Genomic DNA, 115,343 nt, shown 5'->3' with positions numbered 1-115,343 from the left:
AATCCAAGAATGTAAAAAAAGCACCTTTGGCATGTTGAATCCCTCTGTTTTTAGAAGCCGCAGCACCTTTATTTTGTTGCTTTACATATTTAATGTTCCGATGTTCCTGCAACAATTTGTGAATTTCAAAATAGGTATTATCCGTACTCCCATCATCCACAATAATTGCCTCCCAATCAGTTTCGGTTTGTGCAATCAATGAGTGGATGGCTCTGATAATTGTTGCCTTTCTATTGAAAGTGGCAATAATAACGGAAAAAAAAGGTTGTTGTAAGGGAGATGCTTTTTCTTTCATAAAGACGAACAAAGTTGCACATTTTAATTCGTATCAAAATCAACAACTTAAATCGGTTTTTGTTCTGGAATAAAGAATTACGGAACAGAAAATTGTCAATTAACAACTCAATGTTTATAACATATCGCCCTAAAGTGGTAACCAAAACGGATAATTGACGTAATTTTGTAAACAGATAAACACTATGGAAAATCGCGCTAAGTTATTAAACAAGTATTTTGCTAAAGAGGACATCGGTGGTGTTCCGAGCATCAACGATTTACGTGAAAGAGAATTTAACGGAGAGCCCTTAACGCTTGATGAAAAAAAAGCATTGGTGAACTTCGATAAATTTCGTTTGGATGTATTAAACGCCCAAACCGATGACATGGCTTTTCACAAACGTTACCAAGAACTACAGGTAATGGCTAATCTTGGTGATTATACTGAGTTTTTAAAAGAGAAGTATTTTTTATAAATTAAGATTCTGAAATTTCATTAAACCGTTCCGAAAAACTCAGAACGGTTTTTTTTATTGCTATTTTTACCCAAGATGACCAACAACGATTTCCCGATTAACGAAATTATCCCCGACTTAAAAGTCAAGCTCCATAACGAGCCGGTGATTATTTTACAAGCGCCACCCGGTGCCGGAAAATCAACCATTCTTCCCTTAGAATTACTCAATGAAAAATGGTTAGAAGGAAAAAAAATAATTATGTTGGAGCCTCGAAGGTTGGCAACCCGCTCCGTAGCAACCCGAATGGCATCCTTATTAAACGAGTCCGTTGGAGAAACAATTGGTTACCGCATCCGCTTCGAAAATAAAATTTCGAAGAACACAAAAATTGAAGTGGTTACCGAAGGAATTTTAACGCGTATGTTGCAAAACGACAATGCACTGGACGATGTTGGATTAGTCATATTTGATGAATTTCATGAGCGGAGTTTGAATGCGGATTTGGCCTTGGCATTGTGTTATCAAGTACAACAGGTGTTGCGAAATGATTTGCGTATTTTAATTATGTCGGCAACATTGGATGGAGCAAAATTATCATCACTCTTAAACAACGCTCCAATACTCACTTCTGAAGGTCGTCAATATCCTGTGAGTGTTCAATATCTGAATACGGACGAGAAAGTGTATCTGCATTTACGAATGGCAAACGCCATCAAAAAAGCATTGCGCGAAAACAAAGGCGATATCCTTGCTTTTCTTCCCGGAGCGGGAGAAATCATCCGAACGCAACAACTTTTAGAAGAAGAAAATTCTGAACTATCGATACAACCTTTGTACGGAGATCTATCCCAACAAAAACAACAAGAAGCGATTTTGCCAAATGTAAATGGAAAACGAAAAGTCGTTTTAGCCACTTCCATTGCAGAAACATCATTAACCATAGAAGGCATTACAGTGGTGATTGACTGCGGTTATGCGCGCTCCCCACGCTTTGATATTCAAACAGGATTAACACGTTTGGAAACCATTAAAGTGACCAAGGATGCTGCCGACCAACGCGCGGGAAGAGCTGGACGATTGGGGCCGGGAACCTGCTACAGGCTGTGGAGCGAAGGGTCACACATTCATTTGATCCCGAATCGTAAACCGGAAATTTTAGAAGCCGATTTGGCTCCACTAATGTTAGAGCTTGGTCAATGGGGAATTCAAAACATCAACGAGTTACTTTGGTTGACGCCACCTCCGCAAGCAGCTGTATCGCAAGCAAAAGAATTGTTGAATCAACTAGGGGCACTACAAAACAATAAAATAACCGCTCGTGGAAAAGAGATGTTGCAAATGCCAACTCATCCGCGCTTGGCACACATGCTCATTGAAGCAACACATTTCCAAAAAAACAAACCAAACGAAAATTATATCTCGTTAGCAACCGATATTGCAGCAATTCTCGAAGAACGTGATCCACTAAATAAAGAAAGTGGTGCAGATTTATCTTTACGGATTGAATTGCTTAGAAAATACCGAGCAGGTGAACGCGTAAATGCCGATAGAAAAGTGTTGGATCGCATGGAACGACTGGCTCAATCGTGGAGAAAATTAGTACGAATAGACATTGACAATGTAGCTCCCAACATTTTCAACATCGGGAAACTACTTGCTACCGCCTACCCGGAACGCATCGCCAAACGAATTGATAAATCGTTGCGGTATCGGTTGGCAAACGGACGAATTGTAAAATTAAATGAAACCGATGCTTTAGCACAAGAAGAGTGGTTAGCAGTTGCACATCTGGATGCCGGAACCAACGAAGGAAAAATATTTTTAGCTGCCGCATTTGATTCAAACGATTTGTATGAGTTGGCAGAAGAACGACAAACCATCAGCTGGGACAAAGAAAGAGGAATGGTGGTTGGGGCAATTGAAAAGCGCGTTGGGAATTTGATTCTGGAAACAAAAGCGATTACCAAAATAGATGATGCGCAGCGCATTCAAGTTCTTTGTGATGTGATTCGTGAAAACGGATTAAAAATATTAAACTGGAACGAATCGCAAGAAGAGTTGCAAGCACGTGTTTTGAGTTTACGCGCATGGCGGCCCAACGACAACTGGCCAGACATTTCCAACGAACATTTACTAGATACGCTAGAAGATTGGCTTTCACCTTATCTCATCAAAATCAATAAATTAAGTGAATTACAAAAGCTCGATTTCACCCAAATTTTACATTCCATTTTGCCTTGGGAGCTATCACAAAAACTGGACAGACTCGCACCGGCAAAAATGGAAGTGCCAACAGGCTCTATGATAAAACTTTCTTACTTTAACGATGGCAGCAAAATAGAAATGGCCGTTCGACTCCAGGAAGTGTTTGGATTATTCGAAACACCAACAGTGAATGAAGGCAAAAATAAAATCCTATTACACTTACTATCACCTGGTTACAAGCCTGTTCAAATCACACAGGATTTAAAAAGCTTCTGGGAAAAAACTTATTTTGAAGTCCGCAAAGAACTCCTCTCCCGCTACCCGAAACACCATTGGCCGGAAGACCCGTTGACGGCTGAAGCCATGCGTGGACCCAAAAGAAGGAAATAGGTTGTAGGGAAATGTAAATGCGTGTCTGTTTTAGCGGACTCTCCGTAAATACCTTATAAGTTAACTTTCAAAACTCTCTCCATCTGACTACCATTCATCAATCAGTATCATTTTTTACAAAAAATAGTTTTACATTTAGGAAAATTTTAAAATCCATTTATCTAATGAAATTGAATTCCATTTTATTGTCGTGTTTGCTTTTGGGAAGCAGTGTTTTAACTGCTCAAACCGTAAAACCAGGCACTGTAAAGTTTATGCAATATGATTTGCCGAACGGATTGCATGTTATCTTACATGAAGATCATTCTACACCGATTGTTGCCGTTACCGTTTTATACCACGTTGGTTCAAAAAACGAAGACCCTACACGTACAGGATTTGCTCACTTCTTTGAGCATTTGATGTTTGAAGGTTCGGATAACATCAAACGCGGTGAATACATGAAACTGATTCAAAACTCTGGTGGGGTGATGAATGCGAACACTTCTTTCGATCGTACATTCTATTACGAAATATTGCCTAGTAACCAATTGGAACTTGGCTTGTGGATGGAAGCAGAACGGATGTTACAATTAAAAGTGGATTCGGTGGGCGTTGAAACACAACGAAAAGTAGTGAAGGAAGAATTAAAACAACGCAACGAAAATACACCGTATGGTTCTATTTTAAATGAAGCATTCGGGCATGCATATACCGTTCATCCTTACCGTTGGACTCCAGGAGGTTCTCCGGAATACATCAATAAAGCGGCCTTGTCAGAGTTCATCGATTTTTATAAAACATTTTATGTTCCCAACAATGCAACACTTTCCATTGCAGGGGACATCAACATTGCCCAAACAAAAGCGATGATTGAAAAATATTACGGAAGTATTCCAAAAGGAACAAAACCAATTCCTCGTCCAACTGCCGTAGAACCAGTTAAAACAGCTGAAGTACGCGATACGGTTTTTGACAACATTCAATTGCCGGCCGTTGTAATGGGCTACCATACACCCGCACAGGGTACTCCGGATTATTATGCAATGAATATGTTGGCAACCATCTTATCGCAAGGAAAAAGTTCTCGCATGCAAAAAGCAATTGTAGACAAACAACAAAAAGCTGTTTTTGCAGGCGCATTCCCATTGCCATCCGAAGACCCGGGACTTACCTTGGTGTTTGGTGTTGCAAACATGGGCGTATCTCCAACCGATTTAGAGGCATCTATGAATGCTGAATTTGAAAAGGTAAAAACGGAATTGATTTCCGAAGAAGAATACCAAAAATTACGCAATCAAACAGAAAATGATTTTGTAAGCGGCAACTTAAAAATGGCCGGTATTGCTGAGAATTTAGCAAACTACTATGTGTATTACAAAGATGCGAACTTGATTAACACAGAAATCAATCGCTACATGAAAGTAACACGTGAAGACATTCAAAAGGCTGCACAGAAATACCTGACAAAAGAAAATCGTGTGGTATTGTATTATTTACCGAAGCAGTAAGAATTGCTCTGAAATAGTTCGCTAAAGAAAAAGATTAAAAAAATTTAGAAAAATAGACATCATGAACAAAAAAATAATATTCTCCATAACAGCTTTGTTACTAATCGTTTCTGCTTTTGCGCAAAAAGGAGATAAGAAATTAGACCGAACAGTTCGCCCAACGGCTGCTCCCGCTCCGGGAATTAAACTGGGCGATATTCAATCGTTTGAATTACCAAATGGATTGAAAGTATTTGTGGTTGAAAACCATAAACAAGCAACCGTTGCCTACTCCATCGCATTGGATATTAAACCGGCTTTGGAAAACGATGCTGTTGGAACTGCAAACATGACCAGTGAGCTGATGACCAGCGGAACAAAAAACAGAACAAAAGATCAGTTGGATAGCGATATCGATTTTATTGGTGCGACTCTTTCCGCTAACCCAAAAGGATTGTACGCTGCTTCATTAAAAAAGCAACAATCAAAACTATTGGATCTAATGTCGGATGTTTTATTAAACACCAACTTCAAACAAGAAGAATTGGATAAAATAAAAACACAAACGCTTTCGGGATTAGCACAAGGGAAAGATGATCCAGATGCAATTTCCAACAATGTGAAAGCGGTTTTGAATTATGGAGTAAAACATCCTTACGGTGAATTAACTACGGAAGAGAGTGTTTCAAAAATCACATTAGAAAAATGCAATGCCTATTATCAAACCTATTTCCGTCCGAATGTTGCTTATATGGCCATTGTTGGAGATGTAACGATGGCAGAAATAAAGCCATTGATTGAAAAATATTTTGGAGCATGGCAAAGAGCGGACGTTCCAACCATCAGTTACGATATGCCCAAAGCACCTGAAAAAACACGTGTAGCGGTTGTAAATAAAGCTGGTGCGGTTCAATCCGTAATCAATGTAACTTATCCTGTTGATTTAAAATTAAACAGCGAAGATGCGATCAAAGCAAAAGTGATGAATACCATCCTTGGTGCAGGCTTCTCTTCTCGTTTATTCATCAACCTTCGCGAAAAACATGGATATACTTATGGTTCGTATTCTTCCTTAGACAACGATGAATTGGTAAGCGAATTCAGCGCCTATGCAAAAGTAAGAAACGCAGTAACGGATAGTTCCATCATAGAAATTATGTCGGAGTTAAATCGCCTGCGCACCGAAAAAGTACCGCAAGATGAATTGGAAGGCATCAAGAATTTTTTAACCGGAACTTTTGCTATTTCATTGGAAGACCCTGCAACCATTGCTCGCTTTGCGATTAATACGGAATTGTACAAACTTCCGAAAGATTATTATGCCAACTATCTTAAAAATTTAGCGGCAGTTACTGCTGATGATGTATATGCGATGGCACAAAAATACATTCGTCCGGATAATGCAACCATCCTAGTTGTTGGTGACAAAGAAGAGCTTTCTAAAAAATTGGCGCCTTTCAGCGCAACGAAAAACATTGAATTTTACGACATCTATGGAAATACGGTTGCAGCGGTTGCAAAACCAATTCCGGCTGGTGTTACTCCAAAAACAGTAATTGCAGATTATGTAAAAACAATCGGAGGAGCAAAAGCATTGATGAAAGTAAAAGATGTTTCTACAAAAATGAATACGAAGTTTCAAGGAATGGACATCAGCATTACCACTAGCCAAAAAGCACCGAACAAATATGCAATGGCTGTAAAAATGGGTGAAATGGTGATTCAAAAAGAAGTGTACGATGGTAAAGTAGGAAAGCAACAAAGCATGCAAGGGAAAAAAGATTTAGAAGGCGAAAGCTTGGAGGACATCAAAGCGCAAGCTATCTTAAACCTGGAAATGAATTACGAAAAACTAGGTTATAAATTGAGCTTGAAAGGCATTGAAGCAATTAACGGAAAAGATGCTTACATCATGGAAGTGATTAGTCCAAAAGGAAAAAAATCCATGGAATGGTACGATGTGGAAAGCAAATTAAAAGTAAGAACCACCCAAACTACAACAACTGAAATGGGACCTGTTACCAATACCACTGATATCTTAGAATACAAAGATGTGGATGGGGTAAAATTTCCGAGTGTCATTTCAATTACTGGAGCTATGTCGATGAAACTAACTGCTGAAACCATAAAAGTAAATAAAGGTGTTGCGGATAGTGAATTTACAATTCAGTAACAATTTCATGCCTTGGTCCTAAAATCCCTTCGATTGGATTTGGCTAGGTTTGAATAACTAAGGGAACCATTCCCTAAAAAAATAGTTTATGTTCAGAGGCAACCCTCTAAAACCTTTTACGTCATACTTCGTAGAAGAGAGGTGTCTTTAGCTTTAGAAAGCGCTCTATATATGAATGAAACCGACATCATCAAAGGTTGTTTAAAGAATGATCGTGCCAGCCAAAAGGCTTTGTACGAACAGTTTTATAGTAAGATGTTAGGGGTTTGTTTGCGCTACTCCAAAAGTAGCGATGAAGCGAAAGACATTCTCCATGAAGGATTTATGAAAGTGTTTGACAGCCTAAAAAATTTTAAGGCAAACGGCTCTTTCGAAGGTTGGATCAGAAGAATTATGGTAAATACCGCCATTGACCATCTGAGAAAAAACAAACAGAACTACTTGATTGTAAGCACTGTTTATGCAAATGACAAAGCCAGCAATGTGGCAGAGGAAGTAAGTGATGATGAATTGGCCTTACACATTGATAAAGAAGAAATATTAAGAGCTGTTCAAGAATTAACACCCGCATACCGAACTGTTTTTAACTTGTATGTTGTTGAAGAATATACACACAAAGAAATTGCCGAATTGCTTGATATTAGTGAAGGAACTTCTAAATCAAACCTTTCGAAAGCAAAGTTTAACTTGAGAAAAAACTTGATGCATCATATAAAACCAATTGTAAATGGAAAATAATACTCCTCCAAGCAAACTTGATGAAACTCTTAAGGAGCACTTGAGCAACTATGATGCGAAGTACGACTCAGGAGATTGGGCGCGTATGGAACGCATGCTGGATGCGACTCCTAAAACCATTGCACCAAAAGGTTCTTATAATATGGCATTGATTATTGGTGGAATTGTGCTCGTTGGCGGTTTTGCTATTTATAAAGCCATCAGTTCTTCCAAAAACACACCGGAACCAACCACAGAAACAGTTGCTCCACCAATTGAAAAGAAAACAGAAGCAACACCTCAACCGGCTCCTGTTCAACCTACGGTTGTTAAAACAGAAACACCGGTAGTAACAGAAACACCTGCAATTATCCCGGAAGTGAAAACAACCGCTCCTGAAATAAAAACTACCGTTGCTACAACCGATACAAAAGCTAAAGTGGTGGCGGAAAAAGTAAAAAAAGACAAAAAGACGACTGCCGCATCGAACGAAGATGAATACTCTAAAAATCAAAAGGTAACCGTAATGGGGAATGAACCTATTTTCGGGGATATGATTGATTCTTCGAAGGGAATTGTGAGAGAAACCAAAGAAAAAGAAAGCACCAAAAAAGCTGCAGTAACCAAAGGAACCAACAGCGGCATTGGGTTAAGCGGATTGTTGAACTTAAATGCTGATAGCATCCGAAAGCAAAAAGAACAAATGAAAAAAGACACCCTACAGAAATAAAATACAACAACATCTCCAAAAAAAACCGCCATAACTACCCATGGCGGTTTTTTTATTCCCCACCCCTAAAAAAAAGAATAAATTTTCAGGCAACCCTTCCCAACCCCCTCCGTCTAATTATCAGAAACGACAAAATCGTGCCCCATGAAAAAATTATACTTTCTTATAGCGTTAGCACTAAGTATGGTTACTTATAAAGCAGCCAAGGCACAAGATCCTGAGTTTACTCAATTTTATGCCAACCCTCTTTACCTCAACCCTGCTCTTGCCGGTTCGAATATTTGTCCGCGTGTAGCCATTAACTACCGTAATCAATGGCCGGGCATTTCAGGAACATACGTGACCACCAGTGCCTCCATCGATCGATACATGTTCGGTATTAAAAGTGGGATTGGTTTACTGGTTACTAGCGATAATGCTGGCCAAGGAACATTAAAAACAACCAATATCAGCGCCATTTACTCGAAACAAATTCAAATCAACCGAAATTTTTCAGTAAATGCGGGGTTACAAGCTACATACGGACAAAAATCCATTGATTGGAATAAACTAACCTTTGGAGATATGATTCACGATAGACGTGGTTTTATCTACAACACAGAAGAAGTACACGAAAGAAACCAACGTTCCTATGTCGATTTTTCTGCCGGTGCCGTTATGTTCAGTAAATATGTTTTTTTAGGATTTGCAGCTCATCACTTAACCCAACCGAATGAAGGACTAATTGGAGAAAGTAAACTCCCGATAAAATTTACCGGCCATGCCGGAGCAACCATCCCGGTTGGCTCAAAAAGCAATGAAACCAGCATTTCTCCGAATATTTTATACCAACAACAACAAGATTTTCGTCAAATGAACTTAGGCGTATATGTAACAAAAGGTTCGTTGGTAGGTGGATTGTGGTATCGTAACCAAGATGCATTTATCTTATTAGTAGGCTTTACCCATGGTTTATTTAAAGCGGGTTATAGCTATGATGTTACCGTTTCAAAATTAACTAACGCCTCAGCAGGATCACATGAAATCACTGTAGGTATGAATTTTAATTGCAAAAAACCAAGACCGAAATACCGTCCAAGTACTTGTCCATCATTCTAAAAAATTGTAAATGAATAAGTATATAAAAAGTCCAATCATTTTGATATTATTCCTGCTTCTTTCAGGGGTAATGACTCAATGCACAAAAGAAAAAGACAGAACACCTTGTAATTGCAGCCAAAATTATGATTCCACTATTACCTATGTTACAAACGATATGGTAAGTTATAATGGGACGTGTTGGCATGCCGTTGCTCAAGGCAGAGGAATAACACCTGGTCCTTGGATGATGAATGGGAATGATATTTGGAAAGAGTGTAGTGGTTTTATCCCTGCAAATTAAAATTTTTAAATCCTGAAGTAAGAGAGCAGGATTTGTTTCAGACTTGATGATGAAGCCCAGGGAAAGAGAGCCCGAAGCTTCATCTGAGAGTCAACCCGCCATAATCGGGTTTGTTTGTGATTGATTGGTTAATCAATTCATTTTTAGTTTAGAGGGCAGAAAACCCCAAGAAGAAATTCTTGGGGTTCTGTTTTTTATTGAAAGGGGTAATTAGAGTTGACTACAAGTTCAATCCTTGTAGCGCTTTCTTAAAGCTCACTTTATCATCTACAATTTTTGCAAGTGCTTCAATGCTTACTCGGTCTTGTGTCATGGTATCACGGTGACGAATAGTAACCGTATTGTCTTCTAAGGTTTGGTGATCAACAGTGATACAGAATGGAGTTCCAATCGCATCTTGTCTGCGGTAACGTTTACCGATAGTATCTTTTTCATCATACGTGGTAGCATGATCAAACTTTAATAAATCTAAAATCTCACGCGCTTTTTCAGGTAAGCCATCTTTCTTTAATAGAGGAAGAACCGCTACTTTTATTGGCGCTAAAAATGCAGGAAGATTTAAAGCAGTACGAATGGTTCCGTCTTCTAATTTCTCTTCCACAAATGCTTTACTCATTACGGCAAGGAACAAACGATCCAATCCTACGGATGTTTCCACTACATAAGGAACATAGTTCTGATTTAATTCCGGATCAAAGTATTGTAATTTTTTTCCGGAATGTTGTTCGTGTGCTTTTAAATCGAAATCGGTGCGAGAATGAATTCCTTCTAGTTCTTTAAATCCGAATGGGAAATTGAATTCGATATCACAAGCAGCATTAGCATAATGCGCTAACTTAATATGATCGTGGAAGCGGTAATTTGCTTCTCCAAAGCCCAATGAATTATGCCATTTCATGCGGGTTTCTTTCCAGTAGTTATACCATTCCATTTCGGAACCCGGGCGCACAAAAAACTGCATTTCCATTTGTTCGAATTCACGCATACGGAAGATGAACTGACGCGCAACAATTTCGTTACGGAAGGCTTTTCCGGTTTGAGCAATCCCAAAAGGAATTTTCATTCTTCCTGATTTTTGTACATTCAAAAAGTTCACAAAAATACCTTGAGCCGTTTCCGGACGTAAATAAATAGTATTAGAATCTTCACTCACAGCACCCATAGACGTGCTGAACATCAAGTTAAACTGGCGTACTTCTGTCCAGTTTTTAGAACCTGAGATCGGACAAACGATTTCACAATCGATGATGATTTGTCGAACCGCTTCTAAATCATTTTTCTCCAAGGCATCTTTAAACTTACCAAGAATTGCATCTGCCTTTCCTTGATTTTCCAATACACGGGCATTGGTAGCTCTAAATTGTGCTTCATCAAACGCATCACCGAAGCGTTCCTTTGCTTTATCAACCTCCTTTTGGATTTTGCCTTCTATTTTCGCTACGTGCTCCTCAATCAAAACATCGGCACGGTAACGTTTTTTACTGTCTTTGTTATCAATCAATGGATCGTTAAAGGCATCCACGTGTCCGGATGCTTTCCAGGTGGTTGGATGCATAAAAATAGCAGCATCAATCCCTACAATGTTTTCGTGCATTTGCACCATTGCTTTCCACCAATAGTCGCGTAAGTTCTTTTTTAACTCCGCACCCATTTGTCCGTAATCATAAACAGCGCTAAGTCCGTCATAAATTTCGGAGCTTTGAAAAATAAACCCATACTCTTTAGAGTGGGAAATAATGTTTTTAAAAATATCTTCTTGGTTTGCCATAACGGGTGTAAAAATAGGAAATAAATCGGTACGTTAATTTGGCTACATTTGTCCGATAATCAAAAAACATCCCTATGAGATTATCCCTATTAGTATTCCTTTTGTTTTCAACGTTTGCTTTTTCACAAACAACACCCATAGCCGAAAGGAAATATAGTGATACCCTTCCAAAACGGTTTATTATAGATAAGGAAAAGTTAAGAACACATATTTTCAGCGGAATTCCTTCCAATGTTAAAAACGGAGAATATCCTAGAAGAGCCTTGAATTTTGCTCATTCGCAAGCTTGCTATATTTCTGATTTTATTTCTGATGGAACCATTTATAGCGATTGGGATGAACTGGAAAATTATGTGAATGAGGTTTTACAAAAAGTGCTACCCGAAGAATTAAAAAAAGATTCTGTAATCCATCTCTACATTGTGAAAGATGGGTATTTTAATGCATTTATGACGGCCTCAGGACATGCATTTATGAATATCGGTTTATTAGCTGATCTACCAGATGAGGCAGCTCTTGCATCGGTATTGTGCCACGAACTGGCACATTATTATTTGAAACATTCTTTGTATCGATTCATGGAAGCAGAAGCCGGAAATTTTGACAATGGAGTATTTTTTGTTGACAAGTCCAGAAGCAAATTTTCTATAAAAAACGAATTACAAGCCGATTCCCTTTCTGCGGTTTGGCTCCAAAAATCAGGGTACACACTAGATGGTTCCATTTCTTCTTTTAAAGTAATGCAACGTTTAGAGTTGAACCAACTGCGATCATATTCGGAAATGACACTAAAAGAAAGCACACATCCTTTGTCTCAAAAAAGATTAGACCGATTAACTGATTTTTACAACCAGAGCAAAACCAGTCCTGGAAAGAATTTTTTAATTGACGAGAATAAATTCAACCGACTGAAAGAAGAAGTAAAACCCGAAATATTAAAAAATTTCCTTGCCGACTTTCATTATACTGAGTGTATTGAAACCGCATTCAGATATCATTTGTTCGACCCCGACAATACGACTTACATCTACTATATCCTGGAAGCAATACGAAGGAAGTCGTATCTGGATATCGACACTTGGAAAAAAATGTTCATTACAGACGGTTATTATGACCTCATTGATGTAAATGGAGAGAAACATAAAGAGCCGATGACTGACCACTTGTTTAAAAAATTTGATTTGGAAATTATTCCTATTGACCCAAAAGATGGAGTAAAACTAAAAGCACGCTTTTATTGGCGCGAAACAAAGTTCACAACTTATGAAGAAGCATTTAATTTCTTCTATAACTTAAGTCAGGCGCTGAACTGCCATGAATGTGTTTTATCGAACGGCCTTAGTTATACAGCAAAAGCTGATAGTGCATTAAGAAATAAAATGCTGCTTAAATATCTAAGTTATGATGATGTCAAACACAAAGAATATGCTCAAAATGTTTTGAAAGGAACGATTGCAAAAAATTTGAAAAAAAATAAACTTACCGCTTTCGTTGAACTCAACTCCTATGTAGAAGAAGGATACGAGCGTATTCCGATTCCTGACAAAAATAATTTGTTTAAAATAGTAGTGGATAGCGCAATGAAAAATAAAACTGGACGGACATATGTCTATTTACCGGAATTTAAAACAGAACACCTAAACGACTTTTCTAGCCTAGTTGCACTTAAACATTTTTCACTTGCAAGAACCGTTGCCAAAGGAGACAGAACCGAACTGCACATTCTTGACCCAAAATATTGGGAGATGTTCCACAAGTACAATGTAAATGAAATAGAATTTATTCTCACACAATATTCCGAAGTGAGGTCAAAGCAAACCAGTGTAGAAGCTTATCAGAAAATTATTAATACTGATTTTAAAACAACCTTGGGAAAAACTTTTCACACGAAATATTTCGATGTTATGGTAACCAGTATCCGAGAAATAGAGAACGCATTTATGAAAGTGCGTTATTATGATGATACCATTACTTTAACATCCAAAGATGACACATCGGATCAAATGGCCAAAAACATTCGTTACGAACTAAGCATTATGGAGAAAAAGGCCTTAGAGCGTGATTCAAAATATGGAAATTCAGGAAAATAGTACCTTTACACCATGATAGCAATAGACAACACCATCGTTTCAGAACATTTATTAGAGAAAAAATTTGTATGTGATTTAAATGCCTGCAAGGGTGAATGCTGTGTACAAGGCGAATCGGGAGCCCCGTTGGATGAAGAAGAAATTGCGATTTTAGAAGATATTTGGGATGAGGTGAAACCCTATTTACCCAAAGATGGCGTGAAAGCCATTGAGAAACAAGGTGTTTTTGTGATTGACAGTGATGGCGATTACACCACACCCTTAGTAAAAGGAAAACACTGTGCATTTACCATTTTTGATGATGGCATTGCCAAATGCGGCATTGAGCAAGCCTATTACGATAAAAAGATCGATTGGAAAAAACCCATCTCTTGTCACCTCTACCCTGTTCGTATTACTAAATACAAAGATTACGAAGCTGTAAACTACCACAAATGGGACATTTGCAAACCAGCATGTGAATGCGGTGCAAAGCTGGATGTACCCGTATATAAGTTCTTAAAAGAGCCATTAATCCGTAAATACGGTAAGGATTGGTATAAACAATTGGAGCTGGCTGATAAAATGAGAAAGTAGTCCTCCAAATTCGAATTCGGAATTTCAAATCTAAAATCCAAAAATAAACCAGAAGTAGTTCAGGCGTATCGCTAAACCTATTTATTTAAAGGCATTTCAAAGCCAATGCCTCCAAACACCCGTATTTCTAATTGTGATTTTTTTTCGGATACTGCAAATTTTTTTTGCTTTAATTTTCAGTTTTTTTCACATCAAACTTAAAGAGCTGTTTTTTAATCGATTGGTCAATTCTTAACATTCGTCTGTTAATTTGCCGTGTTTATAACTTCAGTCAAATGTTAATTCAATGCACTTGACACATCCCTTTTTTTTACCAAAATTTGTACACCTTTAATTCAATAAGCAATACTTTACTAATTAGCTCAAAAAGAAAGAACTAGCCTTTCAGGGAAATTTTTCCCTCTAATTTTAAAGCACTGAAGAATACAAGGAGTTGAAAATCAAATTTTTAGGCATTTTTTTAAAGAATTATACATGATGAATGAAGAACCAATATTAAAAGAGAATAAAGATCGATTCGTTCTGTTCCCGATTAAGCACAACAATATCTGGGAAATGTATAAAAAAGCAGAAGCTAGCTTTTGGACTGCCGAAGAAATTGACTTAAATCCGGATCTTCAAGACTGGGATAATAAATTAAATGCTGATGAAAAACATTTCATCAAACATGTACTTGCTTTTTTTGCTGCCAGTGATGGTATTGTAAACGAAAATTTAGCCGTGAACTTTATGAATGAAGTTCAGTATCCGGAAGCACGTTGCTTCTATGGCTTTCAAATTATGATGGAGAACATTCACTCCGAAACGTATTCTTTATTAATCGACTCCTACATTAAAGATCCGCAAGAAAAGGATCGCTTATTTCATTCTATCGATACATTGCCATGTGTTGGAAAAAAAGCTGAATGGGCTTTAAAGTGGATCGGTAACGGAACTTTCGCAGAACGACTTATTGCTTTTGCTGCTGTTGAAGGTATTTTCTTCAGCGGAAGTTTCTGCTCCATTTTTTGGTTAAAAAAACGCGGATTAATGCCCGGACTTACGTTCTCAAACGAACTCATCTCGCGTGACGAAGGATTGCACTGCGATTTCGCTTGCCTCTTGTATTCCGAATTAACGAATCAATTGTCAAAAGAAAGAGTCACTGCTATCATTACCAATGCCGTTGAGATTGAAAAAGAATTTGTTTCCGATGCGTTGCCGGTACGTTTGATTGGTATGAATGCAGACATGATGTGCCAATACATCGAGTTTGTTGCCGACCGATTACTAGTTGCCCTTGGATGTGAAAAAGCATACAATGCAACAAACCCATTCGACTTTATGGAATTAATTTCCCTACAAGGAAAAACAAACTTCTTCGAAAAACGTGTTGCCGAATACCAAAAAGCCGGAGTAATGGGCAAAAAGGAAGACAATGTGTTTAAACTAGATGAAGATTTTTAAACAAATTAAAAACAACAACTTAAATTATCTGCCACGTGCGTAAACAAAGCAGGTAATCTTTAGAAACAAAAACAGTACACTAAGCTATTAACTAACTACTCAAACAAACTCTCATTTATGTACGTAATCAAAAGAGATGGCAACCGCGAATCAGTAAAATTTGACAAAGTAACAGCGCGCATCCAAAAGCTTTGCTACGGTTTGGACCCTATCCACGTTACTCCTATCAATGTTGCCATGAAGGTAATTGAAGGAATTTACGAAGGTGTTACAACCAGCGAATTGGATAACCTTGCTGCTGAAACTGCTGCTTCGCTTACCACAAAACACCCCGACTATGCACTATTGGCGTCACGCATAGCTGTGTCTAACTTGCACAAAAACACCAACAAGTCGTTTTCCAAAACCATGGAAGCGCTCTACAACTATATCGATCCGAAAACCGGCAAAAAAGCTCCTTTAATTGCGGATGATGTTCACGAAATCATTCAAAAGAACGCTCAAGAATTGGATTCTACCATCATCTACGACCGCGATTTCGGTTACGATTACTTTGGTTTCAAAACATTGGAACGCTCTTATTTATTGAAAATAAACGGACAAGTGGCAGAACGCCCTCAACACATGATTATGCGTGTGGCTGTTGGTATTCACAAAGATGATATCGCTTCTGCCATCGAAACCTATAACTTAATGTCGGAGCGCTGGTTCACACACGCTACACCTACTTTATTCAACGCTGGAACACCTAAGCCTCAAATGTCGTCTTGCTTCTTATTAACCGTAAAAGAAGACAGCATCGATGGTATTTACGATACGTTGAAATCATGCGCTAAAATTTCACAAAGCGCTGGTGGAATCGGATTGAGCATTCACAACATCCGTGCTACTGGTTCTTACATCCGTGGAACAAATGGAACTTCAAACGGTATCATCCCAATGTTGCGCGTATTCAACGATACTGCTCGTTATGTGGATCAAGGTGGTGGAAAACGTAAAGGTTCTTTCGCGATTTACTTGGAGCCTTGGCATGCAGACATTTATGAATTCCTTGACTTGCGTAAAAACACAGGGAAAGAAGAAGCACGTGCACGTGACTTGTTCACCGCAATGTGGACACCGGATTTATTCATGAAACGTGTTGAAGAAAACAGCACATGGAGTTTGTTCTGCCCGAACGAAGCACCAGGGTTAGCTGATTGTTGGGGAGCTGAATTCGAAGCATTGTACACGCGCTACGAACAAGAAGGAAAAGCACGTAAAACAATTCAAGCACGTGACCTTTGGACTGCCATCATCGAATCACAAATTGAAACAGGTAATCCATACATGTTGTACAAAGATGCTTGTAACTCAAAAAGCAACCAACAAAATTTGGGTACCATCAAGTCGTCCAACTTGTGTACCGAAATTATGGAATACACTTCTCCTGACGAGATTGCCGTTTGTAACTTGGCTTCAATCGCATTGCCTCGCTTTGTGGAAGATGGAAAATTTGATCACCAAAAATTATTCGACATCACGTATGTGATTACGAAAAACTTAAATAAAATCATCGACCGCAATTATTACCCGGTTGCTGAAGCTCGCAACTCCAACATGCGCCACCGCCCTATCGGTATTGGTGTACAAGGATTAGCAGATGCATTCATCTTAATGCGTTTCCCTTTCGATTCTCCTGAAGCAGTTCAGTTGAACAAAGAAATTCATGAGACCATTTATTATGCATCCATGACCGCTTCTAAAGACCTTGCGAAAAAAGATGGTCCTTACGAATCTTACCCTGGATCTCCTGTATCAAAAGGAATTTTCCAATACGATATGTGGAATGTAACACCATCTCCACGTTGGGAATGGGATGTATTAAAAGAAGAAGTAAAACAATACGGTGTACGCAACTCTTTATTATTAGCGCCAATGCCAACCGCTTCTACTTCTCAAATCTTAGGAAACAACGAGTGTTTTGAACCATACACTTCTAACATTTACTCACGCAGAGTATTGTCTGGAGAGTTTGTAATCGTGAACAAACACTTATTGAAAGACTTAGTGAAATTAGGTATCTGGAACGACTCATTGAAAAACAAAATCATTATTGCAAATGGTTCTGTACAAAACATTGCTGAAATTCCTGAAAACGTAAAAGCATTGTACAAAACCGTTTGGGAAATTTCTCAAAAAGTAATCATCAACATGGCGGCTGACCGTGGAGCATACATCTGTCAGTCACAATCGTTGAACTTATTTGTACAAGATGCAAACTTCGCGAAACTTTCTTCAATGCATTTCTACGGCTGGAAAGCGGGATTAAAAACCGGAATGTATTACTTACGTACAAAAGCTGCTGCAGACGCAATTAAATTTACTGCAGATGCTGCTGCTGCCAAAGAAACCACTCCGGAAGTATTAGGCAACGAAGATGTTTTGATCTTAGAACGTCAACAACAAATTTCTGCTGACCGCCAAGCATTATTAGAAGCAGAAGCGAAAAAAGCTGCTGAAGTTGCTGCACAAATAACTTGTTCAATTGATAACAAGGATGATTGTGAAGCTTGTGGAAGTTAGATAAAAACACAACTATAAAAAGTATGAAACCCTCGCAATTTGCGAGGGTTTTATTTTTGGTGCAGTTAATACTCCGCTTAAAATGTTAATAAATTGGCCACCACAAGCTCTCTCAGGCCGCCCCACTGGGGCTTGTTTTTTTATTCGTTTCGGGTTATTGATCGGTCGCTCCTACAAACTTGTTCCTCCTGTATTTTTAACTTAAATTAGTAGAGCAAAATGAAAAGAATCCTTCTTCTCCTTATTCTACTTTTCAACAGTTGGTGTGCTCTTTCACAAAACATCAAAGGCGTTGTGCTGAACAATAAAACTAAAAAACCTGTCCAAGAATGTTTGGTGATTATCAAAGGAACAACACAGACATCTATAACAAACGAAAAAGGAGTATTTGAGTTCGTTAACATCGCTAACCCAAAACAAGAGACAATCGTACTGACTATGTTGGGTTATACAACCATAGAATACAAATTAAATTCTTATAAAAAAGATACATTTTACATTACTCAGAAGGACGTTTTACTTAAAGAGGTGGTAATTTCTGCAAATAAAAAAAATATTCTCAACCCAAAAAATGATGAATCCATTTTAGACTTTGAATTACTGAATGACGGTTTTGTGATTTTAACAGCTGGCACTCCTAAAAACAATTTGCGGCTAATGGATGAAGAGGGAAAGGTAATTACAAGCTTGAAAGTGAATGGAAAAGCAGAAACATTAAAACTGGATTGTATCGGGAACCTCCAATTATTGAGTAATGATAGCGCTTGGCAAGTTTTTTATGATTATAAAAATCTAAATACCCTTAATCCTCATACCAGAAAACACTTCGAGGAAGTATTAGGGAATTGTGTCTGCATGAATAACAACTGTTATTATTTTCAAACCAAAGCTTATCGAAACTTAAGAACAAATTATTTTTATTATACAGAAAATGAGAAAGGTATAAGGCATGAACTTGCTGTTTTAGAAGACACTGATAAAATAAAAAGCTTTGAACTGGATTATAATTTACAGTACTTTTTAGATGCCAGACGCAAATCAAATTACACAATGTACAATGAACCCGTAGATACCATTTTACGAAAGATGGAACAATACAGAACGGAACTTCCATTGGATTGGTCATATAATAATTGGCTTGGAGAAGTAAAAACACAAATGATGAAAATTGATACCAATACATTCATCTTTCATTTTACTGATACTGCTATTTATGATGTTACCAAAAACAATGAACTAAAATTCAAAAGCCAGCTATCTGCTTTTAAACAAAAAAACGTATTGCCCAAAACCTATATTGATAGTGATTACAAAGAAATCTACTTAACGAAATTTGAAGAAAGTACTTTAACTATTATTAAATTTAACATAAATACGGGCATGGAAATATCAAGAACTACCATTTCAAATACTCCATTTTTGCCTAAAAAAATTATTATTAAAAATGGGAATGCATACTTTATTCAAAAAAATCTGGCAGATGAACAATCGTATAAGATTATTAAATATTATTTGAACGAATAGTTTGCGACCTCCATTTTTTATTTACAAGCCCTCATTTTGGCAGTGAGAAGATTTACTTTTGCAAAAAACAATGTAATTAGAGGTGGTCGCAATTTGCGATCCCCTCTAAAACTCAATAATAGTATGGCAAAAAGTAAAGCAGTAGTAAAAGTTCCAGATGAAATAATAATGAATCAAATTTATTATATCAGAGGACAGAAAGTAATGTTGGATAAAGATTTGGCAGATTTGTATGACGTAGACACAAGAAACTTAAATAAAGCTGTTAAGAGAAATATCAAACGTTTTCCAGATGATTTTATGTTTCAATTGACAACCGAAGAGTTTAAAAACTTGATGTTCCAATTTGGAACATCAAGTTGGGGTGGGACAAGAAAAATGCCATTTGCTTATACAGAGCAAGGCGTAGCAATGCTTTCAGGAATTTTGTCTAGCGACAGAGCAATTGCTGTAAACATCCAAATTATGCGAATTTTTACACGCATTCGCCAAATGTTATCTGATAATACTGATTTACGATTGGAAATCGAAAAGATTAAAAAGAAGATGGATAATCATGATAAAAACATTGAACAAGTGTTTCAATACTTGGATGAATTATTAGACAAGAAAGAAAATCCCAAGGATAGAAAACAAATTGGGTATAAGATAAAAGGGAAATAAAAAAGTCCAGACAATAATTGTCTGGACTTTTTTTTAAAATATAATTTCTTCTTATTTAATCACATTAAACTTACTTGCAACAACTGTGTTTCCAACAGTTAATTTTACAAAATAAGCCCCATTTGCTAAATTAGAATTATCAATTTTGATTGAATGTGTTCCTGCTGTTTTGTTTCCTGCATCAACTGTAGAAACCAAGCTTCCAACAATGTTGTAAACTTCAACAGTAACCATCTCTTCAGCATTTAATTTGAAAGATACAGTAGCTGCATCCACAGAAGGATTAGGGAATACAGATAATTCAAATTCATTTTTATCAATTGAATTAACGCCTACTGGATCAGACAATTCATATGCAAACAAAGAAAGACCTTGATTAATACCACCAATTGTTTTTTGACCAGAAACAAATGAATTTGTTATAAATAAACCACCTGCTAAACCTGTTCCAACTCCAGCACCACTCATTAAATCAAGGTTTGTATCGTGGCTTAGTCCGGTTAATGAACCTGTAGCAATTGAAATTTGTTGCAAGGTTGCTCCGGTAGCATCTTGATCATATGCCCATAAATATGGACCACCTGCAGAATATGGATCGTAAGCCAAGCCATAAATTCCTGTCAAACCGTGAGAGGTAGACAAAATAGAAGTTAAAGTTGTACCAGTCATACTCACTGCAGTAATATCAGAACCATAAGAGCCAGTCCAAAATCCACCTGCACCTGCATTTAATGTTGGATCATAGGAAACATATCTGCAATTCGCAACCGAAGTTACAATGGTACTTGTAATTGTTTTTGTTGCAGGATCTACTTGATAAATACTAGATGTATTTGCTCCAATGTAAATGGAGGTACCATTTGTTGTCAAACTTCTCGTTCCAGTAATTCCTGGGATAGTAAAGCTACTAGTCATAACACCTGAAGCATTTAATGTAAACACGGAATCATTTCCCCATTTAGAAACCCAGAATTCAGTTCCCGTCCACAAAGCACCAGCTAATCCTAATGCAGTAGGTTTTGGATCCACATCCAATTGAATTGTCCACAAAGCTCTTTCCGGTGTAGATGGAAGGTTAGAAGGCGTGGGAGCTACTTCACTTTGTTGTGCAATTGCGCTTGCAGAAACAACAAGTAAAGACATAATAAATTGTAATTTTCTTATCATTTTTTTTATTTTTAGTTAGACAAGTCAAATATAGAATAATAATAAAAGCCATTTACTTTCATTAAAAATAGTTTGCGCAAAATTTGAAAAGATCTAGATTTTAAATCATCGTTTAATAATATACGTCAACGAATAAAACTTCCTTTATAAAAGTAAAAACAACACATCGCAGAGGTTCTATCGTAATTTTATTGATTGGTGTAATGCCAAGTTTGCATCAGGATCCGCTCAGGTACGCTCGGATTTGGGGGTCACAAAAAAAGGTGGTCGTAAATTGCGACCACCCTTCATAAATGCTAAAATCTAACGCTATTTTTTCTTCGGCACTTGTTTGTCCATAAAACGCGCAACTGCATCGTTCCATTTGTTTAACAAATTACTTCTGGTTGTATTTAGTTCGTTATTAACCGTATTGTATTCAGCAGACGCTTTATTAAATTCATTCACTGCTGCATTAAATCCATCCACATCTTCTTTTGTTCTTGATTTTGGTGCTTTTGCATCAAAAGCTGTTTTAATTTTTTCAAAATTTTCTTTCTTCACCGCAAAATTGATGATTACAGGCATTTTCGCAGTTGCTTCTTTCTTATAGAATGTAAGCAAATCTTTACAGGTAGTTTTTAATGTCGCATCTCCTTTAAAGGCTTTCAAGGTATCCAGCTTTTTTAAATCTTCTTCCGATACTTTTGCCAATGCATCTGCATTTTGTTTCAATGCATTTACATCGTTTTTGTTTAATGCATCAATCATATAGGCTTCTTGTTTATAGGATTTGAAGAAAATCAAATACGCTATATTGTAATATTTAAAAGCTTCTCCGGCAACTTTCAGATTTTTTTCAATTTTTGATTCATTGTCAATTAAGGTGATGTTGTGTTTTGCAGCAAATGCATCGTATTGTCTATCCACCATGTCACCTGAAGCATTTAACTTCTCGTTTGCTTTTTCTTGTGCCAACATATAAGCTTCCATTGCATCATACGATTGCTCTGAAATTTCTTCCATGTCAACAATTTTAGCGTAATCGTAATTGATGACATTGTAGCTCAACTTCAAATATGCTAATACCGAATCTTTTAAAGTTTTATCTCCTTCAAAAGCACCCATGCTTCTGATTTTATTTTGAGCATCCATGTTGGTTTTCAACACGTCTTTTCTTCTATTTTCAACCTTTTTAGCACTTTTACCATGTGCTACTGCACTTGTATAATCCCACATATCAGCGGTAATAGCTCTAAATTCTTTTGACATTTTTCCGAGATAATCAGCCGCAGTTTGTGCCTGACTTGACATCGAAAAACATACAACTACTGCGAACGTAAATAAAATTGATTTTCTCATGAGGTGTGTTTGTTTAGTTTTTGATAAAAGTAATTAAATCTTTAAGAACGTAATACGTTTCTTCAATATATATGTCCGTTTGAATCGTTTCCAACGAGCGTGTATTGATTTCCTTAGTGAACTCATCAAAATCAATTACTTTCTTGTCGTAAAGATGATTGGCTACCACATAGGTTTTGGAAGAATCGTATAAATGTTGCTCCATTTCCTCTTGCAGCAACTGGATAATTTTTTCATTTTTCTTAAAAAACTGAGGACTCAAAATAATAGCAGTTTCCAAATTGGACATGCTTTTCAAAGAATCGTTAATGGTGTTTAAACGTTTAAAGTTGGTATTTTGCGAAACACGTTCACGGCTTTTAGTATTTAAATCCAATAGTGGCAATGGAGACAAAGGCACGTAGATGACTTTTTTTACAATGCTATCGTTCGAAAGTGCATACGGTGAAGCAGACTCCTTGTAATCTGTGTAAAAATAGGGCTCCAATAAAGGCACATCCGGCATCACGCCTTTTTTCTGATGCGTGGCATTGGTGACTCTATAAAATCCATCCGTAGTAATTTTAATGTATCCTAAACTGCTTTGTGTGTTGGTCAACGCTCCGGAAATCACTTCCGGCAGGCTGTACGTGGTATCAAGGGGAATAATAATCTGACCGGTGGATTTGCCATAGGTTGAACTACCAACAAGTACAGCACGATTATAATCTTGCAGTGTAGCCGAAAATATTTCGGAGGCAGAAGCGCTCATCCCGTTTACCATAATCGCCATTGGGCCATTATACGCTGTTCCACGATTCATGTCTTTTAACAAAACCGGTTTTTCGTTACGTATTTTAAAAATACAGAGAGGACCTTCATTAATAAACAATCCGATTAGTCCCATTGCTTCATGCACCGACCCACCGCCATTGTATCTCAAATCAATAATCAATGCTTCGATATTTTCTTCTTGCAGCTTCACAATTTCCTTTGCTACATCGTTGGCGCAACCTAATGGATTGTTGTTCTCCCATTCCGTATAAAAGCTGGGAAGGGAAATATAACCCACTTTCTTTTCACCGTTTAAGATGTAGCTCTTCACAACATTTTCATCTGAGCGCACTTTTGATTTGATCAATGAAACGTCTTTTATTTGTCCGTTTGTTTTCCGTATGGTAAATTCTGCTTCGTTATCATTAAAGGAATACATCAACTCAGTCGCTTCTTCCGAGCTAACGGCAGTTAAATCGAGTTGTTTCCCATCCTTGGGTTTTACTTTTAAAATGATGTCGCCTTTGTGAAGTTGATTCGATTTCCAAGCAGAACCACCGGGAGTTAAGTATACAATTTCAATTTCACCGGTTTCGTTTTCGTTAAAATAAAAACCGAAAGAAAGTTCACTGGTAGAAATAGAGGATTCAAAATCTTGTTTCTCGGAAGCGGAGAAAAAAGAAGTATGGGGATCAAATATCGAAACAAACTTATTGATGAATTGTGACGACATATAATTTTCATATCCATCTGAATTTTCAAGAATGCGCTTAATTGTACGTTTATTGCGGGTGACAATCTTCGCTCTAACTTCAGCCTCTTTTTTCAACACATCTTTCGGATCCATGGTAAAAGGATCTTCATCCTTATCTTTAGGTGTGTACAACATCTCCAATGTTTGATATTTCATCCATTTGGTCCAACGTTTCACCAGTGCTTTATCATCAACAGAATAATTGATGTCTGCCTTTTTATTTAGAAAGTGAATCGTATCTTTTTCATTAAAATTAAATGGCTTTTCGCCAATAGCAGTAATAATGCTATCAGCATGCAATAAACGCTTTTTATATAAATCGGTAATGGCAGCAAGGTAGTTGGTCGACCGATTTCTTATTTCATCATCCAGTAGATCATCCCATTTTTTCAATTGTTGGATGTCGCTTTTGGTGAAGTAGATTCCGGATGGATCCAGCGACTGAATAAATTCCGAATGAAGCTTCGCAGATAAATCGTTGTTTAAGACCTGTGGTTTATAGTGATATTTTTCCAATACTTTCGCAACCATAAATGCTTGTTCAGCATATCTTTTTTGCGATTCAGTTTGTGAAAAAGTAAAAAGAGGGACAATTGTCAAACAGAAGAATAGCAGAACAGGTTTCTTCCATTCAAACAATAATTTATGGAGCATCGATGAGTAATTTGCACAAATTTAGGAATAACTTGCAAATGAGGCATAAATTAATCGAACAGAAACACTCAACAGTTGATATACCTGCTCACAATCATGTATATTTTCTCAGTTTAAAACTAAGAATGAACTACCTTTGCATATATAAACTAACTTAAATCATCCCTATGAAAAAAATCTACACATTCTTAACAGTATCAACTTTGCTTTTCTCGGCTGCTGCGTTCGGGCAATCAGACAGAGCAAAATCAACAACAAGATTTACTGAAGCACAAAAACAAGAAATTTTAGCTCAAGTTAAATCCGCTCCAACTTCAAATACCATAAAAGTAGGTGGTGGCTTAGGCTCTTGCGATTCACTTAAAGTGGATTCGGTTGCCGGAAACGGATTTCATGGAAACATGTTCGACATCATTGTTGCAACGAACTTTACATTGGAAACATTCAGTGTAAGTGTGGATGCAGGTACATGGAATTTTGCTATTTTTTATAAACTTGGCACTTTTCTAGGCAGTGAAACATCTTCAGCAGGTTGGATCTTTTTAGATTCTGCAAACGTAGTTTCTACGTCAACTACAGCTGGTGTATTTACTAAAGTACCGGTAAACTTAAACATGTCGATGCTTGCTGGAACTACTTACGCATTTTATGTAACTGGAACCAACTCAGGAACACCATTGAACTACACGAACGGAACTACTGTTGGAACTGTTGCTGCTTCCAATTCTTATTTTTCTGTAACAGAAGGTAATGGTGGTGAATACCCATTCAACGTAATCAACAGCCCGCGTATTTTTAACGGAGAAGTATTCTTTTGTGGTGGAATTTCAGGAATTGAAGACAACAATTTGTCAACATTTGAAGTATATCCAAACCCTGCTTCACAATCTGTTTCAGTTGATTTAACTGCATTCAATGGAGAAAAAGTGGTTGTAAGTGTAATGAACACATTGGGTCAACGTTTACAATCAACTGCTGTTGTTGCAAACGGAATTCAAACGTTAAACATTGAAGGATATGCATCCGGAATGTATTTTATTCAAGTAGAAATGAATGGTAAAACATCTACTTCTAAATTGAGCATTAAATAAGCATTGACTTATCCAACTAAAAAGGCGCTGTAATGGCGCCTTTTTAGTTTCAATACTTTATTTTACATTTGAGAGCATCCTTTTTTACATTCTACGTCTATTCAACAAAACAATCTATCTATGAAATCCCCAACTACACATCGCAGAGGCTTTTTAACAACACTTCTTGGTGGCGCAGCCGCATTCGGATTGTCTGCCGCAATTGCACCATTAAAAGCAACAGCTGAAAACGCTCCAACAAAAAGCGATGAAGATGCAGAAAAATGGTTTGCTCAAATGGAAGGCAAAAAGCATAAGATGGTGTTTGACATGACCAAACACAATCATGGTGCTTCCGTCAAATGGGCCCTTACACTAATGGACACATACAATGAGATGGGAATAACCGACAACGAAATTTCTGTAGTACTGGTATTACGATATGCCGGTTTCGGCTTCGCATTTGGTGATCCGTTGTGGAAAAAATATGAATTTGGTAAGCGTATTGATCTAAAAGATGATGAAACAGGAAAGATGGCTTTGAGAAATGTATTTGCAACATGCAAAACAGAAGATGACGAATGCATTGAACTTTTTCAAAAGCGTGGAGGAATGATTTGCGTTTGTGGTAAATCCATTGAAGGAGGGGTAGAAGGACTAGCAGAACTTCTAAAACTAAAAAAAGAAGACGTTCAAAAAGACTTTACAGATAATCTGATACCGGGTGTAAAAATAGTACCGAGTGGGATTTGGGCGCTCAACCGGGTTCAGGAATTGGGTTGCACATTCTGTTTTGGCGGATAAAAAGTATCTTTGTGAATACGGATTAACGGACGTGCAATTGAAAGAAAAAAAGAACATAACAGAAAAAGAAACGTTGCATCCACGCAACAGGCATCGTTCACGTTACGATTTTAAAATGCTGATAAGCGAATATTCTGGACTTTCAGAATTTGTTTATACAAACGAGTATCAAAACGAAACCATCGACTTTTCAAATCCCGATGCAGTAAAAGCGTTGAACAAAGCATTGCTAAAAGCATTCTATCACATTTCATTCTGGGACATTCCTGCAAACTTTCTTTGCCCACCTGTTCCTGGCAGAGCCGATTACATTCATTACATTGCAGATTTACTGAGCACAAGCAACAATGGAACTATTCCGACCGGAAAATCAATCCGGATGCTGGACATTGGTTGTGGCGCAAATTGTATCTATCCAATTATTGCTAACGATGAATATGGATGGAGTGTTGTTGGCTCGGAAATCGAATCGTTGGCGATAGAATCTGCAAAAAAAATTATTCTATCCAATCCCTCATTAATTGGAATAGAGGTCCGCAAACAACCAACTACTTCTGCCACTTTCAAGGGAATCATAAAACCGGAGGAATTTTTTGACGTCACAATCTGTAATCCGCCATTTCATTCTTCGTTAGCAGAAGCAATGGAAGGAGCAACCCGTAAAGTAAAAAATTTGAGTGGTGGGAAAGTAAAAAAAACAATTCTGAATTTTGGAGGTCAGCAGCGCGAACTTTGGTGCAAAGGTGGAGAAAAACAATTTCTATCTACCATGATAAAAGAAAGTGCATTGTTCTCCAGAAATTGTTTGTGGTTCACTTCGCTTGTCTCCAAAAGCAGTAATTTATCAGACATTTATGCCGAATTGGAACATGAAAATGCACATACCGTAAAGACAATCGAAATGAAACAAGGAAATAAAATTAGTCGATTGGTTGCATGGACATTCCTAAACAGTGCACAGCAAGCAGAATGGAGAACAAAACGATTCAACAAGAATTAAATTCGAATACCCAATACTAATACATCATCTACTTGCTCCAGACTTCCTTTCCAGCTCACAAATGTTTGATGTAAAATCTGCTCTTGCTCCTTCATGTTTTTATCTTGTATCGACAGAAACAGATGTTGCATTTGTTTTTTCAAAAACTTTCGTCCATTCGGTCCACCAAACTGATCATAGTACCCATCACTAAATATATAGAGTGAATCACCTTTATGCAGTTGGAGTTTATGATTTGTAAAAGGAGGTTTGCTGTTTGCAAAATTTATCCCTACAGGAAACAAATCTGCTTTCATTTCTTTCAACTCTCCGTTACGAATAATATATAAAGGATTAAATGCTCCCGCATATTGTACTGTTGATTGCTCATGATCGAAATACAACATCGCGACATCCATTCCATCTTTGCTTTCCACATCCATCTTTTGATGAAGTGAATTAATAATATGCTCGCGCAATTGATCTAAAATTTTAGCGGGAGAAATGGAACTGTGTTCATTTATAATTTCATTGAGGAATGCGTTCCCGAGCATGCTCATAAATCCTGCAGGAACACCATGCCCGGTGCAATCTGCAACCGCAACATACAATCCTTTATCCGTTTCTTTATAAAAATAAAAATCCCCACTCACAATTTCTTTCGGTTTGTATAAGATAAAAAAGTCGCGTAACTTTTTCATCATCTCTTCCTTGGGCACAAGTATAGCATCTTGAATGGCCTTTGCATACAAAAGACTATCCGTAATGTCCTTATTCTTTTTGCGAATCTTTTCTTCGTTTGATTTTTTTCTGGTGATGTCTCTGCAAATTCCCGAATTTTTAACCAACTTCCCATTTTCATCATAGATCGGTGAAGATTTTTCAGCAATCCATTTGATTTGCCCGTCAATAAGTATTCGATATTCAATATCATAGGCAACACCGGAATCAATTTTAACATTTGCGTCAACCACAAGTGCCAAATCGTCCTTATGAACAACAATTTTAGAGCTTCGTCCTTCATAAAAAAACTGTTGTGACAAACCAAGAATAGAGAGGCAATTCGGACTGATGTATTCGTATTTTTTTTCTACAATATTGTATAAATAGAACACATCCGTGATGGTCTCTGTAATGAGTTTAAATTTACGCTCACTCACAGCGAGTGTTTCAAAGGCTGTTTCTATTTTCCTATTTTTTTCATCCAGCTCCAAATTCGATTTTTGTTTTTGTTTATATCCCCTAAAAAGAATAATCAAAAGAATTAAAACCAGTCCGGAGCCAATCAAAGATGCATTTCGAATGGTTGTTTGTTCTTCCGCTTTTGCCTTCTCCTTAAGAATTTCGGAATCTTTTAACAATTGTTTTTGGCGGTCCAGCTGTTGCTCTAAATCGTGCTTTACACCGGAAAGATTATAATCGTTTTTTTGCTCTTTCGCACGAATCGAGTCATTCAACAAAATTGCTGCTTTATAAAACTCATTTGATTTCGCCATTTCACCCAAAGAAGAATAGGAAAAAGCTAATCCTCTGTTAACCTCAAACATCACATCAAAATTGTTTTTTTGTTTTACACCAATTGCATATGCTTTCAATAGATAATCCAACCCTTTTTTATGGTCATGAAAACGAGTGCTGTAATCATTCCCTAAGCGAGCAGATAAATAAACAATATTATCGATACTGCCGGATTGCTCTGCGATTTTTAATCCATCTAATCTCAACTCCAAACCTTTGTTATATTCCCCGAGAAGATCGTATACACGTGAAGTTTCATTTAAGGAAGATGCAATTTCAGAGGGAGAACCAAGTCGTTTACGAATCTCTAAACTTTGCAAATAATATTTTAAAGCGATTTGATTATTCCCTGTAGAGCCTTTGTATGAACCTTCATAAATATTGCCAAGAGCGCTCAATGCATAAGAAGCAGAGAGTTCGTCTTGGGTTTCAATAGCCATTGTATAGCTTTTTTTATAGAAGCTTTCAGCCATAAACGAATCGTGAGGCCGGTAGACAAAACCGATATAGCGATAAGCGCTGATTAATATTTTTTTATCCTTTATTTCCTCCGCACTTACAATTGCTTTCATCAAATAAGAAAGAGAAACATCTTCTTTGCCATCAAAATAATAATAACGACCAATATCTAACAATGACAATGCAACACCTCGTTTATTGCCATTACGCTGCGCAATGTCTAATGCCTTTAATGAATAATTAAGTGAGTCTGTCGTTTGTGATAACTGGTGGAGCACTTCCACTTTGATACTATCATTTTTGATAGTAGTTAAAATTGTGCGAAGAGAGTCTGCTGGATTTTGTTTGGAAAAAACTTCCAAACCAAAAAACATAAAAAGAAAAATGTTAAAAATTAAAAATTGCTTTTTCAAAAATATCGTTTTAGTAAACTCTAATTGCAATAACTATTCGTCCAATTCGACTATTTCAATAGGAAAACTAATGATTTTAGAAATGCGTAGTGCATCTTCAATGCTCTCCTCATCATCTTTTTGATGAAACCATTTAATAACTAATTTTTTATTACTCTGAAGAACATCCTTCGATCGCTCGAAAAAATAGAATAATAACTTAATGAATACCGAGTTGTAATAATCCAACTGAAGCTCAATGACTGTCGTCTGTTGAGGTTCTTTTAGATACTCTTCCAGCCAAGCACTCATCTGTTTATAATACTGTGTAATGTCACCTGAATAAGCGCGACCGGCAACTTTAAGAACTCCCGTTTGGGAGTTAAAGTTTATCTCAGGTGTTTCAACCGACCGCTCTATTAGTAAATTATTCATATAAAGTCGGGGTTAAATGTCGGTAAAGTAAATAGAGTAGTTTTAAATATCATCAATTGCATCCGTAATTTATATCAAAATGTACATGGCGTTTACCAAACGCATCACTAAAGATAATACATTTTATGATACAATATATACTCTTCATTTTTTTGCCACAGTTGATTCGATATCGGGTAGGGTTCGATAGTATTCGTAACGTTTTAAAATCTCCTTAATATATAAATAGGTTTCCTGCCCGCGACAATAGCCACACTTTACAATCGGATCGTTATAAATGAGTGGATTGGATTTCTGCAAAATCATGTTTTCCACATTTCCCGTCCATACGTTTTGCTTTTTTCCATATTTACGAGCTAGGTTACGGGCATCAATAATATGACCCAATCCGGCATTGTAAGAGGCCAACACAAACTTGATTCGTTCCGGCTTATCAGGAACTTGTCGCTTCCAATAGTTGTCCAGGTCCAAAATAAAACTTGTACCAGCCTTTAAACTCTGCTCTGCCGTTGCATCTGTGGTGTCTAAGCCATAATGTTTGGCTGTAGACGGGATGAGTTGCATAAACCCATTGGCTCCAGCCCAGGAACGTGCGGTTGGAGAAAAATGTGATTCCTGATAAACCAGAGAGGCTAAAAGTTGCCAGTCCCAATCAATCTTTTTACTATAAACCTTTATTAGTTCATCATACTCAGAAATAATACCTCCCGAATGTGCGCGAGTTTTCTCAATTCCATTTCCATACGCCTTTTTCTTTTTAAAATATTTTGCATACAATTTAATATTGTCATCTGTCATTTTTCGTTTTTCAATCCATGCATTTAATGCAGCAAGTAATTCTGGCGATTGCTTTCGAATTGCCCAAGCTATTTTCTGAGGAAAGCTGATGGGGGTTTCTACATCCAGATTTGAAAAATACGTTTGATTATTCAATGCAATATTTTCATCAGCGATCGTATAATCAATTTGCCCGTTTGCAACCATGCTTATCAACTGTTCTGTATTTATTTCTCCCGGTGCTTCCACAATGTTTATTTTTTCACCGATTTCCTCAGACAAACTTTTTAATCGCGAATAAAAAGAAGAACCTTTTCTTACAAACACATTTTTACCACTTAAATCAACCGTACTGCGAATCACTTTTGCGGTCAATTCTTTGGATGACATATTCTCCCACCCTTCAGGCTTACGCTGCACAAGTACTTGTTGTGTAAATAATAACGGCATCGAAAAATCTACAACAGCTGAACGCTCTTTGGTAACAGTTAAGTTAGCAGCAATGATATCTACTTCACACGTGTTCAATTGATTAAAAATTGTATCCATATTTTTTGCAACAACAATTTTTAATTGAACGCCAATTTCTTTCGCAAATAAACGCAACTGCTCATATTCATATCCCAAGGAATCACCTTTATAAATATAAAAACTGGTAGAAGAGTTATCAGTAAGGGCAACGATCGCTCCGCGTTTCTTAATTTGAGTTAAATCGTAGGTATTGGAGGGCACAAGACAGCTTTGTGTATTTTGATTATTGCTAAAACGCGACAAACAAATACAAACAATTCCTATGAGAACAAACAAGGAAAAAATTATTTTATTTCGGGCATATGCAAAAGTCATACTACCTCCTTTTAATAAAGAACGATACCACCTCTACGTTAATAAAACGACTTTGTTTCTTAAAAAGATGACTTTTATTGAATCTTTTTCTTATTTTTACTACACATCCCCAGGAGATAAACCACATCCTTATGAAAAAGAACCTGGCCCTTTTCGTTTTACTTTTTGTTTCCGCAATTTCAACTGCACAAAAAGATAAAGTCTACCGGTCGTTTGAAGAAGCATTCAAAAATCCGGCACAAGTTTATCAGCTAAAAGTTACATTCAAAAAGTTGGATTCTGTTCCGCAGAACATTTACAAATTGGTGAATTTGCAAAAACTTGATTTGAGTAACAACGATTTTAAAACACTGCCTACAGAACTTTTTATGCTGTCCAATTTGAAAGAGCTTATTCTTTTTAGAAATAAGCTAACGGAAGTTCCGGCAGCAATTGGAAACTTAAAAAAACTGGAAAAGTTAATTTTGAGTAGCAATAAACTCAAGGCAATACCTGCAAGCATTGGTGAATTAACCAATTTAATTGAGCTTTCTGTAAAAGACAATTTATTAAAATCCGTGCCCAGCGAAATTTGCAACTTAAAAAATCTACAACAACTTTTTTTATCCTACAATGATATCAAAGCATTGCCGGACAGTCTTGGAAATCTTGTCAACTTAGAACATCTATACATCGGAAATAATGATTTGCTTACATTGCCCTTTTCTCTTTCAAAACTAATTAACTTAAAATATTTTTACCTCGGCAGAAATGAATTAATGGAAGTTCCTTCGGCAATTTGTAATATGACCCGCTTAAAAGAATTAGACCTCTCCTATTGCGGGGCATTAGGCTTTTTGCCTAGTTGTTTAAAAAACATTGCACTTTTGGATGTATTGATAATGGATGCAAGTCAAACATTGCCGTTTTCAGAGTCCCGATTTCATAACCCTTCTCTCAAAGTAATTATTCAATAACATGGACATTATTAAAACAAACCGACTTGAAATTGTAGAGATTACAATTGAAGATACACCTTTCATTTTTGAATTGCTTAACACTCCTTCATGGATAAAATTTATTGGCGATAGAGGAATAAAAACAGAGAATGATGCAAAAAATTATATCTTAAATAAATTTCTTCCCGCCTATTCAACATCCTGGTTTGGCTTTCGATTGGTAAGAATGAATGATAGCAAAACACCCATTGGAATTGCCGGACTTGTGAAACGCGATGCCTTGGAACACATTGACATTGGATTTGCATTTTTACCTCAATACGAAGGGAAAGGATACGGCTTCGAATCGGCTGCTGCTATCATGGAATATGCCGAAACCACCTTAGGAATAAAAACAATCGCAGGTATCACCAATGCCGACAATACACGCTCTATTGCGCTCTTAGAAAAACTAGGATTGCGTTACCAAAAAATGATTCTGCTTCCCAATGAAACCGAAGAAATTATGTTGTTTTTAAAACAATAATCTGTAATTTTAATTTTGGCAAACAAATTGTTATTGGAACACAAACAAAAACAAACATGAAAAAAATTACACTCGCTCTCTTTTTATCCTTTGGTATTTCTTCCCTTGCACAAAACATTGATTATTCAAATGTTAAAGTTGACTATATCCGACTTCCTTTAAAACCGGTGAGCAAAGACATAAAAATTATCAATCGTTAATTATTGCAGATTATTTAGGTAAATTAGAACAACAAAAAGCAGAGTACCAAAATGCTACAGCGAAAGCAGAAACCGATTATCAACAAGCATTAAAACAATATTGGGTAAAAAGAAATCAAGATTCTCTTTTATATGAGAATAGCTTAAATGTTTGGTTTCGACTTACACCTCAGCAGCAAGCCGTAACACCTCGCCCTCTAATGCCTTCTTCTAATGTTCCGGTAAAAGCTACTCCTAGCCCACTCGTATTAGAAAAAACGTTTGACACCGAATTACTTGCCTCTACAAATATTAAATTGGAAGGGTTTAACAAGCTTCCCGAAAAAGCACTCATCATTCAATTAAACCTTTCAGGATTTGAAAAAGATGAAGCAAAAAGTACCACTCAAAAAAAACAAATCAAAAGAGCAGACGGAAAAACTGTTGACTCTACTGTTTTTGTTTATCAATTCAATTATCGACACATCATCAAAGCCAAAATCATTCAACCGGATGGGAAATTTATAATGGACGAAGCTTACGGTCCTTCGCTTGGTTTTAGTACTTACACTTCTAAGTTTTTCGCGAATCAGTTGGATTTGGATAATTATTGGAAAACAGCTCAAGCCAATGAGATTAGCAGTATTCAAGAAAAAATTGTGCTGGATCATTTAAAATCGTTCAACGAAATGATTAACAGTGATTATGGATACGTTCCACAAACACGAATGGTTGTTGTTGGCTATGTGAACGAAAAAAAATTGTACGATGATTTTAAAGATGCATTAAACAATGCTAAAAACGGATACGCCATTATCGGTAAAAAAGAAACTGCTGCACAAGGTGAAGAGTATTTGAAAAAAGCTGTTGCAACCTGGGAGGCAGCCATGAAAGAAAGCAATCCAACCAACAAAAAAGCACGCGTTGATGAAGATGTTACAGAATGTTTATTGATGGATTTATCTGAAGCGTATGTATGGCTAAATGATTTTACGAAAGCGCAAGAATGTTTAACAAAATTGGATGCCTTTAAGTTATCCATGAAAGAAAAAAATATCAAAGCAGGAACAAGAGCTTTTTTGTTGGATCAAACCAATCGAGTAACAGCAGCAAACAAGAATTAAAAATAAGCTCTTACTTGTGCTCCACCGGTATGAATCACTTTGGTACCTTCTGATTTGCGCCCGTCATACGTTAAACTTAACTGTAAATTATTTGACAAGGTGCGCTGATACGCAACGCCCCAAGTGATGTTCTGTCCGGTTTTTAAAGCATCTAACATTTCAAATGCAAGCGAGGTGTTTTGAGTCCCATCAAATTTGATGCGAATAAAATTTGCTTTCACATTTAAACTTCCTTTTTGCAAAACGTTGTATTTGATTTCTGCGCCATAATCTTGCAACGCTGCTTTTTGCCCTCCCAACTCTTGTCTGTTCTTTTTCTCTGTATATCGGAACGAAACGCTTGCTCTAAATGCCGTATTGGGCTGATAGTTTAATTTCGGTTCCGCTTCGTAATAGGTAATTGAATAATCGCGCGTTGAAAAATATTGTGAACTGCTTTTCTTAATCCCATCCTTATACGCCAGATTCCAACTAAACTCTTTGCTCATGTTCCAACGCAAACGTGCTTCTTTAAAAATATTCGTTCGAGCATCAAATCCGTTTACCAGCAAAGCTTTGTTTCGTGCATCCTGATAGGTTAGATCTAATCCAAAAACCGGACTCAATTGATTTATAAACAATGTATTTCTAAAAGAAGAATTCAAGGTCACGAGTGTGCTATCATCGGTTTCCGCTAAAAATGGATTATAGGCTTTCGCTAAATCACTTTCAATGGATTTGCGATCAATGCGATAAGAAGCCTGATTAGAAAAGCGAGCAACAAATTTTTTAAATCCTTTTTTATTTGCCCACAAAGCTGCCGGTTTGATTGTAAGCGTTTGGCTGAATTGATTGCTATATACTTTTATATAATCGTTGGTGGGAGTATACACTTTAATATAGTCCGCAGTATTAGGAAACGTTGCTATTTCAAATTCATCCAATTCTTTTATTCCGTTTTCGTTGTAATCGTTCCAAACATAAACTCCTTGCCCGACTGCCACCAAAATATACGAGAACTCTTTCTTGATTTCTAAACCTGAACCAATTTCATAAAATGTACTTGAATAAATCAATCCTTTCCACAATCGAAAATTATATTCAGCACGTGCAACTAATGAATTGTCGGGCTTTTGAATCGTTAGTAGCGGATCTTTTATTCGCAATGCTCTGTATGCAGCATTTAATTTCAATTGATTATTACTATTCTTTATCAAATCTAAAAAGCCTCCATAACTCTCTGCAAAGGCCGTTGTCACCAAATTGGTTGCTCCGGAAATATTTCTAACGGCATAATCTGTTCGCTGTTTATAGTTGACACCATATCTATTTTTAGTGGTATCCGCATTTTGTATGTAGGCTTGCCATTCCCAGAATTTATAGCTATTTGATAACAATGAATCTTTATTACTTAATGCAAATTTATTTTGCTCAAACTCATCTTTTAAACCTACAGTCAACCATTTTATTTTTTGCGAGATTCCACTTTTATGACGATAAAAATTGGTGTTAGTTGTGCTAGCTGAGTTTAATAAACTTCCATCGTACTGAACAGCAAACCCTTTTTTATTTGCAGCAAGATTCGCAACATGTTTGTTGGCATTGTATTTATTCCCTTCCAAAAATGCATTAAAACGATAACCAATCATTCCGGTTCCTTTTTCTCCAATCCAACAGCCGCTCCCACGATATGCTGGTCGGCCGATTGCAACACGGTGCCTCTATTCCAGTCGCGTTCAAACTCCACACTTCGATAGCGTTCAATCGGAGAAAAATTCAACTGAACAAACTCATAATTCACATTCGTCAATAATACAAATGGTGTTAAGGTATCGTTTTTCGAAAGTGGTTTCGCATTATCAAAATTTAGTTTCATCCCATAACCCACATCATCTTTACTATCCACCGATGAAAACGTATTGATGTCATTTTTCGTGAGCACACCTTCCACCGAAAGTCGCGTATTCTTATTAAATGCATAATCAAACCCTGCGGTCACCATTTGCTTTTGTTTCGGAGTTACCAATTGAACAATTGGTTCATAATTTCCATTTGGGATATTGGTTATCGTATCGGGCATCACCCATTGAAACACTTTTCCATTTGCACTGGAAGTAATCTGAATGTAATTTCCTCTGTTCGCTCCAACATTACTATACGTTACACGATAATGTGCACTATCACTGTTGGTGCTATATTCAAATATATTAGGAAATAGTTGCGTGCCAATAAGTGTATCTTTTTTATGATACAGCACTTCATTGTTATTGAATGCAACACTGTCGAAGCTCGGGCTCACGGCCAGTGAAAGGGTGTCTCCAATTTCAGACAATAAGATTCTTTGTTCGGGCGATAAATCCTGCTGCAACGGTTGATTTTTACTGTCTTGTTCCGAATAAACATGCAAGTGTAATTTTAACTTGTTTTGTTCGTATTCATTTGCAAAATGCAAAAGGGAACGTGCGTAGTTTTTATCCGAATATTGAAACTCCACAACAATTCGTTTGTCTTTGGTGATGAGTTGTTTTGCCGTAAATGTAATTTCGGAAGTATTGTAATTAATAACATAATCATTCTCTTGCCCTCTATCCAATAGCCTTCCGTCAATGTACACTTTTTCTGTCCCGGATAAAATAATAATGAAAGGTTCGTTTTCAGCACCACGCAAACGATAAGGACCTTGATTGTTTTCTATCCCAATGATTTGATTTCTTGCAAACTTTCCGCGTGAAACAGCAGCACTCAAGCCCGTTTTAAAGAGACCCTGTTTTTTTAAATCTTTCTGCTCTACATTTGTTTTTTGAATGGTAGAGAAACTAACGCCTTGTGCTTTTTTATTAAAATTCATAAAATATCCATACGGACGAGCCATCTGAAAATCTCCGGCAATGAGTTTTGTTTTTTGATTCGAAAGTTGAATAAATACTTTATCGAATTCTTGCAACTGTTGTGTATTCCCATCCGGTTGAATCGGAATATTGTTATCTGTAGCCGCTAACAGAATATCTACATTGTTATTCAAATGTCCCGACAACTGCAAGTTTAAGCTGGAGTTCACCACCACATCCTGATTGTTACCAAAAGAGATTCCGCGTGAAATACTTCCACTTTTATTCAAGCCATCCATCTTAAAAATATCATCGTTTTTTGATTCGATGGTATAACTAAACGGATTTCGGTTACCACTTAAATCAGGTTTAATGCGATTCGCATCTTTGTGTTTTGTTTCAGAGGAAAATAAATAGGGAAATGTTTTATAGGAAGTAAGGAGATTATCTTTAGAAATGCCTTGCTCCTTCATTTTTTTGGTGTTCAAAATTACAATCCCTTCAGCATGATTCAACTGATAAAAAGAAGTATCCAACTGCATTCCCGAAGTGGTGGCAAGTTTGAAAGAGCCGGGAATCAAACTCAAAGAATCAAGCTGAATGGTATCCGAAACGACCATTAATTTCTTAATGCGGCTGCTCCCTGCATATTGCGAATAACCGCTTACACAGAGAAAAACAAACACGAACATCACTATAATTTTACGCACGAACACAGAATTAAAAGTACAAATTATGTACGAACAATGAATGATTAATTACCGATCGCACCCACTCCGTCATCCTAAGCGGAGTCGAAGGAAAGAAGAACCGAAATTTTAAAAGTATTTTTTATACTTTCGTAATCTATCCAACATATTAATACGTTTAAAAATGACAAAAATTATAACCTATAACCTCAATGGCATTCGTTCGGCAATGGGAAAAGGCTTACTGGATTGGTTAAAAGCTGCAAATCCTGATATATTATGCGTTCAGGAATTGAAAGCAGAACCAGGACAATTGGATTTAAAAGTGTTTGAAGATGCAGGCTATCACCACTATTGGTATCCCGCACAAAAAAAGGGATATAGTGGGGTCGCTATCTTTACAAAACAAAAACCGGATCATGTGGAATACGGCTGTGGTATTGCTGAGTATGATTTCGAAGGCCGTGTTATTCGTGCCGACTATGGGGATGTATCCGTGATGAGTGTTTATCATCCGAGCGGAAGTAGTGGGGAAGACAGGCAAGCCTTTAAAATGAAATGGCTGGCCGATTTTCAAAAATACATCGACAAATTGAAAGAAGAACGTCCGAAACTCATCATTTGTGGTGATTACAACATCTGTCACCAAGCAATTGACATTCACAATCCAAAGAGTAACGCCAAAAGCAGTGGTTTTCTTCCAGAAGAAAGAGAATGGATTGATGGATTTATGAAAAAAGGATTTATTGACAGCTTCCGTCATTTTAACAAAGAGCCCCACAATTACAGTTGGTGGAGTTTTCGTTTCAACTCCAGAGCCAAAAACTTAGGCTGGCGAATCGATTACAACCTGGTAAGCAACAACTTAGAGTCAAAAATGAAAAGAGCAGCAATACTGGCGGAAGCAAAGCATTCGGACCACTGTCCGGTTGTTTTAGAGATTGACTTATGAAAAACGCCATTCATCATCCATAAATTGATTTTTGGGCTAAAACTTTATGAAATCGCTATGAAATTTGCATAATATCTATATATTTGTACCTTAGAAAATTAAATACAACTTATTGTCTGATATGAAAAAAGTTATTTACTCGTTATTAATTGCAGGATTATTTGCTTCTTGCGGTGGCGGAACTACTACTACCGGTGAATCACGCGAAGCCAAAGGTGGCGTTTTTTACGGAGGAGTATTCAAGATGAATGAAGTGGAAGATTTCCGTAATCTTTATCCATTAAACATTACAGAGGTTACCTCTCACCGTATTGCAAATCAGGTATACGAAGGATTGGTGAAACTTTCACAAAACGACTTAACCGTGCTTCCTTGTTTAGCTGAAAAGTGGGAGAAAAATGCAGATGCAAGTCAATGGACATTCCATTTAAGAAAAGGTGTAAAATTTCATGATGACCCATCTTTTGCTGATGGAAAAGGACGTGAAGTAACTGCAAAAGACTTTATTTTCTGTTTCGAAAAGCTTTGTTCTTCCAGCCCGGAAAACCAACAATTCGGAAACACATTCAAAGACCGTGTTGCTGGAGCAAACGAATACTTCCAATCGACAATCGACAAAAAACCATTAGCTGGTGGTGTTTCAGGAATCAAAGCACTGGATGATTATACCATCCAAATCAACCTTGTTCACCCATTTGCAGGTTTCTTGAATATTTTGAGTACGCCAGGATGTTGGGTTTATCCAAATGAAGCTTTTGAAAAATACGGTGTAGACATGCGCGTGAAATGTGTTGGTACCGGTGCATTTCAAGTGAAAAGTATTAAAGAAGGTGAAGCTGTTATCTTAGAACGCAATCCAAACTACTGGAATGTGGATGAGCACGGAAACCAATTGCCTTATTTGGATGCTGTTAAATACACATTTATTAAAGAGAAAAAATCTGAATTATTGGAATTTAAAAGAGGTAACTTGGATATGATTTTCCGTTTACCAATCGAAATGATTCCGGACATCTTAGGAGAACTAAGCAGTGCAAAAGAAGGAAATGCTCCTTTCGAAATGCAAGTTGTTCCTGCGATGAGCACCTTCTATTACGGTTTCCAACACCAAAGCAATATCTTTGATAAGAAAGAAGTGCGTTTGGCATTCAACTATGCTATTGACCGCGAAAAAATTGTAAACTATACATTACAAGGCGAAGGTGTACCGGGAAATTATGGTATCGTTCCTCCAAGCTTTAAAGATTACAATTCAAAAGGATTAGTAGGTTATACATTTGATGTGGATAAAGCACGCAAATACATGGCAACTGCAGGTTACCCTGACGGAAAAGGATTCCCGAAATTAACATTGCAAATCAATAGCGGTGGTGGAGACAGAAATATCCAAACTGCTGAAGTAATCCAAAAAATGTTGAAGGAAAACCTTAACATTGATGTTGAAATCAATGTAATGCCTTTTGCTGAGCACTTAGAAAGCTTAGAAACAGGTAAAGCACAATTCTGGAGAGCAGGTTGGACAGCTGATTATCCAGATCCGGAAACATTCTTAACATTGTTATATAGCAAACACATACCTAAAAACTTAACCGACAAATCATTCTTGAACTCGGTACGTTACAGAAGTGAAAAATTCGATTCATTGTTCGCTGCTGCGATGCAAGAAGTAGATGACAAAAAACGTTTTGACCTATATTTACAAGCAGATCAACAAGCAATTGATGATGGTGCGATTATGCCTATCTTCTACGATGAGAATTACCGTTTGGTACAAATGAATATCCGCAACTTCCCTGCAAATGCAATGGAATACCGTGATATGTCTCGCGTTTATATTGAGCCGAAAGTTGAAAAAACAGAAGCGAAAAAATAATTAGAACATCGTTCAAAAAAAAGCCCCGAGGTTTAACACTCGGGGCTTTTTTATTGCTTCATCTATTATAATTATTAACAAATCCTTTGCGATTTTATGTGAATAAACATTCTGTTCTCAAGTATTATCTCTTCCCTTTATCAATAATTTTGTATATAATTTAAATAACCCGAAAATGAAATACGAAGTATCCACAAATCCTTTAAAAAATAAAAGTGATATGCGTAAAAACACTGTTAAGTATTCTCTGATTATTGCACTCACTTGCGGAATGTTTGCATGTGTCCCACAGCGAAAATTAGAAGAGGAACAAGCAAAAAGAGAAAGTTCTGAAAAAGAACTTGCGGCCTTGAAAGCGTCCTCGATGGAATGTGACACCAAACTTACCGAAGCGAACAAGCTAATTACTGATAACAACAAAGTAATTACCGGCCTTCAAAAAGACACCTCTATTGTTGGAACAAGCTACAGAAGCCTTACCGCAAAGTACGATAAGCTCAATCAAATTAATGAGCAGTTGTTGGATAAATACAACCGTTTGTTAGAAGGAAACTTAGCAGATACGAAAAAGCTTTCAGGAGAATTGCAAATGACGCAAGAACAACTACTGAAAAAACAAGATGAACTTAAACTTCTAGAAGCACAATTAAATGCACAAAAGAAAAGTTTGGATGAATTGACTGCAGAATTAAAAAAACGTGAAGCTCGTGTTGCAGAATTGGAAGATATCTTAAAAAAGAAAGACGAAGCAGCAAATGAACTCCGCAAAAAATTATCTGATGCATTGTTGGGCTTTGAAGGGAAAGGCCTTACCATCACTCAAAAAAACGGAAAAGTTTACGTTTCGATGGATGAAAGCTTATTGTTCGCATCCGGAAGTACAACCGTTGAATCTAAAGGTGTAGATGCTCTGAAAAAAGTAGCAAAAGTATTGGAACAAAACACAGACATCAATGTGATGATTGAAGGACATACCGATGATGTTCCAATGGCTGGAAAAGGAGAAATCAAAGATAATTGGGATTTGAGCGTAATGCGCGCAACTTCCATTGTTAAAATCATTACAAAAAACAGTTCCGTAGATCCAAAAAGATTAACCGCATCCGGAAGAGGTGAATACTTCCCTATTGATCCGGCTAAAACAAGCGATGCACGCAAAAAAAATCGCAGAACTGAAATTATTTTAACCCCGAAATTAGACGAATTGTTAAAAGTTTTAGAATCAAACTAAACCCTATCCTTTGCAGAAAGAAAAAAAGAAAATTGATCTCCTCGATTTTCTTTTTTTCTTTTATCAAGTATGTAACATTTTATCCTTTTTACGTTATACCTATTCATTCCACCAACACATGAACCACAAAGTAATCGCGAATTCCTTGTACGGAAAAATCAAAATGAGTAAACGATTTTCTTTTATTCTCATTTTACTTTTATTCTCGTCCACCTCATTTGCCCAATTGGTAACCGAATACTGGGACATCGCTCAAACAAAGAAAAAGAGTGAACAACAAATGAAAGATGGAATGCAAGATGGAAAATACATTGCATGGTATGAAAATGGTGACATTGCCAAAGAAGGAACTTTTTTAAAAGGAAAGGAAAATGGAAAATTTTTAATTTATTATGCCGGCAAAAAAACGAAAGCAGAAGAAAATTATGTTCTTGGTAAAAAACACGGTGCCTGGAAATACTGGTATATCAATGGAAATAAAGCGCAAGAAACATTTTTTAAAGACGACAAGCCCGATAGCACCTGGACCGGCTGGTACGAAACAGGAAAAATAAAAAGTACTGAACCTTATATCGCAGGAAAAAAAGAAGGTATTTGGTTGTACTATTATGAAAACGGACAAAAAGAAAGTGAAGGACATTTTAAAAATAACCTCGCTGAAGGAAGCTATACCGGCTGGTATTCCAATGGGAACAAACAAAAAGACGGACAATATAAAAATGGGAAAGAAGCCGGCTTATGGAAAGAGTATTATAGAAATGGGAAACCGAAACAAGAATTACAATACGAAAACGATGAAGTTTTATTAATGAATTTATGGTTCGAAAATGGCGAACAACCTATTAAAAATGGGAATGGCAGGTTTACATTGGCCTATGATAACGGAAAAAAGAAAGGAGAAGGAAGTTATAAAGATGGAAGAATGGACGGAGAGTGGGTGTTCTACTTGCCAACTGGAGAAAAAGATTTTAAAGTTAATTATGTAAAAGGTAAAAAGAACGGAGCCTGCACCAACTGGTTTATCAATGGTACCATTAAAAGTGAAGGACCGTTTGTAAATGATAAGAAAAATGGATATTGGAAATTCTATAACGTGAACGGGAAAATGCAAATTGAAGGAACACTGACGGACAACCTCAGAACCGGAAAATGGATGTACTGGTATACAAATGGAACCAAAGAAACTGAAGGATATTATAAAAATGACTTGATGGATAGCCTTTGGACCTATTATTACAATGATGGCTCCAAATGGAAGCAAGGGAATTATAAGGAAAATTTAAAAACCGATTTATGGACAACCTGGTATGAATCCGGACAAAAATTAGAATAAGGAAAATTTGTAAATGGAAAAGAGGAAGGAACCTGGTATTCATGGTTTGAAAATGGGGTGATGAAGAATGAAGGGAATTTTAAACAAGGAAAAATGGATGGTAGCTGGAAAGCCTGGTTCCCAAATAAAAATCCAAATTATGAAGGGTTTTACGCTACCGAAGAGCGACAAATCACTTTGAAATATACTTACAAGGACAAATCAAAAAAAGATTCCGCAACCTGCAAAACCGGAAATTGGAAATATTACTTTGACAATGGTAAAGTAAAGGAAGAAGGAGCCTATAAATCAGGACAAAAGGAAGGTCATTGGATTTTTTGGACGCCCTATGGATTTAAAGAAATGGAAGGCGACTACATTGATGAAAAACAAAATGGTTTGTGGACGTATTACTATGAAACCGGAGTAAAATCCATGGAGCAGACATTTAAAGACGGGAAATTGAGTGGCGATTGCAGTGCATGGTACGAAGATGCCAAATTAAAAAGCACAACTTCCTATACGTTAGTGAAAGACAAAAAAGGATTGCGCATAGAAAGCAAACCGCATGGAAAATGGACCTATTATGATAAAAACGGGAACATTATGATGGAAACCACTTATAAAAAAGGTGAAAAAGTGAACTAATTATCGCTTTGGGTGATGCGGGTGGTGAGGTTTGTGATGCTTCATGTTTTGAGCACGAATCGCCCTTATTTCATCCTCTTTTCGCTTCCGCTTTCTTGCCAAAATAGTTGTAAACCAGGCAATTGCAATTACAATAGAAAAGCCGAGCCCCATATAAATGTAACTCATAATCTCTTCTTTTCGAATTTTTTCTAATTCCTTTGCACTGGATGCCAAATTCTTAGTGATATTTTCGATGGAAGGTCCATCTCCGGTAGATCCGGCAACTGCCTCAGTAGTGGCAGAATCCGTTAAAGCAGAATCCGTTTCCTGTGCAAAAAGCTGAATAGATGAGCCAGTGAAAAAGAATACAACGGCAAGCGCCTTGAAAATGGCTACCCTACTAATATTTCCGAAATTTGCTTTTGTAACTTTCATAACATTGTTTTTAAGATATGCAGATTCAATCTATCGGAGTAGGTATAAAACAAAAATAGCTAAAAAACAATCCGTTTTACACCTGTTAGACGTAATTTTATCACGATAGGTTGCTGTAAAACTTGAATTAGACGAAAATTTGTCAACATAGACTTGCTCAAAAAATTTGGAATTTCAAAAGAATGATGTATATTTGCATCGTAAAAATAGAAGAATACTAAAAAGAGGGGACAGAAGTCCCCTCTTTTTATTCTAATAATTGATATGATTTCAGCAGATAAAATTTATAAAATTGCGGAAGAGAAGTTGGCGGAAGGCACTAATTTCATTGTTGAAATCACAGTAAAGTCAGGAAATAAAATTACCGTTCTTTTGGACAACGACAATGGAGTATCCATTAACGATTGTGTTGCAATGAGCAGACATATCGAATCTAACTTGGACAGAGAAGTAGAGGATTTTGAATTAAACGTCATGTCACCCGGATTATCCGAACCGTTTAAAATCCTGCGCCAATATCAAAAAAACATTGGAAAACAGGTGGATATTGTAACCAAAGAAGGTAAAAAAATAAGCGGCAAATTATTAAAAGCCAGCGATTTAGGAATAGAACTGGAAAGTAAGTCGAAAGAACGTATTGAAGGAAAAAAAGGAAAACAATTAATTATCAATAATATCAATTTAACATTTAATCAAATCAAAGAAACTAAAATTGTAATATCATTTTAATCATTAAACACAATGGAAAGTATTAATCTAATTGAATCGTTCTCGGAATTCAAAGAAGTAAAAAACATCGACAGAGCAACACTAATGAGCATCATTGAAGATGTATTTCGTAGTATGCTTTTAAAAAAATACGGATCTGATGATAATTTCGACATTATCGTTAACCCTGATCGTGGTGATATTGAAATTTGGCACAATCGCGAAGTAGTTGATGATGAATTTGCTGAGGATAGTTTTGATTACGATGAAGCAAAACACATCAGTTTGGCTGAAGCAAAAAAGATTGATACTGATTTGGAATTAGGAGAAGAAGTAGTGACTCCAGTTAAATTAGAACACTTTGGAAGACGTGCCGTATTAGCGGTTCGCCAAAACTTGGTTTCTAAAATTTTAGAATTAGAAAAAGATAGTTTATACAAAAAATACAAAGAAAAAGTAGGCGAAATCATGACCGGAGAGGTTTATCAAATCTGGAAAAAAGAATTGCTTATTTTGGATGAAGACGGAAACGAGTTGTTATTGCCTAAAACAGAACAAATTCCTTCTGATTTCTTTAAAAAAGGAGATACATTAAAAGCCGTTGTTGCGCGCGTAGATATGAAAAACAACTCCCCGGTAATTGTGCTTTCACGTACGTCACCGGCTTTCCTTGAGCGTTTGTTCGAATTGGAAGTTCCGGAAGTATTTGACGGATTAATTACCATCAAAAAGATTGTTCGTGAACCGGGCGAAAGAGCCAAAGTTGCGGTTGAGTCATACGATGACCGTATTGACCCTGTTGGTGCTTGTGTAGGTATGAAAGGTTCTCGTATCCATGGTATCGTGCGCGAATTACGTAACGAAAACATTGACGTAATCAACTACACCAGCAACCCATCTCTGTTCATTACACGTGCATTAAGCCCGGCAAAAATCACCTCTGTAAAAATTGATGAGGAAACAAAACGTGCAGAAGTATTCTTAAAACCGGATCAAGTATCATTAGCAATCGGAAAAGGCGGACACAATATCAAATTAGCGGGCAAATTAACCGGCTACGAAATTGATGTATACCGTGATACCGATATCGATTTAGAAGATGTAGATTTAGAAGAGTTTTCAGATGAAATTGAAAGCTGGATTTTAGATGAGTTAAAAAACATTGGATGCGATACCGCTAAGAGTGTATTAGAATTATCTACAGAAGAATTGGTGAAACGCACCGATTTAGAAGAAGAAACAGTAACAGAAGTAAAAGCAATTTTACAATCTGAATTTGAGTAAAAGTTGATTGGGTTAAATAAGTAAATAAGTTAATGAAGGAAAAAATTGAGTTGATTAGATTGGCCCAATTGTCCTACTTAACCCGCTTAACCAATTAACCCATTTAACTAATAAACGATTTTAAAAAAGTATATGTCAGAAAACAAAGGACAACGATTAAGTAAGGTTGCAAAAGAGCTCAATGTTAGCATTGGGACCATCACCGAATTTCTTAAAGGTAAGGGCCACACAGTGGAGAATAACCCTATGGCCAAAATTACCGATGAGCATTATGCGTTACTGGCAAAAGAATATCAATCGGAAAAGGCTGCTAAAGAAGAAGCTAAGCAGGTTACCACTAGCTCACGTGCTAAAAAAGAAAGCATTTCGTTGGAGGATGCAAAAAAACCTGAATTAAAAAAGAAGGAAGAAGAAGAAGACATCATCATTAAAAACATTCCGAACACTCCTGTAGCAAAAGAAAAACCAGTTGAAAAACCGGTAGAAAAAGTTGAGGAAGAAAAAGAAGTAATTAAATCGGATGTAAAATTAAAAGTTGTTTCCAAAATTGATTTGGATTCCATCAACAGCAAAACCAAGCCTACTAAAAAGACAAAAGCAGCAAAAGAAGAGGAAGAACAAAAAGAAGAAGAAGCGAAAACTGCAGCAAAAGGAAAAGCGAAGACAACAAAATCTAAAAAGCAAACAGAAGAAGAAGTTGTTGAAGAAGTAAAACCTGTAGTAGAAGAAAAAGTAACACCTCCTGAAACAGAAGAACCTGCAAAAGTAGATTTTTATGAGACAAAAGTAGAAAAGCTGGAAGGCCCGAAAATCATGGGTAAAATTGAGCTTCCGGTGAAAGAAGAACGCAAAAAAAATCCGGTTGCCTCCTCTTCTGCTTCAAATGCTGACAACAAGAAAAAGCGTAAACGCATCAAGAAAAGCTTTGGTGGCGCGACACTGGGCGATACATGGGATCCTAACAAAAAACCGGGAACAGAAGGTGCTGCAAAAACAAATGACACACCGCGTAAACAATATCCTATTACTGCTCAAAATTCGGGCGGACCAAGAGGGAAATTTAATCCGCGTGCTCCAAAAGTTGAGTTAACTCCTGATCAAGTTGCCGCACAAGTAAAAGAAACACTTGCACGCTTAAGTGGTGCAGGAAAATCTAAAGCTTCGAAACACCGTAAATCAAAGCGTGATATCGCTAGTGAACGTATTCAGGAAGCGGCAGATCAACAAGAATTAGAAAAGAAAATCATTAAAGTAACCGAGTTCGTTTCTGCCAACCAATTGGCGCAAATGATGGATATCTCGGTAAATGAAATTATTTCTACCTGTATGAGCCTTGGTATGTTCGTCTCCATCAATCAACGATTGGATGCCGAAACCATTGCCATTGTTGCCGAAGAATTCGGATACCAACTTGAATTCGTTTCTGTAGAAGTACAAGAAGCGATTAAAGAAGAAGAAGACAGAGAAGATCAACTATTGGATCGCTCACCTATTGTAACGGTGATGGGTCACGTAGATCATGGTAAAACATCCTTATTGGATTATATACGTAAAGCCAATGTAATTGCAGGTGAAGCCGGTGGTATCACGCAGCATATTGGTGCATACAATGTAAAATTAGAAAATGGTAAAACAATCACATTCCTTGATACTCCCGGTCACGAAGCCTTTACAGCGATGCGTGCACGTGGTGCTCAAGTAACCGATGTTGCCATTATTGTGATTGCTGCGGATGACAGCGTAATGCCTCAAACAACGGAAGCAATTAACCATGCGCAAGCTGCGGGCGTTCCAATCATTATTGCCATCAATAAAATTGATAAACCGGGAGCAAATCCCGATAACATCCGCCAAGCATTATCACAAATGAATATCCTTGTGGAAGAATGGGGCGGAAAAGTACAATGTCAGGAAATCTCTGCTAAAAAGGGATTACACATTGATGAACTGTTGGAAAAAGTACTCTTGGAAGCAGAAATGCTGAACCTAAAAGCCAATCCAAATAAAAATGCAAGCGGAACAGTAATTGAATCCGAATTGGATAAAGGAAGAGGATATGTGAGCACCATTCTGGTAGAAGCAGGAACCTTACGTGTTGGGGATATTGTATTAGCAGGCTGTTTCAGCGGAAAAGTAAAAGCATTGCACAATGAACGTGGACAAGTTGTAAAAGAAGCTGGGCCAGCGATGCCGGTTTCCTTGCTTGGTTTAAGCGGTGCCCCACAAGCAGGTGATAAGTTTCACATCATGAATGATGAACGCGAAGCACGTGAAATCGCTGCGAAACGTTTACAATTGCAACGTGAACAAGGTATTCGTACCAACAAACACATTACATTGGATGAGATTGGAAGACGTTTAGCGATAGGCGATTTCAAAGAATTAAATGTAATTGTGAAAGGTGACGTGGATGGTTCGGTTGAAGCTCTTGCTGATTCATTGCAAAAATTATCGACTGAAAAAGTTCAAGTAAAAATCATTCATAAATCTGTTGGTGCAATTTCTGAATCTGATGTATTGTTGGCTTCTGCATCCAATGCGATTATCATCGGATTCCAAGTGCGACCATCAGCTGGTGCACGTAAGATTGCCGATGTTGAACAAATTGATATCCGTTTATATTCAATTATCTACAAAGCCATTGAAGAAATTCAAGCAGCTATGGAAGGTATGTTGGCTCCTGAATTCCAAGAGAAAGTGGTTTGCAACATTGAAATTCGTGAAGTATTTAACATCACCAAAGTGGGAACGATCGCAGGATGTTTTGTATTAGACGGAAAAGTAAATCGTAACACAAAGGTGCGTATCATCCGCGATGGCATTGTAATTCACGATGGTGAATTGGGTTCATTAAAACGATTCAAAGACGATGTGAAAGAAGTAAACAAAGGATTTGAGTGTGGATTGAACATCAAAAATTTCAACGACATTAAACCAGGCGATATTATTGAAGGATATGAATTGGTGGAAGTAAAAGCGAAACTATAAAATTGAATCAAGATATACGACTTAAGAATCAAGATAATAAAAAAGCCCCGATGAAAATTTTCATCGGGGCTTTTTTACTGAATCATTGTATTAAACTAATCTAATTGTTCTTGCTTTTTCGCATTCTTATTGGTCCGTACCATAACCAAAAACCCGTTATAGTAAATGTCAATAATGCCAATCCCATTATTGATGTATAAACCAACTTTATTTGTTCCTTACTAGTTTTAAAATAATAATCGAGTATCGATCCATCGTGGATGTTCTCTATAAAATCGGAACGTCTTTTTTCTATATGTAAAAGCTTTCCGTTCGCACCATCCAATTGAATTCCCATAAAATGATCAACAAAAACAAATTTTACCATTCCTTTATCTTTTCTGATATCTATCCGCTCTAATTCTAACGATAGATCAGGAGAAACAGAATCATTCAAAATTCTGCATGCATTTTTATGCAAACTATCAATGGGCAACCAATCCTTAAGATCGGTAGAAGTTCCTTGATACGATTTTGGTAAGATCATACCCCCCGAATTCTTCTTCCATCCTAACAATAGTCCGGTTACCGAAACAAAAAAGAAGAACACAAATAAAAGGGCTCCTGTTGTCCGGTGAATTTTTCTAAAAATGCGTAATACTTTTGCTTGATTTTTTCTGCCATTGCTTTCATTCATTTTATGGGGGGATTCTTTTTTATTATTTTACCACATTTATTTTTGTAACCAATTTTTCTGTTGGTGATGACACCTCCACAAAATAAACACCTGCAGCTTCACCTTTCAGATCAATATTATATATTCCACTTGAAATATTAGAAAGCTCTTTTGAAGAAACCACTTTTCCTAAAACATTCATTACTTTAATGCTTACATCTTGTGATGAAATTAATTTCAATTCAACATTGAAATTCCCATTGCTAGGATTCGGATAAACCGTTGCTATTTCCTTTGTTGCCTCAACAGAAACAAGTGCAGTTGAAAGAGAAGGATCTAATCCATCTAACACAGTTGCTCCAGTATTTGCTGGATCCAACCACGCTTTTAACTGTGTTCCAGCTGTTCCTCCACCTAACCATGAGGTAGAAAACTTACCATAAATATCATTCATGCTTCCGGTTGGAACTCCGCAAGCCGAAGCACCTCCGTGTAATTGTCCTATGATTCTATGGTTCTGATCAAACAAAGGTGAACCAGATGATCCTGGTTCAGTACAAGCTGTTGTCCATTGAATGAACCAATGACTGTTTGCCGGTGTTCCACTCCATGCGGTACTTGTACAAGGAGTAGATGATCCAGAGATTGTTTTAATATCACCGCTTGGATGGTGAATACAAACCGCTGAATCGCAAGCAGCATTAACATTGTTCCATCCTGCAAAATAAGGATTGTAAGCCGTAGGAACTGTTCCTCCAATTAAACCTCCTGTAATTTCTACCAAACAAAAATCTGACGCAGCACTAAAAGATCTTCTTATACTTCCTGTTAAAGATTGCGCAGTTGAAGGGGATGTTCCAGGATCAGAACAACCTGGCGCTTCCCAATTAAAACGAAATACCCATGAACCAAATCCAGATGAACCGCAATGATTTGCTGTTAACACGTATGGTTTTTTATCCAATGGTACATCGTTCACTAACGCACCTGTACAAAATTCACTTCCACCCGACACTAAACAAACTACCGAACGTTTTTGGTTTGACCAACCTGTTCCAAACGGACAGTTCACATTCACCTGACAAGAACCTGAAGCACCAAATGTTTTTTCATATTCTTCGCCTGTAAAATTTCTTACATAATCATCCACTCCTCTATAACCATGAGTTACACGGAAGATGTTTATTTTTCCCTGACCAATAACATTAGCCGGTTCGTAATATTCAAGAACAATTGCTTCACCGGGAATTAAGTCGGTAGCAAATTGTTTATCTTCCTGATTGTTGTGATTGGTGATTGCACCAATTACAAATGTTTTAGCAGCATTGTAAACAAACAACTTCCCGCCTTCTGGCATAAAAAAATCATCGAAAGCAAGATTGATTGTTTTTGCACCAACAGATGTTACACCCATTTGCCACAACCTATCGCCATTTGCAAGTGTTGTCCAAGAACCCGAATTGTTTAAATTCAAATTCACCATGTGATTATATCCAAATCGAAAGGGGCCTTTACTTTGATCGTTGATTGCATCTTCTGCCTGTAGAGCAGAAAGATCAAACGCGGGCATGTTCACATAATTAACCGCTTGTTTGGTAATGTTTGAATTAAAGCTGTAAGGTGTTCCACCTTGACTGTATTGAGCACTTGCCGTGTTAAAGAACAAAGCTGTAGATAACATTAGTGCTGATAGTAAACATTTTTTCATTTTAATTGAATTAGTAATAATTTATACTGAGAGATTTTAAGAGATAATGACAAGCGCTCAAAGAGTTGAACACTTGTCATTATAAAAAAATTATTTTATCACATTTATTTTTTCACAACCCGTGAATCATTTGTTTTTATTTCAACAAAATAAATTCCACTTTCTTCATTTGTAATATCAATTGCAAATGTTCCACTCATTGTATTACTGATTTTTTTAGAAGACAATGTTTGTCCAATCACATTCAAGACACTGATTGTAACATCTGTTGATTTGGGAAAATCAAGAATTACATTAAAGCTTCCATCATTAGGATTTGGATAAACAGACACATCTGTATTTTCACCATAATCAACAATTCCTGTAGCTGTACAAGGAGAATATCCTCCTGCTAAAGTTGTAACTCCTGTGCTTGAAGGATCCAACCAAGGCAATAATCTTCTGTTAGCAGCTGTTCCGTTTGATAACCAGTGGTAAGACATTTTACCATAAGCATCTGGGTCGTCCAAAGCAGAAGCTGGGCTACAGTATGAGCTACCACCTGTTAGTGTCCCAACAATTAATCCTACGCTATTAAACAAAGGAGATCCAGATGAACCGCCTTCAGTAACTCCGTGTCCGTTTGTTGTAGCAACCCATGACATTTGCCAATGTGTATTAGCAACAGATCCTCCCCAACTCGTTGATGTTGGAGTAGCTGTATATGCTGATATTTTTTTATTTGAGCCAGCAGGATGATGGATTCCAACGCCCCCACCTGTAGGAGCTGCAGTAGATCTTGTCCAGCCATTCCAATACACTCCACTCCACCAAGTGGGACTTGATGTTGAAGTCATTTCAACCAATAAAAAATCGGATCCTGTACTTCCTCCTCCGTCACCAGAATCAGAAATTTTTGTACAACCAGTGAACTGGTTTGTAGTAGTTCCATAGGTGTCTGGTTGTCCTGTACACAATGTTGCTTCGAAATTGAAGCGGAACACCCAGCTGTTAAAGTGTGTTGCTGTTGAACTAACTCCGCAATGCAAAGCGGTTAAAATATATCTTTTGCAATCAAGAGCAGTATTGTTGATTAAACTTCCTGAACAATATCCAGCTCCACTCGGTCCTACAACATAAATTCTTACAACTCCTTTTTTCTCATCCACCCAATTGGTACCTTCAGGTGTGCAAACAACATTCACTTCACATGGATCTGCCATAATACTTCTGTATTGATGTGACATTTCGGTGATGTGTATTTTCCCTTGTCCCTTTACATTTAAAGGTTCAAAGTATTCTATGATCTGTTCTTCGCCTTGAATGAACTCCGTTGACATCAACATATTTCCTTGATTGTTCTCGTATGTGTAGTTGAACACGTGAGCGTGATCCGGTGAATAAACCGACATAGTTGCTCCTTCTGGAATAAATGTATTATCGAAGAACAATGCACTTGAAAGTGCTCCTGCAGATTTTAATTTCAAACGCCAAACACGATCACCGTTTCCTAATTCTGTCCACACACCCGAATTATAACATGTTGTGTTTACTTCAAAGTGTTTTGCAAAGAGAGGATAATTTCCCTCCTTTTCAAAAGTTTCTGCATAAGCTATATCTGCTGAAAAATCATGAGCAGGCATTACAATTTCCGGAACAGTTGCATTTATCGAATGTTCAAAACTGTATGGAATTATACTAGAATTATCTTGCGCAAACGCGAACGTTGCCGACAAGAGAATGGTATAACATAGAGTAATTATTTTTTTCATTTTGATTGGGGTTTAGATTAGTAATAAGTATTTTTTAGTTTAGAGATTGCTTTAATATTCGTAATTCACGCTTTTGTCACCAAGCTTTACAAGCAGCGATTTGCTTCCTTGGTATTTTATTTTACTGATGTTAAATTTTAATTCTTTTAGAATTAATTTTTTGCACATGTCTTCATTATTAGTATGCTTCAGACACAACGACAACTGAGGAGGCATTGATTTTGCATACATCCCATTTGAGATAAGTTCAAATGTATGGTCCTTGCATCCGCCCGAATGACTGATAAAAACAGAAAGCACATCGCCTTTTATTAGGATGTTCTCAACACTATATGCGGCACCCGTAGCAGACATATCAGCACTTGCATCCACAGTTACTTCCATAGCTTTTTCTCCCAGATTAGCAGATGGAGGAGCCGATTTTTTATGGCATGCGATTGTCAATAGTGAAAAAAGCAGAAACGAAACAATGATTTTTGTTTTCATAGTTGATTTTTGAAAAAAGTATATTTAGAAATTTTAATTGGATGAATTTTTAAAAAGACCCTTACTGCGCTCAGCCCCCCGACTAAACGCAGCAGGTGCCTTGTGCCAAATAATTATAGCAAAGGATAATATACAAGAATCCCGCTAACCTTATTTGGGTTATCGGGGAGTCTTATTATTAATAACAAGAGTCCAATTCAAATAATGTTAACAGAATTCAGGCGGGGGTGAATGTCTTTTTTCTTTTTTGAAGACAAGCAAAATGTTTCAACAGGAAAGAAATTCACTGTTGTTTCATTTTGCATAAAATAGAAATTATTTTCAGTAGAAAAATAAACCTTAATAACATTATCCTTCATGCTATTAGATTTGCCATCTTTGACCGGCTTGCCACCACCAACGTGAGATTTAACGTGGTTATCTAAGTATGATAAAATCGAGTTTTCTTTCGAGTCGTCAATACAATAGTAACTGATTGTTGTTTCTGTTTCTGTGTATTTTACAATATCATACATTTTTCCGTTGTGGCGAATCTCTTTCCCTTCATCCATAAACTCCACTTTATTCAATTCCAATTTGCTGAAAGTTAGAATGGCCGTTAAGGATTCATTCAAATAACCAGAATTTATTTGAGCACGGATTTCTTTTTTGATTTGTTTTTTTTGAGCAACAAAAACCAAGAAATACCCAACGGTGTTGAATAAAAAAATTGACAACAAAAATATGATCCCGATTTTTTTCAATTACTGAAAATGAATTATTGTAAAAAAATATTGTCCTAATGATTAAATAGGGGGGAATTAATAATCATTAATATTTTACCAAATATCATTTTTTGTTTTCAGAAAAACAAGAAAAATACAGTAAAAAAAATAGTCCCATTCACGGGGACTATTTTTTTGATTATTTGTTATCTATTTCAACTTAGTAATATTTGAAATCTCAGCTGGAATACCAACAGTACAACCTGCTGGTTGTGGCATTTTCAAAGGTTGGTAATCAAACGTGATTGTTTGACCATCCACATCAATGTCTTTATTCAATTTATCTTTAGGAATAAGTGTTATTTCAGCTACATCATCATGCGCCATAATCACAATAACTGTTTCGCAACCGGTTGCACGGTACTTGTGTGATACTTTTCCTGCATGCGCCCCTTGATTGGTTCCTGATGCTGTAGTATTTGTTGTTTCCATTGTTGTAGTAGCCGTTGAACCATTAGAGCCGGTTGATGATGCTGATGAACCAGAAGTTGTTGCTGTAGCAGCTTTTTTAGATTTACAACTTGTTACTGTAGCTGAAGAAATAACTACTGCTAAAATTAATAAAATCGATTTCATAATAATTAGTATTGGTTTTAAGCAAAACACTCGTGCAAATCCCATTCCAAAAGAGGAATGGCTCTGCACGAGTGCTTTATAGGATAATTAAACTCTTATTTTACAAATACTTTAACTACTCTTTGGAAGTTTGGATTACCAACTCTCACTAAGTAGGTTCCAGTAGCTAAACCGGAAACATTGATTGTTGTTTCAAACGAATTTCCATTCGGAGTAACTTTTTTACCATTGATTTGTTTACCATTGATATCGAACAAGTCAACTACCATTTCATCGTTCGATGGCAATTTAGAAGCAGACAAGTTAATCATGCTTTCCATTTGGAAAGTAGTAAACGTAGGATCATTTGACGCATCAGCAACGCCTGTTGGTGTCATTGGTAATTGGAATGAGTAGATACGAGTTCTAGTGCTTGTTACAGCATATGTTCCTGTGTACCAGAAAGTAAGTCCGTCTGGATCCAACGCTAATTGTGCGTAATCACCCCAACGGTTAGAACCACCGCAAATACCTGTTCCTGAACCTGCAATAGCAGTTGTTTCAGCAAAAGACATTGTTCCCAATGGATCAGAAGCTAAACGACCGGTATAACGTAAACTAGGAGAAATATTCGCTAATGCACCTTGCGTAGGTGAAGCAGTAGTAGAAGCAGAAATACAATACGCTAAACCAATACTTCCGTTATCATCCATTGCAATACTTTGTAACCAACGGTTTGAACCATCAGCAGGAGCATATGTTCCTTCTTGATACAATGACCAAACACCGGTAGTTTGATTTTGACGCAATTCAACCCATTTGATACTGCGCAACTTACTTGTTGCATTCATTTTAACACCCCAAGTTAATACAGCAGTGTTGTATCCTGTCCATTTTCTCCATTGAACACGGTATTGAAGAATCCCGCCAATACCATCTAATTTGGAAGTTGTTCCAGGAGTCCAGATATCATTCCAGCTTGGATCGTAAGATGCATCAAATGCTGCAGTTGGAATTGTTACAGTTGTTCCTACTGTTGCAGTTGGAGTTGCAGGCACCCAGTTTACAGTGAATGGGAAAATTTTAACCGCATCTGTTGCTCCACCACCCCAAGCGTTATCAGTATATTGCATTACTGGCAATGGTGTACCATTTGGAGGTAATCCACCGTCAGCATCAGCTGGCATTGGGCAGAAGAAACCAGAAGGAAGTGTTGGAGAAAAAGTTTTCTCAAAACCTCTTGCTGTTAAACCCAATAACATTTTATCTCTTTCAAATACCATGATTTTTCCACCATAGTTTGCTGTCATATAATAACCATCCCACCAGATAGAAAATTTCAAGTAATCAGGGAAACTTCCAGCAGTGTAAGTATAAGTATACCATGTTCCTAATGGATCCGGAGAAGTAGAAATTGCGATATACACTTTGTTACCTGAACCAAATTGGCTTAAGAACCAACGATCCGCGTAACGATCGTACATAACAATTGGATCTCCCATATTTGGAACTGTAGGGCTCCAAAGGTTACCCATGTTAGAAATGGTCAACAATGTAGTACCTGTTTTGTTGTAAACTTTAACAGGTGTTGCATTTACTGCTTGAATATAGTGATTTGGACCAGCTGCTCCAGATGGATCTGGAGGACATCCACCACCTGTTTGTCCTTGCCAGTTAGCAATAGGAGGCATTGGAGTTCTTGTTCCGGCTGTTTTTTGTGTTGTTGAAGGGTCAGTTCCATAAGCTGCTCCGTCTTTCTCTTCAGAATAAACAAAGGTTTGTACTCTTCTTTTTTCACGGTCTTTCGACTCTGTTTTTTCTTCTATATTGTCATCTACTTCAGATGCCATATTAGCAATTTCACTCAGTGGTTTTGAAATACCAAAACTTTCCAGTTTCATCATTTCCACTTTGTCGTCACCTGCTACATTTTGAGCACATACTGCACTCACAACAAACAAGCTAGACACTAATAATGTAGCTTTTTTCATGGGGGAATTAATTAAGTTAATAAATGTAATTTAAAAGTTTAGAGATAATTTATTCTGCTAATATAGGAATGGGAAATTAAAATTCCAAAAAAAAGTATAAGAAAAATTAGGAATCGATAGGAATTTGAATTGAAACAATAAAAAGCCAAACACTACTTTTTTTCAAGCAGCTTTGGCATTTCAATTTCATCCTGCACCAAAAAAGAAGATGGGAATTCAACTTGAATTTCTTTCAGCGCCTTATACGCTTCTAGTTTTGTTCTAAAATCGCCTACCCGAATATTGAAATTCGGTTGATCATATTTTTCATAAGCAGCAATTTCAGGAAATTTAGAAATAAATTTTGCTTTTATTTCTTTCGCTTTATTTTTATCCGAACCGAAATGTATCTTAATTCGATAGCCTTTTATCGGTGCTTTTGTATTCACTTCGATGTGTTTGCTCACCAGCTCCTTCACCTTGTATTCCTGCACCAATTCTATCTTTCCGGTATCCGCACTACTTTTCTGTGCAAGCAAAAAAGAACTTGTAAAACACATCAATAAAACACAAAAAACATACTTTAATATCATTCATGTTGACAAAGATAAATTTTTAATTTGTGTTTATCTAAAATCACACCAAAAATTGAAAAAAATCAGTCGACAAGCAACTTTAAAATATTGACGAATTATCCTTTTTCAAGGACTAATTTTTTCAAAAAAAACAAAAACGCGAGCTGCCTTATTTAGAATGAATATAAATTATGTGTTTTTTATAAAATTTTAACGTTTTTTGAATCGCCAATTAATGTTTCTTATAAATTTGTCGCTCAAGTAATAGTACGCTCTCTAATAGTAGAGGTTTTCAACGGAGTTAAATAGTTAAAAATCAATATGGATACAATTTGTAAGCAGTCAAAAAAACACTTTTTGGCAATTTTTTCCCTCCTATTTTTATCATTCTTTCTAAGTATTAACCCCGTTTCCGCCCAAGATGGCGAAAAAATATTCAAGCAAAACTGTGCGGTTTGTCACAGTATGGGTACGAATAAAGTTACCGGTCCGGGGTTAAAAGGCGTGTTTACACGTGTTCCGGCTCCTGCTGAAGAATGGTTATTGAAGTGGATCAAAAACAACGATGCATTAATCAAAAGTGGTGATGCCTATGCCGTTAAAATCAGTGCATTTGATGCATCTGCGATGACGACCTTCACCAACTTAAGTGATGACGAAATTAAATCGGTAATCACTTATATTAAAGATTATAAAGAGCCTGTAGCAGCTGCACCAACAGCGGCTGAAGGTCCTTCCGGAGAACCTACTGACGATGGCGAAAATCCATTAGCATTGTTGTTAGGAATCATTGCTTTCTTAATCATCATCGTTGCTGTTTTACGTGGTGTTCGTTACTCGTTGAAAAACTTACAAAACGAAAAACTTGGTCTTCCTGAAGAAGAAAAAGTGGGTGCTTGGACAGAGTTTAAAAACTGGACACGCGCGAATAAAACAACTACTGGTGTTGTTATTTTACTTATCGTTGGTGGATTACTTTCTGCAGGATGGTATGCGTTAAAAGAAATCGGAGTTTACGCAGACCCTGAAGCAAAAACTGTTTACAACCCTGAACAACCAATTGCTTTCTCTCATAAAATTCACGCTGGTGACAATGCAATCAATTGCCAATACTGTCACTCTGGAGTGGAAAGAAGTAAAACAGCTGGTATCCCAACTGTGAATGTTTGTATGAACTGTCACAAAGGAATTTCAAAAGGAAAATTACCTGGCGGAACAGAAGAAATTGCAAAAATCTATGATGCAGCCGGATGGGATCCAGAAGCTGGTGCTTATAACAAACCACAAAAACCGGTACAATGGGTGAAAGTTCACAATCTCCAAGATTTCGTATTCTTCAGCCATCAACAACACGTTAAAGTTGGTAAACAAGATTGTGCAACGTGCCATGGTGATTTAACAACAATGACCACTGCAAAACAAGTACAACCGTTAACAATGGCTTGGTGTATTGATTGCCACAGAAAGACTGAAGTACCGGGAATGAAAGACAATCCTTACTACGAAAGTTTACACAAAAAATTAGCTGAAAAATTCAAAAACCTTCCTTTGGATCAACGTAAATTCACAGTTGATAAAATGGGTGGAATTGAGTGCGGTAAATGTCACTACTAATCATCGCAGCTTGAGCAATCAGGTGGATGACAAACAAATTAGAATTTAGTTTTTAAGATTTTAGAATTTATATAAGATATGGCAACAAAAAAATACTGGAAAGGACTGGAAGAGTTAAATAACAGTCCTGAGTTTGTTCAAAGTGCTAATAATGAATTTGCAGAACAAATTCCTGTAGAAAAGTTCTTAGGTGATGATAATCTAACTGAAAACAACGGAACAAATCGTAGAGATTTCTTGAAGTTTTTAGGGTTCAGCGTTACCGCAGCATCTTTAGCAGCTTGTGAAGCGCCTGTAAACAAAGCAATTCCTTACGTTGTAAAGCCGGAAGAAATCACTCCGGGTGTTGCAAACTGGTATGCAACAACATTTTATGATGGTTACGATTATGCTTCTATCATTGTAAAAACACGTGAAGGTCGTCCTATTAAAGTTGAAGGAAATTCGTTATCAAAAGTAACCAACGGTGGAACAAGTGCACGTGTGCAAGCTTCTATCCTTTCCTTATATGATTCATCTCGATTAACAGGCCCTGTTGCCAAATCCGGTGATACCTGGAACCCGACAACTTGGTCAAATGTTGATAAAGAGATCGGTGGAAAATTAGCTAAAGTAACCGGAGGTGTACGTATCCTTACTTCTACTATTATCAGTCCTTCTACAAAAGCAGTTATTGCTGATTTCGCAGCAAAATATCCAAATACAAAACATGTAACCTACGATGCCATCTCTTATTCAGGTATGGCAAAAGCGAATGCTCAAACATTCGGACAAGAGGTTATTCCTTCTTACCACTTTAACCATGCTGAAGTAATTGTTGGCATTGGTGCTGATTTCCTTGCAAACTGGTTATCTCCTATTGAATATGCAAATCAATATTCAAAAACACGTAAAGTGGGTAAGGATAAAAATAAAATGTCGAAACACATTCAATTTGAATCAAACTTGTCGTTGACAGGTGCGAATGCAGATGAGCGTGTTCCGGTTAAAGTCTCTGAACAAGGAAAAGTTGCTGTTAACTTATACAATGCTGTTGCAAAAATCGTTGGTGGTTCTTCACTACCATCTTCTGCATTGGCGTGTGATGCTCAAATTGCTAAAGTGGCAAAAGAGTTAGCAGAGAATAAAGGAAAATCATTGGTTGTTTCCGGTTCAAACGACATCAATGTTCAAATGGTTGTAAACGGCATTAACCAAATGCTTGACAACTACGGAAAAACAATTGACATCGAAAATCCATCTTATACCAACCAAGGTGACGATGCAGCATTTGCTGATTTAGTTGCTGAAATGGCAAGCGGAAAAGTGGGTGCAATCATTACTTACAATACAAACCCTGTTTACACTGCTCCTGCAGCATTAAAATTTGCAGAGGCTTACAATAAAGTTGGATTGAGAATTTCATTTGCTGATAGAGCTGATGAAACAGCTTCTTTAGCACAATACATCTGTCCTGATCACCATTACTTAGAATCATGGAACGATTTCAATCCAAAGAAAGCACACTATAGTTTATCACAACCAACCATCACTCCTTTATTTGCAGCTCAGAATTCAGGAACTCGCCAAGCTCAGGAAACATTAATGGTTTGGGCAGGAAATACCTCTGATTATCATTCATACATTCAAAAAGTATGGGCAGAGCGCGTGTATCCAATGCAAGGAAAATACATGAACTTCACAGAGTTCTGGAACAATTCCTTACATGATGGAGCAATTGAAGTAGGTAAAGGCGGAGATATTGCTGTTGCAGCGGTTTCAGATAGTACAAAAGTAGCAGCTCCGGTAGTTGTGAAGGTGGAAGAAAAAACAGAAGCAGCACCTGCTGTAGCAAAAATCGATTTATCATCTGCGGCAAGCACAATCAATGCAGTGAAAGGTGGAACAATCGAATTAGCATTATATGAAAAAGTAGCCATCGGAAATGGTAACCAAGGAAACAACCCATGGTTGCAAGAATTACCGGATCCTATTTCTAAAATCACTTGGGACAATTACATTACCATGTCTCCTGAGGATATGAAAGAAGCTGGTTATAAATTGATGGAGCGTCAAGACAGAGAATCATCTGTATTAACCGTTACAGCAAATGGTACAACCATTAAATTGCCGGTAGTTCCTCAACCGGGACAAGCACGCGGGACAATTGGAATTGCAGTTGGATATGGTCGTGAGAAAGCTGGTAAATTAGCTGAACGCACAGGAACAGTAGTTGGACAAAATGCATATCCGTTTGTTCAATTGATGAACGGAACAATGGCGTATGGTGCATTGAATGTAACTGTAGCGAACACAAATGAAATTACAGAATTGGCTGGAACACAAATTCACCACACGATGATGGGCCGTGAAATTGTGAAAGAAACAATTCTATCTGAATATCAAAAAAATCCAAAAGCAGGTAACCACGATGAAATGTTGGTAACACATGCCGGAGTAGTAAAAGCAGCAGACATCGATTTATGGAATGAACACGAACGTTTAGGACATAAATGGGGAATGACCATCGACTTAAACTCATGTATCGGTTGTGGTGCTTGTGTTGTAAGTTGTACTGCAGAAAACAACGTTGCTGTTGTTGGAAAAGAACAAGTAATGAAAACACGCGAAATGCACTGGTTGCGTATCGATCGTTACTACAGCAGCGAAATGAACAAAGAAGTTGCAAAAGCAGAAGGTGTTGGAGCAATTGATATGTACTTGGATATGGAAAATCCAACAACTGTAAATCCGAAAGTTGTTTTCCAACCAATCATGTGTCAACACTGTAACCACGCACCATGCGAAACCGTTTGTCCGGTATTAGCAACCAACCATAGCTCTGACGGATTAAATGCAATGGCTTATAACCGTTGTGTAGGAACCCGCTACTGCGCAAACAACTGTCCTTTTAAAGTTAGACGTTTCAACTGGTTTAACTACAACGAAAATTCCGATTTCACATTCAACCCAACACAAGATGATTTAGGCCGTATGGTATTAAATCCGGATGTGGTTGTTCGTTCACGTGGGGTTATGGAAAAATGCTCAATGTGTATCCAACGTATTCAAGGAGGAAAATTAGAAGCGAAAAAAGCAGAACGCAAATTGGATGACAGCGATATCAAAACAGCTTGTCAACAATCTTGTCCTACAAACGCAATCTGGTTTGGTGATTTAAATGACGAAGGAAGTGCAATCAGCAAATTGAGAGCAGAAGAAAAAGACGGACGTAACTATTTCATCCTAGAAGAAATCGGTATCAAACCAACTGTATCTTATTTAACAAAAGTAAGAAATGCAGATGAGTCGATTGAAGAAGGAAGACATACAGAAGGTCATGAGACAAAATCTGAAGAAGTAAAATCAGAAAAAGCACACGCTTAAAAAATACGAAACGTAAGAATTTATAATTTATAATTTTTTTAGATAATATGCAGCACGAATCAGAAATTAGAGAGCCCTTAATTCTCGGGAATAAATCGTATCATCAGATTACCGAAGATATCGTTAAACCAATCGAAGGCAAGGCTAACAAGTATTGGTACATCCTACTTACGGTATCTGTTATTTGCTTTATGTGGGGTATCGGATGTTTGGCATACACAATTGGAACCGGAATTGGTGTTTGGGGTTCAAACAATGGTGTTGACTGGGCTTGGGATATCACCAACTTCGTATGGTGGATTGGTATTGGTCACGCTGGTACATTAATTTCTGCTGTATTGTTATTGTTCCGTCAAAAATGGCGTATGGCTATCAACCGTTCTGCGGAAGCGATGACCATCTTTGCCGTAATGTGTGCAGCGATTTTCGTATTGTTACATACTGGTCGTCCATGGTTAGATTATTGGTTGTTCCCATTGCCAAATCAATTTGGTTCTCTTTGGGTAAACTTTAACTCTCCTTTATTATGGGACGTATTTGCGGTTTCTACTTACTTCTCTATTTCATTAGTATTCTGGTATACAGGTTTAGTACCTGACTTTGCAATGGTTCGCGATAGAGCAATCAAGCCTTGGGCGAAAAAGTTTTATGGTTTATTAAGTTTTGGTTGGGGCGGAAGCGCTCGTCACTGGAGCCGTTTCGAAGAAGTTTCCTTAGTACTTGCAGGTTTATCTACACCACTTGTATTCTCGGTTCACTCGATTGTATCCATGGACTTTGCTACATCGGTTGTACCGGGTTGGCATACCACCATCTTCCCTCCTTATTTCGTTGCTGGAGCGGTATTCTCAGGATTTGCGATGGTATTGACCTTGTTGTTGATTGTACGTAAAGTATATCATTTGGAAAATTACATTACCATTAAGCACGTTGAATACATGAACATTGTAATCATTGTTACAGGTTCAATTGTAGGGGTTGCTTATTTAACAGAGTTATTTATTTCTTGGTATTCAGGAGTTGAATACGAACAATACGCATTCTTGAATCGTGCAACTGGTCCATACTGGTGGGCATATGCAGCCATGATGACTTGTAACGTAATTTCACCTCAACTTTTCTGGTTCAAAAAGTTGCGTACGAATTTGATGTTCACATTTGTAATGTCCATCATTGTAAACATTGGTATGTGGTTCGAGCGTTTTGTAATTATCGTTCCTACATTGTGTCGTACATTCATTCCATCTACTTGGAACATGTATCACCCAACATTTATTGACATCGGAATTTTCACAGGAACAATAGGAATGTTCTTTACATTCTTCTTGTTGTTCTCTAGATACTTCCCGGTTATTGCACAAGCGGAGTTAAAATCAATTTTGAAATCATCCGGACAAGAGCACAAAGAAAAAGCGGCTGCAGCACATGCACACCACTAATTATTTAGAATTTAGAAATTATACTATTTAGGATTTTAAAAAATAAGATATGAGTACAGTAGCAATACACGCAATTTATGACGATGAAGTTCCTTTATTGGAAACAGCTTACACGCTTAAATCGCAAGGAATAAAAGTGAAAGATGTGTTTTCACCTTTCCCGATTCACGGATTAGATGCAGCTATTGATGTTCCAAGAACTTGGATTGCAATCTGCGCATTTATTTACGGATTAACAGGTGCATCGTTGGCAACCTTAATGATGTGGTACATGATGATTAGCGATTGGCCTACGGATATCGGTGGAAAGCCAAGTATGGCGTATTTCATGAACGTACCAGCGTTTATTCCAATCACATTTGAATCAACAGTATTGTGTGCTGGTCACGGAATGGTGATTACGTATTACCTACGTTGCTGGATGCTTCCTGGTGTAAAAGCTAAAAACCCAGATCCGAGAACAACAGATGATAAATTTTTGATGATTGTTGAAACGAAAGAAGAAAACAAATCAAAAATTGAATCATTACTAAGAAATGGTGGTGCATCAGAGATTTCATTTAAATAATCCCGCACGTGCGGGACATAACAATAGAATACTATAGAACTATGAACAAAAAGGTAAAACAAATTATTTCTTTAATGGCGGTGTTTGGCTGTATTGCAATAGCTTCTACATCTTGCGGAAAAAAGATCCAAATAGTCCGGGTACTGAATTTATGCCCGACATGTACCGCTCACCATCATTGGAAACAAACATGGCGTATGTAACCATTGAGAATGGAAAAGAAACAGGAGATACATTGCAAGCAAACAGAATGCCGGTAGCAGGAACCATTCCAAGAGGATTTATGCCTTACCAATATGGTAACGATACGGCAGGATATGCAAATGCAGGAAGATATTTACACAACCCAGTTGCGAAGAATGATAAAAACCTTGCAGAAGGAGAAGCATTATACGGTAAGTTTTGTGTTCACTGCCATGGTGCAGGTGGAGAAGCTGACGGATTAGTTGCAGCAAAATTATCAGGACCTCCTCCATCTTACAAAGGACCAGCTTTGATGGCTTTACCGGAAGGGAAAATGTTTCACTCCATTTATTATGGAAAAGGAATTATGGGTGCGCATGCTCCATTGGTAAGCAAAGAAGAAATTTGGAAAATCATTTTACACATCCAAAAATTACAATACCCGAATGGTCCGGTTACTCCTACTCCAGTTGCTGATTCAACAGCTGCAGTTGCAAAAGTAGAACCAACAAAATAATTTTAAAACGATTTTTGAGAACAAAAAGATAAATGCAAACAGATATGAATAATAACTATACGTTTACTAATAAAACCAGAAACATCACTTTTGGTTTAATGGCTATAGGCTTAGTTACCATCATTGCCGGTTTTTTAACCGATCATGGTCCAGAAGGTGCTACACACGAAGATTATCATGCAGGGACACGTATGTGGGCTAACTTGCTAGTAAATGGATGGTTTTTTATGGGAATTGGATTGCTTGCCACGTTCTTTATGGCATTGCAATATGCTGCCGAAGTTGCTTGGTCTGTTGCAGTAAAAAGAGTGTATGAAGCAGTATCTTCTTATTTACCAATTGGCGGTTTAATTATGGTGTTGATTTTAGTTGCTGGTCAATTGCACCTACACCACTTATATCACTGGATGGATCCGGAAACAATCAATCCTGATTCACCACACTATGATGAAGTAATTGCAGGTAAATCAGGTTATTTTGCACCCTGGTTCTTCTGGTTAAGAACACTTCTTTACGTTGGTGTTTGGTGCTGGTTCCAAAATGGTTTCTTAAAAAGATCTGTTGAACAAGATTTACAAGGCGGAACTGCAATTCACTACAAAACAATGGGTAAAGCGGCTACCTTCTTGGTATTCTTCGCGGTTACTTCTTCTACTGCTGCTTGGGATTGGATGATGTCGTTAGATGTTCACTGGTTCAGCACCATGTACGGATGGTATGCATTTGCCGGAATGTGGATTTCTGCAATGACCACCATTATTCTTTTTGTAATTTATTTGAAACGCAAAGGATACTTACCACAAGTAAACGAAAGCCATATTCACGATTTAGGAAAATGGGTGTTTGCAGTTAGTTTCTTATGGAGCTACCTTTGGTTCTGCCAATTCATGTTGATCTGGTATACCGATATCCCTGAAGAAATTGTTTATTTCCACGATCGTTTACACAGCTTTGGTTACATGGGCTTAATGTGGACCGTGTTTGTTATGAACTTTGCTTTCCCGATGATTTTATTAATGAGTCGTGATGCAAAACGTAACTATTATTTCTTAATGATTGTTGGTTTCATTATTTTCATCGGTCACTGGCTGGATGTTTACATGATGGTAATGCCGGCAACTGTAAAAGGATACCACAGCTTAGGATGGATGGAAATCGGAACAGCATTGGGCTTCTTAGGATTAATGTTATTTGTAGTTCACAGAGCATTAACGAAGAGACCATTGATGGTTGCGAAACACCCATACTTGGACGAAAGTTTACACCACCATTATTAAGATTAATTTTTTAAGATACGATACACAATAACGAATTAACAATTCAAATACTATGATACAGTTTTTAGTTTACGTTGCCATCATTTTAGGAGCTCTTGCAATAGGCTATTTGGTTAGGGTTTTTGAACTTGCATCAAGTTTAAAAGGAGCAAAGCCAGAGGTTATCACTGAGAAAGATAATAAATTACAAGCACGCTTGATGTTGCTATGTATGTTTGTTTTGACAGCTTATACCATTTGGAACTTAGTAGAGTTTGCACCAAGAATGCTTCCGAAGTCTGCTTCTGAGCATGGTGTTGAAATTGATTGGTTGTTTAACTTCAACATGATTATCATTTTTATTGTGTTCTTCCTTACACAAATTGTATTGTTCTATTTCGCTTATAAATACTATGGCAAAAAAGACAGAAAAGTAGTTTACTTAGCACATGATAATAAATTGGAGATGTTGTGGACAATTGTTCCTGCTGTTGTATTAGCAGTTATCATCATTTTCGGATTAAGATCTTGGAATAAAATTACTTCTGATGCAAATCCAAATTCAATGATTGTGGAGATCTATGCAAAACAATACGATTGGACTGCTCGCTATGCTGGTGCTGATAACAAATTGGGTGATGCGAACTACAAATTAATTACCGCTACAAACGATTTAGGGATGGATGCTGCTAGTCCGGCTGGTGCAGATGATATCGTTATCAAAAATGAAATTCACATTCCAGTAGGAAAAGAAATTGAATTTAAATTCCGTTCCCGTGATGTTATTCACAGTGCTTATTTTCCTCACTTCAGAGCGCAAATGAACTGTGTACCGGGTATGACCACCATGTTCCACTTTACACCAACAGTAACAACAGCGGACATGCGTAAAGATCCGTATGTTATTAAACAAGTTAATGATATTAACGCTATTCGTACTGCTGCTGCTAAAAAAGCAGGTAAAACAGAAGCTCCATACGAATTTAACTACATCTTATTGTGTAATAAAATTTGCGGAAACAGTCACTACAACATGCAAATGACAATTGTAGTTGATACAGAAGAAGATTACAAAAAATGGATTGCAACAAAACCTGCATTTTTTGCAGCATCTGCTGCTGAAACAGCAAAAAAATAATAATAGAATTTTAAACAGTATTCAATAACAAAATAATTTAGCATATGTCAGATAATCACGGTCATCACGAAAGTCACCACGGTCACGATAGTCACGATCACCACGATGAACACCATCATCAAGAATCGTTTGTGTCAAAATACATTTTTAGTATGGACCACAAAACCATTTCTCGTCAGTTCTTGATAACTGCCGTGATTATGGCTTTTCTAGCAATGATGATGTCATTTGTTTTCCGTCTACAATTAGCTTGGCCGGGAGAAAAATTTGCAATCATTAACTTCTTATTAGGAGATAAATGGGGTAAAGATGGTATGATCGAGCCAGGTGTTTACATGGCACTTGTTACGATCCACGGAACAGTAATGGTATTTATGGTATTAACCGGTGGATTGAGCGGTACGTTCAGTAACTTGTTGATTCCTTACCAAATCGGAGCACGAGATATGGCTTCCGGATTCTTAAACATGCTTTCCTACTGGTTCTTCTTCTTATCAAGTGTATTCATGATGTGGGGATTCTTTGTGGAAACAGGACCAGCTTCCGGTGGTTGGACAGTTTACCCTCCTTTAAGTGCATTGCCACAAGCAATGGAAGGTTCTAAATTGGGTATGACATTGTGGTTGGTATCCATGAGTTTATTCATCGTATCTTCATTACTTGGTGGTTTGAACTACATCGTTACTGTTCTTCAGTTGCGTACAAAAGGGATGAGCATGACACGTTTGCCACTTACAATCTGGGCATTCTTTGTTACCGCTATCTTAGGGGTTCTTTCTTTCCCAGTATTATTATCTGCAGCATTGCTTTTGATTTTCGATCGTAGCTTTGGTACTTCGTTTTACTTATCCGACATCTATATTGGCGGACAAGCGCTAGAACAAACAGGTGGATCACCAATTTTATACGAACATTTATTCTGGTTCTTAGGTCACCCGGAGGTATACATCATCATCTTACCTGCTTTGGGTTTAACTTCTGAAATCATTTCCGTAAACTCACGTAAACCAATCTTTGGTTACCGTGCGATGATTGGTTCCATCATGGCCATCGGATTCCTTTCGTTCATCGTTTGGGGTCACCACATGTTCATGACTGGTATGAATCCATTCTTAGGGTCGGTATTCGTTTTCACAACCTTATTGATTGCGATTCCTTCTGCGGTAAAAGCATTTAACTACATCACCACTTTATGGAAAGGAAATATCCGTTACACGCCTGCAATGTTATTTGCAATTGGTTTGGTTTCTACGTTTATCTCCGGTGGTTTAACTGGTATCATCCTTGCCGATTCAGCATTGGATATCAACGTTCACGATACGTATTTCGTGGTTGCCCACTTCCACATTGTAATGGGTGTATCTGCCATTTTAGGTATGTGTGCCGGTGTGTATCACTGGTATCCGAAAATGTTCTTACGTCATATGAACAAAAACTTAGGATATATCCACTTCTGGGGAACATTCATTTCCGCGTATGGTGTATTCTTCCCAATGCACTTTTTAGGATTAGCAGGTGTGCCACGTAGATATTATTCTAACAGTGCATTCCCGATGTTCGACAACTTAATTGACATCAACGTATTCATTACAGCATTTGCTGCATTGGCTGCTGCGGTTCAATTGGTATTCTTGTTCAACTTCTTCTACTCCATGTTCCGCGGACCAAAATCAGAACAAAATCCTTGGAATGCAAACACATTGGAGTGGACAACACCAATGGCACATACACACGGAAACTGGCCTGGCGCATTGCCTGTCGTTCACCGTTGGCCATACGATTACAGTAAACCTGGTAAAGATCAAGATTTCGTTCCACAAACTGTTCCTTTAGCTGAAGGCGAAGTTGATGGTGGTGGACACTAAATAGATTTGAGATATTAGATTTGTGATATTAGAAACCCTGAACGAAAATGTTCAGGGTTTTTTTATTCCCATTACATCCGTCTTCGGACCTTATCCCCAGCCCTTCTCCTTCTTTAAGGAGAAGGGAGTGTCTCCGCGATAGGGCTTTTCTTTGACTACTAACAAATCAAATTGCCGAAGGCAATCCATCCGTTATAAAATCCATTTAAATCCGCTAAATCTGCGTCATCTGCGTTCCATTTTTTCTTTGTGAGTAAGTATTACCCTATCTTTGCCCTGTGCGAAAACTCCTTTACATATTTTTCTTTTTATGGGCGATAAGCACAACCGCACAACCCACGCTCGACACCATAAAACTCAGCTTAAAACAAAAACCACATCTCTTCGGGAAATTTGATACCCGCAATTCGTTTATAGATAATAGCCGAGCAAAAATCTTCGGATTAAAAACCGGATTGAATTTTGGCAACCGGTTGTACTTTGGGATTGGTTACAATCAGCTCAATCCGCCTTCACAGGATTTTGATAAAATTATTTATACTGTAAATGCAAACAATGAATTAGAAAAAAACAACAGCCATGTTACGCTTGGTATATTTTTCTATTCATGCTGAATATGTTTTTTATCAAACCAAACATTGGGAATTGAGTATGCCTTTGCAATTTGGTGTGGGACAAACCTACTATAAATACAATCAATTTGGGAAACGAAAAGTAATTGATAAAGACTACAATTTTATTTATGAGCCTGCTGTTTCGATAGAATACAAATTTGTGAAATGGGTTGGAATTGGTGCTGACATCGGATATCGATTTATGCTTACCAGCTATAAAAGCTTAAATCAAAAATTCACCTCACCAACCTATGCCTTTAAACTTTTAATCTATTACAATGAAATTGTAAAATCAGTTTTTCCGAAAAGTAAATTAGCGAAGATGTTGTAGCTAAACCTTCACCCCAATCACCAATACATCATCAATTTGTTCAAATGTTCCTTTCCATTCATCAAAGGCTTTTCCAATGGTTTCTTTCTGAACGAGCATGGGTTCTTTTGAAACAGAGAGCAACAATTGTTTGAAATTTTTTGTCATCAGTTTCTTTCCGGTAGCACCGCCAAATTGGTCCGCATATCCATCGGTAAACAAATAAAAAATATCTCCGGAAGCATATTCCACCTCATTGTTTTTATAGTCAAAATCCTCCGGAGTAAAACCGCCAATGGCTGATTTCGTTGGTGCATACCCAAAAAGCTGTCCGTTCGAAATTTTATACAAGACCCGATTTGCTCCCGCATAATAGAGTTTCTTCTTTACAAAATCAACTGCACACAAAGCGATGTCCATTCCGTCACGCGATTTTGAATCGCTATCATTTTGTTTTAATGCTTCTTTTACACCTTTGTTTAATTCGGATAAAATTTCAGAAGGCATCAAACATTTCTTTTCCTGAACTGCGAAATTTAATTTATCGTTTCCGATCATACTCATGAATGCCCCCGGCACCCCATGTCCAGTGCAATCAACAGCTGCGGCATAATGCAGTCCGTTTATTCGTTTAAACCAATAAAAATCTCCACTCACAATGTCTTTGGGTTTAAACAAAACAAACGATTGTGGAAACACTTCATGTACCTCCGAATCAGAAGGAAGCATCGCATTTTGTATCGTTTTTGCATATTCAATGCTATCCGTTATTTCTTTTTTCTGATGTTCAATCAAATTGTTTTTCGACTGTAAATCCTTGTTTTTATTGAGTATTTCAACCTTTTGATTCGCCAATAAAACATTTGCTTTCTTCTTGTTACGAAAAGCGAATAGTAAAACCAAGAATAAAATAAAACCCAACACACTTATCCCGATGATTGAATTGCGAATGTTGGCTTCAATCGTTTTTTCCTTTTCTAAGAGTGCAATGGTTTGTTCCTTTTTATCGGTATCGTATTTGGTTTGCAGTTCTTGTAATTGTTTGTTCCCTTCCTCATTAAACAACGTGTCTTTAATATTATCGTACATCAACTCGTATTCATAGGCTTTTTCAAAATCCTTTTTAAGTGCATGCACAATTGCTAAATGCGAATACGAATCTTTTAAAGAACCTTTCAAGCCGGCTGTCGCTGCACAGCGCAATCCTTTTTCATAAAACACCACTGCCGAATCGTACCGCTTTTGTTCCTTGTATAAATAGCCCATGTTGATGAGCGGACTCACCATTTTCACCGTATCATTTTCTTCTTCATTCAGTTTTAAGGACAATCGCAACACATTCCCGGCTTTTACATATTCCTTTTGTGTAATGTATAATTGCCCGATGTTATTTAAACATGTAATCTGATCTCCAATGTTGTTCGTCTTTTCTGCAAGTGTTAACGCTTTGGTATAATATTCGAGTGCTTTTTTCAGTTCTTTTTTTTCATCATACATAATCGCAATGTTATTGTAGGCATGAATAATCCCTAAGGTATTATTCAGTTTCAATTGATTCTCTAACGACTTTTGATAATAGTATAAACTTAAGTCAATCTTTTTTTGGGTATAGTAAAGATTGCCCAAGCTGTTGTATACAATGCCAATTCCGTTTTTAAAATCAATTTCTTCAAAGTAATTCAACGCTTTTAAATAATAGTTTAAGGCAAGTGCCGATTTTCCCTGGTCATCATAAATGTTTCCGAGGTTGTTATACGATGCACCAAGTCCTTTTTTATCATCAATGGTTAAACGAATGTCGAGTGCTTGCTTGTGATATGCGTATGCGCTATCGTTCATTCCATTATAGTAATACGTGCTTCCCAAATAGTTCAGCACCCATGCTTTATTCTTTTTATCGTTTAATTTATCTGCCAATAGCAAACCTTTAAATCCCAATTGAATGGCTTTGTTCTTATTGTCGTAGCTATAATATTTTTGAAGTTGGATAATCGACTGAAGTTTTGTGCTGTCGGGAATCGCAGTTTGAAGCGTGTTTTCCAGACTATCCATGTTTTGAGAAAAGGAAAAGGAGATGTTCGTGAAAACAAAAACAATGAAAAAGTATAGTTGTTTTTTATTCAATTTTGTTTTTCTACTTGGTACGTATCAAATATAAAAAGAAATCTCCATGTAATAAAAGACATGGAGATTTCTCATTTAGTTCTAATTTATCTATTCGTTACTAGCAAGCAAGGTGACGTGACCGGTATAATCGTGATATTTTTGAGAGAAATCGCGCACTGCAATTTTGTAAACGTATACTCCTTGCTGTGCAACTTTATCCCCGTTATTGGCTTTACCATCCCAACCTTTATCAAGGTCATCGGTTTGGAAAATCAATTCACCCCATCTATCAAAAATCATCATGGTGAATTCACTGATCTCAACACCTTTCGGCATAAAGAAATCGTTGGTTCCGTTTCCATCCGGAGTAAATGCATTTGGAATGTATAATGTAAAGATGGGAAGAACTTCCACTTGCATGGATACCGAATCGGTACAACCGGCTGTAGTGGTGGTTACCAAAGAAACAGTATACAGTCCTTTGCCTGGATAAAGGTGTTGTGGATTCAAGGCTGTAGAAGTGGTTCCGTCACCAAAATTCCAAACACGAGTAGCCGCATTGCTGGATTGATCAAAAAAATGGTACAACGGATTGATTGCTGTTCCATCCATTCCTTCGAATGTAAATTGAGCAATCGTTCCGGGATTTACAATCACCGTACTGGTTGTTGAAGCCGTATTCACACATCCGAAAGGAGAAGTAACCGTAACGTTAATGGTATACGTTCCGCTATTGGTATACGTATTCATAGGACTCACCTGATTGGATGTATTTCCATCACCAAACGACCAACTATAACTAGCACCTGCATTCGTTGTAGAGTTGTCTACAAATGTTAGAGTTGCTTGCTCACAACTTTCGATGGATTGTGGTGACAATGCAATCACAGGTAACGGATGAACAGTCACCGGTACGCTGGATGTAACGGTGTTTCCACATGCATCAGTAACAGTAACAACATAGGTGGTTGTGGTGGTTGGAGCAACAGTAAACGGCCCGTTTCCGGCACCCAATCCACCGCTCCAGTTAATGGTAACCGGACCGGTACTTCCAAAAACGCTGGAAGAAATGGTGGCTGTATTTCCTGTACAAATTGCTGCTGCTGGCGAAACTGTTAAGTTCGCTAAAGTTAATGAAGTAACATTAACGGTAACGTTTGCCAACGTTCCGGCACAACCGTTTGCATCGGTAGCAATAACGCTGTACACAGTGTTCATTGTCGGACTGACCGTTTGTGTTGCACCAGTACCCACTCCTGTCCAATTGAATGTATATGCTCCGGTTCCACCGGTTGCACTTCCTAAAATGGTTGTGGATTGTCCGGAACAAATGGTGGTACTGCCCGTTGCAGAAGTAACTACCGGAGATGGTTCCACAATGGTAACCGTTGCTGTAATGGTACAACCGTTTGCATCGGTTGCTGTTGCAGTGTATGTTCCAGGGCCTAAGGCGATGGTACTTGCTGCTGTTCCACCAATAGGTAACCATTGATAGGTATACGTTGGAGTACCACCGGCAGGAATAACAATACCTTGTCCGTTTGCCAACCCATTACAAGTAACAGGCAATCCTGCTGCTGAAATGGTTAACGCAGGAGGTTCAGTAATCGTGATGGAAGAAGTTGCAGTACAATTGTTCGCATCGGAAACGGTTGCTGTATAATTTCCTGGCGTCAAACCGGAAATGGTTTGTAATAAACTGGAAGGAGTTGTGTTCCACATGTAGTTGTACATTCCTGTACCACCGGATGCGCCAACTGTTGCAAATCCATCTGCCATTCCGTTACAAGTAACATGGTTGATGATCATTGCGTTTGCTGTTAATGCATTCGGTTCGGTGATGTTAACAGTGGAAGAACTTGTACAACCATTATCATCGGTTACCACAATGGAATAAATGCCAGGATTTAAATTTACGGCAGTCGCTGTTGTTTGAATGGGTGTTGTATTCCACATAAATGTGTATGGACCTGTACCACCTGATGTCACAGCATTTGCCGTTCCATTGTTTAATCCGAAACAAGAAATATTTGTTTGTGAGGTTGTGAACGTAAGTGGTGTTGCAGGTTGTGTAATGGTAATTGTATCATTCTTCACACATCCGCTGGCTGTAGTTACTGTTACAAAATAGACACCGGCAGTTAAACCGGATGCAGTAACAGCCGTTGAACCATTGCTCCATAAATAAGTATAGGGAGGAGTTCCACCACTCGCATTGGCTGTAGCAGAACCATTGTTGCCACCAAAACAAGAAACATTGGTTCCATTCATGGTAATGTTTCCGGGAGCAGAACCAACGGCAACAGTAGAAGTAGCTGTGCTCACACAGCCATCAGCACCTGAAACACTCACCGTATAAGTTCCTGCAGCAAGCCCGTTTTCACTTGGTGTAGTTCCACCACTCGACCATAAATAGGTATAAGGACCGGTTCCTGAAATGACTGATACATCGGCTGTACCGTTGGACGCATTGCAATTGGCCGGACTACTGGTTGTTGTTAATTCAATTCCGGTAACAGTAATACAAAAAGAAAATGTTTGACTTCCATTGTAAGGGCAATTGTCATCTTGTACAGTGATTGTAAAACAATGACTCGCAGTACTAATATCAGCAGTTGTTGGAGTCCATGTAAAAGTAGCTGTAGGACGCGCTCCACCTGTTGTTGTAAATGATGCACCGGCAATACCACTGTTCCAAACAATGGAAACATTTTGAGTAGCATCCGGATCATACGTATCGATTGTAAAATTAATTGGTGCACCGGCACATGCATTCAATGTATAAATACCGGTGTTATTAATTCCTGCAACATATGGATTGTTGTTTGTACATGTAATGGTTCTAAGTTGAATGTCACGCATTACACTTCCAACGAGTATTTCATTTCGATACTCTTGAACTAATACAGCAAAAACAGTTACCTGAAGCATGGTAGGAGTCATGCACATATCACCTGTTAAATTATTAAATGTAACTGCAGGAGATGACGCTAAAGGTTGCGCTGCAGAATAAGGTGTTAGATAGGTAATGGTTGTTGTTGCACTTGTTTGAGGTGTAATTAAAGTAAAGTATAACGAATCGCCATCAATATCTGATGAGCCATTGTTAAAACAATACGGTTGATTTGAACAAACAAAAGGAATTGGGGCATTCGAAAAATTAGGAGAACTATTGCAAGGGAAATTTAAATTATCCAATGTTGCTTCCACATAAATGTTTTCAGCAGATGGATTGAGGATGGTGCCTATTGTGGCATTACGACAACAAAGCGAAAAGCTGAATACCCAGTCGGTACAACTGGCAGGAAGCGTAGTGATTCCGCGATAGATGTATTCTTGCACACCGGGGTAAGTCCCTCCGGAGCATTCGGTATTAAAGGCTGAGCAAATTGGTGATACATCTATTCCTGTTCCTGGTATTTGGTTAAGTGTTAAATTATAGTTTTGACCACAAGAGGCAGACGCTAAGTTAAGAGTTACAGTTCCCGGTGCTGCCACACCGGCACAATCGCGATAGAAAGAGAGCGATATCTCGTATTGATTTCCGCCCAAGCAGCGATACGTGATATCAGCGCTTTGGGCATGCGAGGCAAAAGCTTCGTTCGATGTTTGGATAAACATTAAAATAAAGCTAAGCCAAGTAAGGAGTCTGGTAAGTAGTTTAGATTCCATGGGGACCTCCGTTTTTAAATTAGAACAATAAATTAAGAACTACCTGCTTTAACGCCACGATTATGAAAGGGTTTCAGAAAAAGTAATAATTATGTCGGAGGGAAGGAAACGGTGTACTAATAATAATGTAGTGTCGATGAATGTGGATTTTTTGTTTACTACTCAAAACGAAAATTTCAACCCCCTCACCTTCATCAAGGAGAGAGGCTGGGGGTAAGATTAAACGCGGACACCAATAATCACAACATCATCAACCTGTTCCAAATCTCCTTTCCATGCATCAAATGCACGAGAAAGTTGTTGGTGTTGTTCATCAATTGGAAGTAAATAAATTTTATGTAGCAACTCCTTTAATTGATTGTATTTATATTTTTTTCCTTTGGGTCCACCAAATTGATCAGCATACCCATCACTGAAAAGGTAGATACAGTCGCCCTTTTGAAGCGATATGGAATGATTCGTGTACTCATCTACTTTGCCGTCCAAATTAACACCTATGGGAAATTTATCCGCTTTAATTTCATGAAATTTTCCACCGCTGATATAATACAATGAATTGAATGCACCTGCATATTGCAAAACATTTGTTTTTAAATTTAAAGAACACAAGGATAAATCCATTCCATCTTTTACGCCTTTGCCATCACTCGACTGACGCAATGTTTTTGTAACACCATAATCAAGATGTTTTAAAATCTCCGAAGGAATTGTCAAATTCATTTCGTTCACAGCTTGCGTCAACAAGTTAAATCCAACAACACTCATCAATGCCCCCGGAACGCCATGGCCTGTGCAATCAACAGCTGCAAAACAAACAGAATCATTTTTTTGTTCAATCCAATAAAAGTCTCCACTCACAATGTCTTTCGGGCGATAAAAAATAAAACTATCCGGCAACATATTTTTCCAATAAGCATCTGGAGGAAGAATCGATTCCTGAATTCGTTTTGCATAGTTGATACTATCGGTGATTTCTTTTTTATGATTTTCTAATTCTTCTTTTTGTAAACGGATTGCATTGTTAGAAATGGTTAATTGTTCATTTGCTTTTTTCCGTTGACGATTTGCTCTCACAACTAAAAACACAATGATTAACAACACTAATCCGCAAGCAATAGCGGCATAAATAGTTCTGCTGAAACGTTCATTTGCGAGTTGCTGCATCAATGCCGCTTCTTTTTGTTTGCTCTCGAATTGATAGTTCAATTCTAATTCGGTCAGTTTTTGAGAATTACTGCTGTTATAAACGGAGTCGCTGTATTGTTTATATAATTTATAGTTGAGGTATGCTTTTTCAAAATCTTTTGTTTCTTCAAACAAGCGAGAAAGATTCAAATGTATTTCTATCAAATCTTCCAGCGATTGCATTTCTTGGGCCATCGGTAGCGACTTATTAAAATACTCCAAGGCCTTTTCATACTCCTTCATGTTGAGATAATCAATGCCAATAGCGCTGTAACAAATTGTGAGCCCTTGTTTATCTCCAATCTCATCAAATATTCTTACTGCCTCCAACTGCAACTCCATTGCTTTCTCTGTATTGCCCATGTCGGCATATACGTTGCCCATATTTCCAAGTGTACCTGCATAGGTATTCCGACTACCGTATTTCGTGCAAATCGTTTTCACTTTCTCATACATCTTGAGTGCAGATGTATATTCTTTGTTATAGTAATAACTGTTCGCAAGGTAGATGTAAGTGCTAATCAACAGAGAGGTGTCTTGTAGCTTCTCTGCTTCTTCTGCGGCTTTCGAGAGATATTCTGTTCCTAATTTTTGATTGATGCCATCAGAGTATAGCGCTCCGATACACAATTTGGCTTCCGCCAACAAACGGTCCTTTTTTAAATTTTCTGCAATACTCAATGCATTCTGATAACATTTTAATGCTTTGGTATTGTTACCCATGCTTTCATAGTTACGTCCCAAATACAAATTGTTTTCACAAATTTGAATTTGTTCGTTTAACTCCACACATAAGGTATTTGATTTCTCAAAACTTTCGATTGAACGAATGTATTCACTGAGTGCAATACAATTTAATCCTTGCAAACTATAAGCATCCGCCAACTCCTCTTTTAAATTATTTTCAATCAACAACGGAATGGAAATTTTTAAGGCATCACTAGTTTTTGCATTTTCGTTGTCGTTAAAATAGCTCAGCGCTTTCATAAACTCCAGTTTTGCTGCTAAAGCTGGAGTATTCAACTGTGAATTGATTTCGCTACATTTTTGATAATATTCGTTTATCCCGCCTCCTCTTTTCAACGCCAAGGCACGAACAATCCGATAGCCCGTATTGAATTTGTCCAACGGATCGGTTGTTTGATCATAAACAGCTTTTAAGCTATCTATCTTTTCATAATCTCCTGCTTTACAAATTAAAGTAAAGAGAAAAAAGAAAATAAATACGATTTTAAATTTCTGTTTCACTAACTTAAATTAAATGGTCCATAACTAAAACTAACTCACTGCGGATTCTAAAAGTTTTAAGTTACAACTTGTCGCATCCATTTCTGCTTTAACTCCAATTGGAAGGGTATACTTATTGACGATATGCCCTATCATTGCTCCATAAAAAGCAGGAATTCCTAAAGGTTGTATATGTTGTTCCAATACTTGTTTTAAGGTAAATGCTTTTTCCGGTTCTTCGGCATCACACTTTACACATTTGCCAAAAACAAATCCGCTGATGTTGTCAAGCACTCCGGCTAATTTCAGTTGCGTCAGCATTCGATCAACACGATAGGGCTCTTCTCCGGTTTCTTCCAAAAAAAGAATTTTATTTTTCCAATCGGGCAAATAAATTGAACCCATCATTCCTGCTAATACTGTTAAGTTTCCGCCAACCAATACACCTTGTGTTTTTCCATTTGTAAGGGTATACGGTTTATCTGCATCCTCAGTCGGATAGCCATACACCATTTGTTCTTTATCCACCAAAACCCCTTTTACGTATTTTACGGTAAAGTCATTCCATCCACTATTTCCTACGGGTCCATGATAGGTAACTAATCCTGTTTTTGCGTGGATCGCAATCAACAACGAAGTAATATCACTAAATCCCATGATTACTTTCGGGTTATTCTTAATCACATCGTAATTCAGCTTGTCCAATATTCTTGCACAACCCCAACCACCTTTCATGCAGAAAATGGCATTCACATATTTATCTGCAAAAAAATTATTTATTTCATTGGCACGCAAGTCATCCGATCCGGCAAAATAGCCTGACTTTTCTTTAAGTGTTTGACCTCTTTTTACTTGAAAGCCAGAATTTTCCAGGATGGAAACAAACTTGTCTACTTGTGTTTCATCCCATACAGCGCCTGCCGGTGAGCTAATCGCAATGGTGTCTCCGGTTTTTAAAGCAGCAGGTTTTAGTTGCAACAGACTTAATGGATCATTTTGCAATGTGGATTCCTTCATCCCAAGAAATGGAATGGAAAGGGAAGCCAAAGCAGCAGTGGTGATAAATTGTCGTCTGTTTTTTTTCATTCAAATAAAGTAAAACGATTCGGCAGTGAATGTGCTAAAACGTGTGCGGTAATTCTGATAAATTATCCGCGACAGACCAAATAAAAGTCCTATCAAATCCTTATTCCAATTACCAATATATCATCTATCTGCTCTAAATTTCCTATCCAATCATTTATTGTTTTAGACAAAATGATTCGTTGTCGTTGCATCGGCTGTTTGTGATTTTCCAACAAGAGTGCTTCAAATTGTTTGTACTTAAATTTTTTACCTTTCGGTCCGCCAAATTGGTCTGCAAATCCGTCTGTAAAAATGTAGATGCAATCCCCTTTTTGCAAATCGTATTCATGATTCGTAAATTTCTGAAGTTCTTCTCCAACAAAAGCACCTATCGGAAATTTATCTCCATTGATTTGAATGAGTTGATTATTCCTAATGATCCAAAGCGGATTGTTGGCACCAGCAAATTCAATTTTTAATTTCTGATAATTAATTGCAATCAGCGATACATCCATTCCATCGCGAACGGTCGCTTCATCCGGATCTTGATTTAATTTTTTAGAAAGCTGTGAGTTGGTTTCATTTAAAATCAATGCAGGTTTTGAAAGTCCGAGTACATTCACCGCTTGCGTTAAAATATTATGACAAACAATACTCATAAATGCACCAGGTACACCGTGGCCGGTGCAATCCACTGCAGCAAACAATATTTCATTGCCCCAACGTTCCAACCAGTAAAAATCACCACTTACAATTGCTTTGGGTTGGTAAAACACAAAGGATTCATTTAACGATTGTTTGATAAGGGCATCAGCAGGAAGGATTGCTTTTTGTATTCTTTTCGCATAATGAATACTATCAGTAATGTCTTTATTCTTTCCATCAATTTCAGAATAGGCAACTTGAAGTTTTTCTTTTTCCTGTAACAATTCGTTTGTTCTGATGGCCACTTGTTCTTCCAAGAGTTTACGTGAATGAATTAAACTTCTGGTACGAATTTTAATCGTTATAAAAATACTTCCAACCCCAATCACAATTGCAAATACAAAAAACCAAGGACGCTTCCAGAAGGGTGGAATAATTTCAAAAGTGAAAGCAATCGGATTTGAATTCCACAATCTATCATTGTTTGAAGCTTTAATCAAAAATGTGTATTTACCGGATGGAAGATTCGAATAGGTCGTACTCGTTTCTTTTCCTTTCGGAAGCCAGCTTTCATCAAATCCTTCCAACATATATTGATAGCGAACCTTTGATGGAATGGTGTGAGAAATTCCAATAAAATCAAATGTCAAGTGGTTTTTATCATACGGTAGTTTTAAATTTTTGGGCAATCCATTTTCCAAACTATCTGCATACATTTTATAATCAAAATCTTCCAAAAACAAACGAATACCGCTGATATGTGTTTGCGGCTCAACACTGTTTTTCTTTTCTTGTTTTGGATCATAAATCGTCACACCACCAATTGTTCCAATCCAGAGGCGGCCATCGATGTCCTTGTAAAAAGCGTTCTGATTGCATTCCAATCCGATAAAACCTTCCTCTTTACCATAATGTTTCAATACAATTTCTTTTTGATTTACAAATTGATTGAGATCCAGTTTATCAATTCCATTGTTTGTGCCCAGCCACAAGTTTCCATCCGCATCCGGTTTTACATAATAAACCGTATTCGAACTCAATCCATCATTTTCGGTGATGGTTCGAAAGGTCTTTCCATTGTAAACACAAACACCGGCATCCGTGCTAAACCAGGTATAGCCGTAAATATCACGTGTAATGTTTCGAATTTTAGGAAATCCTTCCGGACGAACAATTGTGGTAAATTTCTTTCCATCGTACTTGATAATTTTATCAATAGAACCAAACCACAATGTCCCGAGGTTATCTTCAAAAATTGCGTTTACACCTTGCGATGAAAACCCTTGATTGCTGCTATAATGAAGAAATGTTTTTCCATCAAATTTATCCAATCCGTTTTCGTGCGCAATCCATACATTTCCCTTTTTATCACATACCATCGATAAAATACGAATGCCATGCAATCCTTCTTTTAAATGATACAACTTAAAAGATTTTCCATCGAACACGGTAATGCCAGAACCGGATGTACCAAACCATACATTTCCTTTTTTATCTTCGCACATGCTCCAGGTATTGTTCACCCCGGATTCTTCTTTTTTGGAACCGTAATTTTGTATGCTTATTTCTCCTGTGGTTCGAAAAGCATTAAAATCGATTTTTGAAACACCACCGCCCCAAGTGCCAACCCACATATTATCTTTAGAATCTTTTAGAAAAGACATAACCGTATTGTTTGACAAGCCATGTTTTTCGTTGATGTTTATAAAAAGATCGTTCCCATATTTGCTTACACCACCGGTAAAAGAACCAAACCACATATTCCCTTCTTTATCCTGAAGGATACTGTAAATTCGATTATTACAAAGGCCGTTTGCCGGAGTAATTCTTCTGATTTTATTATTGCTGATTTTGTCAACACCAACATTATTCCCCATCCAAATGGCATCATGCGTATCCTTATAAAGGCGAAACACCCCTTCCAAATAGGGTTTCTCGTCTACCTTCAATGTATCCAGCTTTAATCCACCTGCATATGCTTTGGATGGATCGTATACATTCACTCCGTGAAATGTTGCAATCCAGACTTTACCACCATTTATTAGAATGTCTCTGGTTCTGGGGTCAATCAAGCCATTCGACTTATCAAAATGAATTATCTTTGTCCCATCATACTTGTAAACACCATTAAATACAGTACCAATCCAAACATTCCCAATTCTGTCCTGTTTAATTGCTGCGATTTGATTGTTACCTATTTCTGCGTTTTTTGCAAAAGGAACAAATTTCTTTCCATCATAAATAACAATCCCTGAAGAGGTTCCCAACCAGATGTTTCCATTGGTTTGCTCGTGGATGCTCATAATGCTTTTATTATTGAGCAAGGTATCATCAACAATGAATAATTTTTTATCCTTAAACTGTGAAAGTCCTTTTACTGAGCCAATCCAAATCACCTGGTTTTTATCCTCCAGCGCAACATTTACTTTATTACTCCTTAAACCGTCTTTTGTACTGAAGTTTTTAAAATGCAAACCATCATAACAACTAATACCGCCACCGTTGGTGGAAAACCAAATTGCCCCTGTATGATCCTGAAATGCATTTAGAATTTGTGATTGAGGAAGACCATCCTCAATTGAGAAGTTCTTCATATTCAATTGCTGTCCGCTGATTGAAAAAGAAAGACTAAGCAAAAGAAAAATTGGAAACGTTATTTTTATCAATCTCCGGTTCACAAAAAAAGTCTTAAAACAGCACTAAATAAAAGAAATTTCAGCAAATAACCAATAAAAATCACCGATATTTCACTACTTTTGTACCCCTAAATTAAAAATGAAATGATTTCAGTATCCAATCTATCCTTGCGTTATGGCAAACGTGTCTTGTTTGATGAGGCAAGCATTAAATTTACACCCGGCAATTGTTATGGTGTTATTGGCGCAAATGGTGCCGGAAAATCAACATTCATGAAGATTCTTTCAGGTGAAATTGAACCAACAACCGGACAAGTTTCCATCACCCCCGGAGAGCGCCTAAGCGTGCTTAGCCAGAACCACTTTGCATTTGACGCATTTCCTGTTTTACAAACTGTAATGATGGGCAATAAAAAGCTTTGGGATGTCATGCAAGAGAAGGATGCGATTTATGCAAAAGCCGATTTTTCTGATGCTGATGGAATCAAAGCGGCAGAGTTAGAAAACGTATTTGCTGAAATGAATGGCTGGAATTATGAAAGTGATGCCGGAAATTTATTGAGTGAATTGGGCGTAAAAGAAGAGCATCACCACAAACTAATGAGCGAGCTGAATGGGAAGGAGAAAGTACGTGTTTTGCTTGCACAAGCAATTTTGGGAAACCCCGACATCCTTTTATTGGATGAGCCTACCAACGATTTGGATGTGGAAACCATTGCTTGGTTAGAAAACTTTTTAGCTGATTTTCAAAACACAGTGATTGTGGTTTCCCATGATCGACATTTTTTAGATGCGGTATGTACACACATTGCCGATATTGATTTTAACAAAATTTCATTATACACCGGAAACTATACATTTTGGTACGAATCCAGCCAATTGGCTTTGCGTCAGCGCTCCGATCAGAACAAAAAGATGGAAGACAAACGCAAAGAGCTACAAGATTTCGTGGAACGATTCAGTGCTAATGCTTCAAAATCTAAACAAGCCACCAGCCGTAAAAAACTTTTAGAAAAATTGGTGATTGAGGATATTAAACCTTCTACACGAAAATACCCTGGAATTATTTTTAAAGCAGAACGTGATTGCGGAGATCAAATTTTAAACGTTGAAAACCTTTCTAAAATTTCTGCTGAAGGAACAACTTACTTTAAAGACATCACCTTCACCGTTACCAAAGGTGATAAAATTGCGATTCTTTCCAAAGAACACATTGCAATCACTTCCTTCTTTGAAATACTTGCTGATGAAGATCAAGCGACTACCGGAAATTGTGTTTGGGGAAGCACCATCACCAAATCCTATTTACCGAATGAAAACGCAAAATATTTTACGGAAGATCACAACTTGGTAGATTGGTTACGTCAATTTTCAAAAGATAAAGACGAAACCTATGTCCGCGGATTTTTAGGTAAAATGCTATTTACAGGAGAAGAATCCTTAAAGAAATCGAATGTGCTTTCCGGTGGAGAAAAAGTGCGTTGTATGGTTTCCCGAATGATGTTAACCAATGCAAACTGTTTGATTCTAGATGAACCAACCAATCACTTGGATTTGGAATCAATTACTGCATTTAACAACGCATTAAAAGACTGGAAACATGTTGCGCTATTCACCTCTCATGATCATGAGTTTATGCAAACAGTTGCAAATCGTATCATTGAAATTACCCCTAACGGAATTATTGATAAACGAATGACATATGATGAATACATTACCGATGAAGGCGTAAAAGCTCTCAAAGAAAAAATGTATCCCAAATTAGCAAAAGTGAAATAATAAAAAATCCGCTTCATAAATGAAGCGGATTTTTTTATGATCCTTTATCCCAACAAGGTGATAAAATCTTGGTTTATGCTTTATTAAATTTCTTAACCGCAACACCATTCGCAGTTGTAATTTCCATATAGTACATTCCTTTTTCTAATTCAGAAATGTTTAACTCCATACGTTCAACACCATCCACAACTTGATTCATTAGTTGTTTTCCTAACACGTCAAATACTTTTACAACATTCACCTTTTCACTGTTCGATGTTTCAATCACAATGTTACTTACTGCAGGGTTAGGAAAAACAGAAATATTGTTTGCCAAAGCTGATTCAGAAATTCCGGATAAACATGCTTTCGGTGTTAATGAGTTTGAAGCAAAATAAGAATCGAAATTAGCTGCACTGCTTATTGGCCACATATCTTGTTCAACAATCGTTTTGCTTGGTGCAATTAAAATATACGTTGGGAAAGCTGAAATTCCATAAGTAGCAACCACAGCATTTCCACCGCCATCATTTCCACTGATAGTTGGGTAACCCGGACTTCCGCCTAAGTATGTGGTTTCATAAGCTTGGCATTCAGCAACGGTATTTCCTTGATCTACAGAAATAAAAATTACATCCTGTGTATTGCAACCATAGTTTGTAAAGGTTTCTTTAAAATAAGGACAAGTCGCTTGACAAGGACCGCAGGTTGTAAAGAAGAAATCAATACAAACATATTTTCCTGAGTTTAATACATTAAACAAATTGAATGTGTTTCCATCAAGATCTGTTACTGTAAAATCAACAGCTGTAGTAAGCGTTGTTTGTGCTTTACTAACGGAAAAACTCATTAGAAAAGCAATCATTAAAATGTAAATTTTTTTCATGGGCTTTGGGTTTTAGGGGTTAATATGAATCTAATTACGTTCAAAAATCGATGTTTGTCAATTTTAAACATTCCGATTCTTAGCAATTGATAGAACCAAAAAAAGCGATTCCCTTATTTACGGATTGGTTTACGCTGGTTACTAAACGGTTTCTTCTTTCCGCTGAAAGGCTTTTTAATTTTTACTTCAGGAGCATATACCGGTCCTGGAGCAAAGCCTTCCGGTAATGGAAGTTTATTTACCTCAGCAGCAATCAATGTTTCTATCTGCGCGAATTTTTGCTGATCGTATTCATTAATAAATGTGAGTGCCACTCCTGTAGATGCTGCACGAGCAGTTCTTCCAATTCGATGGATATAATCCGCAGGTTCTCCGGGAACATCATAATTGATGACCAAACCAATGTCTTCGATATCAATTCCACGAGAGAGGATATCTGTTGCAACTAAGATTTGTAATTGTTTGCTTCTGAAATTTCTGAGTACTTCTTCTCGTTCCAGCTGCTCCAAATCAGAATGTATTGCTTTTGCCTTTAACCCGGCCTTTATTAAGTCGCGCTCCAGCTCTTTTACTTTTATTTTTGTAGAAACGAAAATAATAACACTACTCAAATCTTTTCCTTCCAATAAGGATTTAATCAAATTGTTTTTTTGAGTATCGTACACCAAATAAGCACCCTGAACAACGCCTTCTGCAGGTTTTGCCAATGATATGCTGATTTGTTCAGGTTCTTTCAACAATTTCGTTGCCAGTGTCCTTATTTTAGGCGCCATGGTAGCTGAAAACATAAGTGTTTGTCTATCCTTTGGCAGGTAGGTCGTAATTTTTAAAATATCATCCACAAATCCCATGTCCAACATGCGATCGGCCTCATCCAAAATCAAATGTTTTAAGCTTTCTAATTTCACATAGCCCATATTCAAATGAGCCATCAACCTTCCGGGAGTTGCAATAATAATATTAGCACCTTCCGTCAATGCACGTCTCTCTTTTTCAAAAACACTTCCATCGCTTCCACCGTAAATAGCAAGGGAGCTAACGGAGGTGAAATAAGAAAATCCTTGTATGGCTTGGTCAATTTGCAACGCTAATTCTCTTGTCGGTACAATGATCAATGTATCCGTTTTTTCTGTTGGATTTTTGGAAATTTTATCTAAAATAGGCAATACAAAAGCAGCGGTTTTACCGGTTCCTGTTTGTGCGCATCCAATCAAATCTTTTCCTTTTAATATAATAGGAATCGCTTGTTCCTGAATTGGTGTAGGAGTCTCAAACCCCATTGAATCTAACCCCTCTTGTAAGTTGGTATGAAAATTTAAATCGCTGAACTTCAAAATTATTTCGTTTATGTTTATACGAAGATACGTTTAAATTTTGGGATATGAAAGTCTGTTTTCCTCCTGCATGTAGGTTTTAATAAGTATTTCTTTTATATTCGTCTCGATAAAAAAAAGGAATGTTCAAATTCATCTTCACACTTTTTGGTTGGAAAGTTAGCCACTACCTATCTGATGATATAAAAAAGTGCGTTATTATAGTCGCTCCCCATACCAGTAATTGGGATTTTATTTTTGGAATGGGTGCAGTTAAGGTGATGAAATTAAACCAGCGGTTCATTATCAAAAAAGAATGGGTGCGATTTCCATTTAAAAAATTAATGTTGTCGTTAGGGGCATTGCCTATCGACAGGAACAAAAAAAACACCGATGGTGAGAAAAAGAGTTCTGTTGATTCCATTGCCGAATTATTTGAAACGCATGCTGAATTAAGAATGGTTATCACGCCCGAAGGAACACGGTCAAGAGTTGACAAGTGGAGAACCGGATTTTACTATGTTGCTCTTAAAGCCAATGTTCCTATTGCTTTGGCTTTTATAAATTATGAAACCAAAACTTGCGGTGTCGACAAAATTATTTATCCGAGTGGCGATTTCCAAAAAGACATGAAACAAATAATGGATTTTTATAAACATATAAAAGGTAAAAATCCGGAGAATTTTTCTTTAGACGTAGAATTGAGCAAATAGTTCATCAACGAAAATCACAAACATGAAAAAAATCACCTTTCTTTTCGCAGCATTCTTTATTGTAAGCATTTCAATTGCACAAAACCGAACAATTGAATTTGAACACGGCACATTTGATGAAGTATTAGCAAAAGCGAAGAAAGAAAACAAAATGGTTTTTGTGGATTGCTATACCACTTGGTGTGGTCCATGCAAATGGATGGCAAAAAATGTGTTTACAAATGATACTGCCGCTGATTTTTACAACAAAAACTTTGTCAACGCAAAAATTGACATGGAAAAAGGAGAAGGTATTGAAATCGCAAAAAAATATGGCATCAGAGCTTATCCAACATTGATCTATTTAAACAGCGATGGAACACAATTACATCGCATCTGCGGATCGGGTAGTGTTGCATCCTTTGTTGCAGATGGCCAAGATGCACTATCGCCTGAAAAACGATTTGCTACTGCAAAAACGAATTTCAATAAAGGAGCAATTTCTTCTTCGGTTGCTTTTGCCTTCTTTTCGTTGTCGGAAAAAGCATGTCAAAAATACGATACAGAAATCAACAACTATTTCGCATCATTGAAAGAGACGGAATTGACAAGTCGCGGCAACTGGGACATTATTTATCAATTTGTAACAGATTACCACTCACCTGTTTTCAAAACATTTGAATCAACCATGGAAAAGTATAAACACTTATATGGCGCGGATTTTGTTGAAAGTAAAGCCAACCAAGTATACGGAAGTGGGCTTTGGACAGCAGCAAAAACAAAGAACACGGATGACTATGCAATTATTAAAGCGAAACTTCAAAAATCCAAAACCACCGAAGCTCAGACCATCCTCTTTCAATCTGAAATTGCTTTGTATCAACAATCCCAAGATTGGAAACAATATGCTTCAACCGTTTCCGACTATATTCTAAAATGCAAAGTTGAAAATCCAGGGGAATTAAACTCATATGCATGGGCCTTCTATGAAAACATTGATGACAAAAAAATGCTAGAAAATGCTGAAGCATGGGCAAAAAAAGCAACTGAATTACAGCAAGACTGGGCATTCTTCGACACCTACGCAGCAGTTCAATTCAAATTAGGGAAAAAAGCAGACGCAGAAAAAAACGCAAAAAAAGCAATTGAACTTGCCAAAATAAGTGGTGCTGACTATAAAGATACAGAACTGCTTCTAGAAAAAATTAACGCATTGAAGTAAAAGGGAATGATTCTTGGCAATAGCTTATACCTGCCGAAACAAACTTAGTCGGGCGATTTTTGCCCCTTGTCCAATTTTCGGAGTAGTATGTAACAAACTTGAATACATTTACCTTGTATGAAAAACCTATTGCCACTCACATTCGGGTTTCTGCTCATCCTAAATTTTTCATTTGCTCAGCAAGTTCCTGCGGTAGAAGAAAACATTCCATTTTTAGTTACATTCGGAAAAGACGGAGATAAATCATGGGGCGATGATGATTTTTCACAAACCTACTTTTTTGTTATTCCTAAATTCCAAGTGACCCCAATCTATATTCGTGTATTTGATGCAGAAACCAGCGCTGAATTTGATGAGAAAAAAGGGGAATACAATACCTCCACAAAATTTTCGGTGTATGGCGGGAAAGAATCTTTTACCAATAAAGATGTTCGTTTAAAAGATCCAGGTGGCAAATACAAAAGTGGCAATTTACTTGCTTCAAAAACATTTGTTAGTAGTGATGTTTATGATGGAGAGTGGTATACCTTCGGTCCTTTTAACCCCTCAGAAGGCGAACTAGTTCCCGAATATGGCGGTTATATTTTTAAGATTATCGCGGAAGGAATTAGTGGTGATGATGGCAACCTTTACAAATACTTTTTAAGTTCCTCTCTAACCGAGAATAAACCTATTGAAGGTGGCAATGCATTTACTTTTGAATATACATTCCGCTTGTCAGATAATCAAAAAGACATTGCCCATCTTTATCCCTATGTGGAACAAAATGTATATTCCGTAAGATTATCTAACTTTGATTTTGACAACGATGGGAATGTAAATATTGTTTCCATGGCAAAAAAAGGCGAACTTAGCAAAGCATCAGGAGATAATGTTTGGGAAAACACGACTCACATTATTGTTGAAAAAGAAAAGAAAACAACACTGGATGTCCAATTTATAAAAAATAAAAATATTTTAATAAAGAACAACAATGTTACACTCTATGTAACCAATCAAGACGGAAATTTATTACCAATATATACCGTCCCAATCGGAGGAGTTCCATTAAAAAACAGTAAAATTCAATTCAAACAAAAGAAAAAAACAACACCCTATTAAGTTCAAGATTTTACGCTTTTGAAAAAATTATTTATTACATATTTAGGTTTTTTAGGAGCAATTTTTTTCTCTTCGTTTGCATATTCTCAGTCGTATCAAATCAAAACGTTTGGCATCGACAATGGAATTACACAACCGTATGTATACACAATCAATCAAGATAAAAAGGGTTATCTCTGGGCTGGAACGGGTGATGGGGCATGTAAATTTGACGGTATCAGTTTTAAATCATTTTATTCCACTGACGGGTTTGCCGACAATTTTGTAACCAGTAGCTACAAAGACATTAATCGTAATTTATGGTTTGGGCATAACCAAGGAGGGATTACTTTCTTTGATGGGAAAACATTCAAAACAATCAACACAAGTGGCTTTTCAAAAAGCCCGGTTACAACCATCATTTCAGACGAAAAAGGCGGTGTTTGGTGTGCTACACAGAACGATGGAATTTTCAGAATAAGTAAAGCATTTGAAGTGGATGTTTTTAAAATGGAATTTAATCAGTTAACCATTTTTTCACTCGCACTCACCAAAAACAATCAACTTCTTGTTGGAACAGGCGAAGGATTGATGCTTTACGACTTATCCGGAGACAAAAGAAAACCTCTCTTTTCAAAAACAATCGAAACTATTCCAAAAACAAAAATTCAATGCCTTGTTAAAAAAAACAATTCAGGTAGCATCTGGGTAGGAACCGAAGATGAAGGTTTGTTCTTGTTAACCCCATCTGTCTCAAATATAAATAGCTTCAATGCAAGTCGTACAGGAGATAAACTATCTCTAAAATTTAAAAACGTACAGGATGTTTATGAAGACAAGCTTTCCAACCTTTGGATTGCAACATTTGGCGAAGGAGTAATAAAACTGCTGCTATCGCCAAGCACATTAAACTACGAAGAATTTTTGCAATTTTCTGAAGAAAATGGACTGGAAAACAAATACACAAAAAGTATTTATGCTGATCACGAAGGCAATATTTGGGTTGGAACTTATGGTTCCGGATTAGTTCAACTTCAAGATAATTGTTTTTCGTTTTATTCACACACTCAAAAACAATACAGCAATAGTGTGAATGCGCTTTATATTACCGAAAAAGAAAAATGGTTTGGTGTAGAAAACGGACTCATCAAAATTGATTTACGATCAAAAGAAAAATGGGAATTCTTCAATCACAAAAATGGTTTTGTCGATGATAAAGTTACTGCGATTTGTCAAATCGATTCAAACACGATTGCTATTGGAACGAATGCAAACGGTTTGTTTAATTTAAACATTGCAAAAAACACATTCACAAAAATTGAATTGAGTGATGACCAACTTTGTAAATCAATCAATTCAATCGCGGTAAGTGATGATGTGATTTGGGTTGCAACCAAAGGGGGGATTTTTAAGCTAGAGCCCAAAGCTAAAATCAAAACTCATTTCACAACAGAAAGTGGATTAACGCACAACAACATCAACCAAATTGTAATATCAAAAGATAAAAAATTATGGATTGTCACTCACAGCAATTATATCTCTCATATTGATGAAAAAGATGAAGTAAAAAACATTTTAATCTTTAATGGAGTTGATTTAATAAATGTATCTGGAATTTTAGAAGATGACAGTAAAAATATTTGGGTTACAACTTTTGGACATGGGGTGTTTAAAATAAAAGATACCGTTATAGCAAAATATGGCATTGAAAAAGGACTAAAATCAAATTACTGTTATAGCATTGTAGAAGATGGCTCGAACAACATCTGGATTGGTCATCGCTTAGGATTAAGTAGAATCAAAACCAAAACAAACGAAATCGATGTTTTTGATAAGAATGAAGGTGTTCTGGGTGATTGTAATCCAATAGCCTCTTTTACAGATACAGAAGGATATACCTGGTTCGGCACAACGATGGGTAGCGCAAAATTTGACCCACACAAAGATGTAAAAAACCTTATTCCTCCAATCGTGAATGTTACCTCGTTTAAAATAAATGATAAGGAAATTGATTTTACACGCGATACTGTTTTACCCTATGACGACTATCGCATACGAATTGATTTTGTTGGTATCACATTCAAATCAAGCACGCATGTATTGTTTCAATATAAATTAGAGGGATACGATCTTGATTGGTCAGACAAAACCAACAATGCTTTTGCACGTTACGGAAAATTAAGTGATGGGGAATACACCTTCCTGCTTCGAGCATACAATAACGATGGTGTTTGCAATCAATCCCCCTTCAGTATCAAAATAAAAATTGCTTCTCCCATTTGGAAAAAAGCTTGGTTTATCATTTTATGCATTGCAATTGTTATTTATGGCTTTTATCTGGTACTTAAAATCAGAGAACGGAATCATCGAAAATTTGAGTTAGAATTGCAAAAAGCATTGAACGAAAAAACAAGAGAAGTTATCTTTCAAAAAGAAGAAATTGAAAAAAAGAATAAAGATATTACAGATAGTATTCGATATGCTAAACGAATACAGGACGCCATTCTTCCAGAATTAGAGTCATTACAAAAATATCTCCCCGATTCCTTTATCTTTTTTCAACCTCGCGATATTGTGAGTGGCGATTTTTATTGGTTCAAAAGTTATGGAGATAAACTTATTGTAGTTTGTGCTGATGCCACAGGACATGGAGTACCAGGCGCATTTATGAGCATGATTGGAAGCACATTGTTGAAAGAAATTATTTCTAGAAAGGGCATCAATTCACCTGCCTTTGCACTTGCTTCACTAGATGAAGAAATCAAAATTCTGCTAAAACAATCTGACGGAGAACACCATCAAACTCAAGACGGAGTTGATGTTGTGATTTGTGAAATTGATTTGAAAACACATTTTGTTAGAATTGCATCTACAAAACGACCGATAATTATTTCAAAAAACAAAGAACTAATTCTTCTGAAAAAAGAAAGTACTGATACACAACAATACGAAACAAAGGATATTCAGCTCGCGAAAGGAGACATCTTGTATTTATTCACAGATGGATACCCCGACCAATTTGGTGGGGATGAAGGGAAAAAAATTAAGATTGCAAGCGTAAAAAATATTCTTCAAGAAATTCAAACACTCCCTATTGCGAAACAAGAAATGATTATTGAAAACTATTTCAATAATTGGAAAGGTGGTTACGAACAAATTGATGATGTTCTGTTTATGGGGCTGAAATTATAGAAATGGAACGCAGCTTCAACGCGAAGCCTCCAGCGCCTGCTCAATATCAGAAACAATATCAATAATGTTTTCTAACCCAACAGAAATCCTCACCATTCCGGGTGTGATGCCAACTTCGATTCTTTCTGATTCCGATAATTTAGCATGTGTTGTGGATGCCGGATGCGTAGCAATGGTTCTCGTATCACCTAAATTTGCTGTTAACGAACACATTTGTAATGCATCCAAAAATCGTCTTCCTCTTTCTATTCCTCCTTTAATTTCAAACGTAACAATTCCACCGCCCATACTCATTTGTTTTTTTGCAATTTCAAACTGAGGATGGGATAATAAAAATGGATAACGCACTTGCTCTACCTCCGGATGATTTTCTAATAACCCCGCCAATTTATGGGCATTCTGACAATGGCGTTCCATGCGAATAGCCAGTGTTTCCAAACTTTTTGAAAGTGTCCAAGCATTAAAAGGGGATAATGCCGGACCTGTGCTTCTGCAAAATGTATGAATCTCTTTAATCAATTCTTTTTTCCCGACAACAATTCCTCCCAACACTCTACCTTGTCCATCAATATATTTTGTAGCTGAATGTGTTACCAAATGTGCTCCATATTTTATCGGCTGTTGCAAAAAAGGAGTAGCAAAACAATTGTCTACATTTAAAATAATGTTGTGCTTGTTTGCCAATATTCCTAACCATTCCAAATCAACAATATCTAACCCCGGATTAGAAGGCGTTTCCACAAAAATCATTTTTGTGTTTTTTTGAATCAATTTTTCCCAAGTCTCCGGTTTATTGATATCCGCATATGTATGCTCAATGCCCCATTTCGGTAGAAATTTTGTAATCACCGTATGGGTAGAACCAAAAATAGAACTGGCAGACAAAATATGATCGCCACTCTTTAACAATGCCATGAAACTTGCAAAAATAGCAGACATCCCTGAAGCGGTTGCATAACCAGCCTCTGCGCCTTCCATCAAACACATTTTTTCTACAAATTCTGTTGAGTTTGGATTGGAAAACCGACTGTAAATATTTCCTTCCAATTCATCTGCAAACATAGCACGCATCTGTTCCGCATCCTCAAATGTAAAACTCGATGTTAAATACAACGGCACAGAATGTTCTCTGTTTTCAGTTCTTTCCGACTGTGTACGAATGGCGTTTGTTTCAAATTTTTTCATGGGCATTGATATGGGAACGCAGATTTATTATGGTTATGATTTGTTAAGATTTTTAAAACATAAAATTTTTACTCATATTATGTTTTTGTTTTAAATAACACCGGAACCCAAACCTATTAATCATTTTTTATCATAAAAATCATAATAAATCTGCGTTCCTATTCTTATTCATTCACGGAGACCTTGTATGTTATCTTGGCTCCCGCAAGTTCCAACGTTTTTGAAACCGAACAATATTTCTCCATCGACAATTGAACCGCTCGCTCTGCTTTCTCTTTATCAATTTGTCCCTTAAATTTAAAATGAAGTCCTATTGTTTCCCACAACGAAGGCTCTTTCCCGTGCTCACGCTCGCCATCAATACTAATTGTAAAATCTTCAATCACCTGTCGCTGCTTTTTTAATATCAAAACAATATCAATTGCACTACAACCACCCAAGCCCATCAATAACATCTGCATCGGACGAACACCTTTATTATGTCCTCCAATATTCTCCCCCGCATCCATTTGCGCAACATTTCCTGTTTCACTAATTGCTTCAAAGTGAAAGGCATCATCCAATCGTTTTAGTTCTATTCTCATTCTAATTAATTTTGAATTTCAAAGGTAAGTAATTGATGTATATTTTGATTAGTTTTGCTTTGGTTAATATGAATAAACACTTTTTTACATATCGCCAACCGTTAAAACTGGAAAACGGGCAAACCTTACAAACGTTGGATGTTGTTTACCATACGTATGGAGCAATCAATGCCGATAAAAGTAATGTGGTTTGGTTCTGTCATGCACTTACTGCAAACAGTGATGTTGCAGATTGGTGGGACACACTCGTGGGGGCAGGAAAAAAATACGATCCTGCACACCACTTTATCATTTGTGCAAATATTATTGGTTCCTGTTATGGTTCATCCGGACCATTAAGCATTAATCCTGAAACACAAAAACCGTTTTATAGTTCCTTCCCACAAGTAACGATTCGTGATATGGTACAGGCGCATATCATTTTGCGTAAACATTTAGGAATAGAAAAAATAAACACCATTATTGGTGGCTCGATGGGTGGCTATCAAACAATTGAATGGGCTTTAACAGAACCAACTGTTTTTGAAAACATGGTGCTGGTGGCTACTGGTGCGCAAGAATCAGCTTGGGGTATTGCCATCCATACAGCGCAACGCTTGGCAATTGAAACGGATTTAACATGGAAAGAACATCACCAGACAGCAGGAGCAGCCGGACTAAAAACTGCGCGAGCAATCGGCATGCTCACGTATAGAAATTACGATGCCTTTGTGAAAACACAAACGGACAGTGAACATAAATTAGACAATTTCAAAGCAAGCTCTTATATCAATTATCAAGGTGAAAAATTGGTAAAACGGTTCAATGCTTATAGTTATTGGATTTTAACAAAGGCGATGGATTCGCATAACATCGCTCGCAACAGAGGGACACTCGAAGATGTATTAAAAAGTATTTCCTTAAAAACAACCATCATCGGCATCTCCAGCGATTTCCTTTGTCCGATTGCCGAACAAAAAACAATGGCGCAGCACATTCCAAATTCAAAATTTGTGGAAATTGATTCTCCTTATGGGCACGATGGATTTTTGATTGAAGGCAAGTTGATTGGGGAGGCAATAGAGATGAATTAAAAAAAGCCTCGTTTGTCATTTCGAGCGAAGTCGACAAACGAGGCTTTTTTATTTTATGCGTTTCCTTTATCTGCGCCAGTATCCGCAACAGAAATACTACCCAAATCTCTATCGAAGAAATATAAACCACTCTTATCTCCACCAATAAATTTTAATTTATCTAGGATTTTGCGAGCCAATGCTTCTTCTTCAATTTGCTCAGAAACATACCATTGCAAGAAGTTGTGTGTTGTATAATCCTTTTCTTTCAAACACACTTCAACACAATTATTAATTTCATTTGAAACCAATACTTCGTGCTTCAATACTTCCTCAAATACAAATTGTACTGATTTAAATTTTTGCGGTTGTGCCTTTAATGCCGGAATCAACGCTTGTCCACCACGCTCGTTTACATACTTTATCAATTTAAGCATGTGCATGCGCTCCTCATCTGCATGTGTGTATAAAAAGGCTGCAACACCTTCTAAACCTTGTGTTTCAGCCCAAGAAGCCATTGCTAAATAATATTGTGAAGATGCTGCTTCCAGCTCGATTTGCTGATTTAAAGCTGATTCTACTTTTTTTGCGATCATAGTTTTTTGTTTTTTATAATTATGGATTATTCATTCAAATTGCATCCACTAACTAAAACAAAGTTAAAGCATTTTTTGTTTATTCTAACCACATAGAAACATAGAAAAAAAGAAAAGAAAAAGAAAACCATGAGAGACAATGAGCCAAAAATCGTTAAAACGATTTTTTTCATGGTTTTATGTCCTTCTTTAACCAGCAAAATCATATGTTTCTTTGTTGTTAAATTTTTTTTATTAGATACCACATTCATTATGAAACAGCCTAATTATTCACTACCTTTGGATATGTAACAAAGTCCTGAAAACAACGTTATAGAATCGCATGTCAAGCAACTATCAAAATTTAATTGAAAAGCTGGATGAATTCATCCGTAAGTATTATAAAAATCTGCTCTTACGCGGAGTAATTTATAGTACGGCTTTGGTTTTATTATTTTTTGTGTCTGCCACTACGCTTGAATACTTTGCTCATTTTAACTCTGCTGTCAGAACCGTTCTCTTTTATTCCTTTGTTTTGGCTTCTCTCTTCATTTTAGTGAAGTACATCGCTATTCCCGTTTCCAAACTTTATAAAATCGGGAAAATTATTTCGCACGAAGAAGCATCTGCAATCATTGGAAAACACTTTTCGAATGTGCAAGATAAACTGTTGAATGTATTGCAACTACAATCGCTTCAAGACACCAACCAACCACCGACAACGAATAACTATCAACTAATTGAAGCTAGCATCAATCAAAAAACGCTGGAATTAAAACCTATTCCATTTACTTCTGCAGTTGATTTTTCAGAAAATAAAAAATATCTAAAATATGCGCTGATTCCGATTTTGCTGATTACTGTCATTCTCTTTGCCGCACCCAGCATCATCACTGATGGAACAAAGCGCTTGGTGAAACATACCGAATATTTTGAAAAACAAGCTCCGTTTCAATTTGTGATTACGAATTCTGATTTAAAAACGGTAACGCAACAAGATTATGAGTTGAAAGTAAAACTCACCGGTGATGAAGTTCCTGAAAATGTATTTGTTGAAATTGACGGCAATGAGTTTAAGTTGGACAAAGAAAACATTGTCAATTTTACATACCTCTTTAAGAATGTTCAAAAAAGCATCCCCTTTCAACTCGTTGCTGATGGCTTCAAATCAAAGGAATACGAGTTGGTTGCACTGCCCAACCCAATCTTATTAAGTTTTGATATTGCATTGTCGTATCCGAAATATTTAAATAAAAAAGATGAAGTAATTAAAAATACAGGCGACTTGGTAATCCCTGCAGGAACCAAACTCAGCTGGAATTTCAACACTCAAAATACCGAACAAATTCGGTTAAATTTTAACGACACCTCTTTTTCAGTTGCTCCTGCACGTGAAAATAATTTTAGTTATTCCACCCGCTTGTTCCGCGACAAAAATTATTCTGTTACCACAGCAAATCAATATTTGAAAAGCAAAGATTCTGTTACCTATTCTATTAATGTTATTCCGGACGCTTACCCCCAAATTACCGTAGCAGAAAAGAAGGATTCTACCTCTAATAAACGCATCTATTTCCGTGGCGAAGTGAAAGACGACTATGGATTTAACAAACTTTCGTTTAACTATCGTTTTATCACAAACAACGATTCTGCTGCAACCGACAACTACAAGAAGATGACAGCCAACGGTGTTCCCATTGCACTTAGCAAAGGGGTTACCCAAGACCAGTTTTTTCACTACTGGGATATGACCGAATTGGGAGTTGCTCCGGGAGACCAGGTTGAATATTATTTTGAAGTTTGGGATAACGATGGTGTAACAGGCAGTAAGTCAGCGCGCAGCCATAAAATGATTTTTAAAGCTCCTACATTAAAAGAGCTGGAAGAAAATACCGACAAAAACAATAATAAGATTAAGGAAGATTTGGAAGAAAGCATCCGTGAAGCAAAAGAGGTGCAAAAAGAGCTTGCTGACTTACAACGCAAGGTTGCAGAGAAAAAAGATTTATCCTGGGAAGAAAAAAAGAAATTGAAAGAATTACTCGACAAACAAAAAAATCTTCAAAAGAAAATCGAATCGGTTAAAAATGAAAACCAACAGAATAATGAGCAAAAGAATGAATACAAACAACAAAACGAGGAGGTTTTAGAAAAACAAAAACAACTCGAAGAGTTGTTTGATAAGGTAATGACTCCTGAGCTGAAAGAAAAATACGATGAGTTGCAAAAACTCTTAGAAAAAATGGATAAGGATAAAGTGCAGGAAGCTTTGGATAAAATGAAGTTGGAAAACAAAGATTTATTAAAAGAATTAGATCGCAACCTCGAAATTTTCAAACAATTAGAAGTAGAACAAAAACTTCAAGAAAGCATTGATAAACTAAATGATTTGGCAAAAAAGCAAGAAGAACTTGCCAAACAATCAGAAGAGAAAAAGACGGATGCTAAAGACCAAAAAGCAAAACAAGACGATTTAAATAAAAAGTTTGAGGATTTGAAAAAGGATTTGAAAGAGCTTGAAAAAAAGAACAACGAATTGGAAGAACCTAAAAAGCTTGAAAACACAGATCAAAAGCAGGAGGAAATAAAAAGTGACATGCAAAAAAGCAGCGAAAATCTGAATGAAAACAAAAAGAAAGATGCTGCCAAATCTCAAAAAGATGCTTCTCAAAAAATGGAAGAAATGAGCCAGCAGATGGAGAAAGCACAGCAACAAGAAGAACAACAACAAGCTGAGGAAGACATTGATAAAATGAGAGGCTTATTGGAAAATCTTATTCAGCTGTCATTCGGACAAGAAGCATTGATGGGACAATTGACAAAAACAAAACCCAACGATCCTCAATATGTGAAAATCAATCAGAAGCAGAAGAAATTGAAAGATGATTCGAAGATGATTGAAGATACATTGTTGGCGCTTAGCAAACGGGTACCGCAAATTGCTGCTGCTGTGAACAAAGAAATTAGTGCAATCAATATGAACATGGACAAAGCTTCGGAAGAAATTACCGAATCTCAAACCCCTGCATATGATGGAAAAAACCACAAACAAGAAGCATTAAGTCGTCAACAATTCGCCATGACCTCTATCAATAATCTGGCATTGATGCTCAATGAAGCACTCAAACAAATGCAGATGAATGCTAAAAACAGCAAACCGGGAAGTGGTAGCTGTAAAAAACCGGGTGGAAAAGGAGAAAAACCATCCATGGCCAGTATGCGCAAAATGCAGGAACAACTCAATCAGCAAATTAAAAAGCTGAAAGATGGGATGGAAAAAGGTGGCAATAAACCAGGAAACAAACCTGGAATGGGCATGGGAGGAATGAGTAAAGAATTGGCTCAACTTGCTGCACAACAGGCTGCTTTGCGCCAAGAATTGCAAAAAATGTCGGATCAAATCAATAAAGATGGAAAAGGAGCCGGAGGAATGAGCAAAATTATTGAGAAAATGGAAGAAACGGAGACGGATTTGGTCAATAAACTCATCAGTCCGGAAACTTTAAAGCGCCAAGAAGAAATCCTGACTCGCTTGCTAGAAAGCGAAAAGGCGGAGAAAGAACGAGAAATGGATGAAAAAAGACAATCAAATGAATCAAAAAATGCAAATTTTAGTAACCCTAATGAATTTTTGGAGTATAATATGCTGAAACAAAAAGAAACGGAATTACTCAAAACGGTTCCACCGTCCTTAACTCCTTTCTTTAAGTCAAAAGTAAACCAATACTTCAACAACTTTGGAAACTAATATGGTACTTGCAGAAAATCAAAAAATCAGAATCGCTTCAAGAGCAGAGAATATCATTCTTGTTGAGCGTATGGTAGAAGATGTGTGTGATTTGTTCAACATCAGCGAAGATTATTACGGAAATATACTTGTAGCGATTACTGAAGCAGTAAACAATGCAATTTATCATGGTAATCAAGCAAACCCAAAGAAAAATATCGATATTTTCTTTAAATCCTTCCCCGATCATGTTTCATTCATTGTAAAAGATGAAGGAAAAGGATTTAATTATGATAACTTGCCGGATCCAACCAATCCTGAAAACATTGAAAACCCGAATGGTCGCGGTGTATTTTTAATGCGCAACTTGGCCGACAAAGTTTCATTTGAAGACAATGGCAGCAAAGTGGTGTTGGATTTCAAAATGGCTAACTAGCTTTTGTTTTCAACCAATCGCTATAGTTTATTATATCGCTATCTGAGCTACTCTTTAACATTTCCCCATCAAGCAACACGTTAATTTCTTTTAACAGTTGCTTGTTCTTTTTTATACCTTCTGCATTCATCATCTTTTCAATCACTTTCACCATTTCCTTCTGACGCACATACTCCTCTTTTTTCAATAGCGCGGAATACTCCTTCCGAATACGTTCGGATTTATGTTCCAAATAATCAAAGTCTCCCAATTCATATCGAATCATTAATTCAAATACCGCCAGTTTCAGATGCCAAGCCTCATCCAAGTGCTTAAAAGCATCCTGCATCATCGGCTTTACCAAATGTTTTAACGATTCCTTAAAATTCTTTTTGTCAAAATTCAACACCGCCAAATTCAAATACACAAACACATTGTAAATCGAAAGTTTTTGAATGCTGGCATTGTCTTTCGCTTCGTGCAGAATCTCAATCGCTTTATCAATATTTTTTACCGAATAATTAATTACCAATGAATTATAATAATAAAACAAATACTTATCGTAAAGTGTCTTTCCAAACTCTTCCATGGCTAATTTTAGCTTCTCCACATAGTTTAACGAAAGGTCTATTTTACCATTTTTAAACAACGAATTGATCAAATACGTAAGCATTTGAAGTTTTGTATCATGGTTGTTTTTATTAAATAATTTTTCTTTTGAAAACTCATCAAACGTCTGCAACAAATACTTTTCAAGTGATTTATAATCTTGTTGCTGTAATAAAATACGGCTAACAGATTGATAGATTTTAAAGCGTAAAACCGGACTGTTCCTTACGTCCTTGCTTTTCGCAAAATCATTGACTGTTTTTTGAAGGAGCTTTAAAATTTCGGTACTTTGTTTTGCAAAATTTTGAGAAACTTTAATCCGATAAATCAATGCAGCCAAAATATCATCAATCTCTTGCACCTTATTCAATTTCGAACGATTGTCCTTTCGTTTTTGAATGTATACTTCCGGATTAATTTCCAATGTTTCGTGCGAAAGCTTTATAAATTCCCCATAAATAATATCCAGCCAGTCCAGTTGCTCATTTTCATTTGCCTTTCGGAAAGCTTTGTTTAAGTAATAATAGGCCGTTGCGGCTTGTCCTTTATTCTGAAACAAACGTGACAAAAACAAATAATTTAAAACGATATTGTATTCATTGGCATCGTAATAATGCAGTGTTAAAGTCTTGCCGATATCATCAAACAACCTGTTTTTCAAACGATACAGTGCGTTTTTATCTTCCGTATCGTACAGTTTTTTCAGAATTTTTTCTTCGTCATACTCCGGGTATTGCTTGCGGATAAAATCAAACAACAGCTCATCTTTTCTTTCTGTTGCCTTTTCTGTACGATTGATAAAGAGCTTGAAACTTCGTGTTTCCTCCTTATTCATATTTCCGATGACTTCGTTGAGTATGTTCATATTTATGTTTTGAATACGTAAGAAAATTACAAATTTAATTTAATATGCCAAAATATTTAAATACATTTGATTAGAAAACATCCCGAAACTTAATACTCTTATAGTATGAAACGATATTTCTTGCTCCTCCTCTTGGCAATTTTAATGACCCATAGTCAGTCAAAAGCTCAAGTAACATTAGGCATTAGCCCATACTCCGTTATTATAAGTAACGATACGCTGCCGGGAGGAGCTACCGACAGCATTTTCTTTTGGGTTGTAAACAGCGGAGCTGCAGCCTTTAGTGATAACATTACATTCCATACTGAAGTGCAAGACTCTTCCGGTGTTTTTTATTTGCCTATTGATACTTCTAATACAGGTATAGTAACCATACCAGCAAACGACAGTCTCAAATTCACTCTTTACCCTACTTATACAATTGGACCGGCTTTATATCATTACGACATCAATGTAATTGTAATTTGGCCGGTAGCTTTAACGGCAAGCACCGGAGACTCATTAACTTATATTGAAGTGCTTACGATCCCTATTGGTGTTGATGAGCTCGATTTAACTCGACTCATAAAAGCTTATCCGAATCCGACATCCAACAATTTTACGCTCGAAAACACGGGTAAAAATGCTATTGAAGAAGTAAGAATTTACGATTTAACAGGCCGTTTGATTCAAACTGAAAAAAATCCACTGTTCATCTGTACCGATCAGTGGAAAGCGGGAACGTATTTGATTAAGATTCAACTCGAAAACAAACAAACCCGAACGATTCGAGTCATTAAACAATAATATAACATGCTTCACTTTACAAATGCCAATCTGCTTTTCCTCAGATTGGCATTTGTTCTTTACAGACCTTTCATCTTATTACTTACCTTTGTGCTATGGATACAGAATTTGAATACCAAAACGTACTCAAACAAATCGCAAAACAGTTTGGTGACGATATCGATATACAAGGGTTACTATTTATTATTGGTTTGCAGGAGTTAGGAAAAGGGAAAATAAAGCTCTCCAAAAACGAAAAGCTGGACGTGATGCACATTGCTATCTGCACATTACTTTCACCTTATGGCTATTATGAATACGAAGGGTTGGATAAAGACGGCTGGCCACACTGGAAAACAATAGAGAATCTGCCACCATTAAAGCCGGCACAACAGCAAGAAATTATTAAACAAGCGATTGTAGAGTATTTTAAAACCGTAGATATACAGTCCTAAATTTATTGAACTCTAACGGTTACTTCAGCATCTTTTCCCGGCTCATCCAAACGAAGAACGCCAACACCTTCTTCACCGGCATAAGCAGGATGTGTTGCAGTAACATCAAAAATTGCAGGAAGTTTTACATCAAAAGAAGCCATTCCAGACCCATCTGTAGTCCCATCATAAACAACATCACCACTAACAGAAGGTGCAGCTAAACGAACTGTTGCTCCTGATATAGCAGCTCCATTCGTATCCACTACGGTTACTTTTCCATGGCAGGTTTTATCCTTGTTACAAGATGTAGATACAAACACCACAGATAGTAGTGCGATTACGGCTATAACTGCTGAAATTCTGGTAGCTAATGTTTTCATGTGTATATTTTTCTTTAAAAGATAAATTTCGGTACGATGAATGTAAGACTTGATTATCTTTACAATTAACAAATTTAATACATTTAAAATGAATAACAAAAAACTTTTCATAGGATTTTCATTTGTTTTAGGGCTTTTTTTGATGTTTACGGCTTTTATTCCCCATAAAAACATGGGCGAAGGGAATATCAACGTGCTGATTAAGACAACCTACGGGGATATTAAGATAAAATTATACAACGAAACACCACTTCACCGCGACAATTTTTTGAAACTGGTTAAAACACATTACTTGGATAGCCTTCTATTTCACCGCGTTATTCAAAAATTCATGATTCAAGGTGGTGATCCGAATTCAAAAAATGCAATCCCAGGAGAAGTAATGGGAGAAGGCGGTCCAGGCTATACCATTCCTGCTGAAATTAACCGCTCCATTTTTCATAAAAAAGGTGCACTTGCCGCTGCCAGAGAAAGCGACTTAGATAATCCAACACAGGCTTCTTCCGGCTCTCAGTTTTACATTGTCCAAGGTAAAACCTATACCGACTCGCTTTTAAAAACACAAGCCGTGAGAATCACGAAACGAACACTCTACGCTTATTTTGTTAATCTTGCTGAAAACAAACATTATTTAGATGATTACAAACGGTATGTAAAAGAAGAAAAAGCCGACAGCATGAAATACATCAACGATGTTTTTGATGCTAAAGTGGAAAAAGAATTTCCAAATGTTGCGCTATACAAATTCACTCCGGAACAAATAAAAGCATACACCACCATCGGTGGAACGCCTGCATTGGATAATACCTATACCGTTTTCGGAGAAGTTTATCAAGGCATGGAGATTGTTGATTTAATTGCCGCACAAAAAACCGATAAAAGCGCAAGACCCATCGAAGACATTCGCATTTTGAGTGTTTCAATTATTCCTTAACTTCGTGCACTATTTTAAGAAAAGATGAAAGATCGTATTGACGAATTATTAAGTGAAATTGAAGCTTTTACCGCAAGCAGCAAAGAGCATGTGGAAGAGTTTCGTATTAAATTGTTGAGCAAAAAAGGAAAAGTAAAAGAGCTGTTTGAGGAGTTCAAAACTGTTGCACCTGAAATGCGCAAAGAAGTTGGCCAAAAGCTGAATGAACTGCAAAACAAAGCACAAGATAAAATCAACCACTTGAAAGAAAAATTCGAATCATCGGATGATGCTGCGAATTCAACGATTGATTTAACACTGCCTGCTGAAAACATTGCTTTTGGCTCACGACACCCGTTATCGCTCGTTAGAAATCAGATTGTAGACATCTTCTCTCGGATTGGATTTACCGTTTCGGAAGGACCGGAAATTGAAGACGATTGGCATAATTTTACAGCCTTAAATACACCTGCAGATCATCCTGCACGTGATATGCAAGACACCTTTTACATTTCTGAAAACCCTGATATTGTATTACGAACACAAACCTCTTCCGTGCAAGTACATATCATGGAAGGCACACAGCCACCTATTCGCACCATTTCACCGGGGCGCGTTTACCGCAATGAAGCTATTTCTGCACGTGCTCATTGTCAGTTTCACCAAGTAGAAGGTTTGTACATTGATAAAAAAGTTTCGTTTGCCGACTTAAAACAAACGCTTTTATATTTCTCAAAAGAAATGTTTGGCGAAGAAACAAAAATTCGTTTGCGCCCTTCCTATTTTCCATTTACAGAAATTAGTGCTGAAATGGATATTTCTTGCCCGTTTTGTAAAGGAACAGGATGCAATATCTGTAAAGGTGCCGGCTGGGTAGAAATTTTAGGTTGCGGAATGGTGGACCCTTCTGTACTTGAAAACTGCAAAATAGATAGCAAACAATACAGCGGATTTGCTTTCGGTATGGGCATTGAGCGCATCACCATGCTTAAATATCAAGTAAAAGATCTTCGATTGTTTTCTGAAAACGATGTTCGCTTTTTGAAACAATTTAAATCGGTTATTTAATAAAGAACTGATTCTATTTTCACACAAACTTACAATGTCTCGCTTGCTCCAAATACAAGAAATGCTTAAGACGGAGCCCAACGACTCCTTCTTAAACTATGCATTGGCATTGGAGTATGCAAAAGTAAATGATGTAGTAAAAGCCATTGAATTAATCGAGGGATTGATAACTCGAGATGAAAACTATTTGGGTGCTTATTACCAATTGGGAAAATACTACGAGCACATTCAAGATATTCCCAAGGCGATTGCAACCTATACAAAAGGAACAGAAGTCGCAAAAAAAATTAAAAACAACAAAGCATTGGGTGAATTGAATGAAGCTTTGTGGATGTTGGAGGAGGACTAATTTAAAAATGTCCAGTGGACATATTTAAATTAGAGCCAGGCTGTGCGGCAGGCAAAAAAGTTTCTTGAAAAATCCAACATTACTTTATTGTTTCAAACACTTTCGCTACTTTTTCTCTTTGCGCTTTTGCGCTTTCAATCTCACTTTCCAAGTTATGCACATCGGAATTCGGATTTATTTCCTTCAGTTTTTTTATCTTCTCATTGGTGAATGCAATTCGATCATCGTACATCGCAACAAGTTCTTTTACTGATTTTTTTGCATAATAGGCCACCCACTTTGTAATGCTTGCATCGTTTGCAATGCCTGCCAACAAATCAACTCCCTTGTTTACCGTTTCATCCTTTTTATCCTTTTTCAAAAATACCGTGTACTGTGAAATAAATCCAATCATTGAAAACCCGGTGAACTTTGTTGCGTTGTTGATAAAAAAATCATTGTTTTCATCCGTTCCATTTGCCGCATATAAATCTGTAATTGCATACAACACGTCAATGTTCTTTTCATTTTCATAAGGTTTAGCAATCACCATCGCCTCTTTCGGGTTTATTTTTCCGATGGCAGACAAAGAAGAGCTAAACACATAATACGATTTATCTTTCAATCCGTTTTTATACAACGGTTCCAAATCCGCATCTTTGTAATTCGCATATAAAAACTCAATCGCCATGGCACGTACAATGGCTTTCGCATCTGTTTGAGCCAACCCAACCAATTTTTCTTTGATTTCTTTTTCATGTCCGGCTTGAATATTCTTCAAAGCGCCAATAGCATCCAAGCGTAAATTCCAAAATTTATCATTTAATGCTTTGATGATAACGCCAGTAGCAATGGAGTCCCCTGCCTTCTCCGAAAGTTTCGAAAGGGCCTCAAATCGATCTAAATACAATGGAGCATTTGAATATTGAAATGCTAATTCTTGAATCGACTTCGTTTCGCTTTTTGTGCACAACAACATTTTTTCTGCATCTACATTTACCAAATCAGGTTTTGAAGCAGCTGGGAATTCGAATGTCTCATCGGATTTAGTCAGTGTGATTTTTTTGCGTTCCACTTTTCCATTAACATACAAATCGATGTACATTGGAATTTTAAACAACGGTGTTTTTGAAAAATCTTGTACTTGTTTTATTTGTACAATTTGTTTTTGATTGTTGGCATTGTACTCCGAACGAATAATTAAATCAGGGTGTCCGGGCGACAAGAACCATTGATTAAAAAACCAATTTAAATCTTCACCAGTTACTTTTTCAAATGCCATTCGCAATTGATGAATCTCCACAGAAGTATATTTATTGGTTTCTAAATACAATTTCAAGGAAGCAAAAAACGCATCATCGCCAACATATTTTCGCAACATGTGAAGCACTTGTCCGCCTTTATTATAGCTATGTCCATCAAACATATCTTCTTTATCGGAATACTGAAAACGAATCAGGTTGACTTGTTTTCTGTCGGATTCCGCTAAATATCCGGCTCTGGATTCTGCGCTGTGGTGGTCTGCTGCATCCAAGCCATATTTATATTCTTGCCATAAATATTCACCATACGTGGCAAATGATTCGTTCAGCGGCAAATTGCTCCATGATTCACAGGTAACTAAATCACCAAACCACTGATGAAACAATTCATGCGAAATATAATCTTCGTAATCTTTGTCTAACAATTCCCTATCGGTGCGTTGTAAAAATTCGCTATGAAGTGTAGCAGTGGTATTTTCCATTGCCCCAGAAACGTAATCACGTGCAGTAATCTGTGAATATTTAATCCATGGATATTCAACACCTAACTTGTTTGAGAAAAACTCTAACATCTCCGGAGTGTTGCCAAATATAGCTTTTGCATGGGGCTCGTATTCCTTTTCAACAAAATAGGATACTTCTTTCCCCCTCCATTTGTCTTTTACAACTGCGAAATCACCAACAGCCATCATTGCTAAATAGGGAGCATGAGGTAATTCCATTTTCCAATAATCTGTTCGAGTGCCATCACCATTATCAAAGGAAGAACACAGCTCTCCGTTAGATAATGTCACATACTTTTTATCAACCGTCATGTAAATCTCCTGAGTCATTCGTTCATTCGGACGATCGATGGTTGGCATCCAAACCGAAGTTGCTTGCGTTTCTCCTTGCGTCCAAATTTGTTGCGGCTTATTTTTATCTTTCCCATCCGGATTGATAAAATACAATCCTTTATCATCCGTAATCGCTGCACTTCCACCACTCTTTTTTAATTCATTCGGTTTGGCAACATACTCAATAAACAGGGTATACTCTTCATTATTTTTATACACTCTCCCCAGTTGAATGGTGAGTACATCTTCTTTGTAGTTGTATTGTAAAGGTGTTTTAGTATCCACTTCTGAAACGGTTGCTTCGTAAACTCCATCCGGATTTTTCTTGCTATCCATTCCGGTTTTTTTGTATTCTTTTTTTACAAGTGACACCTCTTTGATGTCCATTCCACGGGCATCTAATGCAATTTCGGAAGTCGGGTAGAAATAAGGTTTTGTGGTGATGGTGGCTTTTCCATACATGTATTGTGTGGTCCAATCGAAGCTCACATCCAATTTGGTGTGAAGTATATCATTTAATCTCGTTTCCGAAGCATGGTATTCTTCAACTTGAATATTCGTAGCAACCGCCTGAATAGTATCCAGGTTCATTACAATTAAATCATCGTCCTTGCCAGTTGATTTTTTAAACAAATTACAAGAAGAAGCAAAAACAAGCGCTATTGCCAGGATAAAAATACGTGCGTTCAGAACCATCATACTAATTTTAGAAAACCAAAGGTTGTGAAAATAAAATAGATTTCAAATAATTTCTACACTTGCGGAGTTTCGGGAGGACAGGTGGTTATTTAAATCCATTTTTAAACAAAAATCAATATCTTTGTGTTATGCTAAAAGTAAAAGTAAACAATCAGAAAGAGCATACTATAGAGCTCGAAAACGAAAGCACAGGAACCATTGATGGCAAAGCATTTGCTTTGGATGTGATTGAAGTAAAAAATGGTAGTTTTCATATTATAAAAGACAATCGCTCTTACAATGTGGAAGTGATCAAAGCTGATGCAGCTGAGAAAAGTTTTTTGGTACGCGTCAATGGAAACAATTACCAACTGAATGTAAAAGACAAGTACGATGAATTGCTGAAGAGCCTAGGTTTTGATGATTTAAGTTCTAAAAAAGTAAACGAAATAAAAGCTCCGATGCCAGGATTGGTATTGGATGTAAGAGTTGCAGAAGGAGACACCGTTAAAAAAGGTGATCCTATTTTAGTGTTGGAAGCCATGAAAATGGAAAACATTATCAAATCACCAACCGATGGAACCATTAAAAAAATCAATGTAAAGAAAGGTGTAGCCGTTGAGAAAAATCAGGTATTGATTAACTTCGGATAATACGGATAGCTAATCTTTACGAAGCGCTATCTTCTTTAAAACCGTCATCCCGTGCCGCGACACGGGATCTGCCAATTGTAAATACTGCTTATTATCATGAGATGCCGTGTCGTAGCACGGCATGACGTTTGTGAAGAGTGAACGATTATTAACTTACTTATTACTATGGAAAATAACAGAAGAGACTTTATAAAAAAATCAGCACTTGCTTTAGGCGCCATTGCTGTTACTTCAGCAGTTGGCAACACCCTGAATGCAGCAAAACTTATTGAAAAAGAAAGTGCATTAGCGGATGGAGGAAAATTTACGCTCCCTGCATTGCCTTATGCCTACGATGCCTTGGAGCCTCACATTGATAAACTAACAATGGAGATTCATCACAGCAAACATCACCAAGCGTATATCACTAATTTAAATAAGGGGCTGGAAACAGAAAACATGCTTTCTGGGCCATTAACAATCGAGCAAATTCTTGCTAAAGTAGGCGCTGGATTCTCTATGCCTATTCGTAATAATGCCGGTGGACACTACAACCATTCATTGTACTGGAGTTTAATGAAGCCCAACGGGGGTGGTGAGCCGAAAGGAAAATTAGGAGAAGCCATCAAATCAACTTTTGGTTCATTTGATGAATTCAAAAAACAATTTGCTGATGCCGGAATGAAACGTTTCGGCTCCGGTTGGGCTTGGTTGGTAAAAACCAAGGAAGGCAAATTGGTAATCACCTCCACCGCAAATCAAGACAATCCATTGATGAACCTGGATTCAGTAGAAGTAAAAGGAACACCTGTATTGGCATTGGATGTATGGGAACATGCTTATTATCTGAAGAACCAAAACAAACGCGCAGATTATATTACTTCGTGGTGGAATGTGGTGAACTGGGATGTTGCAGAAGGACTCTACAGTGCTTAAGATTATTGCACACTTTAAGATGTAAAATAAAAAAGCCCCGGCATTATTTGCCGGGGCTTCTTTTATAGTATTAATATCAGATTTATACCAATGCAATATCAAATTGCACTAAATCCACAAACTCCTGCACACGGCTATCTACTTGCGCTGCGGTAAGTCCGACTAAATTTTCTGTTCCGAATTTCTCTACACAAAAAGAGGCTGTAGCCGAACCGAAGATAATTGCACGTTTCATATTGTCAAACGAAATATCTTTTGTTTCAGCCAAATAACCGATAAATCCACCCGCAAAACTATCTCCCGCACCTGTTGGGTCAAACACATCTTCCAAAGGCAATGCCGGGGCGAAAAACACTTGCGTTTTATCAAACAACAATGCTCCATGCTCCCCTTTTTTGATGATTAAATATTTTGGTCCCATCGCCAATATTTTTTGTGCTGCCTTTACCAAGGAGTATTCACCTGACAATTGACGTGCTTCCCCATCGTTAATGGTTAATACATCCACCATTGCTATGGTTTCTTTTAAGTCATTCATTGCAATGTCCATCCAAAAGTTCATGGTGTCTAATACAATTAGTTTCGGACGGTTTTTCAACTGCAAAATCACTTGTTGCTGCACTTTAGGCACTAAATTTCCTAACATCAAAAATTCACAGTCTTGGTAAGCATCCGGCACAACTGGGTTAAACGACTCCAAAACATTCAATTCTGTAGTAATTGTATCACGGGTATTCATATCATTATGATATTTACCGGCCCAGAAAAAGGTTTTCTGATCTTTTAAAATTTGCAACCCTTCAGTATTGATTTGATGCTTTTTAAGCATATCAATGTGTTCGGACGGGAAATCACCACCAACCACAGACACCAAATTGATGTTTTTAGTGAAGTAAGAGGCTGCTAAAGAAATGTATGTGGCAGCACCACCAAGAATTTTATCGGTTTTCCCGAAAGGGGTTTCAATGGCATCAAAAGCAACTGTTCCTACAACTAATAGACTCATTTTTTAGATTTTTAAAATATTTCGCGCAAATATATTGCATATTTGCTTTGAAGATACTAATATTGCACTCCTTTTTCAAAAGGGTTATTAACCAGAAACTAAATTCCCTCTTAGCTCAGCTGGTTAGAGCATCTGACTGTTAATCAGAGGGTCGCTGGTTCAAGTCCAGCAGAGGGAGCAAAAAATGACAGCCCCAACAGCACTGCTGTTGGGGCTTTTTCATGCCTAAAATACAACTAAATCCTACAAATGATTTACCTAATTTGCTTTGCACCGCCAATTCTTATTATTATTTATTCCTTGTATCTGCTTATCAAACCCAAAAATAGGCACGATGAATTTTTTCATTTATCGCGAAAAACGAAAAAAGAAACAATATTGGAACGAATCAAACTTCTTGAAGAAATTAATGATGCAGATTATAGTCGCGACAAAATTGAAATTGAAAAATACTATCAAGATGGTAGAATTACAGAATCGGAAGCCAGTAAGATGGAAAAGATTATTACCAACACCTATTTTGATAATTTTAAGACAAAGTGGAAGGCATTTAAAAGTGCAGACACCGGCATGAAACTACTGTTTCTTTTCCTTATTGCGTATGGGTTTGTTTATGTGAACCTTGTATTTATTGCAGGGTACAAACACTTGGATGAATTTGGTCTATCACTAGAAATAACATTACTCATTATTAATGCAAGTCTATTGCTCCCCTATTTGTTTTCCCTAACATTACTCGGCTTTCTAAGCACTTTTCTTGCTATGTTAAACTTACGTTTCAGCGAGAAGGGGGGAATAAACCGAGCAGCAATTACTTCCGAAGAACTTGTAAAAGCGCTAAAACCTGGGGGCAGAAAAACTCAAATCGTCCTTGGTAGTGCATGGTCAAAAACTTTCTTCCGACTTTAATCAATCGCAGCCTTATTACTGAACTCACACACCCCTAAAGTCTTGTTTACCAACCATTAAAACCTAACCTAAAACCGCTTAATCATTGTTTAAGTATTGTTTAAAAGAGTATTAATTTAAATATAAAATATTTATAAATACTGTTTTAGGATATAAAAGGCCAGATTATTAACAATTTGTTGAAAATCACCTCATCATTTAGCCTGATTCTATCTTTCGTGACCAATGTAAAATTCCATCCGAACCGTTCAATAAAAAACCACCTTTTTACTTACCTACGACTTCTGAAAATTTAAAACTTGAAACGAGTTCCCATTCATAAAAATAATATACGAAGACGATTCTTTCTTTTTCTAACTGCTGAGAAGTATTATTTGTCGAATTTATACAGCCTCTATGCTTTAATATTTAGTAATTTTGTGAGCTAAAATATTCAACCCCATTATGGGCAAAGACCATCATCACGTTCACACGCTTTCCGCAGCAGGCTTACTTGTTACATTAGGAATTATTTTCGGAGACATTGGAACCTCTCCTTTATACGTGTTAAAAGCCATTGTAGGTGAAGGACCTATTAATAATGTGACCGTGTTGGGTGGGATCTCTTGTATCTTCTGGACCCTTACATTACAAACTACCTTAAAATATGTTTTCCTTACACTCCGTGCCGACAATAAAGGTGAGGGTGGAATTTTTGCATTGTATACATTAGTAAAAAAGACAAAAGTAAAATGGCTGTTGTTCCCTGCCGTTATTGGTGGTAGCGCCATTTTAGCTGAAGGGATTATCACTCCTCCCATCTCCGTATCATCCGCTATTGAAGGGTTACGCATGGTGGATTCACTCAAACACATCCCTACTGTTCCAATTGTTATTGTCATCATCATTTTGCTTTTTGCGATTCAGCAGTTCGGAACAAAATCCATTGGTAAATTATTCGGACCTATTATGCTTGTTTGGTTTTTAATGCTTGGAATACTTGGTGTATCACAGCTTTCAAACAACTGGTCAGTATTAAATGCTTTAAATCCAATGTACGGTTATGATTTATTGGTAAAGCATCCCGGAGGATTTTGGATACTTGGTGCGGTTTTCCTTTGTACAACAGGAGCGGAAGCTCTTTATTCGGATTTAGGACATTGTGGACGCCAAAACATTCGCATCAGCTGGATGTTTGTTAAAACAACATTGGTGTTAAACTATTTTGGCCAAGGCGCTTGGCTTATTGCACATCAAGGCGAACACTTAAATGGAGCAAGTCCGTTTTACACCATTATGCCTGAATGGTTTCTACCATTCGGAATTGCATTGGCTACCATCGCTACCATTGTTGCGAGTCAGGCGTTAATCAGTGGTTCGTTTACATTGATCAACGAAGCCATCCGACTTAACTTTTGGCCAAAAGCTAAAATTAAATATCCGAGTGAATTGAAAGGTCAGTTGTACATCCCTTCTGTTAACTGGTTGCTTTGTACCGGCTGTATATTAGTGGTTTTGTATTTTAAAGAATCTACAAAAATGGAAGCGGCTTACGGATTGACCATCATCCTCGGAATGTTAATGTCATCTCGTTTACTCACGTATTACATGCGTATCAGACGTTTCTGGCGCCCGGTCATTTCTACTTTCATTGTGGTTTATCTCTTTATTGAGCTTTCATTCTTGGTAGCACAAATGGATAAATTTTTAAAAGGAGGATGGATTAGTTTGATGATTGCGGTTTTGCTTACGTCCATTATGCTCATTTGGTATTACGCACGTAAAATCAGAAACCGATACGTGGAGTTTGTAAAACTCACAGATCACCTGCCGATATTGGAGGATTTGAGCCGCGACTTAAGTGTTCCAAAGTATGCAACCCACTTGGTGTATTTAACAAGTGCAGATAATCGTGAAGAGATTGAATCGAAAATCATTTATTCAATCATGCAGAAGCAGCCGAAACGTGCCGATATCTATTGGTTTGTGCACGTGGATGTAGTAGATGAACCGTATCGTATGGAATACAAGGTATGTGAATTTATTCACGATGATGTGATTCGTATTGATTTCCGATTGGGTTTCCGTGTCGCACCGCGAGTGAACTTAATGTTCCGCAAAGTGGTAGAAGAC

General features: G+C 37.1%; 89 protein-coding genes, 1 tRNA gene and 1 pseudogene (2 of these 91 only partly in view). 58 read left to right on the top strand and 33 right to left on the bottom strand.

From position 1 onward, the window contains the following. Positions 1-295 carry the beginning of a glycosyltransferase family 2 protein gene (locus tag IPP64_01575; GenBank protein MBL0328125.1) on the bottom strand. 359 nt of this gene lie to the left of the window's left edge, so only the first 295 of its 654 coding nucleotides appear in the window; it begins with the start codon at positions 293-295; its stop codon lies off the left edge, out of view. Between the two features lie 184 nt (positions 296-479). Between IPP64_01575 and IPP64_01570 the strand changes: the two genes are divergently transcribed. From IPP64_01570 to IPP64_01535, 8 genes are all read left to right on the top strand, one after another. Beyond that, a complete protein-coding gene (locus IPP64_01570) occupies positions 480-752 on the top strand; it encodes a hypothetical protein (GenBank protein MBL0328124.1) in 273 nt (90 codons plus the stop codon). Between the two features lie 75 nt (positions 753-827). Beyond that, a complete protein-coding gene (gene hrpB, locus IPP64_01565) occupies positions 828-3,329 on the top strand; it encodes an ATP-dependent helicase HrpB (protein MBL0328123.1) in 2,502 nt (833 codons plus the stop codon). A gap of 164 nt (positions 3,330-3,493) precedes the next feature. After that, positions 3,494-4,819 (top strand): insulinase family protein, encoded by a 1,326-nt coding sequence (locus IPP64_01560; GenBank protein ID MBL0328122.1) that lies wholly within the window; start codon positions 3,494-3,496, stop codon positions 4,817-4,819. Positions 4,820-4,880: 61 nt separating this feature from the next. Continuing rightward, positions 4,881-6,971: an insulinase family protein gene (locus tag IPP64_01555; protein ID MBL0328121.1), complete on the top strand. Its 2,091-nt coding sequence runs from the start codon at positions 4,881-4,883 to the stop codon at positions 6,969-6,971. 171 nt (positions 6,972-7,142) lie between these two features. Continuing rightward, positions 7,143-7,709, top strand: a complete 567-nt coding sequence (locus IPP64_01550) for an RNA polymerase sigma factor (protein ID MBL0328120.1) — start codon at positions 7,143-7,145, stop codon at positions 7,707-7,709. Beyond that, entirely contained in the window at positions 7,699-8,418 is a 720-nt protein-coding gene (locus IPP64_01545) for a hypothetical protein (GenBank protein ID MBL0328119.1), read from the top strand. The genes IPP64_01550 and IPP64_01545 overlap by 11 nt, the downstream gene beginning before the upstream one ends. 144 nt (positions 8,419-8,562) lie before the next feature. Then, on the top strand, positions 8,563-9,516 hold the full coding sequence (locus IPP64_01540; protein ID MBL0328118.1) for a type IX secretion system membrane protein PorP/SprF: 954 nt from the start codon (positions 8,563-8,565) through the stop codon (positions 9,514-9,516). A 10-nt stretch (positions 9,517-9,526) separates the two neighbouring features. Further along, the gene (locus IPP64_01535; protein ID MBL0328117.1) at positions 9,527-9,799 is read left to right on the top strand and encodes a hypothetical protein; all 273 of its coding nucleotides are present in this window, start codon (positions 9,527-9,529) and stop codon (positions 9,797-9,799) included. A 220-nt stretch (positions 9,800-10,019) separates the two neighbouring features. Here IPP64_01535 and IPP64_01530 read toward each other — a convergent pair whose 3' ends face one another. After that, positions 10,020-11,567, bottom strand: a complete 1,548-nt coding sequence (locus IPP64_01530; GenBank protein MBL0328116.1) for a glycine--tRNA ligase — start codon at positions 11,565-11,567, stop codon at positions 10,020-10,022. A gap of 74 nt (positions 11,568-11,641) precedes the next feature. Here IPP64_01530 and IPP64_01525 point away from each other — a divergent pair, with 74 nt between their 5' ends. The 6 genes from IPP64_01525 to IPP64_01500 all read left to right on the top strand — a co-directional run bounded on the left by IPP64_01525 (position 11,642) and on the right by IPP64_01500 (position 20,431). Continuing rightward, positions 11,642-13,657, top strand: a complete 2,016-nt coding sequence (locus IPP64_01525; GenBank protein ID MBL0328115.1) for a M48 family metallopeptidase — start codon at positions 11,642-11,644, stop codon at positions 13,655-13,657. Between the two features lie 12 nt (positions 13,658-13,669). Next, positions 13,670-14,233, top strand: a complete 564-nt coding sequence (locus tag IPP64_01520; GenBank protein MBL0328114.1) for a DUF3109 family protein — start codon at positions 13,670-13,672, stop codon at positions 14,231-14,233. A gap of 474 nt (positions 14,234-14,707) precedes the next feature. Then, positions 14,708-15,679, top strand: a complete 972-nt coding sequence (locus IPP64_01515; GenBank protein ID MBL0328113.1) for a ribonucleotide-diphosphate reductase subunit beta — start codon at positions 14,708-14,710, stop codon at positions 15,677-15,679. Positions 15,680-15,796: 117 nt separating this feature from the next. Continuing rightward, a complete protein-coding gene (locus tag IPP64_01510; GenBank protein ID MBL0328112.1) occupies positions 15,797-18,244 on the top strand; it encodes a ribonucleoside-diphosphate reductase subunit alpha in 2,448 nt (815 codons plus the stop codon). Between the two features lie 219 nt (positions 18,245-18,463). After that, the gene (locus IPP64_01505; GenBank protein MBL0328111.1) at positions 18,464-19,768 is read left to right on the top strand and encodes a carboxypeptidase-like regulatory domain-containing protein; all 1,305 of its coding nucleotides are present in this window, start codon (positions 18,464-18,466) and stop codon (positions 19,766-19,768) included. A 123-nt stretch (positions 19,769-19,891) separates the two neighbouring features. Continuing rightward, positions 19,892-20,431, top strand: coding sequence for an ORF6N domain-containing protein (locus tag IPP64_01500; protein MBL0328110.1), 540 nt, complete (start codon positions 19,892-19,894; stop codon positions 20,429-20,431). Between the two features lie 51 nt (positions 20,432-20,482). Here the strand turns inward: IPP64_01500 and IPP64_01495 are convergent, their stop codons facing one another. The 3 genes from IPP64_01495 to IPP64_01485 form a co-directional block, all read right to left on the bottom strand. After that, positions 20,483-21,598 carry a T9SS type A sorting domain-containing protein gene (locus tag IPP64_01495; protein MBL0328109.1) on the bottom strand — a complete coding sequence of 372 codons (1,116 nt, stop codon included), beginning with the start codon at positions 21,596-21,598 and terminating at the stop codon, positions 20,483-20,485. A 309-nt stretch (positions 21,599-21,907) separates the two neighbouring features. Continuing rightward, entirely contained in the window at positions 21,908-22,939 is a 1,032-nt protein-coding gene (locus IPP64_01490) for a hypothetical protein (protein MBL0328108.1), read from the bottom strand. Positions 22,940-22,952: 13 nt separating this feature from the next. Then, a complete protein-coding gene (locus tag IPP64_01485) occupies positions 22,953-25,100 on the bottom strand; it encodes a carboxy terminal-processing peptidase (protein ID MBL0328107.1) in 2,148 nt (715 codons plus the stop codon). A 167-nt stretch (positions 25,101-25,267) separates the two neighbouring features. Between IPP64_01485 and IPP64_01480 the strand changes: the two genes are divergently transcribed. The 3 genes from IPP64_01480 (at position 25,268) to rlmF (ending at position 27,974) form a co-directional block, all read left to right on the top strand. Then, the gene (locus tag IPP64_01480; GenBank protein ID MBL0328106.1) at positions 25,268-26,191 is read left to right on the top strand and encodes a T9SS type A sorting domain-containing protein; all 924 of its coding nucleotides are present in this window, start codon (positions 25,268-25,270) and stop codon (positions 26,189-26,191) included. A gap of 120 nt (positions 26,192-26,311) precedes the next feature. Next, complete coding sequence (locus tag IPP64_01475; GenBank protein MBL0328105.1) at positions 26,312-26,974, top strand: hypothetical protein; 663 nt, start codon at positions 26,312-26,314, stop codon at positions 26,972-26,974. Between the two features lie 37 nt (positions 26,975-27,011). Then, positions 27,012-27,974, top strand: a complete 963-nt coding sequence (gene rlmF / locus IPP64_01470) for a 23S rRNA (adenine(1618)-N(6))-methyltransferase RlmF (protein MBL0328104.1) — start codon at positions 27,012-27,014, stop codon at positions 27,972-27,974. Here rlmF and IPP64_01465 read toward each other — a convergent pair. From IPP64_01465 to IPP64_01455, 3 genes are all read right to left on the bottom strand, one after another. Further along, positions 27,971-30,343, bottom strand: coding sequence for a SpoIIE family protein phosphatase (locus IPP64_01465; GenBank protein MBL0328103.1), 2,373 nt, complete (start codon positions 30,341-30,343; stop codon positions 27,971-27,973). The two genes, rlmF and IPP64_01465, sit on opposite strands and share 4 nt — an antisense overlap. A gap of 33 nt (positions 30,344-30,376) precedes the next feature. Then, entirely contained in the window at positions 30,377-30,757 is a 381-nt protein-coding gene (locus IPP64_01460) for a DUF1987 family protein (protein MBL0328102.1), read from the bottom strand. A 144-nt stretch (positions 30,758-30,901) separates the two neighbouring features. Continuing rightward, on the bottom strand, positions 30,902-32,380 hold the full coding sequence (locus IPP64_01455; protein MBL0328101.1) for a transporter substrate-binding domain-containing protein: 1,479 nt from the start codon (positions 32,378-32,380) through the stop codon (positions 30,902-30,904). Between the two features lie 131 nt (positions 32,381-32,511). Between IPP64_01455 and IPP64_01450 the strand changes: the two genes are divergently transcribed. The 4 genes from IPP64_01450 (at position 32,512) to IPP64_01435 (ending at position 35,147) form a co-directional block, all read left to right on the top strand. Further along, positions 32,512-33,336 (top strand): leucine-rich repeat domain-containing protein, encoded by an 825-nt coding sequence (locus tag IPP64_01450; GenBank protein MBL0328100.1) that lies wholly within the window; start codon positions 32,512-32,514, stop codon positions 33,334-33,336. A gap of 1 nt (position 33,337) precedes the next feature. Beyond that, positions 33,338-33,844: a GNAT family N-acetyltransferase gene (locus tag IPP64_01445; protein ID MBL0328099.1), complete on the top strand. Its 507-nt coding sequence runs from the start codon at positions 33,338-33,340 to the stop codon at positions 33,842-33,844. A gap of 56 nt (positions 33,845-33,900) precedes the next feature. Then, positions 33,901-34,044, top strand: coding sequence for a hypothetical protein (locus IPP64_01440; GenBank protein MBL0328098.1), 144 nt, complete (start codon positions 33,901-33,903; stop codon positions 34,042-34,044). Between the two features lie 200 nt (positions 34,045-34,244). Next, positions 34,245-35,147 carry a hypothetical protein gene (locus IPP64_01435; GenBank protein MBL0328097.1) on the top strand — a complete coding sequence of 301 codons (903 nt, stop codon included), beginning with the start codon at positions 34,245-34,247 and terminating at the stop codon, positions 35,145-35,147. On the opposite strand, the gene IPP64_01430 is transcribed toward IPP64_01435, so the two are convergent. Together IPP64_01430 and IPP64_01425 are read right to left on the bottom strand one after the other, a co-directional pair. After that, positions 35,144-36,775 carry a hypothetical protein gene (locus IPP64_01430; protein MBL0328096.1) on the bottom strand — a complete coding sequence of 544 codons (1,632 nt, stop codon included), beginning with the start codon at positions 36,773-36,775 and terminating at the stop codon, positions 35,144-35,146. The two genes, IPP64_01435 and IPP64_01430, sit on opposite strands and share 4 nt — an antisense overlap. Next, on the bottom strand, positions 36,772-38,664 hold the full coding sequence (locus IPP64_01425) for a hypothetical protein (GenBank protein ID MBL0328095.1): 1,893 nt from the start codon (positions 38,662-38,664) through the stop codon (positions 36,772-36,774). Before IPP64_01425 ends, IPP64_01430 begins: the two co-directional genes overlap by 4 nt. A 163-nt stretch (positions 38,665-38,827) precedes the next feature. Between IPP64_01425 and xth the strand changes: the two genes are divergently transcribed. The 6 genes and pseudogenes from xth (at position 38,828) to IPP64_01395 (ending at position 44,659) form a co-directional block, all read left to right on the top strand. After that, a complete protein-coding gene (gene xth, locus IPP64_01420; protein ID MBL0328094.1) occupies positions 38,828-39,595 on the top strand; it encodes an exodeoxyribonuclease III in 768 nt (255 codons plus the stop codon). A 121-nt stretch (positions 39,596-39,716) separates the two neighbouring features. Next, positions 39,717-41,468, top strand: a complete 1,752-nt coding sequence (locus IPP64_01415; GenBank protein MBL0328093.1) for an ABC transporter substrate-binding protein — start codon at positions 39,717-39,719, stop codon at positions 41,466-41,468. A 175-nt stretch (positions 41,469-41,643) separates the two neighbouring features. Continuing rightward, on the top strand, positions 41,644-42,699 hold the full coding sequence (locus IPP64_01410) for an OmpA family protein (protein ID MBL0328092.1): 1,056 nt from the start codon (positions 41,644-41,646) through the stop codon (positions 42,697-42,699). A 118-nt stretch (positions 42,700-42,817) separates the two neighbouring features. Beyond that, positions 42,818-44,032 carry a toxin-antitoxin system YwqK family antitoxin gene (locus IPP64_01405; GenBank protein ID MBL0328091.1) on the top strand — a complete coding sequence of 405 codons (1,215 nt, stop codon included), beginning with the start codon at positions 42,818-42,820 and terminating at the stop codon, positions 44,030-44,032. Positions 44,033-44,056: 24 nt separating this feature from the next. Next, positions 44,057-44,116: pseudogene (locus IPP64_01400) on the top strand (hypothetical protein). Beyond that, complete coding sequence (locus IPP64_01395; protein ID MBL0328090.1) at positions 44,093-44,659, top strand: hypothetical protein; 567 nt, start codon at positions 44,093-44,095, stop codon at positions 44,657-44,659. The pseudogene IPP64_01400 and the gene IPP64_01395 overlap by 24 nt, the downstream one beginning before the upstream one ends. On the opposite strand, the gene IPP64_01390 is transcribed toward IPP64_01395, so the two are convergent. After that, entirely contained in the window at positions 44,660-45,076 is a 417-nt protein-coding gene (locus IPP64_01390) for a hypothetical protein (protein MBL0328089.1), read from the bottom strand. 264 nt (positions 45,077-45,340) lie between these two features. On the opposite strand from IPP64_01390, the gene rimP reads away from it, so the two are divergent. The 3 genes from rimP to infB all read left to right on the top strand — a co-directional run bounded on the left by rimP (position 45,341) and on the right by infB (position 50,056). After that, complete coding sequence (gene rimP, locus IPP64_01385) at positions 45,341-45,805, top strand: ribosome assembly cofactor RimP (protein MBL0328088.1); 465 nt, start codon at positions 45,341-45,343, stop codon at positions 45,803-45,805. Positions 45,806-45,817: 12 nt separating this feature from the next. Beyond that, positions 45,818-47,068, top strand: coding sequence for a transcription termination/antitermination protein NusA (gene nusA, locus IPP64_01380; GenBank protein MBL0328087.1), 1,251 nt, complete (start codon positions 45,818-45,820; stop codon positions 47,066-47,068). Positions 47,069-47,200: 132 nt separating this feature from the next. Next, a complete protein-coding gene (infB, locus tag IPP64_01375; GenBank protein ID MBL0328086.1) occupies positions 47,201-50,056 on the top strand; it encodes a translation initiation factor IF-2 in 2,856 nt (951 codons plus the stop codon). Between the two features lie 100 nt (positions 50,057-50,156). Here infB and IPP64_01370 read toward each other — a convergent pair whose 3' ends face one another. From IPP64_01370 to IPP64_01335, 8 genes are all read right to left on the bottom strand, one after another. Next, positions 50,157-50,732: a PepSY domain-containing protein gene (locus IPP64_01370; protein MBL0328085.1), complete on the bottom strand. Its 576-nt coding sequence runs from the start codon at positions 50,730-50,732 to the stop codon at positions 50,157-50,159. Positions 50,733-50,754: 22 nt separating this feature from the next. Then, positions 50,755-52,419, bottom strand: coding sequence for a T9SS type A sorting domain-containing protein (locus tag IPP64_01365; GenBank protein MBL0328084.1), 1,665 nt, complete (start codon positions 52,417-52,419; stop codon positions 50,755-50,757). A gap of 104 nt (positions 52,420-52,523) precedes the next feature. Further along, positions 52,524-54,170 carry a T9SS type A sorting domain-containing protein gene (locus IPP64_01360; protein MBL0328083.1) on the bottom strand — a complete coding sequence of 549 codons (1,647 nt, stop codon included), beginning with the start codon at positions 54,168-54,170 and terminating at the stop codon, positions 52,524-52,526. A 51-nt stretch (positions 54,171-54,221) separates the two neighbouring features. Further along, positions 54,222-54,656 carry a hypothetical protein gene (locus IPP64_01355; GenBank protein ID MBL0328082.1) on the bottom strand — a complete coding sequence of 145 codons (435 nt, stop codon included), beginning with the start codon at positions 54,654-54,656 and terminating at the stop codon, positions 54,222-54,224. 197 nt (positions 54,657-54,853) lie between these two features. Beyond that, complete coding sequence (locus IPP64_01350) at positions 54,854-55,375, bottom strand: hypothetical protein (GenBank protein ID MBL0328081.1); 522 nt, start codon at positions 55,373-55,375, stop codon at positions 54,854-54,856. 195 nt (positions 55,376-55,570) lie between these two features. Next, a complete protein-coding gene (locus IPP64_01345; GenBank protein ID MBL0328080.1) occupies positions 55,571-55,996 on the bottom strand; it encodes a hypothetical protein in 426 nt (141 codons plus the stop codon). A 95-nt stretch (positions 55,997-56,091) separates the two neighbouring features. Further along, positions 56,092-57,966, bottom strand: coding sequence for a T9SS type A sorting domain-containing protein (locus IPP64_01340; GenBank protein ID MBL0328079.1), 1,875 nt, complete (start codon positions 57,964-57,966; stop codon positions 56,092-56,094). Between the two features lie 152 nt (positions 57,967-58,118). Continuing rightward, on the bottom strand, positions 58,119-58,484 hold the full coding sequence (locus IPP64_01335; GenBank protein ID MBL0328078.1) for an SPOR domain-containing protein: 366 nt from the start codon (positions 58,482-58,484) through the stop codon (positions 58,119-58,121). A 393-nt stretch (positions 58,485-58,877) separates the two neighbouring features. On the opposite strand from IPP64_01335, the gene IPP64_01330 reads away from it, so the two are divergent. From IPP64_01330 to IPP64_01285, 10 genes are all read left to right on the top strand, one after another. After that, positions 58,878-60,134: a c-type cytochrome gene (locus IPP64_01330; protein MBL0328077.1), complete on the top strand. Its 1,257-nt coding sequence runs from the start codon at positions 58,878-58,880 to the stop codon at positions 60,132-60,134. Between the two features lie 78 nt (positions 60,135-60,212). Next, positions 60,213-63,500, top strand: coding sequence for a TAT-variant-translocated molybdopterin oxidoreductase (locus IPP64_01325; GenBank protein ID MBL0328076.1), 3,288 nt, complete (start codon positions 60,213-60,215; stop codon positions 63,498-63,500). Between the two features lie 47 nt (positions 63,501-63,547). Beyond that, entirely contained in the window at positions 63,548-64,939 is a 1,392-nt protein-coding gene (gene nrfD / locus IPP64_01320) for a polysulfide reductase NrfD (protein ID MBL0328075.1), read from the top strand. Between the two features lie 49 nt (positions 64,940-64,988). Beyond that, complete coding sequence (locus IPP64_01315) at positions 64,989-65,507, top strand: DUF3341 domain-containing protein (GenBank protein ID MBL0328074.1); 519 nt, start codon at positions 64,989-64,991, stop codon at positions 65,505-65,507. Positions 65,508-65,619: 112 nt separating this feature from the next. Continuing rightward, positions 65,620-66,207, top strand: coding sequence for a cytochrome c (locus IPP64_01310; GenBank protein ID MBL0328073.1), 588 nt, complete (start codon positions 65,620-65,622; stop codon positions 66,205-66,207). Positions 66,208-66,305: 98 nt separating this feature from the next. Next, entirely contained in the window at positions 66,306-67,484 is a 1,179-nt protein-coding gene (locus tag IPP64_01305; GenBank protein MBL0328072.1) for a quinol:cytochrome C oxidoreductase, read from the top strand. A 52-nt stretch (positions 67,485-67,536) separates the two neighbouring features. Further along, positions 67,537-68,601 carry a cytochrome c oxidase subunit II gene (locus IPP64_01300; GenBank protein ID MBL0328071.1) on the top strand — a complete coding sequence of 355 codons (1,065 nt, stop codon included), beginning with the start codon at positions 67,537-67,539 and terminating at the stop codon, positions 68,599-68,601. 44 nt (positions 68,602-68,645) lie between these two features. After that, positions 68,646-70,466: a cbb3-type cytochrome c oxidase subunit I gene (locus IPP64_01295; GenBank protein MBL0328070.1), complete on the top strand. Its 1,821-nt coding sequence runs from the start codon at positions 68,646-68,648 to the stop codon at positions 70,464-70,466. Positions 70,467-70,744: 278 nt separating this feature from the next. Continuing rightward, complete coding sequence (locus IPP64_01290; protein MBL0328069.1) at positions 70,745-71,080, top strand: hypothetical protein; 336 nt, start codon at positions 70,745-70,747, stop codon at positions 71,078-71,080. Continuing rightward, positions 71,046-71,411, top strand: a complete 366-nt coding sequence (locus IPP64_01285) for a hypothetical protein (GenBank protein MBL0328068.1) — start codon at positions 71,046-71,048, stop codon at positions 71,409-71,411. Before IPP64_01290 ends, IPP64_01285 begins: the two co-directional genes overlap by 35 nt. On the opposite strand, the gene IPP64_01280 is transcribed toward IPP64_01285, so the two are convergent. From IPP64_01280 to IPP64_01260, 5 genes are all read right to left on the bottom strand, one after another. Beyond that, on the bottom strand, positions 71,412-73,442 hold the full coding sequence (locus IPP64_01280) for a tetratricopeptide repeat protein (GenBank protein ID MBL0328067.1): 2,031 nt from the start codon (positions 73,440-73,442) through the stop codon (positions 71,412-71,414). Between the two features lie 162 nt (positions 73,443-73,604). Then, positions 73,605-77,168, bottom strand: a complete 3,564-nt coding sequence (locus IPP64_01275; protein MBL0328066.1) for a gliding motility-associated C-terminal domain-containing protein — start codon at positions 77,166-77,168, stop codon at positions 73,605-73,607. Positions 77,169-77,387: 219 nt separating this feature from the next. After that, positions 77,388-79,601, bottom strand: a complete 2,214-nt coding sequence (locus IPP64_01270; GenBank protein ID MBL0328065.1) for a tetratricopeptide repeat protein — start codon at positions 79,599-79,601, stop codon at positions 77,388-77,390. A gap of 30 nt (positions 79,602-79,631) precedes the next feature. Then, positions 79,632-80,666, bottom strand: coding sequence for an LD-carboxypeptidase (locus IPP64_01265; protein MBL0328064.1), 1,035 nt, complete (start codon positions 80,664-80,666; stop codon positions 79,632-79,634). Positions 80,667-80,758: 92 nt separating this feature from the next. Further along, a complete protein-coding gene (locus tag IPP64_01260) occupies positions 80,759-83,884 on the bottom strand; it encodes a SpoIIE family protein phosphatase (protein ID MBL0328063.1) in 3,126 nt (1,041 codons plus the stop codon). A 186-nt stretch (positions 83,885-84,070) separates the two neighbouring features. On the opposite strand from IPP64_01260, the gene IPP64_01255 reads away from it, so the two are divergent. After that, positions 84,071-85,705 carry an ATP-binding cassette domain-containing protein gene (locus IPP64_01255; protein MBL0328062.1) on the top strand — a complete coding sequence of 545 codons (1,635 nt, stop codon included), beginning with the start codon at positions 84,071-84,073 and terminating at the stop codon, positions 85,703-85,705. Between the two features lie 73 nt (positions 85,706-85,778). On the opposite strand, the gene IPP64_01250 is transcribed toward IPP64_01255, so the two are convergent. Then, positions 85,779-86,570 carry a T9SS type A sorting domain-containing protein gene (locus tag IPP64_01250; GenBank protein ID MBL0328061.1) on the bottom strand — a complete coding sequence of 264 codons (792 nt, stop codon included), beginning with the start codon at positions 86,568-86,570 and terminating at the stop codon, positions 85,779-85,781. A 113-nt stretch (positions 86,571-86,683) separates the two neighbouring features. Then, positions 86,684-87,904, bottom strand: a complete 1,221-nt coding sequence (locus tag IPP64_01245; protein MBL0328060.1) for a DEAD/DEAH box helicase — start codon at positions 87,902-87,904, stop codon at positions 86,684-86,686. A gap of 122 nt (positions 87,905-88,026) precedes the next feature. Here IPP64_01245 and IPP64_01240 point away from each other — a divergent pair, with 122 nt between their 5' ends. The 4 genes from IPP64_01240 to IPP64_01225 all read left to right on the top strand — a co-directional run bounded on the left by IPP64_01240 (position 88,027) and on the right by IPP64_01225 (position 94,069). After that, positions 88,027-88,596, top strand: a complete 570-nt coding sequence (locus IPP64_01240) for a 1-acyl-sn-glycerol-3-phosphate acyltransferase (GenBank protein MBL0328059.1) — start codon at positions 88,027-88,029, stop codon at positions 88,594-88,596. 22 nt (positions 88,597-88,618) lie between these two features. Continuing rightward, complete coding sequence (locus tag IPP64_01235) at positions 88,619-89,797, top strand: thioredoxin family protein (GenBank protein MBL0328058.1); 1,179 nt, start codon at positions 88,619-88,621, stop codon at positions 89,795-89,797. A gap of 117 nt (positions 89,798-89,914) precedes the next feature. Further along, a complete protein-coding gene (locus tag IPP64_01230) occupies positions 89,915-90,898 on the top strand; it encodes a hypothetical protein (protein MBL0328057.1) in 984 nt (327 codons plus the stop codon). 18 nt (positions 90,899-90,916) lie between these two features. Beyond that, on the top strand, positions 90,917-94,069 hold the full coding sequence (locus IPP64_01225) for a SpoIIE family protein phosphatase (protein MBL0328056.1): 3,153 nt from the start codon (positions 90,917-90,919) through the stop codon (positions 94,067-94,069). Positions 94,070-94,084: 15 nt separating this feature from the next. Here the strand turns inward: IPP64_01225 and IPP64_01220 are convergent, their stop codons facing one another. Then, positions 94,085-95,260 carry an aminotransferase class I/II-fold pyridoxal phosphate-dependent enzyme gene (locus IPP64_01220; GenBank protein ID MBL0328055.1) on the bottom strand — a complete coding sequence of 392 codons (1,176 nt, stop codon included), beginning with the start codon at positions 95,258-95,260 and terminating at the stop codon, positions 94,085-94,087. Between the two features lie 158 nt (positions 95,261-95,418). Then, on the bottom strand, positions 95,419-95,838 hold the full coding sequence (locus IPP64_01215) for an OsmC family protein (protein MBL0328054.1): 420 nt from the start codon (positions 95,836-95,838) through the stop codon (positions 95,419-95,421). A gap of 68 nt (positions 95,839-95,906) precedes the next feature. Here IPP64_01215 and metX point away from each other — a divergent pair, with 68 nt between their 5' ends. Then, on the top strand, positions 95,907-96,911 hold the full coding sequence (gene metX / locus IPP64_01210) for a homoserine O-acetyltransferase (protein MBL0328053.1): 1,005 nt from the start codon (positions 95,907-95,909) through the stop codon (positions 96,909-96,911). 53 nt (positions 96,912-96,964) lie between these two features. Here metX and IPP64_01205 read toward each other — a convergent pair whose 3' ends face one another. Further along, positions 96,965-97,486: a ferritin gene (locus tag IPP64_01205; GenBank protein MBL0328052.1), complete on the bottom strand. Its 522-nt coding sequence runs from the start codon at positions 97,484-97,486 to the stop codon at positions 96,965-96,967. A 322-nt stretch (positions 97,487-97,808) separates the two neighbouring features. Between IPP64_01205 and IPP64_01200 the strand changes: the two genes are divergently transcribed. Both IPP64_01200 and IPP64_01195 read left to right on the top strand, forming a co-directional pair. After that, positions 97,809-101,213: a DUF4175 family protein gene (locus tag IPP64_01200; protein ID MBL0328051.1), complete on the top strand. Its 3,405-nt coding sequence runs from the start codon at positions 97,809-97,811 to the stop codon at positions 101,211-101,213. A gap of 1 nt (position 101,214) precedes the next feature. Continuing rightward, entirely contained in the window at positions 101,215-101,628 is a 414-nt protein-coding gene (locus tag IPP64_01195) for an ATP-binding protein (protein ID MBL0328050.1), read from the top strand. Here IPP64_01195 and IPP64_01190 read toward each other — a convergent pair. Continuing rightward, complete coding sequence (locus tag IPP64_01190) at positions 101,621-103,081, bottom strand: hypothetical protein (GenBank protein ID MBL0328049.1); 1,461 nt, start codon at positions 103,079-103,081, stop codon at positions 101,621-101,623. The two genes, IPP64_01195 and IPP64_01190, sit on opposite strands and share 8 nt — an antisense overlap. Before the next feature lie 105 nt (positions 103,082-103,186). Here IPP64_01190 and IPP64_01185 point away from each other — a divergent pair, with 105 nt between their 5' ends. Further along, the gene (locus tag IPP64_01185; GenBank protein MBL0328048.1) at positions 103,187-103,867 is read left to right on the top strand and encodes a T9SS type A sorting domain-containing protein; all 681 of its coding nucleotides are present in this window, start codon (positions 103,187-103,189) and stop codon (positions 103,865-103,867) included. A gap of 95 nt (positions 103,868-103,962) precedes the next feature. Beyond that, positions 103,963-104,301, top strand: a complete 339-nt coding sequence (locus IPP64_01180; GenBank protein ID MBL0328047.1) for a hypothetical protein — start codon at positions 103,963-103,965, stop codon at positions 104,299-104,301. 2 nt (positions 104,302-104,303) lie between these two features. Here the strand turns inward: IPP64_01180 and IPP64_01175 are convergent, their stop codons facing one another. After that, complete coding sequence (locus IPP64_01175) at positions 104,304-104,663, bottom strand: carboxypeptidase regulatory-like domain-containing protein (GenBank protein ID MBL0328046.1); 360 nt, start codon at positions 104,661-104,663, stop codon at positions 104,304-104,306. Between the two features lie 172 nt (positions 104,664-104,835). On the opposite strand from IPP64_01175, the gene IPP64_01170 reads away from it, so the two are divergent. The 3 genes from IPP64_01170 to IPP64_01160 all read left to right on the top strand — a co-directional run bounded on the left by IPP64_01170 (position 104,836) and on the right by IPP64_01160 (position 106,993). Next, positions 104,836-105,597: a peptidylprolyl isomerase gene (locus IPP64_01170; GenBank protein MBL0328045.1), complete on the top strand. Its 762-nt coding sequence runs from the start codon at positions 104,836-104,838 to the stop codon at positions 105,595-105,597. Positions 105,598-105,621: 24 nt separating this feature from the next. Further along, entirely contained in the window at positions 105,622-106,644 is a 1,023-nt protein-coding gene (gene pheS / locus IPP64_01165; protein ID MBL0328044.1) for a phenylalanine--tRNA ligase subunit alpha, read from the top strand. Between the two features lie 61 nt (positions 106,645-106,705). After that, the gene (locus tag IPP64_01160; GenBank protein MBL0328043.1) at positions 106,706-106,993 is read left to right on the top strand and encodes a tetratricopeptide repeat protein; all 288 of its coding nucleotides are present in this window, start codon (positions 106,706-106,708) and stop codon (positions 106,991-106,993) included. 79 nt (positions 106,994-107,072) lie between these two features. On the opposite strand, the gene IPP64_01155 is transcribed toward IPP64_01160, so the two are convergent. Beyond that, positions 107,073-109,769, bottom strand: coding sequence for a M1 family metallopeptidase (locus IPP64_01155; protein MBL0328042.1), 2,697 nt, complete (start codon positions 109,767-109,769; stop codon positions 107,073-107,075). A gap of 128 nt (positions 109,770-109,897) precedes the next feature. Between IPP64_01155 and IPP64_01150 the strand changes: the two genes are divergently transcribed. Together IPP64_01150 and IPP64_01145 are read left to right on the top strand one after the other, a co-directional pair. Next, on the top strand, positions 109,898-110,401 hold the full coding sequence (locus IPP64_01150; GenBank protein MBL0328041.1) for a biotin/lipoyl-binding protein: 504 nt from the start codon (positions 109,898-109,900) through the stop codon (positions 110,399-110,401). Positions 110,402-110,566: 165 nt separating this feature from the next. Beyond that, the gene (locus IPP64_01145) at positions 110,567-111,316 is read left to right on the top strand and encodes a superoxide dismutase (GenBank protein MBL0328040.1); all 750 of its coding nucleotides are present in this window, start codon (positions 110,567-110,569) and stop codon (positions 111,314-111,316) included. Positions 111,317-111,398: 82 nt separating this feature from the next. On the opposite strand, the gene IPP64_01140 is transcribed toward IPP64_01145, so the two are convergent. Next, entirely contained in the window at positions 111,399-112,322 is a 924-nt protein-coding gene (locus tag IPP64_01140) for a sugar kinase (protein MBL0328039.1), read from the bottom strand. Positions 112,323-112,426: 104 nt separating this feature from the next. Between IPP64_01140 and IPP64_01135 the strand changes: the two genes are divergently transcribed. From IPP64_01135 to IPP64_01125, 3 genes are all read left to right on the top strand, one after another. Next, a tRNA-Asn gene (locus IPP64_01135) sits at positions 112,427-112,500 on the top strand. A gap of 200 nt (positions 112,501-112,700) precedes the next feature. Then, positions 112,701-113,231, top strand: a complete 531-nt coding sequence (locus IPP64_01130) for a hypothetical protein (GenBank protein ID MBL0328038.1) — start codon at positions 112,701-112,703, stop codon at positions 113,229-113,231. Positions 113,232-113,675: 444 nt separating this feature from the next. Further along, positions 113,676-115,343, top strand: partial view of a KUP/HAK/KT family potassium transporter gene (locus IPP64_01125; GenBank protein ID MBL0328037.1) — the 5' portion only. 312 nt of this gene lie beyond the right edge of the window; the window shows 1,668 of its 1,980 coding nt (coding positions 1-1,668); it begins with the start codon at positions 113,676-113,678; its stop codon lies beyond the right edge, outside the window.

This window comes from Bacteroidota bacterium (genome assembly GCA_016722565.1).
Classification (GTDB): Bacteria; Bacteroidota; Bacteroidia; order 2-12-FULL-35-15; family 2-12-FULL-35-15; genus 2-12-FULL-35-15.
The sequence above is the reverse complement of the archived record's forward strand: the minus strand, read 5'-3'. Positions and strand labels throughout refer to the sequence as shown.

Bases quoted from the DNA above. Each gene is read 5' to 3' on its own strand.
- IPP64_01570 (MBL0328124.1), top strand. From the start codon at position 480: ATGGAAAATCGCGCTAAGTTATTAAACAAGTATTTTGCTAAAGAGGAC.
- hrpB (MBL0328123.1), top strand. From the start codon at position 828: ATGACCAACAACGATTTCCCGATTAACGAAATTATCCCCGACTTAAAA.
- IPP64_01560 (MBL0328122.1), top strand. From the start codon at position 3,494: ATGAAATTGAATTCCATTTTATTGTCGTGTTTGCTTTTGGGAAGCAGT.
- IPP64_01555 (MBL0328121.1), top strand. From the start codon at position 4,881: ATGAACAAAAAAATAATATTCTCCATAACAGCTTTGTTACTAATCGTT.
- IPP64_01550 (MBL0328120.1), top strand. From the start codon at position 7,143: ATGAATGAAACCGACATCATCAAAGGTTGTTTAAAGAATGATCGTGCC.
- IPP64_01545 (MBL0328119.1), top strand. From the start codon at position 7,699: ATGGAAAATAATACTCCTCCAAGCAAACTTGATGAAACTCTTAAGGAG.
- IPP64_01540 (MBL0328118.1), top strand. From the start codon at position 8,563: ATGAAAAAATTATACTTTCTTATAGCGTTAGCACTAAGTATGGTTACT.
- IPP64_01535 (MBL0328117.1), top strand. From the start codon at position 9,527: ATGAATAAGTATATAAAAAGTCCAATCATTTTGATATTATTCCTGCTT.
- IPP64_01530 (MBL0328116.1), bottom strand. From the start codon at position 11,567: ATGGCAAACCAAGAAGATATTTTTAAAAACATTATTTCCCACTCTAAA.
- IPP64_01525 (MBL0328115.1), top strand. From the start codon at position 11,642: ATGAGATTATCCCTATTAGTATTCCTTTTGTTTTCAACGTTTGCTTTT.
- IPP64_01520 (MBL0328114.1), top strand. From the start codon at position 13,670: ATGATAGCAATAGACAACACCATCGTTTCAGAACATTTATTAGAGAAA.
- IPP64_01515 (MBL0328113.1), top strand. From the start codon at position 14,708: ATGATGAATGAAGAACCAATATTAAAAGAGAATAAAGATCGATTCGTT.
- IPP64_01510 (MBL0328112.1), top strand. From the start codon at position 15,797: ATGTACGTAATCAAAAGAGATGGCAACCGCGAATCAGTAAAATTTGAC.
- IPP64_01505 (MBL0328111.1), top strand. From the start codon at position 18,464: ATGAAAAGAATCCTTCTTCTCCTTATTCTACTTTTCAACAGTTGGTGT.
- IPP64_01500 (MBL0328110.1), top strand. From the start codon at position 19,892: ATGGCAAAAAGTAAAGCAGTAGTAAAAGTTCCAGATGAAATAATAATG.
- IPP64_01495 (MBL0328109.1), bottom strand. From the start codon at position 21,598: ATGATAAGAAAATTACAATTTATTATGTCTTTACTTGTTGTTTCTGCA.
- IPP64_01490 (MBL0328108.1), bottom strand. From the start codon at position 22,939: ATGAGAAAATCAATTTTATTTACGTTCGCAGTAGTTGTATGTTTTTCG.
- IPP64_01485 (MBL0328107.1), bottom strand. From the start codon at position 25,100: ATGCTCCATAAATTATTGTTTGAATGGAAGAAACCTGTTCTGCTATTC.
- IPP64_01480 (MBL0328106.1), top strand. From the start codon at position 25,268: ATGAAAAAAATCTACACATTCTTAACAGTATCAACTTTGCTTTTCTCG.
- IPP64_01475 (MBL0328105.1), top strand. From the start codon at position 26,312: ATGAAATCCCCAACTACACATCGCAGAGGCTTTTTAACAACACTTCTT.
- IPP64_01460 (MBL0328102.1), bottom strand. From the start codon at position 30,757: ATGAATAATTTACTAATAGAGCGGTCGGTTGAAACACCTGAGATAAAC.
- IPP64_01455 (MBL0328101.1), bottom strand. From the start codon at position 32,380: ATGACTTTTGCATATGCCCGAAATAAAATAATTTTTTCCTTGTTTGTT.
- IPP64_01450 (MBL0328100.1), top strand. From the start codon at position 32,512: ATGAAAAAGAACCTGGCCCTTTTCGTTTTACTTTTTGTTTCCGCAATT.
- IPP64_01445 (MBL0328099.1), top strand. From the start codon at position 33,338: ATGGACATTATTAAAACAAACCGACTTGAAATTGTAGAGATTACAATT.
- IPP64_01440 (MBL0328098.1), top strand. From the start codon at position 33,901: ATGAAAAAAATTACACTCGCTCTCTTTTTATCCTTTGGTATTTCTTCC.
- IPP64_01435 (MBL0328097.1), top strand. From the start codon at position 34,245: ATGCCTTCTTCTAATGTTCCGGTAAAAGCTACTCCTAGCCCACTCGTA.
- IPP64_01430 (MBL0328096.1), bottom strand. From the start codon at position 36,775: ATGATTGGTTATCGTTTTAATGCATTTTTGGAAGGGAATAAATACAAT.
- xth (MBL0328094.1), top strand. From the start codon at position 38,828: ATGACAAAAATTATAACCTATAACCTCAATGGCATTCGTTCGGCAATG.
- IPP64_01415 (MBL0328093.1), top strand. From the start codon at position 39,717: ATGAAAAAAGTTATTTACTCGTTATTAATTGCAGGATTATTTGCTTCT.
- IPP64_01410 (MBL0328092.1), top strand. From the start codon at position 41,644: ATGAAATACGAAGTATCCACAAATCCTTTAAAAAATAAAAGTGATATG.
- IPP64_01405 (MBL0328091.1), top strand. From the start codon at position 42,818: ATGAACCACAAAGTAATCGCGAATTCCTTGTACGGAAAAATCAAAATG.
- IPP64_01395 (MBL0328090.1), top strand. From the start codon at position 44,093: ATGAAGAATGAAGGGAATTTTAAACAAGGAAAAATGGATGGTAGCTGG.
- IPP64_01390 (MBL0328089.1), bottom strand. From the start codon at position 45,076: ATGAAAGTTACAAAAGCAAATTTCGGAAATATTAGTAGGGTAGCCATT.
- rimP (MBL0328088.1), top strand. From the start codon at position 45,341: ATGATTTCAGCAGATAAAATTTATAAAATTGCGGAAGAGAAGTTGGCG.
- nusA (MBL0328087.1), top strand. From the start codon at position 45,818: ATGGAAAGTATTAATCTAATTGAATCGTTCTCGGAATTCAAAGAAGTA.
- infB (MBL0328086.1), top strand. From the start codon at position 47,201: ATGTCAGAAAACAAAGGACAACGATTAAGTAAGGTTGCAAAAGAGCTC.
- IPP64_01370 (MBL0328085.1), bottom strand. From the start codon at position 50,732: ATGAATGAAAGCAATGGCAGAAAAAATCAAGCAAAAGTATTACGCATT.
- IPP64_01365 (MBL0328084.1), bottom strand. From the start codon at position 52,419: ATGAAAAAATGTTTACTATCAGCACTAATGTTATCTACAGCTTTGTTC.
- IPP64_01360 (MBL0328083.1), bottom strand. From the start codon at position 54,170: ATGAAAAAAATAATTACTCTATGTTATACCATTCTCTTGTCGGCAACG.
- IPP64_01355 (MBL0328082.1), bottom strand. From the start codon at position 54,656: ATGAAAACAAAAATCATTGTTTCGTTTCTGCTTTTTTCACTATTGACA.
- IPP64_01345 (MBL0328080.1), bottom strand. From the start codon at position 55,996: ATGAAATCGATTTTATTAATTTTAGCAGTAGTTATTTCTTCAGCTACA.
- IPP64_01340 (MBL0328079.1), bottom strand. From the start codon at position 57,966: ATGAAAAAAGCTACATTATTAGTGTCTAGCTTGTTTGTTGTGAGTGCA.
- IPP64_01325 (MBL0328076.1), top strand. From the start codon at position 60,213: ATGGCAACAAAAAAATACTGGAAAGGACTGGAAGAGTTAAATAACAGT.
- nrfD (MBL0328075.1), top strand. From the start codon at position 63,548: ATGCAGCACGAATCAGAAATTAGAGAGCCCTTAATTCTCGGGAATAAA.
- IPP64_01315 (MBL0328074.1), top strand. From the start codon at position 64,989: ATGAGTACAGTAGCAATACACGCAATTTATGACGATGAAGTTCCTTTA.
- IPP64_01305 (MBL0328072.1), top strand. From the start codon at position 66,306: ATGGCTATAGGCTTAGTTACCATCATTGCCGGTTTTTTAACCGATCAT.
- IPP64_01300 (MBL0328071.1), top strand. From the start codon at position 67,537: ATGATACAGTTTTTAGTTTACGTTGCCATCATTTTAGGAGCTCTTGCA.
- IPP64_01295 (MBL0328070.1), top strand. From the start codon at position 68,646: ATGTCAGATAATCACGGTCATCACGAAAGTCACCACGGTCACGATAGT.
- IPP64_01285 (MBL0328068.1), top strand. From the start codon at position 71,046: ATGTTACGCTTGGTATATTTTTCTATTCATGCTGAATATGTTTTTTAT.
- IPP64_01280 (MBL0328067.1), bottom strand. From the start codon at position 73,442: ATGGATAGTCTGGAAAACACGCTTCAAACTGCGATTCCCGACAGCACA.
- IPP64_01275 (MBL0328066.1), bottom strand. From the start codon at position 77,168: ATGGAATCTAAACTACTTACCAGACTCCTTACTTGGCTTAGCTTTATT.
- IPP64_01265 (MBL0328064.1), bottom strand. From the start codon at position 80,666: ATGAAAAAAAACAGACGACAATTTATCACCACTGCTGCTTTGGCTTCC.
- IPP64_01260 (MBL0328063.1), bottom strand. From the start codon at position 83,884: ATGAAGAACTTCTCAATTGAGGATGGTCTTCCTCAATCACAAATTCTA.
- IPP64_01255 (MBL0328062.1), top strand. From the start codon at position 84,071: ATGATTTCAGTATCCAATCTATCCTTGCGTTATGGCAAACGTGTCTTG.
- IPP64_01250 (MBL0328061.1), bottom strand. From the start codon at position 86,570: ATGAAAAAAATTTACATTTTAATGATTGCTTTTCTAATGAGTTTTTCC.
- IPP64_01240 (MBL0328059.1), top strand. From the start codon at position 88,027: ATGTTCAAATTCATCTTCACACTTTTTGGTTGGAAAGTTAGCCACTAC.
- IPP64_01235 (MBL0328058.1), top strand. From the start codon at position 88,619: ATGAAAAAAATCACCTTTCTTTTCGCAGCATTCTTTATTGTAAGCATT.
- IPP64_01230 (MBL0328057.1), top strand. From the start codon at position 89,915: ATGAAAAACCTATTGCCACTCACATTCGGGTTTCTGCTCATCCTAAAT.
- IPP64_01220 (MBL0328055.1), bottom strand. From the start codon at position 95,260: ATGCCCATGAAAAAATTTGAAACAAACGCCATTCGTACACAGTCGGAA.
- IPP64_01215 (MBL0328054.1), bottom strand. From the start codon at position 95,838: ATGAGAATAGAACTAAAACGATTGGATGATGCCTTTCACTTTGAAGCA.
- metX (MBL0328053.1), top strand. From the start codon at position 95,907: ATGAATAAACACTTTTTTACATATCGCCAACCGTTAAAACTGGAAAAC.
- IPP64_01205 (MBL0328052.1), bottom strand. From the start codon at position 97,486: ATGATCGCAAAAAAAGTAGAATCAGCTTTAAATCAGCAAATCGAGCTG.
- IPP64_01200 (MBL0328051.1), top strand. From the start codon at position 97,809: ATGTCAAGCAACTATCAAAATTTAATTGAAAAGCTGGATGAATTCATC.
- IPP64_01195 (MBL0328050.1), top strand. From the start codon at position 101,215: ATGGTACTTGCAGAAAATCAAAAAATCAGAATCGCTTCAAGAGCAGAG.
- IPP64_01190 (MBL0328049.1), bottom strand. From the start codon at position 103,081: ATGAACATACTCAACGAAGTCATCGGAAATATGAATAAGGAGGAAACA.
- IPP64_01185 (MBL0328048.1), top strand. From the start codon at position 103,187: ATGAAACGATATTTCTTGCTCCTCCTCTTGGCAATTTTAATGACCCAT.
- IPP64_01180 (MBL0328047.1), top strand. From the start codon at position 103,963: ATGGATACAGAATTTGAATACCAAAACGTACTCAAACAAATCGCAAAA.
- IPP64_01175 (MBL0328046.1), bottom strand. From the start codon at position 104,663: ATGAAAACATTAGCTACCAGAATTTCAGCAGTTATAGCCGTAATCGCA.
- IPP64_01170 (MBL0328045.1), top strand. From the start codon at position 104,836: ATGGGCGAAGGGAATATCAACGTGCTGATTAAGACAACCTACGGGGAT.
- pheS (MBL0328044.1), top strand. From the start codon at position 105,622: ATGAAAGATCGTATTGACGAATTATTAAGTGAAATTGAAGCTTTTACC.
- IPP64_01160 (MBL0328043.1), top strand. From the start codon at position 106,706: ATGCTTAAGACGGAGCCCAACGACTCCTTCTTAAACTATGCATTGGCA.
- IPP64_01155 (MBL0328042.1), bottom strand. From the start codon at position 109,769: ATGATGGTTCTGAACGCACGTATTTTTATCCTGGCAATAGCGCTTGTT.
- IPP64_01150 (MBL0328041.1), top strand. From the start codon at position 109,898: ATGCTAAAAGTAAAAGTAAACAATCAGAAAGAGCATACTATAGAGCTC.
- IPP64_01145 (MBL0328040.1), top strand. From the start codon at position 110,567: ATGGAAAATAACAGAAGAGACTTTATAAAAAAATCAGCACTTGCTTTA.
- IPP64_01140 (MBL0328039.1), bottom strand. From the start codon at position 112,322: ATGAGTCTATTAGTTGTAGGAACAGTTGCTTTTGATGCCATTGAAACC.